Here is a 113315-nt window from a genome sequence, read left to right as displayed (position 1 = left end):
GATGCTGCGCCGGATCATCCAGAACTTCCTCTCCAATGCCATCCGCTATACCCAGGCCGGCCGGGTGCTGCTGGGCTGCCGCCACCATGGGGAGCGCATCACCATCGAGGTATGGGACTCAGGCCCGGGGATTCCCGAGGCCAAGCAACTCGAGATCTTCCAGGAGTTCCGGCGCCTCGACCAGGCGACGCGGCACAAGGAGAGCGAGAAGGGCCTGGGCCTGGGGCTCTCCATCGCCGACCGAATGGCCCGGGTGCTCGACCATCCCATCCGGGTGCGTTCGAAGGAGGGCTTCGGCACCATGTTCTCGGTCAGCGTGCCGGTGGTCGCCCCCCGCACCGCGACGGAGCAGGCCGAGGACGCCTCGCCGAAGCGCGCCGGCAACAAGCTCGCCGGCACCCGGATCCTCTGCATCGACAACGAGTCGCTGATCCTCGAGGGCATGAAGGCGATGCTCTCGGGCTGGGGCTGCGAGGTCTTCACGGCCACCACCATCGGCGGCGCCAAGTCGGTGCTGCGCCACCTGGATGGCGACCCGGACGCGATCCTGGCGGACTATCACCTGGACAACGAGGTCACCGGGCTGATGGCCCTGGAAGCGCTCGGCGAGCGGCTGGAAGGCGCGGTGCCCGGCATCGTGATCACCGCGGACCGCACCGAGGAAGTGGCCGAGGAGGTCAGGCGCGCTGGCTACCAGCTGCTGCTCAAGCCGGTGCGCCCCGCCGCCCTGCGCGCCCTGCTCACCCGCACCCTGCAGGCCAGCCGCGCGGCGCAGTAGCAGCCGCCAAGCCGCCAAGCCGCCAAGCGGCCAAGCGGCCAAGCGGCCAAGCGGCCAAGCGGCCAGACAAAGCGTAAGCGCATTACGCAGAAAACCCACCGTCAGGTGGGTTTTCTGCAATTCCTTGGCGCTTGTAGCTCGGCGCCTGGCGCTAGGATTCCACCCTCGGCGGCTCGACCTCGAGCTTCTGGGCGGCGATCACCGCCTGGGTGCGCGAGTGCACGCCGAGCTTGCGCAGGATGGCGGTGACATGGGCCTTGATGGTGGCCTCGGAGACGCTCAGCTCATAGGCGATCTGCTTGTTGAGCAGCCCCTCGGTGAGCATGTTGAGCACCCGGAACTGCTGGGGCGTCAGCGAGGCGATGGCCTCGGCGAACTTGGTCTCCTCCTCGTTGGCCTCGCCCAGGGCCGCGGCCATCTCGGTTGGCAGCCAGACCTCGCCATCGAGGATCTCGCCGACCGCCTCGGCGATCAGCGCCAGGGACGAGGACTTGGGAATGAAGCCCGAGGCGCCGTAGTCGATGGCGCGGCGCACCACGTGGATCTCGTCGCTGCCCGAGACCACCGCCACCGGGATGTCGGGCGTCTGGCCACGCAGCTGGATCAGGCCCGAGAAGCCATGGGCGCCCGGCATGTGCAGGTCCAGCAGGATCAGGTCGGCATCGGGATGGCGGGTGACCACCTCGGTGGTGGCCTCCATGGTGTCGGACTCGACAATCTCGGCCTGGGGCGCCAGCTGGCGCAGGGCCTGGGTCAGGGCCGCACGGAACAGCGGATGGTCATCGGCAACGATGAATTTCTGGGCAAAGGCCATGGATCTTCCTCCGGTTCCTCGAGCGGCGGACCGACGGCCGCCACGCTGGGCTCTACAGTTGTTGTCCGCATGTTACCCCATGGCCGCGGCGATTCCCAAGGGCTCTCGGGATATTGTCGACACTCCCATGACCGGGCACAAAGAAGCCGGCCCCGCGGGGCCGGCTTGGCGTGTCATTAGGCGGCAGACGTTGACCGCCTGCCGCCGGGCGGGCAGCGCCCTCAGCGGTTGGCGCGATGCTCGATCAACTCGTCGACCACCGACGGATCCGCCAGGGTACTGGTATCGCCCAGACCGTCACACTCGTTGGCGGCGATCTTGCGCAGGATGCGGCGCATGATCTTGCCCGAGCGGGTCTTGGGCAGGCCCGGGGCCCACTGGATGACATCCGGCGAGGCGATCGGGCCGATGTCCTTGCGCACCCACTTCGTCAGCTCCTTCTTGAGCTCGTCGCTCTCCTCGAAGCCGTCGGCCAGGGTCACGTAGATGTAGATGCCCTGCCCCTTGATGTCGTGGGGGAAGCCGACCACGGCGGCCTCGGCCACGGCCTCGTGGGCCACCAGGGAGGACTCGATCTCGGCGGTGCCCATGCGGTGGCCGGAGACGTTGAGCACGTCATCGACGCGGCCGGTGATCCAGTAGTAGCCGTCCTCGTCGCGACGACAGCCGTCACCGGTGAAGTACACACCCTTGAACGCCGAGAAGTAGGTCTGCACGAAGCGCTCGTGATCGCCCCAGATGGAGCGCGCCTGGCCCGGCCAGGAGTCCTGGATCACCAGGTTGCCCTCGGCGGCCCCCTTGAGCTCGTTGCCCTCGTTGTCGACCAGTGCCGGCACCACGCCGAAGAACGGCAGGGTGGCGGAGCCCGGCTTGAGGTCGGTGGCACCGGGTAGCGGCGCGATCATGATCCCGCCGGTCTCGGTCTGCCACCAGGTGTCGACGATGGGGCACTTCCCGTTGCCGATCACTTGATGGAACCATTCCCATGCCTGGGGGTTGATGGGCTCACCCACCGAGCCGAGCACTCGCAGGCTGTCGCGCTTGCTGGAGTCCATGACGTTGTCGCCATGGGCCATCAGGGCGCGCACCGCCGTCGGTGCGGTATAGAGGATGTTGACGTTGTGCTTGTCGACGATCTCGCCCATGCGACCGTGGGACGGGTAGCTGGGCACGCCCTCGAACATCAGGGTGGTGCCGCCGTTGGCCAGCGGGCCATAGACGATGTAGCTGTGGCCGGTGACCCAGCCCACGTCGGCGGTACACCAGTAGACCTCGCCCTCCTGGTAGTCGAAGACGTACTGATGGGTCATGGCGGCATGCAGCAGATAGCCGCCGGTGGTGTGCTTCAGCCCCTTGGGCGCCCCGGTGGAGCCGGAAGTGTAGAGGATGAACAGCGGATCCTCGGCCCCCATCTCCTCGGCCGGGCAGTCGGTGGACTGCTTGGTGACGATGTCGTCGTACCAGACGTCGCGACCGTCCTTCCAGTCGATCTCGCCGCCGGTGCGCTTGACCACCAGCACGTTCTCGCACACCTCGGTGCCATCGCGGGTCAGGGCGGCATCGACGTTGTCCTTGAGCGGCACCTGCTTGCCGCCGCGCACGGACTCGTCGGCGGTGATGATCAGCTTGGACTTGGCGCCGATCACCCGCTGGGCGACGGCGTCCGGGGAGAAGCCGCCGAACACCACCGAGTGCACGGCACCGATGCGGGCACAGGCCAGCATCGCCATGGCGGCCTCGGGAATCATCGGCATGTAGAGCGTGACGACGTCACCCTTGCCGACGCCCAGCTCCTTGAGACCGTTGGCCAGCTGACAGGTCTTCTCGTAGAGCTCACGGTAGGTGAGCGTCTTGTCGTCCTTGGGGTCGTCGCCTTCCCAGATGATCGCCGGCTGGTCGCCGCGGGTCTCGAGATGGCGGTCGAGGCAGTTGACGCTGGCGTTCAGGGTGCCGTCCTCGAACCAGCGGATATCCACGTTGTGCGAGTCGAAGGAGGTGTGCTTGATCTTGGTCGGCGCCTTGAACCAGTCGAGGCGCTTGGCCTGCTCACCCCAGAATCCCTTCGGGTCGTCAACCGACTGCTGGTACATGGCCTCGTAGGTGGCCTTGTCGGCGTGGGCCTTGGCGGCAAACTCGTCGCTTACCGGATAGACTTTCTGCTGCTCGGTCATGGATATGCCTCTGTCCAGGGGGATGGACCCTCCAGGTGGATGTTGCCGGCCGCATTGTGTGTTGGGCGGGCCGGCCCCATAAAACCTGACCACAGCATATACGTCAGGAGGCGGCCTTCCCTTTAGACATTGGTAGAAACATTTTTCTCATATGTCACAATAACTTACGATCAAATTCAGGAAGCGGAACGACCGAGATAGACCAAGGTCTCAGCGCAGTGCCGGCACCGATACCCTCGCCCCCGGCGGACCAGGGCATGCCGTCGGGCGGTGAAGCCGTGCTCTCGGCAGCCGCAACGGTAGCGGTAAGGCGCCGGGCTCGCCCGGCCGGTATCGAAGCGGTGGGTGGCGCGGGGCTCCAGGCCGAAGAGGCGCCACATCACGGTCTGCCACTCGCGGCCGTGGGGGCGCGACCGGTGGCCATCCTCCAGGTGGTGCACCAGCCAGTGGGCCATCTCGTGGGGCACCACCTCGACCAGGAAGGCGAGGCGATTCTCTTCCAGCAGCACCGGGTTGAAGCGCAGCCCGCGGCGACCGAAGTGCGCCTGGCCGGCGCACTTGCCACGCAGGTCCAGCCATACCGCCGGACGTGGCAGCGCGGGATGCAGCTCACGACACAGCTGGTAGGCCGCCTCGGCCCGCTCGATGAGGGTCCGGTGGAGGGCGGCCCGGTCGAGCGCGTCGAGCCGGGTGGGGTCGGGGGCGGGAAGCGCGGGTATCGTCATGGGATGCTAGAATGGCGCCTTCGTGTCGAGGCGTAAAGCCTTCCCCTGCTTCCGTCTTCCCTGCGAGAGCCGTCATGTCCGATGCCGAAACGCCCCTCCCCCAGCCGCTGCTCGAGGACGAGGAGCTCGACCTGCTCGACGACTTCCTCGACTCCGAGCGGGTCGACGCCGACGCCCTGGACCTGATCGGCGCCCACGGCTTCCTGGTGGCGCTGGCCGTCGCCCCGCGCGACACCCCCGCGTCGGCCTGGGTCGCCGAGCTGTTCCATGGTGAACCGGCCTTCGCCGATGACGCCGAGCGCGAGACGATCCTGGGGCTGCTCGAGCGGCTCAGGCACAACGCCATCGAGGTGCTGGAAACGGGCGGCCTCCCGGAACTGCCCTTCGAGCTCGAACTCGGCGACAACACCCCGGAGGAGACGCCGATCGGCGACTGGTGCGCCGGCTTCATGGAAGGCGTCTTCCTCGACGAGGCCGCCTGGTTCGCCGATGACGAGGAGGCCGCCGCCACCCTGCTGCTGCCCTTCATGCTGCTTTCCGGCCTGTTCGAGGACGAACCCGACATGGCGGAGCTGGCCGGTGATGCGACGCGGCTCGAGGGACTCGTCACCCAGCTGCCGGAACTGGTGCTGGACCTCTACCTTCACTATCGGGTCCCCCCCGAGACGCCCAAGCCCAAGCCACGCCGCAAGCAGCCCGCCGGGCGCGGCAAGGGCAAGCGGTAAGCGGAAAGCGGGAAGCGGGAAGCGGGAAGCGGGAAGCGGGAAGCGGGAAGCGGAAAGCGGGAAGCGGGAAGCGGGAAGCGGGAAGCGGGAAGCGGGAAGCGGGAAGCGGAAAGCGGGAAGCGGGAAGCGGGAAGCGGGAAACCAGCTTGTGGCTTCTGGTACAGGTACCAACGGTTGTCTCTTCAAGCTTACGGCTTAAGGCGTATAGCGCCCGGCGAAGCCGGGCTAGCGTAGCCGGGTCAGCCAGGCATCCAGGGTCCCGTAGAGCCACTCGCGAAAGCGCTGCATCCGTGGCCGCCGGGACCAGGTCTCGGGGTCGATCTCCCGGCTCGACGCGAAGTTGCGCTCGAACAGCCCGGCGACCTCGGCGGCGAAGCGGGGGTCATCCACCTCCTGATTGGCCTCCAGGTTCCATTGCAGGCTCCAGTGGTCGAAGTTGCACGAGCCAAGGCTGACCCAGTCATCGGCCAGCGAGAACTTGGCATGGATGAAGGTGGGCTGGAACTCGAAGATGCGCACCCCCGCCCGCAGCAGGCGGCCATAGAAGCGCTGCCCGGCGTAGCGCACGCCGGGATGGTCGTGAACCTCGCCCGGCAGCAGCAGGCGCACGTCGACGCCGCGTCGGGCGGCCCGGGCCAGGCGCCTGCGCAGGGTGAAGGTGGGTACGAAGTAGGGGGTACAGATCCACAGCCGCTCCGTGGCCGTCGAGACCCGATGATGCAGCGAGTGGCGGATCGCCTGGTAGCGATAGCCCTGCCCCCAGACCACGCGGCCGCGCATGCCGCGGTAACCCTCGCGCTGGCGCGCGGCAAGTTCCAGCCCCCGCACGAGCGAGGCCCTGCCCGGCCCGCGACTCATGGGGGAGTCCCAGAGCCGGCAGAACAGCCGCACCCAGTCGGCCACCACTGGCCCCTCGATGCGCACCGCCACCTCGTACCAGGCATCCAGGAACTCGTCCACCGCCCCGAAGCCGCCGGTGAAGGCCTCGGCACCATCGACCACCACCAGCTTGCGGTGGTCCCGGGTCAGGTTGCGCACCAGCGACTGCACCCCCAGGGGATTGAAGAAGCGCAGCGCCACTCCCCCCTCCTCGAGACGCTGGCGGTCGACGGTGGCGAGCCCCATGGCACCATAGCCGTCGAGCAGCAGCAGCACCGATACGCCGCGCTCGACGGCGCGAACCAGCGCCTCGATCAGCGCGGTGGCGAGCCGGCCGGACTCCATCAGGTAGAGCTCGATCAGCACGGAGTGACGCGCCTGGTCGACGGCCTCGAACATCGTGGGCAGGAAGAGGGCCGCCTCGGGAAGCAGTTCGAAGTGATTGCCGTCTCGCCACATGCCGTGCATGGCACCGTCCCTGTCACATACCGTTACAGCATTGACGCATGTTTGCCGGCCCGGGAAAAGCCCGGCCCCCTGACCGCCGGGAAACGGGCCGCTATACTGACGGCTCACTCCCGGGCACAGGCGACAGGATGAGCCTTGCACGCATGCTGGCCGGTGCCCTGCGCGCGCCGCTCGAGCGACTGATGGCGCGCTGGGCCCGGATCCGGCTGATCGAGCCCGACCCCGAGGCGCTCCCCCTCGAGCCGACGCTCCCGACCCTCTATGTGCTCCCGCACCCGGCGCTCTCCGACACCCTGCTGCTGGCATCGCTGACCCGCGCCCATGGCCTGCCGGCGGCCGGTGGCCGGCGCACCATCGGCGCGGTCACCCTGCCCGCCAGCGTGCCGCTGCCCGCCGCGAGCCGCCGCCTGTGGCGCCGCACGCGGCGACCGGAGGCCCCCTTCCTGTCGCTGATCGAGCAGTGCCGCCGGGACCCCGCCCGTGACGTCCAGCTGGTGCCGGTGAGCATCTTCTGGGGGCGTGCCCCGGGCAAGCGCTTCGGCTTCTGGCAGCTGCTTGCCGCGGACAGCTGGCAGCTCACCGGGCGACTTCGCCGCCTGCTGTCGGTGGTGGTCAACGGCAAGGATGTGGAGGTCCATCTCGGCACGCCGCTCAGGCTCTCCGAGCTGCTCGACGCGCGCGAGGCCCGCCTCACCAATCGCAAGGTCGCGCGGCTGCTGCGGGTGCACTTTCGACGCCTGCGCATCCGAGTGCTGGGCCCGGACCTCTCCCATCGGCGCACCCTGATCGAGGGGGTCGCGGCGAGTCCCGAGGTGCGCCGCGTCATCCGCGAGGTAGCGACCGCGGAGCAGCGTTCGGTGGCGCGTCTGGAGGGCCGGGCCCGCCGCTATGGCCGTGAGATCGCCTCGAACATGACCTATCCGGTGCTGCGCTTCATGGCCGGCCTGCTGCGGCGTCTCTGGAACCGCCTCTACGACGGCGTGGCGGTGCACGGCCTGGAGCGGGTCAAGGCCGTCGCCGGCGACCACACCCTGGTCTACGTGCCCTGCCATCGCAGCCATATCGACTACCTGCTGCTCTCCTACGTGCTCTACCGCGACGGCCTCATGCCCCCGCACATCGCTGCCGGGCGCAACCTCGACATGCCCCTGGTCGGCCCGCTGCTGCGTCGCGGCGGGGCCTTCTTCATGCGACGCAGCTTCCGCGACAACCGCCTCTATGCCACGGTGTTCAACGAGTACCTGCACCGCCTGATCGCTCGCGGCCACCCGCTGGAGTACTTCATCGAGGGCGGGCGTTCGCGCAGTGGCCGCATGCTGCCTGCCCGGCCGGGCATGCTCTCGATGACCCTGCGCTCCTACCTGCGCAGCGCACGCGGCGGGGGCCAGCCGCTGGTCTTCGTGCCGGTCTACATCGGCTACGAGCGGATCCTCGAGAGTGGCAGCTACCAGCGTGAGCTGCATGGCGGCAGGAAGCGCAAGGAGAGCCCGTGGGGACTGCTGCGGGTAGTCGGCCGGCTGCGCCAACCCTTCGGGCAGGTGACGGTGAACATCGGCGAGCCCCTGTCACTCTCGGCCTTTCTCGACGCGGAGGTGCCCGGCTGGCGACGACGGCTCGACGACCCGCGCCCGCCCTGGCTGGCCCGGGTCGTGCCCGGCCTGGGCGAGACCCTCTCGCGGCGCATCAATGCGGCCGCCGCCCTCAACCCGGTCAACCTGGTGGCCCTGGTCCTGCTGGCCACCCCTCACCATGCCATCGAGGCCAGCCTGCTCAAGCGCCAGCTGGCGTTGCTGGTCGCCCTGCAGCAGCGTCTCCCGGGCGGCCGTCATGCCAGCCTCCCGGATGGCACGCCCGACGCCTGGCTCGACCGGGTGCTCGCCCTGGGGATGGTCGAGCGCCGGCCGCACCCGCTGGGCGACATCATCGTCGCCGATGACCACCGGGCCGGCCTGCTGGGCTGGTACCGCAACAACGTGCTGCACCTCTTCGCGCTCGCCGGGCTCACCGCCTTCGCCTTCCGCCACCAGGCATGCCATGACCTTGATGACCTGGAGGCCCTGCTCGCGCCGGGCTGGCCGATCCTCACCCGGGAGCTGATGATCTCCGCGCCGGCCTCGCTGCGCGAGGACCTGGCCACCATGCTCGACGCCCTGGTCGAGGCGGGGCTGCTGGAACGTCACGCCGAAGGCTGGCGACGGCCTCGGGAGGCGCTGGAGGCCGGGGAGCAGCTGCGCATGCTCGGGGGCCTGATGCAGCCCTCCCTGGAGCGCGGCTACCTGCTGCTGTCGGTGCTGCTGAGCGAGCCCGCCGGGCACTTCACGGCCGACGAGCTGACCGCGCGCAGCCGCGAGCTCGCCGAACGGCTGGCACTGCTCTCGGGGCTGGATGCGCCGGAGTTTTTCGATACCCGGCTTTTTTCCGGCCTGGTGGAGAGCCTGGAGGCACAGGGATGGCTGTACACCGAGAACGGCCGCCTGATGTTCGACGACCGCCTGCGCGAAGCGGCCCAGCAAAGCCGGGCGCTGTTCGACCCGGCGCTGCGCCACCGACTGCAGCTGGTCGGTCGCCCGGAAGCGGGCTGAACTCAGGCCTCCAGGCGGCGGTGGACATAGAGGTCGTAGCGGCTGGTCCTGTCCTCGATGACGTGACGGGGCGGCGGCCCTTCGATGGGCGGGGCCTTGCGGGGCCGCTTGACCACCACCCGATGAGTCGCCACGTCCAGTGCCGCCTCGAGCAGCCGAGGGGCATCGGGGTCATCCCCGGCCAGGGTGCGGAAGAGCCGCATCTCCTTCTTGACCAGCGCGGACTTGTCCCGGTGGGGGAACATGGGGTCCAGGTGGATCACCTGGGGCGCCACGGCGCGGCTTGCCACCAGCGCCTCAAGCCCAAGGGTCGCGTCGCCGTGGGCGAGTGCCATGCGCGCGGCGATATCGCGGGTCTCGGGATCGCACCGCGCCCGCGCCAGGCCGTCCTCCAGCAGCGCAAAGATCGCCGCGACACGCTCGACCAGCAGCACCTCGGCCCCCAGGCTCGCCAGCACGAAGGCGTCGCGCCCGAGCCCCGCGGTGGCATCCACCACCGAGGGCGTGACGCCCCTGGCCAGGCCGCAGGCGCGGGCCACCAGCTGGCCACGCCCGCCGCCGAAGCGACGCCGATGGGCAGCGCGCCCGGCGACGAAGTCCACCGCCAGCGGATGGCCATGGCGCTTCGGGTCGCCGGCCAGCACCAGGCGGTCGCCCTGATGGAGCAGCAGCAGCTCGGCCTCGCCCGCCTCGGCCCGGGGCAGGCCGAGGCGGGCCGCCAGGGTAGGGTCCTGCACCCCCACCGGCACGGCACGCCTCATCGGCCCTTCTGCCAGACGACCCGGTCGCGCAGGTAGACCGGCTGCACCTCGTGGGCCGGTCGGGCCTCGCCGGCGACGAAGGCGCGGAGTGCCAGCCGTGCCATGTCGGCGGCGTCGGCCTCGGGCTCGGTCAGGCAGAGCCCCAGGCCGGCCTGCACCTCGGCGGACATCTGGTCCCACAGGGTCCAGCCGGAGCCGATGCCGACCCAGTCGTGGTCGTCATGGCCGGCGGGCAGGCGCAGCCGCGCCGGAGACATCACCGCCTCCTCGGTCAACGCCACGGGCGCGCCATCGCGGCACTGCCAGGCCGCCACGTAGATCTCGCCCATGCGCGCATCCAGCGCCGTGATCAGCCAGCGGTAGTGGTGGCGGCGATGGGCGCCCAGCGCCAGTGCCTCGAGGGTCGAGACACCGACGAGCGGGCGGTCGAGGCCGAAGGCGAGCCCCTGGGCGACCCCGGCGGCGATGCGCAGGCCGGTGAAGGAGCCCGGCCCCCTGCCATAGGCGACGGCATCCAGCGCCGAGGCCGGCAGGCCGGCCTCGGCGAGCACCTCGTCGACCATCGGCAGCAGCCGCCGGGTGTGCTCCCGCGGGGTCAGGGCGAAGCGTGAGATCAGTTCGTCGTCGAGGCCTTCGCGGCGGCGCAGCAGGGCGGCGGAACAGGCGCTCGAGGAGGCATCCAGGGCCAGCAGGATCGGCATGGGCAAGAGGTCGCGGCGGGAAATGTCGGGGCATTATACGCGCGCCACCGCCAACGACGAAGGCCCGCGCATGGCGGGCCTTCGTCGAGGGGACGCGCGAGGGGGCTCAGTCCTCCAGCGCCTCGATCACCTGGGCGGTGATGTCGTCGATGCTGCCCACCCCCTCGACGCGATGGTATTCCGGCGCCGCCTCGGGATCCTCCTTGGCCCACTGCCGGTAGTAGTCGACCAGTGGCGCGGTCTGCTCGTGGTAGACCGCCAGGCGGTTGCGCACGGTGGACTCGCGGTCGTCGTCGCGCTGGATCAGCGGCTCGCCGGTGACGTCATCCTTGCCCTCTTCCTTGGGCGGCTGGTACTCGAGATGATAGACACGGCCGGAGCCCGGGTGCACGCGGCGACCGGCCAGGCGCTTGACGATCTCCTCGTCGTCCACGGCGATCTCCAGCACGTGATCGATCTTGACCCCGGCATCCTTCATGGCCTGGGCCTGCGGGATGGTGCGCGGGAAGCCGTCGAACAGGAAGCCGTTGGCGCAGTCGGGCTGGCTGATGCGCTCCTTGACCAGGGCGATAATGATGTCGTCGGACACCAGGCCGCCGCTGTTCATGATCTCCTTGACCTTGAGCCCCAGTTCGCTGCCCTCCTTCACCGCGGCGCGCAGCATGTCGCCGGTGGAGATCTGCGGGATGCTGAACCGCTCGCAGATGAACTGGGCCTGGGTGCCCTTGCCGGCACCGGGGGCGCCCAACAGGATCAAACGCATCTGACTGCTCCTTGAAGTGTGAATCTCGTACACGAAGAAAGGGAAGACCCGAACGATAACCGTGCCGTCAGGTCCAGACAAGCGACGGGCCTACCCGCGCGCCGTCGAATACGAAAAAAAGATCCGTGCATCAATATCCTGGAAGCCGAATAGCACTTTGGTCTGCCCTGCACGATAGCGCCTGCCACAAACGACAACGGCGCCTTGCGGCGCCGTTGTGCCAGGCAGGATGGCGTCCTACAGCAGCAGGCGACGGATATCCGTCAGCACCTGGCCCAGGAAGGCGGTGAAGCGCGCCGCATCGGCGCCGTTGACCGCCCGGTGGTCATAGGAGAGGCACAGCGGCATCATCAGCCGCGGCTGGAAGGCCTGACCGTCCCACACCGGCTTCATCTGCGCCTTGGAGATGCCGAGAATGGCCACCTCCGGGGCGTTGACGATCGGCGTGAAGGCCGTGCCGCCGATGGAGCCCAGGCTGGAGATGGTGAAGCAGCCACCGGTCATCTCCTCGCGCTTGAGCTTCTTCGACTGCGCCTTCTTGGCCAGTTCCACGGACTCCTTGGCCAGTTCGATCAGTGACTTGCGGTCGGCATCGCGGATCACCGGTACCATCAGGCCATCCGGGGTGTCCACGGCGACGCCGATATGCACGTACTTCTTGTGGACCACCGTCTCGCCGTCGCTCTTCAGGCTGACGTTGAACTGCGGGTACTGGCGCAGTGCGAAGGCGCAGGCCTTGATCAGGAAGGGCAGCGGCGTGAGCTTGGCACCCTGGGCCTCGGCCTCGGCCTTCATCGACTTGCGGAAGGCCTCCAGCTCGGTGATGTCCGCCTCGTCGAACTGGGTGACGTGGGGCAGGTTGACCCAGCTGCGATGCAGGTTGGTGGCGCCCATCTTCATCAGGCGGCCCATGGGCTTCTCTTCCACTTCGCCGAACTGGCTGAAGTCCTGGTCAGGGATCGGCGGGATGCCACCCCCGGCCGCCGCCGGCGGTGCTGCCGCCGCGGGTGTGCTGGCCTTGCCGTCCATCACCTGCTTGACGTAGGCGTGGACGTCCTCCTTGAGGACGCGGTCCTTGGGGCCGCTGGGCCTGACCAGTCCCAGGTCGACGCCCAACTCGCGGGCCAGCATGCGCACCGCCGGACCGGCATGCACCAGCTTGCCGTCGCGCGGCTTGTGGGCGGCCATCTGGGCCTCGGGGCTCGGCGAGCCGGCGGGCGTTCCCGACGGCGCCTCGGCCTTCGCGGCCTGGGGTTCGGGCGTCTTCGCGGCCGGTTGGGACGCGGCCTTGCTGCCGGTACCCGGCGTGCCGGCCACCTCGATATAGCCGATCAGGTCGCCCTCGGAGACGGTATCGCCCTCCTTCACGGTCAGCTCGAGCAGCTTGCCCTTGTAGGGGCTGGGTACGTCCATGGAGGCCTTGTCGGACTCCAGGGTGATCAGCGGGTCCTCCTCGTCGACCTCGTCGCCGGCGCTGGCGGCGATCTCGATGATCGGCACATCGGAGGAGCCGGAGAGGTCCGGGACGCGAATCTCCTTCCGCTCGGGCTCGCCACCGCCGGCTCCCTCCTCCTCGGCCGGGGCCGACGCCTGCGGGGCGCTCGCTGCCGGCTCGGGCGCCGACTCGGCGGCGGGCTCGGCGTCGCCGCCCCCCTCGCCGGTACCCGCGTCCTCGACGTCCATGGTGCCGATCACGTCGCCCTCGGAGACGGTGTCACCCTCCTTCACGGTGAGCGAGACCAGCTTGCCGGCATGGGGGCTCGGCACGTCCATGGAGGCCTTGTCGGACTCCAGGGTGATCAGCGTATCCTCGGCGGCCACTTCATCGCCCTCGGCCACCGCCACCTCGATGATCTCCACATCCGCGGAGCCCCCCAGATCGGGGACCTTGATCTCCACGGTGCGCTTGCCACCGCCCCCGCTCCTGGCGGCGGGCTTCTCCGGGGCCGGTTCGGGCGCGGGCTCGGGGTCTTTCTGCGCCTCGGAAGCCTCGCTTTTCTCCTCGGCCTCGCCGCCGCCCTCGACCTCGATCTCGACGATGTCGTCGCCCTCGGAGACGGTGTCGCCCTCCTTGACCAGCACCTTCAGTACCTTGCCGCCCTTCGGCGCCGGCACGTCCATGCTGGCCTTGTCGGACTCCAGCGTGATCAGGGTGTCCTCGGGGGCAATGACATCGCCCTCGGCCACCGCGATCTCGATGATTTCCACATCGGTATCGCCACCGATGTCCGGAACTTTGATGATTTCGCTACTCAAGGTCGCGCTCCTTCAAACTCTTGACGGGGGCGGGCCCCGCGGGCCCGCCATGCCACCGGATCAGTCGGTCGGCGCCTCACACCTCAAGCGGGTTGGGCTTGGCCGGGTCGATGCCGTACTTCTTGAGCGCCTCGCCGACGACCTTGCGATCCAGCTCGCCACGGTCGGCCAGCGCCTTGAGCGCGGCCACGGTCACGAAGCGGCGATCGACCTCGAAGAAGGCGCGCAGCTTCTCGCGGGTATCGGAGCGACCGAAGCCGTCGGTGCCCAGTACATGGTAGTCGGTCGGCACCCAGGCGCGGACCTGGTCGGCGAACAGCTTCATGTAGTCGGTGGAGGCGATCGCCGGCCCCTTGCGGCCTTCCAGGCAGGCGGTGACGTGGGGCTTGCCCGGCTCGGCCTCGGGATTGATGAAGGCCTGGCGATCGATCTCCAGGGCCTCGCGGCGCAGCTCGTTGAAGCTGGTGACGCTCCAGATGTCGGCGCCCACGCCCCACTCCTCGGCGAGCATCTCGGCGGCGGCCTCGACCTCGCGCAGGATGGTGCCACAGCCCAGCAGCTGCACGCGGCCCTTGTCGCCCTGCGTCTCGCGCAGCAGGTACATGCCCTTGATGATGTCGTCGGCGGGCACCTCGTCGAGGGCCGGGTGCTCGTAGTTCTCGTTCATCACCGTCAGGTAGTAGAAGCAGTTCTCCTTGTCGGTGAACATGCGCTTCAGGCCGTCCTGGACGATCACCGCCACCTCGTGGGCATAGGTCGGATCGTAGCTGCGGCAGTTGGGAATCATCGAGGCTTGCAGGTGGCTGTGGCCATCCTGGTGCTGGAGGCCCTCGCCGTTGAGGGTGGTGCGCCCGGCGGTGCCACCGACCAGGAAGCCGCGGGCCTGCATGTCGCCGGCCGCCCAGGCCAGGTCGCCGATGCGCTGGAAGCCGAACATCGAGTAGTAGACGTAGAACGGCAGCAGCGTCGTGGCATTGTTCGAGTAGGAGGTCGCGGCGGCGATCCACGCCGACATGGCGCCGGCCTCGGTGATGCCCTCCTCGAGGATCTGGCCCTTCTGATCCTCGCGGTAGAACATGATCTGTCCCTTGTCCACCGGTTCGTACTTCTGACCCTCGGAGGTGTAGATGCCGAGCTGGCGGAACATGCCCTCCATGCCGAAGGTCCGTGCCTCGTCGGGAATGATCGGCACCACGCGCTCGCCGATCTTCTTGTCCTTGACCAGGCCGTTGAGGATACGCACGAAGGCCATGGTGGTGGAGACCTCGCGCCCCTTGGAGCCGCCGGTCTGCGACGCGAAGGTCTTGTCCTCGAGCGCCGGGATCGGCAGCGCCTCGAAGTCATTGCGGCGCGCCGGCAGGTAGCCACCCAGGCGCTCGCGCTGGAGATGCATGTACTTCATTTCCGGCGTATCGTCGTCCGGCTTGTAGTACGGCACTTCCTTGAGCTGCTCGTCGGAGAGCGGGATGCCAAAGCGGTCGCGGAATGTGCGCAGCGCCTCGTACTCCATGGTCTTGACCTGGTGGGCCTCGTTGGCGGCCTCGCCATCGCCGCCGCCCATGCCGTAACCCTTGACGGTGTGCGCCAGGATCACGGTGGGACGGCCGTTGGCCTTCTGGGTCGCCTGGTGGTAGGCCGCGTACACCTTGAAGGGGTCATGGCCGCCGCGGTTGAGCTTCCAGACGTCCTCGTCGGACATGTCCTTGACCATCTCGGCGGTTTCCGGGTACTTGCCGAAGAAGTGCTCCCGGGTATAGGCGCCGCCGTTGGCCTTGTAGTTCTGGTACTCGCCGTCGACGGCCTCGTCCATGCGCTTCTGCAGGATGCCCTTCTTGTCCTTCTCGAAGAGCGGGTCCCAGAGGCGACCCCAGACGACCTTGAGGACGTTCCAGCCGGCGCCGCGAAACACCCCCTCGAGCTCGTCCATGATGCGCGAGTTGCCGCGCACCGGGCCGTCCAGGCGCTGCAGGTTGCAGTTGACGACGAAGATCAGGTTGTCGAGCTTCTCGCGGCTGGCCAGGTGGATGGCGCCCAGGGATTCCGGCTCGTCACACTCGCCGTCGCCCATGAAGCACCAGATCTTGCGATCGTGCATGTCCTTGAGCTCACGGGAATCCAGGTACTTCATCACGTGGGCCTGGTAGATGGCCTGGATGGGGCCGAGGCCCATGGACACCGTGGGGAACTGCCAGAAGTCCGGCATCAGCCAGGGGTGCGGGTAGGACGAGAGGCCGTCGCCATCCACCTCCTGGCGATACTTGTCCATCTGGTCCTCGGTGAGACGCCCCTCCAGGTAGGCACGGGCATAGACGCCCGGCGCCACATGGCCCTGGATGTAGACCAGGTCGCCCTCGAAGTCGCCGTTCGGGGCGCGGAAGAAGTGGTTGAAGCCCACGTCATAGAGGGTCGCCGCCGACATGAAGCTGGCGATATGACCACCCAGCCCCGGGTTCGCGCGGTTGTTGCGGATCACCTGGGCGATGGCGTTGTAGCGGATCAGCGAACGGATGCGACGTTCCATGAACAGATCGCCCGGCATCGGCGCCTCGCGGTGCACCGGTATGGTGTTGCGATGCGGGGTGGTCACCGAGAAGGGCACCTGCATGCCATCGCGACGCACTCGGTCGGCCAGGCGCGTCATCAGGTACCGGGCACGATCCTCGCCCTCGCGATCCAGGACCGACTCCAGGGAATCCAGCCATTCCGTGGTTTCGACCGGATCGAGATCTTCTCTTGTTTCCAGACTCATAGACGTCTCTCCGAATGACGATAGGGACTACAGCCCGCAGAGGGGCGAGTGGCGCTCATGTTCGGACGTGCAGACCGAACGCGTCAGGCCTGTAGTTGTTTTACAAGGTGGTATGTGAAGTGTCGCTGCCGTTGGCGCGAAGATACCGTAAACGCCGGGCCCTGCCAATTCAAGATGAAATGGAAATAATTTTCATAAAATCAGTATTGCACCGCAACACAGGGGATTACGCGCCCCCACAACGTCGAATCCGGCCCCTCTCAGGCAGTTGTAGCTAAACTACCGTATGAAGCAAGCGTGCCATTCAGAATTGATCGACAAGGCCTCCCTGGCCCCTTCAGGAACGTATTCTTTCCATTTCCTGGCGAAAGTAGGCCCAGTCGAAGGCGGGTCCCGGGTCGCTCTTGCGCAGCGGCGCCACCCGGGCATGGCTGGTGATGCGCGCCTCGTCGAGGGCCGGGTAGGCCTCCAGCAGCGCCCGGGTAACGGCCGCCAGGGCCCGGTACTGGGCGCCGGTGTAGGGGCTGACCTCGTCCCCCTCCAGTTCGATGCCCAGGGCGAAGTCGTTCAGCGCCCGGCGCTCGCGCCCGCCGTCCCGCCACCGCGAGCGGCCGGCATGCCAGGCCCGCGCCTGGAAAGGCACGAACTGCACGCACTCCCCGTCGCGCCGAATCAGCAGGTGGGCCGAGACGCGCAGCTCGGCGATGGTCGCGAAGAAGGGGTGTGCCTCGGGGTCTAGCCGGTTGGTGAAGAGCCGCTCGATATGCTCGCCCCCGAAGGTCCCGGGCGGCAGGCTGATGGAGTGCAGCAGCAGCAACGAGACCTCCCCGGCCGGGCGTTCGTCCTGGTTGGGCGAGGGAAGCCGCCGGGCTCCGGGCAGCCAGCCGTCGTCGATGCGCATGGTTTTTCCCTGACGTCGATGCATGGGTTTCCCTATAATGACCGCCTCAAGCTTCCCCGCACAGAGATGGACCCGCCATGCATTACCAGGACGCCCTTGCCGAAGAGATCCGTGACAGTGCCGCCCGGCTGCTGGCCGAGGACGTCGGCCCCGGTGACATCACCGCCCAGCTGGTGCCCGAGAAGCAGATGGCCCGGGCCCGGGTGATCACCCGCGAGGCCGCGGTGCTGTGTGGCGTGGCCTGGGTCGACGAGCTGTTCCGGCGCCTCGATGCCCGGGTCGCCCTGCACTGGCAGGCCGCCGACGGCGACCGCCTCGCCCCCGGCCAAGCCTTCCTCGAGCTGGAGGGCCCCGCACGCAGCCTGCTCACCGGGGAGCGCGCCGCGCTCAACCTGCTGCAAACCCTCTCCGCCACGGCGACCCGCACCCGCCACTATGTGGACCTGCTCGAGGGGACCGGGGTACGTATGCTCGACACCCGCAAGACGCTGCCGGGGCTGAGGCTCGCCCAGAAGTACGCGGTGACCTGCGGCGGCGGTCACAACCACCGCATCGGCCTCTATGATGCTTTCCTGATCAAGGAGAACCACATCGCGGCCTGCGGCGGCATCGCAGCGGCAGTGCGCGAGGCGCGCAGCATCGCCCGCGACCTGCCGGTGGAGGTGGAGGTGGAAACCTTCGAGGAGCTGGACCAGGCACTCGCCGCCGGGGCCGACGTGATCATGCTCGACAACTTCAGCCTCGACGACATGCGAGAGGCGGTGCGCCGCACCGCCGGGCGAGCCACCCTGGAGGCCTCGGGCAATGTCGACGAAGGCACCCTGCGCGCCATCGCCGAGACCGGCGTGGACTGCATCTCCAGCGGCGCCCTGACCAAGGATGTCGCGGCCATCGACCTGTCGATGCGCATCGTCGAGCAGGAGGCGTGAGGGCGCCTCAGGTCTCGACCGCGGCGAGCCGCTTCGCGAGCCGTTGGCGGTAAAGGCGTTCGCCGCCGCGCTCGACCCAGTCGTCGCCCAGCCGCTGCCAGCCACGGTGCACCAGGCCATCGACCAGCATGGCGCTGGCCTCGATCGCGGCCCGGGTCACGCCCTGCTCCAGCAGCAGGCGCTCGGCATGCACCAGCAGGGTCGAGCCGATCCCGCGTCGGCCAAGCGACGGCCAGACGTAGAGGGTCTCGATCCGCCCCCGGCGGATATCCAGCTCCAGGAACCCCACGCAGCGGCCCTCGCAGTCGGCGACCAGGGTGGTGTAGAGCGCCTGGCGCGCCGCCCAGGCACTGCCATCCCGGGGCAGGACCATTGCCCAGGCCTGGCGCTCGGCCAGCGAGTAGTGTCCCGCCGCGCCCTGCATCACCGCATGGTGGAAGACCTCGGCCTGGTCGGCGGCGTCGCGGGCGCGGGCCGTGCGATAGACGATTCGCGGCCCACGACGATGCCCGCAGGGCGGCGGCTCGGCCGGCTCGGGACCGCTATCGATGTCGGCAAGACGCATGCGAGACCCTCCTGAGATGATGACCGGGCCGGCAGACTACCCAAGCCACGCCGCGGGGCCAAGCCCTGCGGGTGGACACCGTCAGGATATGCCATGAACGAACGCCCCGCCCCACCCGACGCCCTCCACCTCAGGCCCATCGGCATCATCGAGAGCGACTTCCCGGACAAGTTCGGCATCCCGCGCCAGCCAGGTCTGGCACCGGCGGCCCGGGCGTCCCTGGTGCTGACCCCGCCCTTCGATGACCCGCTGGCGGTGCGAGGCCTGGAGGCCTTCAGCCACCTCTGGCTGACCTTCGTCTTCCACCTCAGCCCCGAAGAGACCGGCCCGGCGCGCTGGACCCCGCTGGTGCGCCCGCCTCGCCTCGGTGGTAACGCGCGGGTCGGGGTCTTCGCCAGCCGCAGCACCCACCGCCCGAACCGCCTGGGGCTCTCGCTGGTGGAGCTGGTCGAGATCGACACCGCTCGCGGGGTCCGCCTGCGGCTGCGCGGCGCCGACCTGGTCGACGGCACCCCGGTGCTCGACATCAAGCCCTATCTGCCCTGGGCGGAGTCCCGCCCCGAGGCCCGCGCCGGGTTCGCCCCCGAGCCGCCGCCGACCCTGGCGGTCAGCCTCTCGCCCGAGGCCGAGGAGGTGCTCGTCCAGCGCCCGGACGGTGACTCGCTGCGCGAACTGATCCGTCAGGTGCTGGCCCAGGACCCGCGCCCCGCCTACCGCAACGGCGCCGAGGCGCGGGTCTACGGGGTCCGGCTGCGCGACGTGGACGTGCGCTTCCAGGCTCGGCAGGAACACGCCGGTCCCACGACCCTCAGGGTGGTCGAGATCGTCCCGGCCGAGGGCCGGACATGACAAAGGGCCCCGCGGGGCCCTTCTCGCGTCGCGCCGACGGCGTCAGTCGAAATCGATGCCGATGCGCCGCCCGACCTCCTCGTAGGCCTCGATCACGCCGCCCAACCCCTGGCGAAAGCGGTCCTTGTCGAGCTTCTCGCGGGTCTTGGCGTCCCACAGGCGACAGCCGTCCGGGGAGAACTCGTCACCCAGCACGATCTCGCCCTTGAACAGGCCGAACTCCAGCTTGTAGTCCACCAGCAGCAGGCCACCCTCGGCGAACAGCGCCTTGAGCACCTCGTTGACCCGGAAGGTGAGCGCCTTCATCTCGGCCAGCTGCTCGGGGGTCGCCCAGCCGAAGGTCTCGGCCAGCGACTCGTTGATCATGGGGTCGTGCAGGGCATCGTTCTTGAGGAACAGCTCGAAGGTGGGCGGGTCGAGCGCCTGCCCCTCCTCCACGCCGAGACGCTTGACCAGGCCGCCGGCGGCGATGTTGCGCACCACGCACTCCACCGGGATCATCTCGAGCCGCTTCACCAGGCTCTCGGTATCGGAGAGGCGCCGGTCGAAATGGGTGGGAATGCCCGCTGCCTGCAGCTTCTCCATGATGAAGGCATTGAAGCGGTTGTTGACCATCCCCTTGCGGGCCAGCGACTCCATGCGCTCGCCGTCGAAGGCGCTGGTGTCGTCGCGGAAGGTCAGAATCAGGCGATCGGGGTCATCGGTGGCATGGACCGACTTGGCCTTGCCGGCATAGAGTTCTTGGCGCTTTTCCATGGGGAGCCTCCAGAGGCGCGGATACGGATCAGGATGGTCGTTCAGCCGAGCGTCTGCCACACCAGGCCATCGTCCTGGGCGGCGACCCTCAGCCGGGATTCATCGCCGTCGAGCAGTGGCACCAGGGCCTCCAGGGCCAGCTCGGGGCGGTTGTTGTGTTCGGAGAGGTGGGAGCAGACGATGCGCTGCAGGCGGTCGAGCCCCAGCCGCTGCAGCAGCCAGGCCGCCTGGCCGTTGGCCAGGTGCCCCCAGTCGCCGCCGACGCGCCGCTTGAGGCTCGCGGGATAGGGCCCCTCGGCGAGCATCCGCGGGTCGTGGTTGCACTCCAGCACCAGGCCGTCGCAGCGGGCGAAGGCCTCGATCACATGCGCGCTGGGGTGCCCCAGGTCGGTGAGCAGGCCGAGGCGCCGCTCGCCGGCGACGATGCGAAACTGCACCGGCTCCCGGGCGTCGTGGGGCACGGTGACGGGGTCGATGGTCAGCCCCTTGACCGCGAACCGGGCCTGGGGGGTGATCCAGTGGCGGCGCGGCAGCTCGCCGAGCCGACCCGACAGCCAGGTCCCCGGCGTCAGATAGACCGGCATCCCGTGGCGGCGGGCCAGGGGGCCGACGCCCCGCACATGATCGCCATGCTCGTGGGTCACCAGCAGGGCATCGAGCTGACGAGGATGCAGCCCCAGGCGGGCCAGTCGGCGCTCAGTCTCGCGCAGGGTGAAGCCGCAGTCGACCAGCAGGTGCGTCTCGCCGTCGCTGACCAGGGTGGCGTTGCCCTTGCTGCCGCTGCCCAGGGAGGCGAAGGAGAGGCGCCCGCGCCCACCCGGCACCGTACCGCTCATCAGCGCAGCAGGCCCGCCACCCGCTCGAGCAGCTCGCGCTGGTCCTCGGTGGAGAGCGCTTCCTCGCCGGCACCCTGCGCCTTGAGCACGGTCTCCTCGGGGCCACGGGCCTCCAGCACCAGGCGGACCTGCCGGGTCGACTCGCCCAGGTTGAGGGTCGCAAGCGATTGCAACAGGCCCCGCTCCCGCTCGCTCTGGGTCAGGTAGCCCACCAGGAAGCTGCGCGCGGCGGGGTCGCGCTCGAGCAGCTCACGACGGCCCTCGACCGCGAAGTCGAGCTCCAGCTGGTGGCTCAGTTCGGCCCAGAGACGGTCCGCCGCGAAGGGCAGGATCACCTGCCAGTCGTCGCCACGCTGCTCGAACCTGGCAGGATTCTGGGCGTCGGGCCGCTGGGCAGCCAGCGAGGCGGCGCTCGACGAAGCACTGACCCCCTCGAAGTGGCGTTCCAGTGCCGTCAGGCAGGCGGCCTGCGTGGTCCCGCCCTGCTCGCAGCGTATCTCGCTGTCGCCGCTGCGCAGCGCCGGGCGGACGCTGAGCCTGGCCTGGTCGGTTTCCAGGATGCCGCGACGGGAGTCACTGGCGGTGACGGTCAGGCCGCGGCTGCGCACGAAGCGCTCGAGCTCCGGCCAGACCGTTGCCGGTTCGGCGCCCACCACCAGCCAGCGCTCGTCGCCGACCGCGCGACGCTCGACATAGCCTCGCTCCATGCTGCGCCCGGGCGACAGGGCCTGGGGAAGCGGTGCCTCGACCACGCCATCCTCGGCGGGCCGCGTGCCGCTCACCTCGGGGACCGGCATGGCATCCCGGTAGCGCTCGGCATCGCGGCCATCCGGCAGCACCAGGGGCGCAGTCTCCTCGGCCTCGCCGTAGTCGAGGTTGCGATCATGATAGAAGCCATCACGGGCACAGCCGGCCGTGGCCAGGGCGATCACCGCCACCAGCGGCATCCATTTCAGCGCAGAGTTCATGCGTCCACCTTGCCTAGAGTTGTGCGGGGTGCGCGGTGCCGGGCACCGCTCAGTCGTCGATCAGGCCCGCCAGCTGCAGGGCCTCGCTGACGGTGGAGTGATACTTCTCGGAGAGCCAGGTCAGCGGCAGCCGGATGCCGGGCTCGATGTGGCCCATGCGGTAAAGCGCCCACTTGACCGGAATCGGGTTGGACTCGATCCCCAGGTTGGTGTGCAGCGGCATCAGGCGGGTGTTGATCTGGTGGGCCCGGTCGGCATCACCGGCCACGGCGGCGCTGCACAGCTCGTGCATGGCCCGTGGGGCCACGTTGGCGGTCACCGAGATGTCGCCATGGCCCCCCATCAGCATGAAGTCGCAGGCGGTGGCGTCATCCCCGGAATAGAGCATGAAGCCGCTGCCCTTGAGGCGCGCGATCAGGTCCTCGGCACGCTCAAGGTTGCCGGTAGCGTCCTTGAGCCCGATGATCTTGTCGACGTCGGCCAGGCGCAGCACGGTCTCGTTGTAGATGTCCGAGCAGGTGCGCCCCGGCACGTTGTAGAGGATCACCGGCAGGTCGCTGCTCTCGGCGATGGCCTTGAAGTGCCGGTAGAGCCCTTCCTGGGTGGGCTTGTTGTAGTAGGGCGCCACGGTCAGGCAGCAGTCCGCCCCGACCTCGCTGGCGTAGCGGGCCAGCTCCACCGCCTCGGTGGTATTGTTGGAGCCGGTACCGGCGATGACCGGGATGCGCCCGTTCACTTCCTCCACCACGGTACGGATGACATCGAAGTGCTCGGCGAACGACATGGTGGTCGGCTCGCCGGTGGTGCCGGCCGCCACGATCGCATCGGTACCGTTGTCGAGATGAAAGTGCACCAGGCGGCGCAGGGCCTCCCAGTCGATATCGCCGTTGACCTTCATCGGCGTCGCCAGCGCGACGATACTGCCAGTGATCATCCTCTCGATTCCTCTCGATTCGCCTGCATTCGCGGTCGCGGGGACCTCGGGCAACGCCCCGGGGTCTGCCCCGGTGCCAAGGGCCAAATGGTACTCAGGCCTCGGGAGCCTGTACAGCCGCGACTTTACAGTTCGCCAGCGCTTGCGTGTAATCAGGCCTTCTATCTTCCATCCACGACAGGAGCACGACCATGAGCGTCAGCCTCGGAGAGCCCGTTCCGGACTTCACCGCCACTGCCACCGGCGACACCACCGTCACCCTCTCCGAGCTGAAGGGGAAACAGGTGGTGGTCTACTTCTACCCCAAGGCCAGCACCCCCGGGTGCACGACCGAGGGCGGCGACTTCCGCGACCGCAAGGAGGCCTTCGACGCCGCCAACACCGTGATCCTCGGCGTCTCGCGGGACGGCATCCGCGCCCAGGAGAACTTCAAGGCCAAGCAGGACTTCAACTTCGCGCTGATCTCCGACAAGGACGAGGCGCTGTGCCGGCTGTTCGACGTCATCAAGCTGAAGAAGCTCTACGGCAAGGAGCACCTGGGAATCGAGCGCAGCACCTTCCTGATCGATGCCGACGGCAGGCTCGCCCGCGAGTGGCGCGGCGTCAAGGTCAAGGGCCATGCCCAGGAGGTGCTGGACGCCGCCCAGGCCCTGCACGCCGGCTGAGCGCTCTGCCACGTGTTGCACCGCGCCCCGGGACGCTCACGACTCGGTGCGCGTCTCGGCCGATTCCTTGAGGTGGCGCTGCTTGATGCCCCGCGGCCAGGCATAGACCAGCGCCTTGAGCAGGGTCGCCAGGGGGATGGCGAAGAAGACCCCCCAGAAGCCCCAGATCCCGCCGAAGAAGAGGATCGCCAGGATGATCGATACCGGGTGGATGTTGACCGCCTCGGAGAACAGGATCGGCGACAGGACGTTGCCATCCAGCGCCTGCAGCACGCCATAGGCGACCAGCACATAGAGGAACTCGTTCGTCAGGCCGAAGTGGAAGCCGGCCACCGCTGCCACCGGCAGGGTGGTCACCGCCGCCCCGATATAGGGCACCAGCACCGACAGGCCCACCACCACCGCCAGCAGCGCCGTGTAGGGGAGCCCGAAGTAGGCGAAGGTGAAGAAGGCGACGGTGCCGACGATGATGATCTCGATGAACTTGCCGCGCACGTAGTTGGCGATCTGGTCGTCCATCTCCTCCCAGATGCGAGTCATCAGCTCGCGCCGCTGGGGCAGCAGCGAGATGGTGAAGCCCACCAGCCGGTCGCGGTCCTTGAGCATGAAGAACACCAGGATCGGCACCAGGATCAGGTAGACGATCAGTGTCAGGACGTTGCCCAGCGAGGCCAGCGACAGGGTCAGGGCGCGCTGGCCGAGCTGCGTCACCTCGCGGCCGGCCACGTCGATCCAGTTCTGCATCTGGTCGGGAGTGACCAGGTTGGGATAGCGCTCCTGGAGATCATCCAGCAGCTGCTGGCCACTGGCGAACATCCGCGGCGCCTCCTGGACCAGCCCCACCAGCTGGTTCCAGATCAGTGGCATCAGGATGAAGGCCAGCGCCAGCAGCACGCCGATGAAGGCGAGGAACACCACGAACACCGCCAGCAGGCGCGGCATCCTGCGCCGCTCCATCCAGCTCACCGGCCCCTGCAGCAGGAAGGCAACCACCAGGGCGGTGAGGAAGGGCGCCAGCATGCGCCCGAAGAGGATCACCGCGGTGAAGCCCAGCACCAGCACCACCAGCAGGATCACCGCCTCCTCGTCCGAGAAGTAGTGATCCATCCAGCGCCTGAAGACCGACCTCAGGGTCATGAAGCCGGCTCCCCGCCCTTGCGGATCCAGAAATGGTAGACGTCACCGCGCTCCTCCCGAGCCGGCATCTCGTGCGCGCTCTGGGCCACGAAGGTCTCGAAGTCGCGCCAGGAGCCCGCATCGGTGGCCATGACCTCCAGCAACTGGCCGGTCGCGAGGCGTGACAGCGCCTGCTTGGCCTTGAGCAGCGGCAGGGGGCAGGGAAGACCGCGGGCATCGAGCAGGTCATCGGGTTGCAGCGCCATGGTGTCTCCCGGGAAAATGCAGTGGCACGTGCCGGGCAACGCGCCCGCACGCAAGTCCCTGCGATTTAAAGGCACTTTGCAGGCCGAATCAATGTCACATCTGGGTACCTGCCATCCCTTGCGCTCCCCTTGACGAGGACGGCCATGCTGCGTCGAACCGGAACCTGCCTCACCGCCTGCGCCCTGAGCCTGGTGCTTGCCCTGCCGGCCCAGGCCCAGTCACCCGGCCGCTACGAGGCACCCGGCCTGACCCGAAGCCCCGAGGTCGCGGCCGGAGGCGACTACGGACTACCCAGCCTGACCCGCGGTGACAGCCAGGCCATCAGCGGCGAGGAGTACCGCCTGGGCCGCGCCTGGTTGCGCCAGTTCCGCGCCCGCGCCCCCGAATGGCAGGACGCCATCGCCCAGGACTACGTGGAGTCGCTGGTGGCCCGCCTGCTGCCCCACAGCGGCCTGGGTGACGCCCGCACCGCCGTCACCCTGGTGGAGAGCCGCCTGCTCAATGCCTTCGCCGTGCCCGGCGGGGTGATCGGCGTCAATGCCGGGCTGTTCGCCTTCGCCGAACACGAGGCCGAGCTGGCCTCGGTGGTCGCCCACGAGCTCGGCCATCTCTCCCAGCGCCACTATGCCCGCGGCCAGGCCCGCGCCGAGCAGACCCAAATCCCGGCGATGGCCGCCATGCTCGCCGGCATGCTGCTCGCCGCCGGGGGCGGCGGCGATGCCGGCATCGCCGCCGCCATGGGCTCCCAGGCGGCCGTCATCCAGGACCAGCTGAGCTACTCGCGGCGCTTCGAGCAGGAGGCCGACCGCGTGGGCCTGCAGGCCATGGCAGACGCCGGCTATGAACCGGGGGCCATGGTGGAGATGTTTCGCGCCATGCAGCGCATGATGAGCCTGCAGGGGGGAAATCCCCCGGAGTTCCTGCTCACCCACCCGGTGACCGAGTCACGCATCAGCGATACCCAGGCCCGCGCCAACCAGGTCTCGGTGGCGACGCCGCGCGACGGGGACCTTCACTACCAGCTGGTGAGGGCCCGGGCGCTGCTGACGATCCATGAGCGCGACCCGCAGCAGGCCAGCACCCGCCTGGCCCAGGACCAGGCGCCCGAGGCGGCCCGGCGCTACCTGGCCGCGCTGATCGATGCCCGGGCCGGTCGTACCGACCGGGCACTGGACGCGCTCGACGCCCTGGCCCGGTCACAGCCCGACCTGGCGATGCTGCCGGCCTCGGCGGCCCAGGTCGCCTTCGAGGCCGGCCGCATCGACGAGGCAATTACCCGCAGCCGTCGCCAGCTGCGGCTGATGCCGGACTACGCGCCGGCGAGCCGACTGCTGGGCGAGGCGCTGCTGCAACGTGACCCCAACGAGGCCTATCGCGTGCTGCGCGACCTGGCCGACGCCCGCCCCGAGGACCCGCAGGCGTTCACCCTGCTCGCCGAGGCCGCCGGCCGCAGCGGTCGCGAGGCCTGGGGCCACCTGGCCCGCGCCGAACAGCTGCAGCTCACCGGTCGCATCGACCGCGCCATTCGCCAGCTGGAGGTGGCCAAGGAGGTGGCCGAGCGCGAGGGTGACGGCGCCGCCGCCAGCCATATCGAGCGGCGTCGCGAGGACTTCATCGGCTACCGGGAGACGCTGGAGAAGTTCTAGCTACAAGGAGCAAGGAGCAAGGAGCAAGGAGCAAGGAGCAAGGAGCAAGGCAGTATGCATGCACTTCAGATTGCACCGAGACCTTGGCGGCGCCTGACCTTGCATCTCTTCACTAGCCCCGGGCGGGGTTCCTTGTGGCTTGCCCCTTGTCACTTGGTACTTAACGCTGGAAGTTGAGCATCCGCTCGAGGGGCTTGAGGGCTGCCAGGCGCAGGGCGTCGTCGACGAAGATCTCGCCCGAACCGTCACGCAGGGTGCCCGCCAGGTTGTCCAGCGCATTCATCGCCATCCAGGGGCAGTGGGCGCAGCTCTTGCAGGTCGCGCCATTGCCGGCGGTGGGCGCCTCGAAGAGCGTCTTCTCGGGGACCGCCTGCTGCATCTTGAAGAATATGCCGCGATCGGTCGCCACGATCAGCTTGTCGTGGGGCAGCTCCTTCGCCGCCTTGATCAGCTGGGAGGTGGAGCCCGCCACGTCGGCCAGCTCGACCACCGAGGCCGGCGACTCCGGGTGCACCAGCACGGCCGCCTCCGGGTAGAGGCCCTTGAGGTCTTCGACGCCCTGGGCCTTGAACTCCTCGTGGACAATGCAGGCCCCGTCCCAGAGCAGCATGTCGGCGCCGGTCTGCTTCTGGATATAGCCCCCCAGATGCTTGTCCGGGGCCCAGAGGATCTTCTCCCCGCGCGCCTGCAGGTGCTCGATCACGTCAACGGCGATGGAGGAGGTCACCACCCAGTCGGCGCGCGCCTTCACCGCCGCGGAGGTGTTGGCATAGACCACCACGGTGCGGTCAGGATGGGCGTCGCAGAAGGCGCTGAATTCGTCGGCCGGGCAACCCACGTCCAGCGAGCAGGTCGCCTCCAGGGTGGGCATCAGCACCCGCTTCTCCGGGGAGAGGATCTTGGCGGTCTCGCCCATGAAGCGCACGCCAGCCACCACCAGGGTGTCCGCCTCGTGGCGGGCGCCGAAGCGCGCCATCTCCAGGGAGTCAGCCACGCAGCCGCCGGTCTCCTCGGCGAGCTGCTGGATGGCGTCGTCGGTATAGTAGTGCGCCACCAGCACGGCATTGTTGGCCTCGAGCAGACGCTTGATCTCCTCGATGCGCGCCTCGTCCTCGGCGGGAATGCGGGTGGGGCAGTAGGTGCGTGCGAGCTGCTCGCGCAGATCGGCACGGGAAGTCATGATCGTCATCGTGTCTACCACCGTGACAGGCAGGGGCTCCCCCTGCATTACACCAGGTGCCGCCGCTCGTGCACTCCGCACGGGGCAACACGCCAGAGGGCCAACCGCTGCGTCTTTCGCGATGGTCGACCCGAAACTCCATTCTAGACCAGAACGGTGCAATATTGACCAGTCCCGGTCAGAAAAGCGTCACAAGGTATATGAGGGCTGCGCCCGGTGGGTTCAAGGGCACTCCGGACGCTTGGCGATACGGTGGCGAGGGTGTGTTAGCGCACCGACGGTGGCCGGGCGTTCCACCAGAATCATGCTACCGATGCTTCACGACATCGTGAAGGCAGGACAATGACGCGAGGTCACCATGTCATCATCCATCCAGCACACCATCCCTACCCCGCCCACGTTCGAGACATTCACACGCCTGCCCGGCCGCGAACCAGGCGAGCAGCAGCACGGCTACCCCTTCAGGCCACAACGCTTGCCCGAAGCACCACTCGAGACGATTCCCGAGGAGGAACTCGATGAGCCGACCAAGCGCGCCGCCGAAGGCGACGATGACCTGATGAGCCAGGATATCAACGCAGTCGATTTCAACCCGCTCCTGTAGCCTAGCGACTGGCGCGACCTCGACGAGGTGCGCCAGCAGCATCCGGCAACGAAAATACGGGTCTGACTGTCACCGGGCCGGATCAAGACGGCACGTCGAGAAGGCCGCTGAGCTGTTCACTTGGTTGACGTCTTGAGATCGCCGTACCCGAGTTCAGCCTTGTCGCCCTGCTTTTCGGCCTTGCCCTTGTATTCCAGCTCATTGTCGCCGGTCACCCTGCCGGCAATCTCCTTGACCGTACCCTTCGCCTCTATTCGCATGCCCCTTGGCCTGATTCTTGTCCATGAGCTCAGCTCCAGATAGTTGTTCGCTGGGGTAATCCCTCTCACCATGTACTCATATGGGTGCAGGGTGAAGCTGACAATACCGATATATTTTCAGCTCGCGGCATTGACTGCGCGAAGCCTGACTGGTGCTAAGCCATTGATTTAGCGGAGTCACCGGTAAAAACCGCACTTTACTGCTGGATAGCAAAATGCGGAACCTGACGACTGCGGACTCTCCAGCGCAACTGATCGTCTCGAGGCGGTATCTGCTGTAGGAACGGTTTATTCCGACCGTACCGACTCGCGAACTTCGCCGTACTTCCTTGCGGCTTCGGACTTCGCGGCATCGACGCTGCGATCTCTCGCTTTGCCGAGCATGTCGTCCTCGATCTCGGTTGGCGGTACCAACGCACCCAGAGCAGCGCCGATAGCGATGCCGAGGCTTCCCGCGATCAGCGGTTGGTCGCGATAGAACTGCACCAGGCCTTCCCGGGCATTCTGCGCCGACTCCTTCATGTTCGCGGTTGCCCCGTGCACGCGATCACCCACCGCGGCGGCCTTGTCCTGCGATTTAGCGGCGGTATCGCCAAGGGCACCCTTCAAGCCGCGCCCATTCTCGTCTGTGCTCGTATCGTGTGCTTCATGAGCATGCGCAGCGTCATTGTTACCGGACGACATCATCATCCACGAGATGCCGATGCTGGTGAGTATCATCGGCATCGGGTTGTTCTTCACCTCGGCACCCAGGTTGCGGCCAAACTCTCCTCCGTGTTCGCGGGCCATGCCGAGCGCCTGGTCGATGAGTTCGCCGGGAGAAAGCCGATCGGACAGCTCGCTCGCGGTCCTGCCGAGACGAGCGCGCGCCTGGTCGACTTCGCGCTCCAGCTGTTCCGGTCTTTTCGTCTCGTCACCTTGATCGTCGTCGCGGCGAATGCTATCGCTGCGGATATCAGTGTCCTTGTTCATCGAGTTGCCCTCTTCAATGTTTCTTTATCTTTCTTCGTAGACTCCAGCGTGCGATCCGGAACGATCGAGTTCGCGCTCATTTTTTTCTTGGCCGAGCCGACCATCAGGTAACCGGCCAGCAGTGCTACCGCGCCGACGATCAGCGCTGCGAGCCACGGTTCAACGACGTTGCTGAGCCCGTACACCGCGCTCATGAGCAGCACCACGAGCCCCGCCATGGCGATGGCAGCGCCCGTCGCGATCGCGCCGACTGCCGTCTTCGCTTCTGCGACAGATTCTCCGACTTCGGATTTCGCCAGCTCGATCTCTTTGCCGAGCAGCGTGGACAGATCCGTGGCTAGATTACGAATCAGGTCAGCAATCGAGTCGGCACCGTATTCGCGGCTCGCCGATGGAACCGCCGCGGATTCTTGTTCCTGTCTCATAGCAATTCCCTCCCGTGACTACTGCCCGGGGCAGTCGATGTCGTATAGGGTTCCGTCATTTCCCGTTCGTACTGCTTCGCTGACGTGCCGGTCGAGCCATCTTCATAACGCGAAGTGTCATCGCTCCGGAAAGCGTTGTCCTCGTCGTGGTGGTCGTGCTCCATGCTCGCCTTGTCATCGTCATGGTGATCGTGCTCTGCGCTTGCCTTGAAGAACCGAGACAAGCCAAATCCGACTACAATGCTACCGAGCATGAATAAGGCGGGATTGTTCCGTGACAGCTGCTTGGCATCGTTCGCCAGTTCATCGATGCTGCGACCTTCGAGCTTTTCGGCCGCATTTGCCAGGTTGCTGCTCAACTCGCGGGCATAGCGCGCCAGGCCTTCGCGGTCTTGATCGTCGAGCTTTGATGCCGCTGCATCGATGGCATCCGACAGGGTGTTCGCCTCATCCGCGAACCGGTGCTGGCCGGCTTCGACCTTCTCGCGCGCTTCGTCGCCCCCTTCACGCTTCGCTTCGCGGACATCTTGATCAACTTTCTGCTTCGGGGAGCCGTTACTGGGGTCGTCGGACATGTTGCCTGAACTGCGGCGACTGGAACCTGGGTTCGATGGTGTCATGACACACTCCTCGGCATTCATTCGAATGCCCGCTCTTGATGGATTACGGATTCGCACGTGTACAGAAAGTGCTCGAGAGAAACACACCATCCACGGCGGGACGCGTAAGCACACAGTGTGCGAGGCGTGCGCTGCATCGTAATCGATGCGACCGGGAATATTTGCAAGGCCGTAAAGTAAACGATACAGATTTCGCGATTGCTCGTGGAGGCCTCCGTGGCTAGCACATTTCAATCGATGTGCGTCCAACCTGAGCTTTCCAAGGTTTTGGCGTAGGGTCTGTGCGCTACCAGACGCAATAGCGGTGTTGCCTGCACGCGGGCATCCAGGTCACGCCACTCTCGACCGTCCAGAACAGTTGTCTGCTATCAAGTCCACCGCTCACTCCTGACGAATCATTCACGGCATCTGTGTCAGATAGCGTCACGCGATAGCGACCGTCGGTCGGTGTGTTATCACACTGAGCCCAAAACGGAACGGGAGCCCTGCGCCAGGCCCAACGCGGTGCGATTGTGCGCTAACGCACGGACAGCTCTCCCCGGTGACATGAAGATCGACAAAGACTGGCGGATCGAACGGCAGCGCAATGTTCCACATTCCCCACGTACCCGGAGAATAATCATGGCTAAGAACAAGAAACCAGATCGATCGTCGCGAGTGAAAAGCAAAGGCGATGAGTCCAGCACACCAGTACAGGGCAATGACGGCGTGCTCAGAACCAACGACGTCGTCGCGGAGCATGCCAGTGCCAGCGACGACTTCGTCGCCGCGATGCCCTGCAACCCCATCAAGGCGCTAGAGTACGGTCACGACAACGCCGTGGCGCCGCCGGCAGGAGAGGTCGTGGAGCCGGGCTCCAGCGCGTTGACGGCGAGCACGGCGACCGAAGATACCGGGACTGCGAAAACCGGCGGGGCTGCGCCACTCGGAAAGAACGCAAACGTCGCTTCACTCGACCGTGTCAGAGTCGATCCCAGCAATGAGCCGTTGACGACCAACCAAGGTGTTCGCATTGGCGATAATCAGAACACCCTGAAAGCCGGATTGCGGGGTCCCTCGTTACTCGAGGATTTCATCCTTCGAGAAAAGATCACGCATTTCGATCACGAACGCATCCCGGAACGCGTCGTCCATGCACGCGGATCAGCAGCCCATGGCTATTTCGAAGCCTATGACACGCTGACCCAGTACACTCGCGCGGCCCCCTTCGCCGAGAAAGGCAAGATCACACCTGTGTTCGCGCGATTCTCCACGGTGGCCGGTGAACGCGGTTCGAAAGACACCGCACGCGATGCGCGTGGCTTCGCGGTGAAGTTCTATAGCGACGAAGGCAACTGGGATCTGGTCGGAAATAACATACCGGTCTTCTTCATCCAGGATGCGATGAAGTTTCCCGATCTGGTCCATGCCCTCAAGCCGGAGCCGCATCACGGCATGCCTCAAGCGGCGTCGGCGCATGACACCTTCTGGGACTTCGTCTCCTTGATGCCGGAGTCAACCCACATGCTGATGTGGGTGATGTCGGATCGCGGTATACCTCGCAGCTACCGGATGATGCAGGGCTTTGGCGTACATACGTTTCGTCTGGTCAACGAACAGGGGCAATCCGTCTTCTGCAAGTTCCACTGGAAGCCGCTCCAGGGAACCCATTCACTCGTCTGGGATGAAGCCGTGAAGATATCCGGCGCTAACCCCGATTTCCATCGGGCTGATTTGTGGGAAGCCATCGAATCGGGCGAATTTCCTGAATGGGAGCTGGGACTGCAGATATTCACAGAAGAACAGGCCGAAGGCTTCAGCTTCGATGTGCTCGACGCGACCAAGATCGTCCCGGAGGAGCTCGTACCGCTTACGCCTGTCGGACGAATGGTACTCAACCGCAACCCGGACAACTTCTTCGCGGAAACCGAGCAGGTAGCATTCTGCACGGCGCACATCATACCGGGCATAGACTTCTCCAACGATCCGTTGCTCGCCGGTCGTATCCATTCCTATGCCGATACGCAGATCACGCGACTCGGTGGTCCCAATTTCCACGAGATCCCGATCAATTCGTCGCTTGCCTCGGTACAGAACAACCAACGCGATGGCATGCACCGTCAGGCACTGCATCGCGGGCGCGTGGCGTACGAGCCGAACTCACTGGCAGGTGGTTGCCCCTTCCAGGACGGAACAATCGGATTCGTCTCCTACCCCGAGTCCATTACCGGAGACAAGGTCCGAGGAAAACCGGAGAAATTCGCGGAGCATTATGCGCAAGCCACCTTGTTCTACGAAAGTCAGACGGCCGTCGAGAAGGCCCATATTGCGGCCGCCTTCCGATTCGAGCTGAGCAAGGTCGGTATCCCCGCGATACGTGAGCGGATGTTGGCTTCACTGGGGAACGTTTCACGGGAACTGGCCGCAGAGGTTGCGTCCGGACTGGGAATGGAAGTTCCCAATGCCATGCCGAAGGCGGTCGCCGACCCGAATCCGCCGGAGGTGAGCGTTTCTCCGGCGTTGTCGCTAATGGCGCTCCCGGGCGAATGCGGAGTCCGCACACGGCAGATTGCCGTGCTGGTCGAGAATGGTGTCCACCATGCCTCGCTCGTTGCCCTTCACGCGGCCTTGACCGAGGCGGGTGCCGTCGTGCATTTCGTGGGGCCACGGGTGGGCACGTTCGTCGGCACCTCCGGTGAGAAGGTTGAAGCTGACAAGTCGATGGAAAATTCTCCAGGATTCCTGTTCGATGCGCTGGTGGTGCCCGATGGCAGCGAGGCGGTCCAGGCGCTCGCGGGTAACGGGCATACGGTGGAGTTTATAAAAGATCAGTTCAGGCACTGCAAGACGATTCTGGTCCTGGGCGCTGGACGGAAGCTACTGGAAATGGCAGGCATCGAGCCCGCGACAAACCAAGACCCGGGTATCCTGCTGGCGGAGGGCGTCGACGCAGCCGAGATCGCAACGGCCTTCATCGATGCGGTCGCCGCTCATCGCCATCCATCCCGAGACCGCGACCACCAACGAAATGACACAGCCCGCTGTCGGCAGGAGAAAACAGATGCTGTTTAGTGGATGGGACAGTCTGTTGCGCACCTTGGTCGTTGGCATCCTGGCTTACGTTACGCTTGTCGTCTTCCTTCGCGTCTCGGGGAAGCGGACACTCTCCAAGTTGAACGCCTTCGACCTGATCGTGACCGTCGCCCTCGGCTCGACCCTGGCAACCGTCCTTCTGGCCAAGGATGTCGCACTAGCCGAAGGGGTCCTGGCCTTCGCCCTGCTCATCGGCCTGCAGTTCGCCGTCACCTGGTCCAGCGTCCGGGCACGATGGGTGCGGCGACTGGCGACGGGAGAACCGATGATGCTGCTTTACGACGGCAATTTCCTGCCAACGGCTCTGCGTCAAGCGCGTGTAACCGAAGACGAGATACGGGCGGCGGTACGCTCGGCCGGGGTCAACTCGTTGCACAAGGTGCGCGCAGTCGTCCTGGAAACCGACGGTTCGTTTAGTGTCGTCCGGCCGGGCGAGAATGGGGGCGGCTCCAGCCTGGTCGGCGTCGAGAGGCCTCAGGAGTTACTGAAGACCGCAGACCGGTAAACCTCTTATATTTCCCTCCGGCTGGGGAAACGCTGATTGATCGGAGTATCCTGCTGCGCTGGAACAAACTCAGGATGGCCAGCAGTATTATCGCGCCGGTCAGCGACATGACGCAGCTCGTGATGGTTAAGACGTCGTTAATCGAGCCGACGCCGAGCAGCGGCCCGATCAGAAACCCGTCAAGTGCGCCGACGATACCGACCACGACGTTGAGGATGATGCCGTGCTGGGCGTTAGTGCCCATGATCATGCTCGCGACCCAACCTAGCAGGCCGCCCATGACGAGCCATACGATAATACCCACGATTCCGTGCCTCAACATAATCGTGGCGCGCCTGGCGCCAAAAAATCGATTCTACGGCTCATATTACGCGGTCACCGTGCGCTATCGAACACTGGGACCGCGGCGAGTGGATGATGACCGGGCGAATCAGGCCCGCGGCACCGAACTGCTATGTGGGCTACAGCACCGACCCAGCAGCACCTACCTCCTATCATTGGACATTCAACTGGCCGCCATCTGTCGCACCGTTGAACCCAAGCCAATGTCGCAGCACGCCTGTCGTGCGCGCCGCCACCGATGGTCAGGAGTAAAACCGTGAATAAGAAACCGATTATCAAGAAGCAGTTGCACGAGTTGCTATTTCAAGCTCTCGAGACGGAGCGCGGTGGTACAAAGATCTACAAAACCGCGCTCTCATGTGTGCTGAACGAAGAACTGAAAGGTGAATGGGAGGAGTACCTCGAGCAGACCCGCACCCACGAAGAGGTGCTGCTGACGGTGTTCGAGGAGCTGGGACTGAATCCGGATACCGTCACGCCCGGCCGAGAAGTGGTAGCACACCTGGGGGATTCGCTGGTTACCGCGATGGAAATGGCGAAGGCAAAAGGCAGCGCCGCGGATGCCCAACTCGTTGCCGGTGAGTGTGTGGTCCTGGCGGAAACCAAGGACCTCCAGAACTGGGACTTGATCGGGCATCTGGCAGAACACGGCCAGGGAGAGGAAACCCGCGTGCTCAGCACCGCCTTCGAAGCGGTGGGCAAGGAAGAAGAGCATCACCTCCTCCACACGAAAGGGTTCCTGCGCGAATTGTGGATCGAGTCGCTCGGGTTGCCGGCGGTCCTGCCACCCCCCGAGGAAGTGAAAAAAGTGGAAACGGCGATCGGCGCCGCGCGGGCGGAGCACCAGCGCGACGACATGCTGAAGTCGAAGCACTGACGAAGGCAGCAAGGTGGGCCTGATATTGTAGTAGTGTCGGTGAGTGTGGCATGTCGTACCGAACCCTCGGGCCAGACGGATCAGCACGCGGCGTCTCTTGACCCTCGTGAGCTACCGCGTGCGGCTGCCCGAACGGCATCCCAACGCAACCAGGAGCACAGCCATTGGACCTGTTACGCATCATCATCGCAATCTTCCTGCCGCCGCTTGGCGTCTTTTTGCAGGAAGGCATCGGAAAGCATTTCTGGATCAACATTCTGCTCACGCTGTTCGGCTATATTCCCGGGATCGTCCACGCCGTGTGGATCATCGCCAGACGATGAACACGGCGTTTGTGAAGGCGCACCGCGATGTCACCATCTGACGCGCCCCAGCGCCGACCCGCCGACGCTCGTGCGCGCGTGCATTGGCTCGCGCGGCTGATGGACAGTTCGATTCGCCTGCCCGGAGGGTTCCGCATCGGGGTCGACGGGCTCATCGGGCTAGTACCGGTGGTCGGCGATCTCGCTGCGGCCGGGGTGTCGTTCTACATCGTCGCACAGGCGGCGCACGCCGGTGTGTCGGTCAGGGTACTAGCGCACATGGCACTGAACGTCGCGCTGGATGCCGTGGTCGGCGCGATTCCGGTGCTCGGCGACGTGTTCGATGTCGCGTTCAAGGCCAATCAGCGCAACGCCAGGCTGATGGATGCCTATCTGGATCGCAGCGCGCCACGCTGAAATTCGGTTCGCATTCTCGCGACAACCGACACCCCATCAAACCGGTGCGGCTGAGTAGGCGGTCTAAAGTTCCAATCGCAACACTATTGAGGGTGCTCGGGCGACCCGATGTCGACAGGCTCACTCGTCCGGGTGCTGCTTACCGTCTTCGATCTTTTCATTTACCTGCTCCTCTTCCGTCCGGGTCGTATCCGGCTCCTCCTGTTCCGATTCTGCGCCGGCCTCCAGGCTGAGTTCGATAAAGATAGGAAAATGATCCGATCCCCAGGCGGGCCCTCTGTCCATACGGACGAGCTTGAAATGATCGGTGTGGAAGACGTGATCGAGAGGCCAGCGCAGTAGCAGGTTCTTGGCGTGGTAGGTGTTATACATGCCCCGCCCGACGCGCGGGTCGAGTAGACCACTGGCTTTCTGAAACAGGCTCGTGGTGTATGACTAGGCCACATCGTTGAAATCGCCTGCATCAATTGTTGGCCTATCGCGTTTCTCCACTTCCCGGCCCACGATCAACAGTTCCGCATCTCGTTCCGTTGTCTCGGTCGCATACTTCGGGTTGGGCGGATCGGAATGCACGAAATGCATGAATATCCGGTCATCTGACGGCAGCACCAGCTGCATGTGCATCGATGGGATGCTGTCCTTTAGAATAAACCGGATCTCGGGATCGATCATCGCCAGTCGGCTATGTAGGAGCATGCCATAGGTGTTGTCGAGTGGGTTCTTGAGCGTGTACGGATATTTCTCTTCCAAGGGCCTTAGCGCTTCTTCCCACCACTGGTCTGTCTCCAACGACAAGACCACATCCGGATCATACTCGCGCACGATATCCAGGAAGGCCTGCGACTTCCGGTTTTCCATCAGCACGTTTGCAACCAGTAGCCTCAGGTTGGTGTCGTCAGAACGTGCCTCAGTCGCCAGTACCTGCTTGGGCATCAGCATCGTGTACGGAAGCACCTTCACAACCTGATATCTCACGGCCAGAACCAACAGCCCAAGAACGACGGATTCGTGGACGCGACGTGGGTTCCAGCAACAGAGACAGAGGGCAAGCAATACGACACCTGAGATGGCAATCTGCGCTCTTGGAAAATCAAAAACACGAATCCACCACTGATCGAACCGAAGTAATGGGAGAGCTGTCGCAACCACCAGCAGCATAGCCAGAAAGACAAGAATAATTTTCACGGGACTTGAAAGAGCTTCTCGGAAGAGCATGACCCCACCCACGATGCCAACAATGTGTCCAATGCATCACTCGAGAATCTGTAATGATTGCAAAAGGAATTCACATCCTGCCGTGCTGCTGTGCTGAGCTTATGCACTTGCACGGCAGCTATAACTAAAATAAATCATGACAGAATTCCGCGGAATGATCAGTTCGCCAGCGTGCACACCGTTCTAACCGGGCTTCCGTCGATTTATTGGTCACTAGGCATTACAAGAATCTCTACACCGGATAGCGAAACCCGCATTGTCGCGTATTAAGATGTCGGGGAATAGTCCCATCTATCAGTGACACTTATTCATACTTGATTTTAGTGTCGAGAAAGCGTTTCTGGCATACCGCAACGTTCTATCGGCACGGAGCTATATCAAATCGTTGCGGCCAGATCATAAGCGACCGCCACTTTATGGAGTTGAATAAAAATGCACACACCCCGGATATCGCCAAAATTTCCATACCAATCCCTGCCGAAATAAGCTACAATGTAAAATGTATCCCGCGCGAAAGCTTGGAGTCTCGTATGCCTGCCACCTTTAATGAATCCAGTGTCTATACACAGCTGCGAGACAAGGCTGAAGCGCGGCTGCAGACGGGCACGACGCCGACAGCGAGTCACTGGTCCGTGGGCGTTGACGCCCTGAGCCTCCTCCACCGGCTGTCCAGCAATCCCGACAATGCGGAAGATGCCCTCAAGCTGCTCCATGAATTGCAGGTCCATCAGGTGGAGCTTGACTTGCAGAACGAGGAGGTTGCTGCCAATGAGCAAGCACTTGGGGAGGAATTGAGCCTTTACCGGAACTCTTACGATTCCGCCCCCTTTGGCTACTTTCTCGTCGACCTGGAGGGCAAGGTTATTCAGGTTAATCTTGCCGGCACGGAACTCTTTGGCGTCGGGCGTGACGATCTTGAGGGACACCCCATCGACACATGCCTGCCAGCGGAGAGCCGGCCGCAGCTGCGCGGGTTGCTACAGCATGTGGCGAAGAGCGGTGCCAGGGATTCCTGCGTAGCCGAGACGGGTGGAGGCGCACAGGGCTCCCGCCACTTACAGTTTCTGGCATCCATCCCCCCAGGGCGCGAGCATATCCTGTTGGCCTGCTGCGAGTGCGCCAGTGGGGAGTAACCCCGTTAGCCGTTCCATGCCATGGCTGCCTTGAGCCCTGCCGATACGCCAAGCCCCCCACCGGCGGCCTTACGTATCCTGGGTATTGGCGCATCCGCCGGTGGCCTGGCGCCGCTGGAAGAGTTCCTTGCCCGGATCCCGCCCCACAGCCACATGGCCTATGTGGTGGTGCAGCATCTCGATCCCACCCATAAGGCGTTGCTCACGGAATTACTCCAGCGCACTACCCCGATGTCGGTGCGGCAGGCGACCCATGGCATGCCCATCGAGCCTGACTGCGTGTATGTGATTCCGCCGAATACGGAACTCAGCGTTGTCGACGGCCTTCTGAACCTGGCCGAACCCATGGAACCCAGGGGCATGCGCCTGCCTATCAACGTGCTGTTTTCTTCCCTGGCACGCGCCCAGGGAGAGCACGCCATCGGGGTGGTACTGTCCGGCATGGGCTCCGACGGCACCCTGGGTCTACAGGCGATCAAGGCCGTGGGCGGCCTCACGGCAGTGCAACAGCCCGACACGGCACAGTTCGATGCCATGCCCAACAGCGCCATCGCCGCAAACTGCGCCGATATCATCGCCCCGCCCGGCGAATTGCCCGTCCGTATCCTGAACTGCCTTTCCCGGGCGCCCACCCCGAGCGCCTCCGGCGGGCTTTCGACAGAACCAGAAGCAGAAACTGAGCCGGAATCAACGCCCTTGCAGCGCATTTTACGTCTGCTTCAACAGCGAACCCGGCACGACTTCTCCCTCTACAAGCCCAGCACCCTGCACCGCCGGATGGCCCGGCGTATGGCGATCCATGAAATCGCCACCCTGAGCCTTTACGTGGATTTCCTCAAGCGCAACCCCCAGGAGATCGACCTTCTGTTCAAGGAAGTACTCATCGGGGTGACCAGCTTTTTCCGTGATGCCGAGGTCTGGCAGTATCTGGCGGATACCGGTCTGCCGGAACTGCTGGCGCGACAGCACAGTGAGCCCCACCTGCGCGCCTGGGTGGTTGGCTGCTCAACCGGCGAAGAGGCTTACTCCCTGGCCATGATCTTCACGGAGGCGCTGGACAAGCTGCCACGTCCCCATGGTATTACCCTGCAGATCTTCGCCTCCGACCTGAGTCCCGACGCCATTTCTACAGCTCGCCGCGGCCATTACCCTGCCGACATCAGCAGCAGTGTCTCGGCGGAGCGCCTGGCGCGCTTTTTCAGCATCCATGGCAACGGCTACCAGATCAACAGGGATATCCGCGACCTGGTAATGTTCGCCCAGCAGGATGTGGTGCTCGATCCCCCCTTCACTCGACTCGACCTGATTTCCTGCCGCAATCTGTTGATCTATTTCGATCAGAGCCTGCAACGCAAACTCATTCCCCTGTTTCACTACAGCCTGCGCACTGGGGGTGTGCTGTTGCTGGGGAGCTCGGAGACGGTAGGGCGCAACACTCAGTTGTTTGCACCTATCCAACCCAAACTCCGACTTTACCTGCGCCAGGAGAATGTCCAGAACCGCGATATCCGGTTGCCGGTAAAGTCGTTTCCACCTCTGGCCAGGATAGCCAAGGAGCTTCCCGTGACCCCCAGCGACTCATCCTCCCACACACATGATAATCTGCAGGCGGCAGCCGATCAGGTGTTACTGCAGGTCTATGCCCCCGCCGCAGTGGTGGTCAACGATGAGGGTGATATCGTCTATATCAGCGGACGCACGGGAAAGTACCTGGAGCCTGCCGCCGGCAAGGCCAACTGGAATTTTTACGCCATGGTGCGGGAAGGCCTGCGGACCCCCATCGCCAGCGCCCTGCGCCAGGCCTCGAACCGGAGCGAACCGGTATCCTTGCAAGACCTTCAGGTGCAACTGCCAGGCGGGGGAACGCAGAGCGTCGATATCACCGTACAGGCGCTGCGAGAACCTGCCACCCTGCGTGGGATGAAGATGATCGTGTTCCGCGACATCGCCCCGGCTCATGCCGGCCAGCCGGACAAGAACAGGTCGAAGACGGCTACGCAACATACTCATGCGAAGGAGTTGCAACAGTACCAGGATGAAATCCAGACATTGAGGGAGGAAAACCGCGCGTCCCAGGAAGAGCTGCAGTCGGCCAATGAGGAATTGCAGTCGACCAATGAGGAATTGCAGTCGACCAATGAGGAGCTGACCACGTCGAAAGAGGAAATGCAGTCCATGAATGAGGAACTGCAGACCATCAACGCGGAAATGCAGACCAAGCTCGACGATCTCGCCCTCGCCCAGAGCGATATGAAAAATCTGCTCAACAGCATCGATATCGCTATTCTTTTTCTCGACCATAACCTGAACGTCCGTCGTTACACTGACAGGGCATCAAAGATCATCAATATCCGTGAAAGCGATATCGGCCGCCCACTCAGTGACCTGACCACTACGCTGCAGTATCCGGAACTGAATGATGATGCCCTTACCACCCTGAGCACCTTGGCATATTCCGAGAAGCAGGTCCCCGCCTCCGACGGCCGCTGGTTTACGGTACGGATCATGCCCTATCGCCGTCTGGACAATGTGATTGACGGGGTGGTCATCACCCTTCTCGATATCACCGCAACCAAGGAATTGGAACAGGCCCTTCGCAAGGATCTGCGATCGTGATGGAAAGATCCGCTACCTTCATGGCCTTTCATCCCCGCTACTCAGTGTCCGTTTCAGGCTGGACTTAATCTCGCCCCAGATGGCAACGAAGAACGCCGTCAGGGGCACCGCGAGTACCATGCCGATAATGCCACCCAAGACCGTGCCCCAGAAGAAAAGGGAAATAACCACGAGTGCAGGGTGCAGCCCCGAGCGGTTGGCCATGATCTTCGGTGTCAGCAGCCAACTTTCCACCAGTTGCACCGCCGCGAACACCAGCCCGGTCAGGACCAGTAACTCAATGCCGCCATCCGACTGCAGATAGGCCATGGGCAAAACCACCAGCAGGCCGATCAGAGTGCCCAGGAAGGGGACAATATTCAGCAGGCCCAGCACCAGCCCGACAAGAACGCCGTACTCCAGGCCGATCAACGTAAAGCTCATGGCATACAAGGTACCCATGCACACGGCGATGATCAGCTGGCCCTGAAAGAAGGCGGTGACGTATCCGACAAATACATCCATGAAATACAGCGTTTTCTGCTGAGTGGATTCATGGAAGATGGATAAAAGTTCAGTTGCCTGCCCCCGGAGCAAGTTCCCAGAAAGCAGGGTGAAGAAAAGGAACAGAGGCACGAAGCTGATAGCGGCCAACAACCCCAGATATGACATGATCCTCCTGCCCGGGTCTTCCATTCCTGGCACGACAGCCTCGGACTCCTTCCCACCGTTGCTCTCCATGCGGGTAGAAATCATGGAGCTGAGTTCCGGGAAGTGAAAGGAGAAATATTCCTGCCAGCTTGCCAGTGTGTCAGGCAAAACGGTCATCAACTGGACGAACTGTTTGACCACAACGGGGACGAGCAGGAAAATCAGGCCGCCAATACCCACGAAAAAGATCACCAGTAGAAGAATAATGGCCAGCAAGCGTGGCAAGCGAAGCTTTCTTTCGAGAAATTCCACCACCGGATAAAGCACAAGCGCCAGAATACCGGCCAGAGAAAGCGACAGAAGAAGGTTATAGAACGCATTCAGTACCCAACCGAATGACCATACGATGATCCCTATCAGCGAGGTCATTGCAACCAGAGACAACAGAACCGTTGTGTAGCGAAACAGGCGAAGCTCAGCCGCATTGAACAGTCGTTGTTCCGGACGTAGCTCCGGCGGGTCTTGGCTAGCAACTTTCGCTCCGCCAGCCAAGGGTTCCTGCCTATCGTGAGCCATTGCGAATTCCTGCGTTAGCTGTTCGTGTTTATTGAATATCAACAGCCCATCACCGGCCATCGCAGAAGCCACGCTCAGCCTCCTGATAAATCCGATCACCTGGTATAGAAGGACTCGATGGTCGAACTCCAGGTGGCGTCAGCCATATTCGGCCATTGATGCTTCTCGAAGCCTGGTGCATTCTTCAACCGCTCGACATCTACATCGAGCATGAAACGATTGTTCACCTTGTCGTGCTTCAAGGCCTTCCAAGGAATCGCGAACAGGCGATCACCCATGCCGAGAAAACCGCCCGAGGCCAAGACTGCGTAACGAATCCTTCCCTCGGCTACATCGAGCATAAGATCCTGAATCTTGCCTAGCTCTTCATCCTGCATATTACAGACATTGTCGCCGGTTATCGTGGAGGCACTCAGTAATGTGACGCCGGCCTGCATATCATCGGCGGCGGCGTGACCACTCTTCGATGGCATCATTGCATCGTTCATTTCTTTTCCTTCTTGGCATCGCTATTGAGTTCTTTCAACACGGCTCCATCCTTGCCGCCATGTTCTTTCGCATTACCCGTCTGCTCAGTGCGCTTGTCGCCGGCAACCTTCTTGTCTTTCTTACTCGCACTCTCTTTGACCTGATTCTTGTTCATGACCTGAACTCCATATGAGTTTTTTGGGTTCTTTCCCTCACCATGGACCCTTTTTAGTCCAGGGTGGCTCCTGTCAAGATAGTTGAGGCTCGAGGTCCGGTCTGTGCGCTGCACAACTTATGTGGGGTCATTCTTTCAGGCAGGCATCGGGGGCGCTGCCTTACGGTACGGCGGCTCTGTGTGCTGGCGCACCGAAATATCGTTCGCTTATGCCTAAGCTGAACCCGGATCGAAATGGCTTTCCGGGTCTCGGGGACTGCTCTCCAGACCCTGGAGGCCCCGGTAGTTGGTGTCCATACCCCGACTATCCAAAGATATCAACACGATATGGACTGATGAATTCGACCGTCAGATACGCATCGAGACCACTGACGACGATGATCGTCACACCAGACAGGGCGTTGTCGCCCGTCTACACAGCGACACAAGAGGGTTGGATCATGGCGACGAAAGCAAGCGAACACGATACTGCCGATCCGGTCGAGGGCAAGGCTCACGAAGCGATGAACCGGGCCGCCCAGACCGCTGGCAAGGCGGAGGAGTACGCTCGGCAGCACGCATCCCACGCCGATGAGCGCGTTCGGGAGGTAGCAGCCCATGGGCGCCAGCGGGCAGATGATCTGCTCGAACGCGTGACCGGCCACGTCCGCGAGAAGCCGCTGCTGTCCATTGGCATCGCCTTTGTTGCTGGCGTGCTGTACTCATCCCTGAGGCGTCGCCGGTAACGCACGGCTTGCAGAACGCCGAAGCCGGCGAGGTCACCGGCAGGTCTGGCAGTGGGGACGCCAATGGCGCAGGGCTGACATGACTGAACCCTCACGTCCATTGGAAATCGCACATGCGTGACAGAGCGCGCCGATATCCCGTTCCTACAGATACCTGAAAGCACTGCAACCATCTCCAAATTTCGACTTGTATCTTCTTCATTGCCACGTCAAGGAATGTCGTAACTATGTTTGGTACCGCACCGACAAAGCGATCTTTTTTGCCCAGCCTGACATGGCATTCCCCTGATTCGGGAACTGCTCTCCAGACCCACGAGGGTCCGGAAGACTGCCGTTAAGCAGAGGAGGCTCAATCATGAAGAAGCTAAAGAGGTTAATCCTTTCCGCCGCCATTGTACCGGCACTAGCATTTAGCACGACGGCAATAGCCGAGAAGCATGACGCCGAGAAGCAAGACGCCATGAAGGCAGACGGTGAGCAGCATGCCGAGCAGCAAAGCACCGGCGAACAGCAAAAAGCCGGCGAGCAGCAGATGAGCGGTAAGCCCGCTGGTGCCTTCTACGCCGACGACGTCATCGGCCAGACCGTCAAGCACCGCGGTACAGATGAGGATGTGGGCGAGATCCAGGATCTGGTCATCGGCAATGACGGCCGCATCGTCGGCGTCGTGGTCGAGACTAGTGGCTTCCTGGGGCTCGGCGGACAACACGTGGGGCTGGGCTGGGACCACATAGAGCACACCATGGAAGATGACGAATCCGTGTTCTACACGGATCTTGACGAGGAAACGCTGCGGAACTCGCCCGAATACGAGCGCGATTGATCCAACCCACAGTCGGCGGGGGCACATCGTGCCCCCGTTGTCTTGACTCCATCCTCAGAAGTCGCAGCCCATACTCCGGGTAGGCGCCCGCCCCTCATCACCCTGAAGGCGTCATCCGCGTCGCTGGGGGTGCTGAGCCACGATATCGAGACGCTCCCCCTCCACATTGTTGTCATGACATCCTGGCTGGCGCGCTCTCCCCAGAGCGCACCAGCCACCTCATGGTGCGCCTCCGTCGGTGATGACGCGCCGGTAAAGACTTCGATCGGCGGCATAGCACCCACAAGAGGCCTCGATCAGGCCCGCTCGGTCCAGCACCGTGATATCCCCCCGGTGATAGCTGATCAGCCGGCGCGCCTGAAGCGCCATAGCGGCCAGGGTGATACCGGCACGACGCACCCCCAGCATCATGGCCAGGAACTCGTGGGTGAGATGCAGCTGATCCGAATGCGCCCGATCCTGAGTCATCAACAGCCAGCGCGCCAGGCGGGCCTCGACCTGATGAAAGTGGGAACACGCCGCCACCCGGGACAGTTGGTGCATGAGCACATAGAGATAGCGCTTCAGCAATACCTGAAGCGCAGGACTCTGCTCCAGGTGACGGCCAAAGACAATCGTCGGCAGGCGCAGTGCCGGCCCTGCCCCCTGCACCAGGGCGCGCAAGGGCGATTTATCGAGTCCCAGGATCAAGGGCATCCCGTACATGCCTTCACTGCCGACCATCGCCACTTCCAGCTGCTCACCGTCACTCAAATTCGCAATCAGGGAAATGAAGCTGTTGAGGGGAAAATGGACATGCAGGATCCGTCCACCGGGCTCGGTGATCACTTCACCGAACTCCAGGTCGATGACCTCGCAGTCGGCAAGGAGAGATGCCCTGTCCTGACGCGGCAAGCTGTCGATGAGGTGGTTGGTTATCGGACCGAGGGTCGAAGGCTTCATGTGCACGCTCCTGGTGGAAAACCGGCAATCGGCACATGGCAAGAAATCAAAGGGCTCTGACGTCAACGACAGCAGGGAGTGATCATGGAATCACCGATAAGCCGGTACACGAACACTGGCATGTCCAGCAACATGCCGTCGGTGCGCCAGGGTACACACGCCAGGAAACGCCCTGCTCAAGCACCCTACCAGGTCCATAAGGGAAAGGGCCCCGTCATCCGGTGCGATGATAGCTCAGCAGGCGGTCGTACTCCTTCTTGACGACCGCATAGCACTCACATACCCGCGCCTCCAGGCCAGTCCTGTCCAGGATACTGATGTGCCCACGATGGTAGGAAATCAGCCCGGCCCGCTGCAGCTTGCCGGCCGACTCGGTGACGCCCTCTCGACGGACACCCAGCATGTTGGCGATCAACTCCTGGGTCATGACCAGCTCGTTGGTCGGCAAGCGATCCAGGCTCAGCAACAGCCAGCGACACAGCTGCTGATCCAGGCTGTGATGCCGGTTGCATACCGCAGTCTGGGCCATCTGTGTGATCAGGGCCTGGGTGTAGCGCAGCAACAAATGCTGGAGCGTTGACGCGCGATCGAATTCATCCTTGATCAGTTGTCCCTTGAGGCGATAGGCGCTGCCGGCGCTCTGCACGACGGCACGGCTAGGCGTGGTTTCGCCGCCCATGAACAGCGAGATGCCGACGATACCCTCGGCACCGACGACGGCAATTTCCGTCGAATCTCCATCTTCCATGACGCACAGTAGCGATACGATGCAGTCCACCGGGAAATAGACATGGCGCATCACCTTTCCCGACTCGGCCAGCGACTCCCCCAGCCTCAGATCGACGCGCTCGAGGTGGGGCGCCAGGCGCTGGTATTCATCCCTCGACAGGGCCGCCAGCAAGTGATTCTGACGAGGATCATGTTGCAGGGCCATGACTGACACTCCCGTATCGGACAAGCCACCCCCGATAACAGGGTGCAAAAAAGGGACTGGTCCGATGGTGGTTGATGACCCGTGGCCGCCGCTGAAACGCCTTGCCGGCCGCACCCCGGATCACATCAAGAGACAGGCAACCGGATGCCCCACGGCAGCAGGCAACCGATTACCCATTGAAATAGATAGAAAGCTCCGAGTCACACGAGGCACTCTGCACTCCCCGCCGCCGACACACTCGCATGAAGCGTAGCCCATGCCGTGTACGCTAACGCACGGAAGCGACGCGGTCACGCCACTAGGCTCGCTAGATACTGGCCAAGCCCCGGGATTCGGGTCAGGCCATGCCGTCCCACAGGGGGCTCGCACGCAAGCCGAACAGGGAATCGACTCATGGTTGTGCCACCGTTTCTGATGATCAGGCCTCTTGTCTCACGGCCTCGAGCGACACACCCGGCCATTGTGCTCTACCCCCACCATCCGGTATACGGCCAGTGGCGGATGCGTGTCCCCGGGTCGAGTCCATGAGGGACGACTCGATGCTTCAGGGCTCCGCCTGGACGCCCCTCGATTCCGCCTCCTTCCGCGCAGAACAGCCGGTGCGGCATGGCCCTACCCCGAGAGTGGAAGACTTCCCCGGGCGAAAAGCGACCCTCGTCGCGAGGCGAGATATCGCAGCCGCCCTGGATGCCGAGAAGGCATGGGCTCGGGTAGCGCTCGATACCATTGGCGATGCCGTCCTGACCATCGATCTTCACGGCGCGGTCACCCACATGAACCGGGTAGCGGAGACCCTGACAGGCTGGTCGCAACCGGAAGCGATCGGCAAGCCTCTGTCCCGTGTGTTCCATCTTGTCGATGGCAAGACACACCAGACGACGGTCACCCCCGGGCGGCGCGCCATCGAGGAGAACAGAGCGGTAGGCCTCGCTCTGGATTGCGTGCTCGTCCGACAGGATGGCAGCAAGCTTGCGATCGAGGATTCAGCGGCGCCCATCCATGACCGGGAAGGTCGAGTCATCGGCGCCGTGATCGTGTTCCACGACGCCTCCCAGTCACAGGTCATGCTGGAGCGGATAGCCTACCAGGCGCAGCATGATGCACTCACCGGCCTGCCCAATCGCGCCCTGCTGACGGAGCGGCTCTCCCGAGCCATTGGCCTGGCCCGACGACACCGACACCTGGTCGCCCTGCTCTATCTCGACCTCGACGACTTCAAGCCCATCAATGATTCATTCGGCCATGCCGTGGGGGACAGCCTGCTCCAGGCAGTTGCGAGTCGTGTTCAGGACTGCATGCGCGACATCGACACCGTCTGCCGCCAGGGTGGCGACGAATTCGTGATCCTGCTCGCCGAGATCAGGCGACCCGAGGATGCCACGCGAGTCGCGGAAAAACTGCTCGCCGTCCTCGGCAGGCCATACGGTATCCAGGGTCATGAACTCCTTATCACGCTCAGCATCGGCATCAGCCTCTACCCCGATGATGCCGACGATGCGGATACCCTCATGCACAACGCCGACACGGCCATGTACCACGCCAAGCGAAATGGTCGAAACGGGCATCACTGCTTCACAGCCGAGATGAATACCCGCCCCCTTCAACGAAGGCGGACCGAACCAGGCCTGCATCCCCCCCTGCAGCCATCGCAATACGTTTTCGACTTCTAGGGGAGGGACGTGCTGCTCACGGAGGTCGTCTCCGGTGCCCGAGCCCTGGTTGACGGAACGCATCCGTTCCCCGGATGCGCCCGGCCCGCCGGGATCATCCCCTTGGCTCGATCGTTCTACCGGGCTTCGGGCAAAGAGGGCAATGTACGGCAGCGCACAGATGGGAGGCCACCGATAACTTATCCTCAGCATGGGTGAGGCAAGGGAACCGCCTGTACAGGGAGTTACACCATGCGTCGCACGGACTGCGACGCCATCATGACACGAGCCATCCCGCAGCATCCTCACACAGGATCATGCGCCAAACAGGAATACGTCTTAATGAACAACATCGTCTATATCGTCGGCGCAATCGTCATCGTGTTGGTGATTCTCTCCGTTCTCGGTCTTCGTTGAGACCCGCGACGAGCGACTGGATCGGCAAGGCAGCAGAACCCGTGGGGCTGCCGGCCGAAGACGCGCCATCTCACTGGAAACGTCCCCGTGACCATCAGCAAAGGGCGAGGTGATCGCCAGTAGCGCGGGCCATGCTCGACAGTGAACTCACATGGATCCCATTACGCAAAACGCCCTCGCTTCCTGGAAGCGAGGGCATTTTGCTGGCAATCTGGTGGGTCGTGTAGGATTCGAACCTACGACCAATTGGTTAAAAGCCAACTGCTCTACCAACTGAGCTAACGACCCGGTGCTTGTGGGCAAGCATACAGGCTCGGATGGTGGGTCGTGTAGGATTCGAACCTACGACCAATTGGTTAAAAGCCAACTGCTCTACCAACTGAGCTAACGACCCCTCCGAACGGGTGCAGATATTACTGATCTGCCCCCGTGATGGCAAGCGCTTTTTGCCTTTGGTCGCAAGGCGGGGCCGCGCTCAGCGCCCGCGCTGGCCCTTGGGCTTGCGCATGGCCTGCACCGGCCGGCGCTTGTGCTTGTCCCGGCTCCAGCGGTTCTTCTCGTCCGGAGTCAGTTCCGGCACCTTGCGTGCTTCCAGGCCGGCCGTCGCCGAGAGGTCATCGATCTCGTCCTGGGAGAGTTCCACCCACTCGCCGGCCTTGGTCCGCTTGTCGAGGAAGATGTTCCCGTAGCGCACCCGCTTCAGGCGGCTGACGGTGAGCCCCTGGGACTCCCACAGGCGACGCACCTCGCGGTTGCGGCCCTCCATGATGACCACGTGGAACCAGGTGTTGATGCCCTCGCCGCCGAACTCCTGGACGTCGGTGAAGCGTGCCGGCCCGTCATCGAGCATCACGCCCTCGACCATGGCCACGACCTGCTCCTTCTTCACCTCGCCCATCACGCGAACGGCATATTCACGCTCCACCTCGGTGGAGGGATGCATCAGCTTGTTGGCCAGTTCCCCATCGGTGGTGAACAGCAGCAGGCCGCTGGTGTTGATGTCCAGGCGGCCGATGGCGATCCAGCGCTCGCCCTTGAGGCGCGGCAGGCGATCGAAGACGGTACGCCGCCCTTCCGGGTCCTTGCGGGTACACAGCTCGCCCTCGGGCTTGTTGTACATGATCACCCGGCGCGGAACCTCCTCGGCGCCGCGCAGGGTCACCGGGCGGTCATCGACGGCCACCCGGTCGCGCATCTCGATGCGGTCGCCCAGGGTGGCCACCTTGCCGTTGACCTTGACCCGGCCATCGGCGATGGCGGCCTCCATCTCGCGGCGCGAGCCGAGTCCGGCACGCGCCAGGACCTTCTGCAGTTTCTCGGTGGTAGTGCTCATCGGTCGTCATTCTCACTGGGTGTGGATTCCGTCCCCGGGGCAGCGTCATCGGCGACGCGGCCCCGGGCACGTTCGGACAGTCGAGCCTCCAGATCGGCGAAGCTCAGCCCTGCCCGCTCGGACGCCTTCCCGGCGTGGTCATCATCGTCGGCCCTCCCGGCCGTCGGGTCGGCGGCCTGGGGGGCCACCTCGCCGCCCGTCTCGGGCGACATCTCGTCTTCTGCCTCGTCCGCCTCGGGCGAGTCATCGACCGCCTCGGCCTCGTCCGCCTGGGCCAGCAGCTCGTGCTGGGGAGGCGGTGCCTCCTCCTCCACGACCGGCTCCTCGAAGTGCCTGAGCTCGTGCATCGGCGGCAGCTCGTCGAGGGTCTTGAGGCCAAAATCGTCGAGGAAGCTTCGCGTGGTGGCATAGACCCCCGGGCGCCCGGGAACGTCGCGGTGGCCCACCACTCGGATCCAGCCGCGGTCGAGCAGGGTGCGCATGATCGAGCCGCTCACCGTGACGCCCCGCACCTCCTCAATGTCACCACGGGTCACCGGCTGGCGGTAGGCGATCAGTGCCAGGGTCTCCAGCAGCGCCCGGGAATAGCGCTGGGGCCGCTCGTCCCAGAGCCGCGAGACCCAGCGCGAGAGGCGCGGCCGGATACGCAGCTGGTAGCCCGAAGCGGTCTCGACCAGCTCCATGGCCCCCCGCTCGTGGCGGTCCCCCAGGCGCTCCAGGGCCTCGCGCAGGGCGCGCCGCGGCGGACGCTCGTGGTCATCGAACAGCCCCTCCAGGCGCTCCAGCCCCAGCGGCTCCCCGGCCGCCAGCAGCGCCGCCTCGAGGATCTCGTCCAGGGCATCGGGAAATTCCATGGCGGTCATGCCGGGTCGCTCCCCTCCGGGTCATCCAAGGGATGGTCATCGAAGGCGCTCTCGCCGCCCTCCTCCTCGAGGAACGCCTCCTCGGGCCCCTCGTCCCGGACGGCCCTGGCGCGCACATGGATCGGCGAGAGCGGGGCATTCTGCACGATCTCGATCATCGCCTCCTTGGCCAGCTCGAGGATCGCCATGAAGGTGACGATCACCCCGGCCCGCCCCTCCTCGAGGGTGAACAGCGCCTCGAAGGCGGTGTAGTGCCCGTCGCCCAGGCGCTCCATGATCGCCAGCATGCGCTCCCGGGTCGAGAGCCCCTCGCGGCTGATCTGGTGGGCCTGATTGAGCTCCGCACGGCGCAGGATGCCGGCCAGGGCCCCGAGCAGCTCGTCGAGCTCCACGTCGGGGTGGATCACCCGCGCCTCCAGGGCCGGCAGGGCCGCCCGGGCCGGGAACCAGTCGCGCCCCAGCCGCGGCAGCTCGGCCAGCGACTCGGCGGCGTGCTTGAGCCGCTCGTACTCCTGCAGCCGGCGGATCAGCTCGGCCCGCGGGTCCTCCTCCTCGTCGTCCCCGCCCTCCTTCGGCGGGCGCGGCAGCAGGGTACGCGACTTGATCTCGGCCAGCATGGCCGCCATCAGCAGGTACTCCCCGGCCAGCTCGATCTCCATGGCCTTCATCAGCTCCACGTACTCGATGTACTGGCGGGTGATGGCGGCCACGTCGATGGCCAGGATATCCAGGTTCTGACGGCGGATCAGGTAGAGCAGCAGGTCGAGCGGCCCCTCGAAGGCCTCGAGGAAGACGCGCAGCGCCTCCGGCGGAATATAGAGATCCTCCGGCAGTTGGGTGATCGGCTCGTTGAACAGCCGCCCCAGCACCTCGGCGTGGCCGGCCGCGGCATCGGTCTGTTCGGGGCTGGCGGTATCGGGGGTGGCGCTCACGCGGCGTGCCTCTCCGGGGACGCAGGATCAACGGGGCAGTCTAGCAAGATGGTGCCGAGGGAGACAGCATCGACGCCACCGACCGCCCACTCGAGGCTGATCCGGTGACAGGCCTCCGGGGAGGCGCTGTGAATACCTCCCTGTACGCTACCGACGCCCTGCTTCGCTTTCGCGTCCCGCTACGCTTGCAGGTCCGGTGCTGGCCATCCCTGGCCAGCCCGTTCGGAGCCATGCTCCTCACCCATGGCGTAGGACCTCCCCTACGGCCTGCCCCCGGCGCCTCTCGTTCAGACCATGCATGCCTGCTACTCCGCCTCGGCGGCCTTGCGGTAACGCCCGGTGTAGTCGAAGAGCTTCTCCCGCACCTGCCAGTGGCGGCCCACCTTTCGGCCCACCACGAAGTCGGGGTGGCGCAGGCGGCGGCCCTCGCCGACCACCTCCTCGGGGGTGGTGGGGCGGAAAGGCACGCCCGGGGCGCGCAGGTGCTCGCGCAGGAAGGCCGCGGCGAAGGCGCCGCGCTGGGCCGGGGTCTCCAGGGCGAACCACTCCGACAGCGTGGCACCGTCCTCGTCATGGTAGGTCACCTTCAATCGCGGCAGGCCGCGGCCGTTGACGGTGGCCTCGAGCTGCATGCCGGCCACGCGCAGCACCCGGGCGTCGCGCAGGCGCAGCGCCTCCTTGAGCTTGTCGTCGGCGTCCACCAGCAGGGTCTCGCAGCCGTGACAGCGCCGGGCGGCGATATCGTTCTCGGCGCCGCACTCGTGGCACACCTTGAAGCGAAACCGGAAGTCGCACTGCGTGCGCTTGCCGCGCTCGTCCTCCACCAGCCCCTGGCAGCGGCGACCGAAGTGCTCGATCACCACTTCGCCGTCGCGACGCCCCCAGAAGAGATTGGCATGGCCGCAGGCCGGACACTCCACCTGCACCGGCTCGCTGTCGCCGGTCGGTTTGGGCGAACCCACCTCCGGGGCATAGAGGTCCCAGGGATTGCCGGCATAGTCGAGGACCAGGCAGTCGCGCTTGCCCGGCGCGAGGCGCAGGCCGCGGCCGACGATCTGCTGGTAGAGGCTCACCGATTCGGTGGGACGCAGGATGGCGATCAGGTCCACGTGGGGGGCATCGAAGCCGGTGGTGAGCACCGCCACGTTGACCAGGTACTTGAGCTCACGCGCCTTGAAGGCATCGATGATCCGCTTGCGTTCGGCGGAGGGGGTCTCGCCGGTGACCAGCGACGCCTCGCCCGCCGGCAGGTAGCCGAGGATCTCCTCGGCGTGGGCCACGCTTGCCGCGAAGAGCATCACCCCCTGGCGGTCCCGGGCACGCCCCACCACCTCGGCGATGATGCCCGGGGTGGCGCGGTGGCCCGCCACCACCCGGTTGAGCTCCTCCTCGCGGAAGAGCCCACTCGAGGCCGGGACGAGCGCCGAGAAGTCGTAGCGCAGCTCTTGCCCGTCCTTGAAAAGGGCCGCATCGATGCGCCGCGGCTCGGCGAGGTAGCCCTGCTTGACCATCAGCCGCAGTGGCTGCTCGAAGACGCAGTCGCGAAAGAAGGCGTCCACGTCGCCGCGCACCATGCCATGGTGATGGCGGTGGTAGATGAAGCCCTGGCCGAGGCGATAGGGGGTCGCCGTGAGGCCGAGGATCTTGAGGCGCGGGTTGGCCGCGCGCAGATGGTCGACCACCTGGCGGTAGCTGGCGTCCTCCGCCGGCGATACCCGATGGCACTCGTCGACCACCAGCAGGGTGAAGGGGCCGCGCGGATGGTCCGCCGCGGCGAAGCGTTCGAGGTTGCGCACCACCGACTGCACCGAGCCGAACACCACCTGGCGGCCAGCCTCCTTGCGCCCCAGGCCGGCGCTGAAGATGTCGGCCTCGAGGCCGTAGGCCAGGTACTTGGCGTGGTTCTGCTCCACCAGCTCGCGCACATGGGCCAGCACCAGCACCCGCCCCCGGGCCAGGCGCGCCAGCTCGGCGATCACCAGCGACTTGCCGCTGCCGGTGGGCAGCACCACCACTGCCGGATCGCTGGAGCCGCGGAAATGCGCGACGACGCGACGTACCGCCGCCTGCTGGTAGGGGCGCAGGGTCGGGGGGACAGCGCAGGGCGTGGTAGCAGCGGGGGCAGTCATGCAGGTTCCGGGATGGCGAGACGGGCCGCCATCTTAGCGGGACGCCGCGCCGTCGTCAGGGGGCAGGAGAAGGGTGGCGGCCCTCCGACCCTCCGGATTGTCGACCGAGCGGTCAGGAAACCGACGACATTGCCGACAGCCGGCGTATGAGATCGACGCTTCGCCGCCCCCGACTGGCAGAAACTTGATCGGGGTCATGCCGGGCGACACTAGCCTGCAGCAGCATGGCACTTTTCCAAGACTCCCGATAGAGGAGAGCGCCATGCACACAATTCCAACAAGCGCCACCCCCCGCCTGCTGCCCGAGGAGCTTCTGGGCCTCGCCAGCGATCATGAGCGCGACGAGCTCGAGCGCTACCGCGGCCTCGCCTTCCGTTTCCTGGCCTTCAGCAGCGCCACCAGTCGGCTGATGGCTGCCCTGGGCATCGAGTGCGAGATGCGTCTGGCGGGCCTCGCCCGGGCCGCATGCCGCCTAGGCCTGGACGAGCCGCGCGGCGACGCGGCCACGCGCCTGGCCGCGCCGGCCGTGGCACCACCGGTCCTGGTCGACAGCCTGAAGATGGCGCGGGACGCCCTGTCCCAGGCCATGGCCGATGCCGCCGCCTCCCGGCGGTTCTACGCGCGACTCGGCGAGGTCGGCGCGGCCTCCTCCCTGGGCCATGAGTTCGTCGCCATTGCCCGCCAGAAGCAGGCGGAGCTGGCGATCCTGCGCGAGCACTGCCTCGAGAGCGGCGCCGGTCAGGTGCAGCGCCGCCGCGCCTGACCGGCGAGGCGCTCCCGAGACGACGGAAGGCGGCCCTCGGGCCGCCTTCCGTCGTCTGCGATGGGCGTCGTGCGATCAGGCCAGCCAGACCCGTGCGTTGCGGAACAGGCGCATCCAGGCGCCGTCGCGGGTCCACTCGGCAGGCCGCCAGGAGTTGGTCACCGCGCGCACCACCCGCTCGGGGTGAGGCATCATGATGGTGACCCGGCCGTCGGGGGTGGTCAGGCCGGTGATGCCGGAGGGCGAGCCGTTGGGATTGGCCGGATAGCGGGTGGTCACCTGGCCGTGGTTGTCCAGATAGCGCAGGGCGACCTGGCCGCTGCCCTGGATGCCGCGCAGGTGGGCACTGTCGCGAAACTCGGCGCGGCCCTCGCCGTGGGCCACGGCAATGGGCAGGCGCGACCCCTCCATGCCGGCCAGCAGGATCGACGGGCTCTGCTCGACCTGGACCATGGAGACCCTGGCCTCGAACTGCTCGGACTCGTTGCGCACGAAGCGCGGCCAGGCCTCGGCCCCGGGGATCAGCTCCTTGAGCTGGGCGAGCATCTGGCAGCCGTTGCACACCCCCAGGGAGAAGCTGTCATCGCGCTCGAAGAACGCCGCGAACTGCTCCCGGGCGCGGGGGTTGAACAGCACCGACTTGGCCCAGCCGCCGCCGGCCCCCAGCACGTCGCCGTAGGAGAAGCCGCCGCAGGCCACCAGGCCCTTGAACGCCTCCAGGGAGACCCGCCCTTCCAGGATGTCACTCATGTGCACGTCCACGGCCTCGAAGCCGGCCCGATCAAAGGCCCAGGCCATCTCCAGCTGGCCGTTGACGCCCTGCTCGCGCAGCACCGCCACCGCCGGGCGTGCCTTGTTGAGCTGGGGTGCCTGGACATAGGGCGCGGCGATATCCTCGTCGACCTCGAAGGTCGGCTGGGCACAGAGCCCGGGGTCGCGGCCATCGAGCAGGCCATCGAACTCGCTCTTGGCGCAGTCGGCGTTGTCACGCAGCGCCTGCAGGCGATAGCTGGTCTCGGCCCAGGTCCGCTCGGCCAGCAGCCGGGTGGTCTCCAGCAGCGGCTCCTCGAAGAGGGTCACCCGCACCTGGTCGTCGTAGCGTGGGCGGGCGATGACGCCGCAGGTCTCGATGCCGGCGGCGGCGAACTGGGCCAGCACCGCCTCGGTGTGCCGGCGGTTGACCTGGATCACCGCCCCGAGCTCCTCGGCGAAGAGCGCGTTGAAGGCGTCGACGGGCTCGTCGATCAGCCAGTCGAGCTTGATCTCGAGGCCCGCATGGGCGGCGAAGGCCATCTCCAGCAGGGTCACCAGCAGGCCGCCGTCGCTGCGGTCATGGTAGGCCAGCAGCGTGCCCTCGGCGTTGAGCCCCTGGATCACCGCGAAGAACGCCTTGAGGTCCTCCGGGTCGTCCAGGTCCGGACACTCGTTGCCCACCTGGCCATAGACCTGGGCCAGGGCCGAGCCGCCGAGGCGATTCCGGCCGCCGCCCAGGTCGATCAGCAGCAGGTCGGACTCGTCCTGCTCCAGGTTGATCTGCGGGGTCAGGGTCCGCATGGCATCGGTGACCGGGGCGAAGCCGGTCACGGAGAGCGACAGCGGCGAGGTGACGCTCTTCTCCTCGACCTGCCCGTCATCCGCGCCACTCTCCTCCTGCCAGGCGGTGCGCATGGACATCGAGTCCTTGCCCACCGGGATGGCGATGCCCAGCGCCGGGCAGAGCGCCATGCCCACCGCATGGACGGCGTCATACAGGGCCTGGTTCTCGCCCGGATGGTCGGCGGCGCTCATCCAGTTGGCAGAGAGCTTGATGTCGCCGAGCTTCTCGATGGGCGCGGCGGCCAGGTTGGTGATGGCCTCGGCCACCGCCAGGCGGGCGCTGGCCGCGGGGTCGATCAGCGCTACCGGCGGCCGCTCGCCCATGGCCATGGCCTCGCCGGCATGGGTGTCGAAGCTCGCCGTGGTCACGGCGACGTCGGCCACCGGCACCTGCCAGGGGCCGACCATCTGGTCGCGGGCCACCTGGCCGGTGATGGAGCGGTCGCCGATGGTGATCAGGAAGCTCTTGGAGGCCACGGCGGGCAGGCGCAGCACGCGGTCCATGGCCTCGCGCAGGTCGAGGTTGTCGAGCATCACCCCGGAGAGTGGATTGACCCGGCGCTGGAACTCGCGCTGCATCTTCGGCGGCTTGCCGAACAGCACGCTCATCGGCAGGTCGACCGGCTGGCTCTCGAAGTGGCCGTCGGTGACCGCCAGGTGGTGCGCCTCGGTCGCCTCGCCCAACACCGCATAGGGGCAACGCTCGCGCTCGCACAGCGCCTCGAAGGTGTCGAGGTCCTCCGGGGCCACCGCCAGCACGTAGCGCTCCTGGGCCTCGTTGCACCAGATCTCCAGCGGGCTCATGCCCGGCTCGGCGTTGGGCACGGCACGCAGGTCGAACAGGCCGCCGCGCTCGCCATCCTTGACCAGCTCCGGCAGGGCGTTGGAGAGGCCCCCGGCGCCCACGTCGTGGATGAAGCGGATGGGATTCTCGCTACCCAGCGCCCAGCAGCGGTCGATGACCTCCTGGGCGCGGCGCTCCATCTCGGGGTTGCCGCGCTGCACCGAGGCGAAGTCCAGGTCGGCGCTGGAGGCCCCGGAGGCCATGGAGGAGGCCGCGCCGCCGCCCAGGCCGATCAGCATCGCCGGCCCGCCCATCACGATCAGCTTGCCGCCGACCGGGATCTCGCCCTTCTCGACATGGCCGTCGCGGATATTGCCGTAGCCGCCGGCGAGCATGATCGGCTTGTGGTAGCCACGGCGTTCGATGCCGTCATGCCCCAGGGCGTCCTGCTCGTAGGTGCGAAAGACGCCGGCGAGGTTCGGGCGCCCGAACTCGTTGTTGAAGGCGGCGCCGCCGATGGGGCCCTCGAGCATGATCTGAAGCGCCGACTGGATGCGCTCGGGCTTGCCGTAGTCGAACGCCTCCCAGGGCTGCACGAACTCGGGGATGCGCAGGTTGGAGACGGTGAAGCCGGTCAGGCCCGCCTTGGGCTTGCCGCCGATGCCGGTGGCGCCCTCGTCGCGGATCTCGCCGCCGGCGCCGGTGGCCGCCCCGGGGTGCGGCGCGATGGCCGTCGGGTGGTTGTGGGTCTCCACCTTCATCAGGATCTGGATCGGCTCCCGGGCACTGCCATAGGCGGCGCGCTCACCGTCCTTGCCGGTGAGCGGGGTCGGGAAGAAGCGCGGTGCCTCGGACCCCCGGATCACCGCGGCGTTGTCGCTGTAGGCGGAGAGGATGTCGTCGGACGAGCACTCATGGGTATGCTTGATCATCCGGAACAGCGAGTGACTCTGCGCCTCGCCGTCCACCACCCAGTCGGCGTTGAAGATCTTGTGGCGACAGTGCTCGGAGTTGGCCTGGGCGAACATCATCAGCTCGACGTCCGTCGGGTTGCGGCCCAGGTCGCGGAAGGCCTCGACCAGGTAGTCGATCTCGTCCTCGGCCAGCGCCAGGCCCAGCTCGGCATTGGCGGTGACCAGCGCCTCGCGCCCTCCTTCGAGCACATCGACGCTGCCCAGCGGTGCCGGCTCGTGGTGGGCGAAGAGCCGGGCGGCGTCGGAGGCGTCGGCGAGCACGCTCTCGGTCATGCGGTCATGCAGGGCGGCCTGGATCCGCTCGAAGGCGGTCTCGGAGAGGGTGCCGGCGACCTTCACCCGGTAGGCGATACCACGCTCGATGCGCCGCACCCTGGCCAGCCCGCAGTTGCGGGCGATGTCGGTCGCCTTGGAGGACCACGGCGACTGGGTGCCGATGCGCGGCACCACCAGAAACAGCTGGCCCGCGGCGCGGCTCTCGTTCGGTCGCTCGGGGCCCTCCTCCTGTCGCTCGGGGCCGTAGTCGAGGAGCTGCTCCAGCAGGCGCCGCTCGTCGTCCCCCAGGTCGCCGTCATGGTCGACGAAATGGACATGGTCGGCGTGCAGGGACTCGACCTCGGGAACGGATGCGCGCAGGGCGTCCAGCAGCTTGGCATGACGGAAAGCAGATAGGGCGGGCGCGCCTCGCAGTTCGAGCATATCCTGGAGCCTCTGAAACAGGGGGAGAATTCGGGGCCGCGGCCGGCGGCAACGAGCGCACATGATACTGGAAAGCGCCGGGCGCGAGAAATCGGCGTAGGTGACAGCCGCCCGCGCGCTGGTTAAGGTTGAGGGTCTCATCGCCGCACATCGCCCACATGCCCGCATTCCCGACCGACCCTGCCCGGCGCCAGTGGCGCGGGGCCGCCCTCCTGTGCAGTGCCCTCCTGCTGGCGCTGCTGCCCGGGCGTTCCGGAACGCCCGAGGGCCCGCACCTGGGGGAGGTACTGTCGCGGGACTTCCTCAGCGTGCACACCCGCAATACCCCCACCACCTACTACGAGGGACGCCAGGGCCCCACCGGGTTCGAATACGAACTGATGCGGCGCTTCGCCGACCACCTGGGGGTCAGCCTGACCCTGGAGGCCGACCACCATATCCAGGGCGTGCTGGACGCCGTGCGCGAGGAAGGCGACCTGGGCGCCGCCGCCCTGCCCCTGGACCCGACGCGAGAAGGCCTGCTCTTCAGCCGACCGATCATGCTGCTGCAGCCGCTGCTGGTCTATCGCCGCGGCCTGTCCCCCCCGGAGACGATCGCCGAGCTGGAGGGGCTGGAGATCGGCACCCTGCGCGGGGCCGGCACCGACCGGGTGCTGCGCGAGCTGCAGGCGGAGCACCCCGGGCTGAGCTGGAAGGAGTCCGGTGAGCTGGAGGTGGCCGAGCTGCTCGGCCAGGTGGCCCGGGGCACCCTGGATGCCGCGGTGATCTTCGAGCACCAGTTCCGCCTCAACCGGCTGTTCTTCCCCGAGGTCGAGGATGGCTTCACCCTCGGCAAGCCGCTCTCCCTGGCCTGGGCCTTCCCCGCCGGACGGGGACTGGGGCTGGTCAATGCCGCCAATCGCTTCCTCGACGACCTGCGCCGCGACGGCGAGCTCGACGCCCTGGTGGCCAGCTACTTCGGCCACGACGATTACCTCGAGTACGTGGGCGCCCGCACCTTCATCGCCCATGCCCGCAAGCGCCTGCCGCGCTACACCGAGCTGTTCCGCGAGGCCGCCCGCAACACCCGCTTCGACTGGAAACTGCTGGCCGCCGTGGGCTACCAGGAGTCCCACTGGAAGCCCAGGGCCACCTCCCCCACCGGCGTGCGCGGGCTGATGATGCTGACCAACGCCACCGCCGGCGATCTCGGCGTCGACAATCGGCTCGACCCGGCCCAGAGCATCCATGGCGGCGCCCGCTACCTGCGCCAGCTTATCGAACGGCTGCCGGAATCGATCCAGGGCGACGACCGCCTGTTCATGGCCATGGCCGCCTACAACGTTGGCCTCGGGCATCTCTACGATGCCCGCAGGATCGCCGAGCAGCGCGGCGGCGACCCCGACCGCTGGCGCGACGTGCGCGAGGCGCTGCCGCTGCTCCAGGAGCGCGAGTGGCACAGCCAGACCCGCCACGGCTATGCCCGCGGCGGCGAGCCGGTGATCTATGTGCGCAATATCCGTCGCTACTACGAGATCCTGGCCTACATGGACCGCAGCCAGGAGCAGTTTCACGAACTCAATGCGCGCCTGCCCGACGAGGACGAGGGCGCACTGTTCGAGCAGGTCCCGCCCGTTCTCTGACCGGCGGTGCCCCTGGCCTCAGTCGTTATCGAGGCCGGCGCGGCGCGCGGCGAAGAAGTCCCGCAGCAGGCGGGCGGCGCGGGCGGCCAGCACCCCGCCCTCCACCGTCACCCGGTGGTTGTACCAGGGCTGGGCGAAGAGGTTGGCCTTCGACTCCGCCATGCCGCTGCGCGGCTCGGCGGCGCCATAGACCAGCCTCGCCAGGCGGGCATGGATGATCGCCCCGGTGCACATCAGGCAGGGTTCCAGGGTCACGTAGAGGGTGCAGCCGTCCAGCCGGTAGTTGCCGAGCCGCTCGCCGGCATCGCGCAGGGCACGGATCTCGGCATGGGCGCTGGGGTCGTGCTCCCCTACCGGGGCGTTGAAGCCGGCACCGACGATCTCGCCCGCCGCGTCCACCACCACGGCGCCCACCGGCACCTCGCCGGCGGAAAGCCCCTGCCGGGCCTGATCCAGCGCCCGGTGCATGTAGAACTCGTCGCTGCGCACTGTCGTGAACTCCCGTAGACTGGATGGTATTCAGACGATCGTATGATACCGATGGCCGGCACGCCATCGCCCCGGAGGAGACCGATGAAGCCCGACGCCCTCAACGCCCTGGTGGACCTGCTCGCCCTGGAGGCCCTGGAGGAGAACCTGTTCCGCGGCCGCAGCCAGGACCTCGGCCTGCCCCAGCTGTTCGGTGGCCAGGTGCTGGGCCAGGCGCTCTCGGCGGCCAGCCAGACCGTCGACCCGGCGCGCCGGACCCACTCCCTGCACGGCTACTTCCTGCGCCCCGGGGACCCGCACCGCCCGGTGGTCTACCAGGTCGATGCGGTGCGCGATGGCGGCAGCTTCACCACCCGCCGGGTCACGGCCATCCAGAAGGGGCGGCCGATCTTCTTCTGCAGTGCCTCCTTCCACGGCGAGGAGCAGAGCATCGCCCACCAGCCCGCCATGCCCGAGGTCGCCCCGCCCGAGGCGCTGGCGGACGGCGATGCCCGCCTCGAGCGCTTCCCCGGGCACCCCATCGAGTTCCTGCATCTCGGCGACGAGGCCGAGCCGGGCCGACCGGCCTGCAAGCGCCTCTGGTTCCGCCTGGTCGGCGAGCTGCCCGATGACCAGGCGCTGCACCGCTACCTGCTCGCCTACAGCTCCGACTTCAACCTGCTGACCACTGCCCTGGTGCCCCACGGCATCGACTTTCGCGACCCGCAGCTGCAGATCGCCAGCCTCGACCACGCCCTCTGGTTCCATCATGACGTCAGGGTCGACGACTGGCTGCTCTACGACATGGACAGCCCCTGGGCCGGCGGGGCACGGGGCTTCGCCCGTGGCAGCATCTACGACCGTCAGGGCCGGCTGGTCGCCTCCAGCGCCCAGGAGGGACTGACCCGACTGCGCCGCTGACGCCTGGCATCGTGCCAAAAGCGGCGCTACCATGCCCCTGCGCCGCAATAGCTCAGCTGGTAGAGCAACGCACTCGTAATGCGTAGGTCGGAGGTTCGACTCCTCTTTGCGGCACCAGAAACATCAGTAAAAACGGCCACTTGGCGAATCGTCGCGGTGGCCGTTTTTCGTTCCGGTCAGTCTAGGCAGCAAACAGCCAGTCGCCACCAGAAAGCCGCTCGGCACCCGCCGAGCGGCTTTCTCCCTTCTCCCCCCCGACCGCCAGGCAAGGCTGCCTCGAATTGCATGCAACTCTAGCCTAAAGTCTAGTGATACGGCGCACGGCATCTCTCCTACCTTGTAAATTGCATGCAATCCAGGACATCTGCCGTGAGCACTACCCGACACCTCGATGCCGCCCCCGTCGTGAGAACGGCCACCGCCCAGGTTCACGAGGCGATCAAGCAGCGCATCCTCGACGGCAACTACCGGCCGCACGACTACATCCGCGAGGCCAGCGTGGCCCGCGAGCTCGAGGTCAGCCGCACCCCGGTGCGCGAGGCGCTGCGCGAGCTGGTCTCCGAGGGCTGGCTCGAGGCGATCCCCCACCATGGCGCCCGGGTGGTCGCCTGGACCGAGAAGGATGCCCGCGAGGTCTTCGAGCTGCGCCTGGTGCTCGAGCCCATGGCGGTGCGCCTGGCCAGCCAGCGCATGGACTCGGCACGACTGGGCCGCCTGGAGGCGCTGGCCGAACGCATGGAGGCACTCGTCGAGCGCGTCGAGACGGACCCCGGCGTGCGCAACGAGATCGCCCTCCTCAACCACGACTTCCACCGCGAGCTGGTGCTGGCCAGCGACAACCAGCGCCTGGCCAGCGTGCTGGAGAGCGTGGTGCGCACCTCGGTGATCCGCCGTAACTTCGGCAACTACGACCTCACCAACCTGCGCCGCAGCATGCGCCACCACCGCGAGATCCTCGAGGCCATCGTCGCCGGCAGCCCCGAGTGGGCCGAGCACGTGATGCGCGCCCACCTGCTGGCCGCCCAGGCCCTGCATGTCCGGTCAACCGATGTCTCCGACGGCGCCCCGCCGGGGACCTCCCCCCACTGACCCTGAAGAGGCACCACAACAACAATGACGCCCCATGACACCCAATCCCCGACGCCCCTCAGCGACATCAAGGTCCTCGAACTGGGCCAGCTGATCGCCGGACCCTACTGCGGCCAGGTGCTGGCCGACTTCGGCGCCCAGGTGATCAAGGTCGAGCCCCCCGGCAAGGGCGACGCCATGCGCCAGTGGGGCGAGGCCGACCGCGACACCGGCGAACCGCTGTGGTGGAACGTCATCGGCCGCAACAAGCAGTCGCTGACCCTGGACCTGCGAACACCCCGCGGCCAGGCGCTGCTGCGCGAACTGGCCAGCCAGGCCGATGTCATCATCGAGAACTTCCGTCCCGGCACCATGGAGCGCTGGGGGCTGGGGTACGAGGAGCTTTCCCGCCACAACCCCGGCCTGGTGATGGTGCGCGTCACCGGCTTCGGCCAGGACGGCCCCTACGCCTCGCGGGCCGGCTTCGCCTCGGTGTGCGAGGCCATGGGCGGCCTGCGCCACCTGAGCGGCTACCCGGACCGCCCGCCGGTGCGCGTGGGCATCTCGCTGGGCGATACCCTGGCGGGCCTGCACGCCGCCCTGGGCACCATGATGGCGCTGCACCAGCGCCACCGCAGCGGTCGCGGCCAGGTGGTCGACAGCAGCATCTTCGAGTCGGTGCTGGCGATGATGGAGAGCCTGGTCCCGGAGTACGCCCGCGCCGGCAAGGTGCGCGAGCGCAGCGGCAGCTTCCTGCCCAAGATCGCCCCCTCCAACGCCTATCCGGCCCGCGATGGCCGCGACGTGATCATCGGCGCCAACCAGGACACGGTGTTCCGTCGCCTCTGCGAGGCGATGGGCCAGCCGGGCCTCGCCGACCACCCCGACTACGCCACCCACCGCGCCCGCGGCGAGCATCAGGCAGCCATCGATGACCTGGTCGCCGCCTGGACGCGCGAGCACGATGCCCAGCAGGTGGTCGACATCCTGGCCGAGGCCGGCGTCCCGGCGGGGCTCGTCTACCGTGCGCCCGATATGCTCGATGACCCGCACTTCCAGGCCCGGGGGGCGATCGTCGAGGTGCCCGATCGCCACGGCCGCCCGCTGCCCATGCAGAACGTCTTCCCGCGGCTCTCCGACACGCCGGGACGCGTCCGCGAGGTGGGGCCGGCACTGGGCGAGCACACCGAGCAGGTGCTCACCGGCTGGCTGGGTCTGGCACCCGAGGCCCTCGACGCCCTGCGCGCCGACGGCGTGATCTGAGGACGCCACCCCATGGATCCCGTCATCGTCCTGGTCGTGCTGGTCGTGCTGATCACCATCGGCTTCCCGATCTTCCTGGCCCTGGGCCTCTCCGGCCTGGTCGGGCTCTACATGGCCCGCGGCTCGCTGGCGTTCTTCTTCGCGCCCTCGTCGCTCTTCGGCCAGCTCAACGCCTTCGAGCTGATCGCCCTGCCGCTGTTCATCCTGATGGGAAACTTCCTGGGCGCCACCCCGGTAGGTTCGAGCCTGTTCACCGCCGCGGTGCGCTGGCTCAACTGGCTGCGCGGCAGCCTGGCGATCTCCTCGGTGGGCGCCTCGGCGATGTTCGGCGCGGTCTCGGGGGTGAGCCTCGCCGGCGTCGCCGCCGTGGGCTCCATCGCCGTACCGCAGATGCTTCAGCGCGGCTACAGCCGCTCGCTGGCCGCCGGCGCCGTGGTCAGCGCCGGTGCCCTGGCCATGCTGATCCCGCCCAGCGTGCCCTTCATCATCTATGGCGCGGTCTCCAGCGTCTCGGTGGCCGATCTATTCATCGGCGGCATCGTGCCCGGCATCGTGCTGGCGCTGGCCCTATCACTGTTCATCTACATCCGCGTGCGCCTGAACCCGGCCGAGGCACCGGCCAGCGAGGAGCACTTCACCTGGCGCCAGCGCTGGGCGAGCCTGGCCAACATCTGGCACGCCGGCCTGCTGGTGGTGGCGGTGCTCGGCTCGATCTACTCGGGCCTGGCCACTCCCAGCGAGGCGGCGGGCATCGGCGCCGCCGGCGCCTTCCTGATCGCCACCCTGGTGTTTCGCAGCCTCAGCTGGCGCCGCTTCCTGGAGATACTGGCCACCACGGCGCGGATCAGCGGCGCCATCCTGCTGATCATCGGCTGCGCCAAGATCTTCGGCGACTACCTCAACATGGTACGCGTCCCGCAGCTGCTCACCGAGGCGCTTACCGCCACCGGCCTGCCCGCCTGGGCGATCCTGGTGGCGGTGATGCTGCTGCTGATCCTGCTGGGCATGATCGTCGATGCCGTGTCGCTGATCGTGGTGACCACCCCGGTGCTGCTGCCGCTGATCACCGCCCTGGGCTACGATCCGCTGTGGTTCGGCATCGTCATGGTGCTCAACCTGGAGATCGCCGTGGTCACCCCGCCGGTGGGGCTCAACCTCTATGCACTGCGCGGGGTCTGTCCCGAACTCTCGGTGGAAGAGATCATCCGGAGCGCCCTGCCCTTCGTCGCCGTGCAGTTCCTCGTGCTGATGCTGTTCGTGTTCTTCCCCGGCCTCAGCCTGTGGTTGCCGGGGCTGATGTAGCCCCGGTGTATCAACGTCAGTGAAGTGAACCGTCACAACCGACCGTCGCAACGGTCCATCACAACGACTCATCACAACAACAAGCAGGAGATTCACCATGACGCTTTCCCGTCGCCAAGTCCTGAAGTACGGCACCTTCGCCACCGCCGGTGCCACCCTGTTCGGCACCCAGAGCCTGCTGGCGCCCCGCAGCCACGCCGCCACCACCCTGACCGGCGTCACCTACCTGCCCGACTCCTACAAGGCGCTGACCTACGGCTCCAACCGCTTCGTGGAGATGCTCAAGGAGAACGGCGGTGACGCCCTGTCGGTGGAGTTCTACGACTCCGGCCAGCTGCTCAAGGTGGACGAGCAGCTGCCGGCGCTGCGTGCGCGCAGCATCGATTTCATGTTCCACACCTTCTCCTACATCACCCGCTCGATCCCCATCCTCGGCGTGACCGGCCTGCCCGGGGTGGTCGGCGAGCTCTACCGCAATCCGGAGCGCCTGCGCCAGGGCAGCCCGCTGATGGAGCTGATCAACGAGGTGCTGGCCGAGGAGAACCTCTACATGCTCACCTCCGGGGGGGGCATCCTCGAGCCGGAGTACCTGTGGAGCACCGAGGCGAGCCCGATCCGCCGCCTCGACGAGGTGCGCGGCAAGAAGGTGCGCATCGTCGGCTTCGAGGCCACCCAGGCCTTCGAGCCCTACAACGTGGGCGCGACCCGCATTCCCTCCTCGGAGACCTACATGGCGCTGCAGCGCGGCACCGTGGACGCGGGGGTCTTCAACATCTCGACGGTCATCGGCCGCAGCCTCCAGGAGCAGCTCAAGGTCTGCTACAAGCTGCCGATCACCGGCTTCTCGGTGGCGCCCTTCATGCTGCGCGACACCTGGGACAACCTCGACGACGACGTCCGTGCCGTGCTGCAGAAGGCCGCCGACTGGTACGACGAGAACTTCATCGAGCACTGCAACAACGACATCTACCCCAACGAGTACTGGCCCCAGGTCGAGGAGGCCGGCGTCGAGATCGTCGAGCCCACCGAGGAGGACCTCGAGACCTTCAACGCCGGCGTCCAGGACGTCTGGGACATGTGGAAGGAAGAGGTCGGCGAGGAGGTCGGCAACCGGGCCATCGCCCTGGCCCTGGGCGAGGCCTGAGGGAGAGTGCCATGACCATGACTGCCATGCGGAGCTGGGACGGCCTGCTGGCCGTCCTGCGCTGGACGTCGATGGCGGTGCTGATGTTCATGATGGCGTCGATCTGCTACGACGCCATCATGCGCTACGTCTTCACGGCCCCGACCAGCTGGAGCCTGGAGATCAACTCCTTCCTGCTGGTCTACCTGGCCGTGATCGGCGCCGCCGAGGCCCAGCGCCACGACGCCCATATCCGCATCACCTACTTCAAGGACAAGCTGCCGCGGCGCCTGCGCGGCGCCATCGACCTGGCCACCGGGCTGCTGGGTCTCGCCTTCTGCGCCATCCTGGTGTGGCGCGGCGGCATCATGGCCCTGCAGGCCCTCGAGTACGGCGAGCGGGTCTCCAGTTCGCTGGGCACCCCCATGGTGTATCCCTATGCGCTGTTGCCGATCGGCTTCGCCGCCCTGGGCCTGCAGTTCCTGATCGACGCCCTGGCGGCCGTGCCACGACTGGCCGGTGCCGCCGACGAGGAGAAAACCTGATGAACCTGCTGTCGCCACCCGAGCGGGTGGACATCGTCGAGGTCGCCCCGCGCGACGGTTTCCAGTCGATCCGCGAACCGCTGCCCACGGACGAGAAGATCCGCTGCATCCAGCGGCTGATCGATGCCGGCGTCACCCGCATGGAGATCGGCTCCTTCGTCAGCCCCAAGGCCATCCCGCAGATGGCCGATACCGGGGCGCTGGTCGCCGCCTTCGCCGACCGGGCCGCCATGCGCTTCTCGGCCCTGGTGCCCAACCTCAGGGGCGCGGAACTGGCCCTGGCCCAGGGCATTCGCGAGCTGGTCTTCGTGGTCTCGGTCTCCGAGTCTCACAACCGGGCCAACGTGCGGCGCAGCGTGGCGCAATCCCTCGAGGATCTCGCCCGCATCGTCGAGCTCCTCGAGCACGACGGCAATGCCTGCCTGCGCCTCGACCTGGGCACCAGCTTCGACTGTCCCTACGAGGGCAGCATCGCCTGGCACCAGGTCGATGACGTCCTCTCACGGGCCCGCGCCCTCTGCGGCGACCTCCACCTCGAGGTCGCCCTCTGCGACACCACCGGGCGCGCCACGCCCTACCGGGTGGCCGAGCACTTCCGCCAGCTGGTCGCACGACACCGCGGACCGCGCCTGACGTGGGCCTTCCATGGCCACGACACCTACGGCATGGGCGTGGCCAACGCCATGTTCGCCATCCACCACGGAGCCACCACGGTGGACGCCGCCTGCGCCGGCCTCGGTGGCTGCCCCTTCGCCCCCGGGGCCACCGGCAACACGGCCACGGAAGACCTCGTCTACGCCCTCAACGGGGGCCAGGTCGACAGCGGGATCGACCTGTCGCGGCTGCTGGCGGCGGCCGATGCCATCGCCGCCCTCCCCGGGGGGCAGACCGCCAGCCACCTGCGGCAGGTGCCCAGGGACCGGGTGGCCTGAGCCGTCGTGCCGGTCGTCCTGCTCGCCACCACCCTGGTCCTGGCCTTCTCCTCGCTGGTGGCGCTGTTTCCCGCCGCCATCGCGCCCGAGGTGGCCAGGGCCCTGGGCGTCTCCTCGGCCACGGTGGGCCTGCAGGTCAGCCTGATCTTCGCCGGCGCCATGCTGACCTCCCTGGTGGGCGGCCCCCTGACCCGGCGCCTGGGCCCCTGTCGTACCAGCCAGCTCTCGCTGGCCCTGCTGGGCGGCGGGGCCGGGCTGCTGGCCATCCCCACCCTGCCGAGCTTCGCCGTCGCCTCGCTGTTGGCCGGCCTCGGCTATGGCCTGACCAACCCCTCGGCCTCGCTGCTGCTGGTGCGCTTCACCCCACCCGGGCGGCGCGGGCTGATCTTCTCCCTCAAGCAGTCCGGCGTGCCCCTGGGCGGGGTGATCGCCGGCGCCAGCGCCCCCGCCCTGGCGCTGGTCATCGGCTGGCAGGCGGGGCTGCTGATGCTCACCGGCCTCGCCCTGGCCGGCATCGCCGCCCTGCAGCTCGCCCGCCCGCGCTGGGACGATCAGCGCGCCCCCCACACGCCGTGGCTGGCCACCCCCTTCGCCGGGCTCGCCGTCGTCTGGCACCAGCGTTCACTGCGCCACGTGGCGCTGCTCAGCCTCTGCTTCTCGGCGATCCAGCTGTCGGTCTCTGCCTTCACGGTGGCGCTGCTGGTGGAGGACCTGGCCTTCGGCCTGGTCGAGGCGGGGCTGGTGATGTCCGCCGTGCAGGTCGTCGGGATCGTCGGGCGCATCGGCTGGGGCTGGATCGGCGACCTGCTGGGCGACCGCCTGACCACCCTCGCCATGATCGCCTGCACCACCGCCGTCGGCGCCCTGCTGGTGGCCACCATGACGCCGGCCTGGCCCAGGCCGCTGGTCACCGGCCTGCTGTGCCTGCTGAGCCTCTCGTCGCTAGGCTGGAACGGCGTCTTCATGGCCGAGATCACCCAGCTGGCGCCGGCCGAGCGCATCGCCGATGCCGCCGGCGGCTGCCTGGTCTTCACCTATGGCGGCGTGCTGCTCGGCCTGCCCCTGTTCACGGCGCTGCACGGCCTGTTCGGCCGCTACACGCCGGTCTTCGCGGTGCTCGCCGGCGTGGCCCTGGTCGGTCTGTGGCTGACCCGCCAGGCCCGCCTCGCCGCCCGGCGCGAGGCCGCCGAACAGCTACCGGTCGAGAGCGGAGCCGGCTAGGGCCTCAGGACTTGCCGGCGGTGAAGCCGCCATCGACCAGCAGGTGGGCCCCGGTGACGAAGCTGGCCTCGTCGCTGGCCAGGAACAGGAAGGCGTTGGCGATCTCCTCCGGGCGGCCCAGGCGGCCGATGGGATGCAGGCCGATCAGCCCCTGCAGCATGTCGTCGTCCAGGGCCTCGAGCAGCGGGGTGTCGATATAGCCCGGGCCGATGGCGTTGACCCGCACGCCCTTCGGTGCCGCCTCGATGGCCAGGGTCCGGGTCATGTTGACCACCCCGCCCTTGGCGGCGGTGTAGGCGGCGGTCTGGGACTGGCCGAAGACCCCGAGGATGGAGGCGCAGTTGACGATGCTGCCGCCGCCCTGGCGGTACATCACCCGCAGCGCGGCCCGGGCCACCCGGAAGACCCCGTTGAGGTTGATGTCGATGACCTTCAGGTAGTCATCGTCGCTAAGCTCGTCGGTGGGGCAGATGCCACCGATGCCGGCGTTGTTGAACACCGCCCCCACGCTGCCGAGCTCGGCCACGGTGTCCGCGAACAGGCGGTCGACCTGGGCGGTGTCGGTGACGTCGCACGCCTTGAACAGGCAGCGGCCGTCGTACCGGTCATCGAGCCGTGCGGCCTGCGCCTGGCCATCGCTGCCCTCGAGGTCGGCGATGACCACGCTGGAACCCTCCTCCAGGCAGCGCTCCACGCTGGCCAGACCGATGCCGCTGGCGCCGCCGGTGACGATGACGTTCTTGCCCTTCATGCGCATGGTGCTTCTCCCTGTCGATGACCTGCCGGCGCGACGAACGGCCACGCCGGTGCGCCCCCAGTGTAGCCAATCGCCTCGCCGCGGAAACCCCGCATCACCCCGACTTGCGGCACCTTCTCAGCGCGTCTTGACCCGCATCAACTCGTCCCAGCGGGTGGTGTAGCGCGGGGTGCGCCGCTCGCAGCGCAGCGCCCAGGCGGTGCCCTGGCGCGGCAGGCCGAAGCGCACGGTATCGCGACCCATCTCGCGGTTGAGCCGGTCCACCGTCGCCATCAGCCGCTGGCTGCGCCCCCGCGCCGCCTCGCTGCGTGGCGCCAGCAGCGAGAGCTGGTGGCGGTCGGCCTCCACCAGGTCGAGCAACATCACCCCGCACTTCTGGTAGCGCACGCCCTCGAGGAAGATCGCCGCGAGCCCATGGGCGGCGGCCTCGAGCAGCTCGCGACTGTCGTCGCTGGGTGCCGGCAAGGGTACCACCACGCTGTTGCGGTACTGGCGCTCGCCGGCCAGGTGCGGGTTGGTGCGCACAAAGACCATCAGCGCCCGGGCCTGGCTGCCCTGGCCACGCAGCTTCTCGGCGGCCCGGGCGGCGTGCTGGCGCACCGCCTCCTGCAGGTCCGGGAAGGCGCCGGTCAGCCGCCCGAAGGAGCGCGAGACCATGATACGCTGGCGCGGCTCATGGACGTCATCGAGGACGATGGCCGGGCGGCCGCGCAGCTCCCAGACGATGCGCTCCAGCACCACCGAGAAATGGCGTCGGACCTGCTTGGGGTCGGCCTGGCGCAGCTGCCAGGCGGTGTGGATCTCCATCAGCGCGAGGCGTTCGGCGGTGCGTCGCGCCACCCCCCACAGTTCGGTCACCGGCAGCCCCTCGAGCAGCGCCCGGGTGGCGGGCCCGTCGGCCTCGAGCAGGCAGACGCCCTCGTAAACCGCGAGCGACTTGGCCGCCCGGTTGGCCACCTTGGCCAGCACCCGGGTCGGCGCCAGCCCCACGCAGACCGGGATGCCGGTATCGCGGCGCACCGTCTCGCGCAGTCGCTGGGCATGCGCCTCCAGGCCGCTCGGGGCGAAGCCGGAAAAACCCACGAAGCTCTCGTCGATGGAGTAGGCCTCCACGTCCGGCGAGAACTCGGCCAGGATCAGGTTGACCCGGCGGCTCATGTCGCCGTAGAGCGCATAGTTGCTGGAGAGCAGCACCGCCTGGCGGCGAATGGCCGGCGGCAGCAGATGCATCGGCGCGCCCATCGCCACGCCCAGCGCCTTGAGCTCGCTGGAGCGCGCCACCACACAGCCGTCGTTGTTGGAGAGCACCCCGACCGGTCGCCCCTCCAGGCGCGGGGCGAAGACCCGCTCGCAGCTGACGTAGAAGTTGTTGCAGTCGACCAGGGCGATCACGGCTCGCCCCCCGGCAGGGCGTGGAGCACATGGGTGACCACGCCCCACACCTCGCATTCACGGCCCGTCAGGGGGATCGGCGCGAAGCGCGGGTTGCTGGCCACCAGGAAGGTCTGCTCGCCGCGGCGCTCCAGGCGCTTCACGGTGGGCTCGCCATCCACGGCGATCACCACCACCCGCCCGGGCAGCGGCTCCAGGCTGCGGTCCACCACCAGCAGGTCGCCGTCGTGGATGCCGTCGCCGAGCATGGAGTCGCCCTCGGCCCGCACGAAGTAGGTGGCGGCCGGGCGGCGCACCACATGGGCGTGCAGGTCGATCTCCACGTCCAGGTGGTCGTCGGCGGGGCTCGGGAAGCCCGCCCGCACCCGGCACCCCATCAGCGGCTGGGCCATCTCGCCGGAGAACGGCGCGGCACGGCCGATCACCCGAGCGGTGGTGGACAGCGGCGACATCATGAGCCTCTCCCTCGAATACTGTACATATGGACAGTATTCGACACTTCTCCCCCGCCTGGCAAGCCCTGCCGGCAGCCGGGACGCGTGCTACCGTGAAGGAGCCACCACAAGGCACAATTACAAAGCACCCTCACCAGGACGCCCGCCATGCCCCATCCCCTGCTCTCTCGCCAGCCCTTCACCGCGAAGGGCAAGGTGGTCTCCGCCCGCGAGGCCGTGAACCTGATCCGTGACGGCGACGCCCTGGCGACCGGCGGCTTCGTCGGCATCGGCTTCGCCGAGGGGCTGGCGGTGGCCCTGGAGGCGCGCTTCCTGGAGACCGGCGAGCCCCGCGACCTGACCCTGATGTATGCCGCCGGCCAGGGCGACGGCAAGGAGCGCGGGCTCAATCACCTGGGCCACGAGGGGCTGGTGGCGAAGGTGATCGGGGGCCACTGGGGGCTGGTGCCCGCCCTGCAGAAGCTCGCCATCGAGGGGCGCATCCAGGCCTGGAACCTGCCCCAGGGGGTGATCTCGCACCTCTTCCGCGACATTGCCGCCGGCAAGCCGGGCACCCTCACCCGCGTCGGCCTGGGCACCTTCGTCGACCCGCGCCTGGGCGGCGGCAGGATCAACGACGTCACCCTCGAGGAGCGCGTCTCGCTGCTGCCCATCGACGGCCAGGAGTACCTCTTCTACCGGGCCCTGCCGCTGCAGGTGGCGCTGCTGCGCGGCACCACCGCCGACACCCTGGGCAACGTCAGCATGGAGCGCGAGGCCCTGACCCTGGAGGCGCTGGCCATCGCCACGGCGGTGCGCAACTCCGGGGGCGTGGTGATCGTGCAGGTGGAACGGCTGGCCGAGCATGGCACCCTGCACCCCAAGGACGTGAAGATCCCCGGCATCCTGGTCGACTGCGTGGTGGTCTGCGAGGATCCGGCCCACCACTGGCAGACCTTCCGCACCGCCTACAACCCGGCCTTCTCCGGCGAGATCCGCGCCCCCATGGCGACCCCCGAGCCGCTGCCGCTCTCGGCCCGCAAGATCATCGCCCGGCGCGCGGCCTTCGAGCTCAGGCCCAACAGCGTGGTCAACCTGGGGATCGGCATGCCCGAGGGCGTCGGCGCGGTGGCGAGCGAGGAGCGCCTGCTCGAGCACCTGACCCTGACCGCCGAGCCCGGGGTGATCGGCGGGCTGCCGGCCGGCGGGCTCGACTTCGGCGCGGCGCTGAACACCCAGGCGATCATCGACCAGCCGGCCCAGTTCGACTTCTACGACGGCGGCGGGCTCGACATCGCCTTCCTGGGCATGGCCCAGGTGGACGGCGCGGGCCACGTCAACGTCTCGCGCTTCGGCCCCCGGCTGGCCGGCGCCGGCGGTTTCATCAACATCAGCCAGAACGCCCGCAAGGTGGTGTTCATGGGCACCTTCGTGGCCACCCGGGAGGCGCTTGCCATCGTCGACGGACGGCTCGAGGCGCCCCCGGTCGGACAGGGCAAGTTCGTCACCGAGGTGGAGCAACGCACCTTCAGCGGGACCCTGGCCGCCGCGGACGGCAAGCCGGTCTGCTATGTCACCGAGCGGGCGGTGTTCGAGCTCACCCCGGAGGGGCTCACCCTCACCGAGATCGCCCCGGGGGTCGATCTGGAGCGCGACGTCCTGGCGCTGATGGCCTTCGCCCCGCGGATGCCCGAACCGCCCCGGCTGATGGACGCGCGGATCTTCCGCGAGGCGCCCATGGGGCTCGCCGAGGAGCTGCTCGACCGGCCGCTGGCGCAGCGCTTCAGCCTCGACGAGGAGAAAGGCATCCTCTTCATCAACTTCGAGCACCTGCGGGTCGCCTCCCCGGAGGACATCGATGCCATCGAGCAGGAGGTCGAGCGCCGTCTCGCCCCGCTGGGCCACCGCGTCCAGGCCATCGTCAACTACGACCACTGCCGCATCGACGACGCCCTGCTCGCCCCCTACACCGAGATGGTGCGCGGCCTCGAGCAGCGCTTCTACACCCGGGTGACCCGCTACACCACCAGCGGCTTCATGCGCCGCAAGCTCGGCCACGCCCTGGAGGCGCGCGCCGTCTCGCCGCACATCTACGAGAGCGCCGAGGAGGCGGAGGCCCACCTGGGTGACAGCGAGGGTTGAGCCCGATGATCAGCGGCTGAGCACCAACGCCTCCACCGGCACCGGCCGTCCAAAGAGGTAGCCCTGGAAGGCGTGGCAGCCATGCGCCACCAGCCAGGTCCGCTGGGCCTCGGTCTCGACCCCCTCGGCGATCACCTCCAGCTCCAGGCTCTCGGAGAGGGCGATGGTGCTGGCGACGATGGCCGCACTGGCCTCGTCCTCCAGCAGGTCGCGCACGAAGGACTGGTCGATCTTGAGCTGGTCCAGGGGCAGGCGCTTGAGGTAGGAGAGCGAGGAGTAGCCGGTGCCGAAGTCGTCCAGGGCGAAGGTCACGCCATGCTCCCTGAGGCGCCGCATGGTCTCGCGGGCCTCGTCGCGATCGTCGACGAACAGGCTCTCGGTCACCTCGAGCTTGAGCCGCTCGGGGCGGGCGCCAGTGCTCGCCAGGGTGGCCAGCACGTGATCGACGAAGGCCGCCTCGCGGAACTGCTGGGGGCTGACGTTCACCGAGACCGTGAGGTCGGCCGTGGCGGGATCCGCGGCCCAGGCCACCAGCTGGCGACAGGCGGCCTCCAGCACCCAGCCGCCGATGGGCACGATCAGCCGGTTCTCCTCGGCCAGCGGGATGAAGTCGCCGGGGGAGACCATGCCCCGCTCCGGGTGCTGCCAGCGCAGCAGCGCCTCGACCCCGATCATGCGACGATCGGCATCCACCTGGGGCTGGTAGTGGAGCAGGAACTCGTCCCGGGCCAAGGCCTGGCGCAGGTCCGCCTCGAGCCGGGCACGGGCGTGAAGCTGGGCCTGCATGGCAGGGTCGAAGAAGCGCAGGGTGTCGCGCCCGGCCCGCTTCGCCTGGAAGAGGGCCATGTCGGCCTGCTGGAGGATCTCGTCGAGGGTCGTGCCGTGATCGCGGTAGAGCGTGATGCCGATGCTGCCGGTCATCGTCACCGAGCTTCCGGCCAGGCCGACCGGCGCCTGGAGCACCCCGAGCAGCTTGTGGGCGATACGCTCGGCAACGACCGCCACTCGCTGCGGGTCACGCCCCAGGTCGTGCAGCAGCACGGCGAACTCGTCGCCGCCCAGCCGTGCCAGGGTATCGGGGGCGCGCAACACCCCGCCCAACCGACTCGCGATCTGCTGCAGCAGCTGGTCGCCGGCATGGTGGCCCAGGGTGTCGTTGACCTGCTTGAAGTTGTCCAGGTCGAGATAGAGCAGCGCGCCGAACTGGTCGCTGCGATAGCTGTCCTTGAGCGCGCCCTCCAGGCGGTCCAGCATCAGCCGGCGATTGGGCAGCCCGGTCAGGGGGTCGTAGAAGGCGAGCTGGTGGACCTCCTCCTCGGCGGCCTTGCGCTGGGTGATATCGCTGAAGGTGGCCACGTAGTGGGTCAGCTCGCCGGCCTCGTCGCGCACCGCGCTGACGGTCAGCCACTCCGGGAACACCTCGCCGTTCCTGCGCCGGTTCCAGATCTCGCCCTGCCAGCTGCCGTTCTCCTGCACGCTCTCCCAGAGGTGCCGGTAGAAGGCCTCGTCGTGGCGCCCGGAGCTGAGCAGGCTCGGATTGCGCCCCAGCACCTCGGACTCGGCATAGCCGGTGATGCGGGTGAAGGTGTCGTTGACCTTGAGGATCCTGCTCTCGGCATCGGTGATGACCATCCCCATGTGGGTCTCGAAGGCGGTGGCGGCGATGCGCAGCTGGGCCTCCGTGGCGCGGGACTGGGTCACCTCGCGCACCACGGCGAGCACCCCGCTGAAGCCTTCGCCCTCCTCGGCCAGCGGACTGATGATGGCCTGGAAGTCGCGGGGCACGCCGGCCAGGGTGACGCGATACTCGGTCTCCACCGGCTCGCCGCTGGCCTTGAGCTTGGCCAGGGCCTGGTCGAACCGTTGCGCCACCGCGTCCGGCAGAACCTCGCGATAGTGGCGCTGCAGCAGTGCCTCGGCCTCGTCGAGCAGCTGGTCACGGTCCACGGCATGGACATAGACGAAGCGTCCCTCGGCATCGAACACGAAGATCATGTCCTGGATCGAGCCGATCAGGGCCTGCAGCCTCGCCTCGCGGTCCTGCACCGCCCGTCGGGCCTGCTCGCGCTCCATTAGCCGCCGGCGCAGGTCGCCCTCCAGTTGCAAGCGACCGAGGTAATGGTGCAGCAGCCACCAGCCCAGCGCCGCCACCACCAGGAAGATGGCGCCCAGCAGCCAGAGCCGCTGCCACCAGCCGGCGAGCAACACCTCGAGCTCCTCGCCGACCACCACCAGGAGTGGCAGCCCTTCGACCCGCTGCATGGCGTAGAGGCGCTCGTTGCCGTCCAGCGGCGAGGCGGTGCGCAGGGTCGTCGACGCCTCGCCGCTGTCGAGGAAGGCCCGGGTCAGCGGCTCGCTGACCGGGGTGCCGAGCACGCCCATGGCGCCCCTCTCATCGAAGGCCGGCCGCCGGGTGACCAGCCGCATTTCGGTATCGAGAATGGCAATGCTTTCGCCGCGGGTCATGTTCAGTCGCTCGAGGGCCTCGCCGAAGATGTCGGGATTGAGCCTAAGCACGGCCAGGCCCTGGAAGTCCCCATCCGGCCCGACCAGGCGACGGGCATGCGCCACATGGAAGTCCTGGCTGACGGCCGACCAGAAGAGCGGGGACACCCACTCCTGGCGGTCGGTATCCTGCTCGAAGGCCTGGAAATGGGGCAGGCCGGTGACGTCGAGACCCTGTGAAAATGCCGGGTTGGCAGAGGCCCGCAGCATCCCCCCGGCACTGACGATACCGAGGTCATCGATCAAGGCATGGCGATGGCTGTGCTGGCGAAGGAGTGCCTCGAGGGCTGCATCATTGCCGCGGCGTGCCAGCAATGCCTGCCCGAGAGGCGACTGGAACACCTGCACCAGGCTGGAGAGCGTGTGCTCGCTGACCTCGAAGGTACTGGCCACCCATTCGGCCACCAGGTCGGCCCGCGCGCTGGCGCGCTCCCGACCCAGCTCCAGGTCGCGTCGGTGCTGGTCCAGCAGGATCCCGGCGAACAGCAGCAGCAGGGCCAGCAGGGCGAACAGGTAGAGGGCGATGGCACGACGACACAGTCGCCGATGACGGCTCTCCAGCAGCGCCTCGTCGGAGGAGGGCGACACATCCCTCATGTCACGGGCAATCCTTGCGTTGCATCAAGGGGGTCAGTGTATCGGCTCGTCGACAGGAATGCGCCCGTGGCATTGGCGGTGCGCTTTCCCCCAGCGCCCATTGAAGCAGACCTCACCGCGGGCCACCATGAGAGAATCCGCCAACCATCGGACGGCACCGGGAAGCCCTGCCCATGGACGATGTCGCCAGCCAGTTCCTCACCGCCAACGAGTCCGCCATCCGCCTGGGCGTGGCGCTGCTGCTGGGCGCCCTGATCGGCATCGAGCGCGGCTGGGTGGCCCGGGAGCAGAAGTCCGGCGAGCGCATCGCCGGGATCCGTACCCACTCGCTGGTCGGGCTGCTCGGCGGCATCGCCGCGCTGCTCTCGGACACCGTCAGCGACTGGGCCTTTCCGCTGGTCTTCGTGGCCGTGGCCGGCATCAGCCTGGTCGCCTGGCGCGCCAAGCTGGCCGAGCAGCATGACTACAGCATCACCGGCCTGGTGGGCCTGCTGCTGACCTTCTGCTTCGGCGCGGTGGCCGTGGCGATCGACCTGGCGCTGGCCGCCGCCTGCGCGGTGATCACCGCGGTGATCCTCGACAACAAGCACGAGATTCACGGCCTGTTGAACAAGCTGCAGGCCCACGAGCTCGATGCCGGCCTCAAGCTGCTGCTGATCACCGTGGTGATGCTGCCGCTGCTCCCCGATCGCGGCATGGGCCCCGGCGAGGCGCTCAACCCCTACGAGATCTGGTGGATGGTGGTGCTGATCGCCTCGATCTCCTTTGTCGGCTACTTCGCCATGCGCCTGGGCGGCGCCGAGAAGGGCATCCTCTTCACCGGCCTCTTCGCCGGGCTCTCCTCCTCCACGGCGCTGACCCTGCACTTCGCGCGGACATCGCGCCAGAGCCGGGAGGTCGAGGCGATGCTGGCCGCCGGCATCCTGCTGGCCTGCGGCACCATGTTCCCGCGCATCCTGCTCTATGCCGCGGTGATCAGTCCCGGGCTGCTGCCGGCGCTGCTGCTCCCGGTCACGGTGATGGGAATGATGCTCTATCTGCCGGCGCTGTACCTCTGGCGCCACCACCGCCAGGCCCTCAGTGTCGACAGCCCCACCCCGATCCAGAACCCCCTGGAACTGCGCACGGCACTGCTGTTCGGCGGCCTGCTGGCGGTGATCATGCTGCTCGGCGAGTGGCTGCGCGGCGCCCTGGGCGAGGCCGGCATCTACCTGCTGGCGGCCTCCTCGGGGGTGGCCGACGTCGACGCCATCACCCTGTCGCTGACCCGCATGTCGCTGGAGCGCATCGCCCCCTCCACCGCGGTGCTGGGCATCGTGATCGCCGCCGCGGTCAACAATCTCTTCAAGTCGGGGCTGGCCACCGCCTTCGGTACCCGACAGCTTGGCAAGCGGGTCGCCCTGCCGATGGTCGCCTCGATGGGCGCGGGCCTGGCGCTGGCCTGGTGGCTGTAGGACACCGGCACGCTCAGAGACATGTGGAAGGCAGCGTCAGTTATTCGTCCTGGGACGTCCCCAGCAGCCGCGCCTCGAGCCGCCGGGCGAGCCCTTCGGCCCCGTCCTGCATCACGGCATGGTGGTTCCAGGCGAACAGCGGCCCCGCGACCGGGGCGACCAGGGCCATCCAGCGCCGCACGGGTCGTACCCGCCACTCGTAGCGCACTCGGGTGACAGGCCCCTCCTCGCTCAGCCGCCAGCGCCCGGTTCCCTGCACATCGCCCCGGGCCACGCCCTCGATCAGCCGACCCGGCAGGACACGGGTCACGCGGACCTCGAAGCACAGGCGATAGCCCATACGACTCTGCCAGGTATAGCGATAGACGCGGCCGATTCCCTCACTGTTACCCGGCGCCAGTTCTTCCACGGTGCGCAGGCCCTTCCACCAGGCCGGCCAGCACTGCGATCGTGCGATCGTCCGGTACACATCGTCGAGGGGGGCCTCGAGCCACCAGGTGGTGACAAATCGCAGCTCTGCCATGCATGGGCTCCAGCGCATCGTCCGGGACGCGGATTCAGGGCGTGAAGAAGCCGGCCGGCAGGTCGGGATCGATGACGATCTCCTCCAGCCGTACCCGCTCGATCACCTTGCCCCACCGGTCGCTGCTGGTGACCCGGCGCGGAAACAGCGTCTCGGCGTCGAGCCACAGCTCATAGCGGGCGACCTCGCCCACGCGATGCCCCTCCCCGCCCTGCACGACCAGGTGGTGGCTGCGCCGGCCATCGACCGGCGCCTCGCCCAGCAGGCACAGCTCTCCCTGCCGGTGCAGCCGTTGCACGTTGCGCAGCAGGGACGCGACGTCCGACTGGTCCACCCGGTGTCCCCTGGCGCTTTGCACCAGGGGGTTGAGGGGGCTGAGGGAGAGGCCGGCACGCCGCTGTGGCGACCCGAAGGGCCACAGCCTGACCCGCCGCGTCTCGGGGCTGTAGATCACCACGGCCCCCGGATAGGGCGAGACCAGGTCCATGCGGATGAAGCCCGGGCGACGATAGGCATAGCGGATGACCTCCTCGCCGCGTCGCCCCTGGCTGCGCAGCACCAGGCGGTAGACGTTGACCTCCTCGACGCGGGCCAGCGCCGCCGAGACCGGGTCGCTCGCCTGGCCGAGGGCCACCATCGACAGCAGTTCCGGCAGCATCTCTCCCTCCTAAATCGCCCGGACCTCGACCGGGCGACGCTTGCTTGGCAGTGCCACTGCCCTAGGCCGCGCCGGCGCCCAGCCGGGCCCGCTGACGCCGCCAGGCCGCGGGCGGCTGGCCGACTTCCCGGCGGAAGGCGCGACTGAAGGCGGACTCGGACTCGTAGCCGACTTCCAGCGCAATCGAGGCGATCGGTGCGCTGGACTGGCGCAGCAGCCCGGCGGCCACCTGCATGCGCCACTTGGCGAGGTAATGCATCGGCGCATGGCCGGTGAAGCGGGCGAAGCGCTCATGCAGGGACGAACGTGACAGGCCGACGTGATCGGCGAGCCGGTCGATCGTCCAGGCCTCGGCGGGCCGGGCATGAAGCAGCGCCAGGGCACGCCCGACATAGCGATCGTTCAGCCCGGCCAGCCAGGTCGGCGGCCCCTCGGGCAGGTCATGGAGGTAGCGGCGCACCAGCGCGACGAACATCGTCTCGCTCAGTCGCTCGAGCAGCGCCTCCCCGCCCGGCCGCTTGAGGGTCGACTCCGACAGCGCGAAGCGGATGAAGTGGGCAATCCAGTCATCGTCATCGGCCTGCCCGGCAGGCACATGCAGCAGCTGGGGGAGGCTGGCGAGCAGCGGGTTGAAGGGGTGCACGTCGCAGCCGAAGAAGCCGCATACCAGGGTCGCCCCGTGCCGGTCGCTGGCCGGGTCCAGTCGCGACATCGACAGCGAGGCACCGCGCCGGCTGGCGAAGAACGGCAGCTGCTCCGGGCGGGGCAATCCATAGGGGCGCATGTCCACCTCCCCGCGCAGGCCCGGCTCACTGGAGATCACATGGCGGTCGCCGTGGGGAAACATCACCACGTCGCCTTCCTGCAGCCGCACCGGCGCCTCGCCGACCACCATGGTCCAGCAGCTCCCCTGGGTCAGCACATGGTAGGCCATGACGTGGTCGATCCCCGGCATGATCAGCGCGGCGATGGCCCTGGCCGGGGGCGATTCGCTCACCCAGCGGTCATTGCCCTCGACATGGTAGAACACCGCCCCCCGCAAGCGGATGCTGCGCAGTACCTGGGACAGCGTGTCCTGACTCATGGCCACCTCGTCGGTGGGGGAAGGTGCGTCGAAGCCGGTATCACTCAGTATCGCGGACGATGCCCCCCATCGCCATGACAAACCGGATTCCCGGACAAGTCCGACGGAGTCGGGGCCAGTCGCGCCACCGCATGGCGCCGCATACTTCCGCAGTGGCCACCGCCACCGTTATTCCCCTGACCCGGAGAGGACCCATGGAAACCCTGACCTATCGCTCCCTGGACGGCCCCCTGGCCGTGCTGCAACCCGAGGAGGCCGAGGCACTCGCCGCCGGCATCCGGGGTGGTGTCATCACCCCCGCCGATGCCGACTACGAGGCGACCCGCCGCGTCTGGAACGGCATGGTCGACCGCCATCCGGCGTTGATCGCCCGCTGCCTGGGCAGCCAGGACGTGCGTCGTGCCATCGACTTCGCCCGCGACCACCGCATGCTGGTGAGCGTGCGCGGCGGGGGCCACCATATCGCCGGCAATGCCGTGGCCGAAGGCGGCCTGGTGATCGACCTCTCGGCCCTGCGGGGCGTGCGGGTCGACCCGCAGGCCCGGACTGCACGCGTGGGCGCCGGCGCCCTGCTCGGCGACGTCGACCACGAGACCCAGGCCTTCGGCCTGGCCACACCGCTGGGCATCAACTCCACCACCGGGGTGGCCGGGCTGTGTCTGGGCGGCGGCTTCGGCTGGCTGACCCGCCAGTACGGCCTGACCATCGACAACCTGCTATCCGCCGACATCGTGACCGCCGACGGCCAACTGCACGTGGTCTCGGCCAGCCAGGAACCCGAGCTGTTCTGGGCCCTGCAGGGCGGCGGCGGCAATTTCGGCGTGGTCACCTCCTTCGAGTTCCGGCTCCACCCGGTGGGCCCCCAGGTGCATGCCGGCCTGGTGGTCTACCCCTTCGCCCAGGCACAGAAGGTGTTGCGGGCCTGGCGCGACCTCAGCGCCGGGGCGCCGCGCGAGCTCAGCATCTGGACGGTATTGCGCCAGGCACCGCCGCTGCCGTTCCTGCCCGAATCGATCCATGGCCAGCCGGTAGTGGTCTTCGCCCTGGTGCACAACGGCGCCCTCGAGGAGGGCGAGCGCCTGGCCGCCCGTGTGCTCGAGTTCGGCGAGCCGGTCGGCAGCATGCTCGGGACCCAGCCCTATGCCGGCTTCCAGACCGCCTTCGACCCGCTGCTCACCGCCGGTGCGAGGAACTACTGGAAGTCCCACAACTTCCTGGCAGTCACCGATGAGCTCATCGACGCGGTGATCCGCGGGGCCGAGGCCCTGCCCGGGCCCGAGTGCGAGGTCTTCATCGCCCAGCTGGGCGGTGCCGCCGGCGAGGTCGAGGTGGCGGACACCGCCTACGCCGGCAGGGATGCCAACTTCGTGATGAACGTGCATGGCCGCTGGCAGGACCCCGCCGAGGATGACCGGGTGCGGGACTGGGCGCGGGGCGTCTTCCGTGACACCGGCCCGTTCGCCACCGGCGGCGGCTACGTCAACTTCCTGACCGAGGACGAGGCAGGCCGGGTCGACAGCGCCTATGGCCAGAACTACGCCCGGCTCCAGGAGGTCAAGCGCCGGTACGACCCCGACAACCTCTTTCGCATCAACCAGAACATCGCGCCCGCGGTGCTGGCCAGGACGGCATGACCCCGCCCGGGCCGGCACCCCGCTGCCGGCCCGGGTCCCTTTCGCCCCTCGGCCTCGTCGGGCGGCGGCGGGCTATACTGAGACGGCTCCCCACCCCGCGCCGACCCGTCCTGCCGGTACCGAGTATGCTGCCCCGGCACGGCGAGCCCGACGCCCCTGATCGCGAGAGGTACGGCCATGCACCGCCCATGGGTCGCCGCCGCGCTGCTGGCCTTGCTGCTCGCCAGCGGCCCGACCGTCGCCGAGCAGGAGGAGCGGGCGGAGGCCGCCGCCGCCAAGGCCGAGGTGCTGGAGCGGGTCGTCGCCCCCGACGCCCACGCCACCCCGCCCGACGAGCCGATCACCGAACAGGAGGTGCAGGCCGTGGACCCGGCGGGCAGCGATCCGCTGGAGGAGCCGATCACCTGCCTGGCACGCAGCATCTACTGGGAAGCCAAGGGCGTGCCCGGTCGCGACATGGAAGCCGTCGCCAATGTCGTCATGAACCGGCTCGCCCACGAGGGCTTTCCCAACTCGATCTGCGAGGTCGTCACCGAGGGCTCCGAGCAGCCCCCCTGCCAGTTCTCCTGGTGGTGCGACGGGCGCCCGGACGAGATCGTGGAACCCGACGCCTACGAGGTCGCCAGGGAGGTCGCCCGACAGGCGATCAATCAGGAACTGACCGACCACACCGCTGGCGCCCTCTATTTCCACCACCGGACGGTGTCGCCCGACTGGGCAAGCGTCTATCCCCGGACCGCAGAAACGGAGCAGTTCCTCTTCTACCGGCCCGATGACGGCATGGCCCGATAGCACGCCGCTCACTCACCTGCCGTCGCCGCGTCGCGGATATCGAGCCCCAGGAATCCGCCGGACTGACGGCGCCATAGGGCGGCATAGAGGCCGTCCCGGGCCAGCAGCTCGCGATGGGTGCCGCCCTCGATGATGCGCCCCTCGTCGATCACCACCAGGCGGTCGAGCATGGCGATGGTCGAGAGGCGGTGAGCGATGGCGATCACCGTCTTGCCTTCCATGAGCGCATAGAGCTGCTCCTGGATCGCCGCCTCCACCTCGGAATCCAGCGCCGAGGTGGCCTCGTCCAGCACCAGGATCGGCGCGTCCTTGAGCAGCACGCGGGCGATGGCGATGCGCTGGCGCTGGCCGCCGGAGAGCTTGACGCCGCGCTCGCCGACATGGGCGTCCAGGCCGCGGCGGCCCTGAGAGTCGACCAGTGCATCGATGAAGGTGTCGGCATGGGCGCGGCGCACCGCCTCGAGGATGGCCGCCTCGCTGGCCTCGGGACTGCCGTAGCGAATGTTGTCGCGCACCGAGCGGTGCAGCAGCGAGGTGTCCTGGGTCACCATGCCGATGTTGCGCCGCAGCGACTCCTGGGTGACCGCGGCGATATCCTGGCCGTCGATCAGGATGCGGCCGCCCTCCAGATCGTAGAAGCGCAGCAAGAGGTTGGCGAGCGTCGACTTGCCGGCCCCCGAGCGACCGATCAACCCCACCTTCTCGCCGGGGGCGATGGTCAGGTCCAGGCCGTCGAACACGCGCACGCCCTCGCCGTCGGGGCGGGCATAGCCGAAGCGCAGCGCCTCGAAGCGGATCTCGCCGCGAGGCACCGCCAGCTCGACGGCGCCGGGCCGGTCGCTGACCGCGGGTTCGCGGGCGATGGTGTTGATACCGTCCTGCACCGTGCCGATGTTCTCGAACAGGCTCGCCACCTCCCAGAGGATCCAGTTGGACATGAAGCGGATGCGCATCACCAGGGCGATGGCCACGGCGATGACGCCCAGCGACACCGCCTCCAGGTACCAGGCGCCGATGGCCATGGCGGCGGTGCCGGCCAGCAGCAGCGAGTTGAGCAGGGTCAGGCTCACGGTGAGGCCGGTGGCCAGACGCATCTGGCGGTGCACGGTGACCATGAACGCCTCCATGGCGTCGCGGGCATAGGCCTGTTCGCGACGGGTGTCGGCGAACAGCTTGATGGTCTGGATGTTGCTGTAGCTGTCGACGATGCGCCCGGTCATCAGAGCCCGGGCGTCGGCCTGCGCCATGGAGACCGCCCGCAGTCGCGGGACGAAGCCCCACATGATGGCGATATAGCCGGCCAGCCAGAGCACCAGGGGCAATATCAGCCAGGGCTCGGCACTGCCCATCAGCAGCATGGCGCCGGCGAAGTAGATGATCACGTAGACCATCAGGTCCATCAGCTTCATCACCGTCTCGCGGATCGCCAGCGCCGTCTGCATCACCTTCTGGGAGACCCGGCCGGCGAACTCGTCCTGATAGAAGGCCAGGCTCTGGCCGAGCATGTGGCGATGTGCCAGCCAGCGACCGATCATCGGGTAGTTGCCGAAGATGCTCTGGTGGGTCAGCAGCGCCTGCAGCAGCGTCAGCAGCGGCAGGCCGACGACGACCAGCGCCGCCATGCCCGCCAGCCGCCAGCCGTACTCGGCCAGGAAGCCCGCGCGCTCGGCACTCGCCAGCCAGTCGACCAGTTCCCCCATGTAGTGGAAGAACAGCACCTCCGCGGCCGAGACCAGCGCCGTGACAAGCGACATGGCGACCAGCAGACCCAGCACCGGCCGGGAAAAATGCAGGATGAAGGGCAAGAGCCCGCGGGGCGGCGTGCCGGTCTCGCCGGAGGGGTAAGGGTCCACCAGGTCTTCGAAAAAGCGGAACATGGCATCACCGGTGGTGGTAGCGGGTGTGGCCCCCGGGACGACGCCCCTGGGAGCCTGTCGGATTGGACCGATCGTCGCGAGAGATTCGGATTTCGAGACAAGTTTATCGATCTGATGAGGCGAATAGCCCGCTATTTAACAAATCAGACCGAATGAAATTGGCCGAAAGACCGGATGCCGCAGCAGATCAGCGTTAAGTCCGACAGGCGCCTAGAGCGGCTTGCCGTCCTTGCGGAGAGCGACGCTCTTCTCGGCGGCACGCACCCAGCGAGCATGCTCGCTGGACACCCGCTCCTCCACCCGTTCCGCGAGCAGGCGTAATGCCTCGGCGCGATCCAGATCACGATAGGGTCCCGCGCCGGCGAGCAGCAGGAACTTCTCGTGCTTCAGGTGCTCGGCCGTGCCACGGTACTGGATCCACAGCGGCCCGAACTGGTTGATCTGCTCGGTGGCCTCGAGAACCGCGATCGAGGCCCCGAGCACTGCCGTCAGCCAGCGGGCGAGCGGCGAATCGGCCATCGAGAGCACCGGGATGGTAGCGGCGAAGGCCACCTGCAGCAGGCGCAGGCGCTTGTGCCAACGCCGACAGTGTCGACTGCGCTGTCCATACCAGGCGAGCTGGTCTTCCAGGCGTTGCCACTCGGCGCGCTCGCGCAGGGCAGCGTCGGCCTGGGAACCTTCGGCGCCCGGTGCATCGACGCCACCGGTGATATCGGGATCGTCCACCTCGCCTCCGTTGGCCATCGCCCCTGCCCATGGGGTACGACGGCACCCCTGAAGACAAAGATAGCAGCCCGGCATATCCGACATGGAGCAAGTGCGAGGGGAGTGCAATACTGCTGACAGGGGCATGAGGCCGGCCCCCGACATTCCAGTCAGGCTTCGGTGATCACGGTGGCGAGTCGTCGCGCAGAAGGCCCGCCACCCCACGGGAGGCCGCCATGGCACTTTCCCTGTCAACTCCCTTGCGCGTGGTGTTCATCATGCTGCTGAGCCTGCTGCTCGGCGGTTGCCAGACGGTCGACTCCAGCCGTTGCGAAGGAATCAGCACCGGGCTTGGCGCCGTCATCGGTGGCGTCATCGGCTCACAGCTGGGCAGTGGGACCGGGCGAACCGCCGCCACCGTCGTGGGTGCCGGACTCGGGGCCTGGATCGGCCGGGAAATCGGCGCGCGAATGACCTGCGAGGACCGCCAGGAAATGAGTACGGTCCTCGACGAGACGCCGGCCGGCGAGTCACGCAGCTGGAGCAACCCGGAGACCGGCAACGTTTACACCATGACGCCGCAGTCCCCCTTCGCAAAGGGTGACCAGCAGTGTCGCCACTTCGAGATGCAGGTCGTGGTCGACGGCGAGCCACGCCGCACCGAGGGTACGGCCTGCCGACGCCCCGACGACCAGGCATGGTCCACCGTCTAGGTGTGTGCTCATGACCATCAACACGGGACATCACCGGTGGACGCGATTTCTCGCCTGCCTGCTTGCTGCCGCGCTGGCTGTCTCACCGCTGGCCACGGCGCAGGACTGGACCGGCCAACGCCTTCCCACCATCCCCGACGACAGCAGCAGCCAGGACGACGTCTCTCCCGACGACATCATCCCTCAGGATGAACCGGACACCACCAGGGACTCGGGAGGGGGTGGCGGCAGCGACTGGACGGTACCGGCGATCGTGGCCGGCACCGCGGCGACGGTGCTGCTGGTTCGCTGGCTGCGGGAGCGCCGTCAGGCTGCGAAGCGACCCACCGCGGACGAGCGCGACAAGCAGGTGAACCTGCAGCAGCAGGGTCCGGAGTTCGCCCCCATATACAACACCAGCGCCTTCGCGGCCATCGGCCTGGTGCAGGGTAATTGGCCATTCGTGCTGGACTTCGCCCATGACGAGCCGGTCATCGTCACCCTGCGCATCAGTGCCCGGGGGGTACCCGATATCTACACCCTGCGCTTCCCCTTTGGAGCGTACGAGACGGGCCACCATCGCCTGCAGTTCCAGCTGCCGCCGGCCTTCGGCGACAGCGAGCGCCCCGCCGCCATCGCCGTGACCGCCACCGACTCGAGCGGCAAGCAGACCGCCCCCTCGTTCCGCGTGCTTGCCCTCGGCTGCGGCCCCCGCGCCGTGGGCTCGGTGGCCATCGAGGAGGTGACGTTCCTGCCGCGTCTGATTCGAGCCCAGGCTCGCGAGCAGGCCTCCTATCGGTTCTTCTCGCGCTCCGACTTCCCCAGTGTCATGGCCGACTTCATGCGCGTGGAACCGGCCGAGGACGGCGAGCGCCACTTCTTCGTCGACGAGGAGCCTATCGACGGCGGGGTGAGCGCCGGACGCAGTATCGAACCGCAACAGTGGGATGGGCGCGACGCCGGACAGCGAATCTCCGCGGGAACGCATCGCCTGAAGATTCGCGCCTGGGCACCGACACGCGGCTGGCTCACCGTCTGGTCGGACTCGCGTGTCGACGTCTCGCCCTGAGGGACCGCCCCCGGGTCCGCCGGCCGTCAGTCATCGGGTGGTGCGAGCTCGGTCGAGAGTCCCCGCCAGGCCGCTGCGGACAGCACCTCCACCTCCCCCGTCGAGGTGAGCCGGGTACCGGTCGATCGCTGCTGACGCAGGGCCGGCCGTTGCGGCGGCGCCACCACCGGCGGCATCTGCCAGAGGGTGACACGCTCGCCCGAGGTGACCAGCAATCGATGCTCCCTCGCCGTGAAGTCGACATCGATCGCCGGCGGAGAGTGGCCCGCGCCCTGCAAGGCGGGTGTCAGCGGATGCCCGCTGATCGCGTCCCAGAGCCGCAGGCCGCCTCGGCGCTGCCAGCTGAGGACCCGTTCCCCGTCGGGCGTGAACGCGGCGCCGGCGACGTCGCCATCGTGGGCCAGGGACGCGAGCAGGGTGCGGCTGTCGGCCTCCCAGGTCCGCACAGTTGCGCCTCCCCAGCTCAGCAGCCTGTCGGTTCCGGCGTGCCGCCGGGCTCCCTGGACGTCCTCGTGAGGGAAGGCCATCTCGTCGTTGCCGATGTCCGGCCAGGCAACGAGGCGCACGACACCATCGTCGCTGGCGACCAGCAGCCGTTCGCCATCGAGCTCGGCATGGCGGACCAGCACGCCCTCGACGAGGGGCGCCGGCGGCGCCGGTGACCCGAGGTCCCACAGCCGCAGGCGGCGATCCTCCCCCCAGGTCAGCAGCCCCTGGCCACCTGCGAAGGCCGCGCCACGCAGGCGGCATTCCACGTCGTCGCCGTGCGCGATCGCCACCGTGCGAGCACTGCCGACCCGCCACAGCCAGGCGGTACAGCCCTGGGTGCCCCAGAACAGCAGCCGGTCGGCGTCGGGACTCCACGCCACGCCGGCCAGCGGATCTTCACCCCGTGTCCCGCCGGGCGCGGCCAGCGCACGGAAGTCCCCCTCCTCCCAGTTCCAGAGGCGCACCTCGCCATCGGCACCCGCGGTCAGGAGGCGGTGCCCGCCGGGGGCAAATGCGGCATACACGGCCTTCGGATCAAGCGGGCGTTCCTCCGGCGCCGCGTCGATGGCCGTCGGCCAGACGTGCAGCCGCCCGTCCAGGGTGACGGCCCTCACCGTCTCCTCGCCCGCCACCAGCGTGGCATCGAGCACGACCGCCGGTAACTGCAGCATCTTCGCGGTCCGGCGGGAAGGCAGCTGCCAGAGGCGCAGGCTGCCATCGCCTCCCCAGCTGAGCAGGCGCTGTCCGTCCTCGCTGATGAAGGCCTCCCTGACCCGCGACGCATGCCGTATCGGCAGCCCCAGCGACTCGCCGTCGTGGCTCGACCAGAGCCGGACGTCGCTCCCGCCCCAGGTCAGCAGGGCATCATCGCGGAAGAAGCGAGCACCGGCCACGGGGCCGTCGAGGGTCGCCACCGGCTCGCCGGTCCCTGTGTCCCAGAGGCGGGCAGACCCACTTGCCGAGCTCCAGGTGACGAGGCGCCCCCCCTGCAGCACGGGAGGGTCGAGCTCGTCCTTGTGCCGGATCACCGTGCCGACGGAGCGCTGGCCCTCGAGATCCCACAGTCGCGCGGTGCCGCAGGCGCCATGGTTCCAGACCAGCAGGCGACGCTGGGCGTCGAGGAACCGGGCCCCGATGGCCCTCGGGCTGCAGCGCCCCCCCTCGGCCGCGGCCGGCGCGAAGTCCGACATCCCGGGCAGCCACAGCCGGCCATTGTGGTTCCAGAGCACGACCTCGTGCGGCCGGCGTCCGAGCGCCCCGCCGACGACATCACCTCCATGGCGCGCCTCGACCCTGGCGTCATCGACGTGCCAGACCACGGCCTCCCCGCCTCGGGTCCAGATCAACAGGCGCGCCCCATCCGGCGAGATGGCCACGCCGGCGAGGCCGGCGGCATCGCGCCAGCCCCGCAGCGATTGGCCACTGGCCAGGTTCCAGACCCGGGTGTCGCCGGCCGGGGTCGTGGTCACCGCCGTGGTCTCGTCGGTGCCGCCGATCCACACCCTGTCCACCGCCGGCGGCAGTTCGGCCAGCAGGGCACCGCTGCGCCGGTCGCGAATCTCGGCCTGACCGTTGTCGCCATGGAGGACGAACCGGTGCGCCCAGCGCTGCCCTCCCGGGGAAAAGGTCTGTATCCAACGTCGCCCCGCAGACAGGGCGGGCGTCGCGGCAGCATCGTCCCAGGACCAGACCTGGCTGGCGCCGGCGCCACTCCACAGGCGCACGGCGTCCCCGGCGACGTCGCCGGCCTCGAAGTCGGCCATCAGCAGAACTGGCCCCAGATCCGCCGCGCCCGCCAGCCGAGGCCCGCTCCCCGGCCAGGTGCCGGCCCAGTAAGCGCTCGCGCCGCGCTGCGGGTCCAGCGCCAGCTCCGCGACCTGCATGAAGTGGTGGCTCGCCTTGAGAGGGCGCGCATCACGGTCGCGGGCGCTCACCCCATTGGCCCAGTGCAGGTCGGCCAGCCCCTGCCGGGTGAACCGCTCCTGCTGGTGCAACGACCAGGCCAGCCAGGACAGACCGACGACCGCCGACAGCAGGGAGAGCCAGGCCGCGGTGATCCAGGCACGCTTCAGCCGCTCCCGCCGGCGGCACGCCTGGAGGTAGCGGACCTCGATGTCATCGAGGGTGAAGGAGGCCGCCGTGGTGAGCGCCAGGGCGCCTTCCAGGCGACTGCCCCGGTGGACCAGCAGCTCGCCGGGGCGTCCGGCCGCCTCCCACTCGCGGGCGGCGCGACGCAGTGCATCCCGCGTCCGCAGCGCCCCTCGATTGGCCTCCAGCCAGCGGTTGAGCCGACGCCAGACCCGGAACAGCGCCTCATGGGCGACCTCCAGGGTACGCACCCCGTGATCGCTGCCGGCAATCAGTAGGCGAGCCTGGACGAAACGCTCGAGCAGAGGATGGCTCGAGGCGGGCAGCGTCGCCCAGGGCACCACCTGCCGCGTGAAGCGTCCCTCCTCGTCCAGCCGAACCAGATCGAACAGGGCCGCTCGCAGGGCCCGCCGCTGCTCACGGGAGGGCGCGGCGGCGGCGAGCACCGCCTCGGCGGCCTTGGCCACCGAGCCGTGCAAGCCGCCAAGACGGTCCCGGTACTCGGCCAGGGTGAGGCGTCCGTCGGCCCCTCCCGTTTCCCAGAGTTCGCGCAGGGTGAAGGCCAGCAGCGGCAAGGCATCCTGGGTGGCGGTATCCGCCACCATCGCCCGGACCAGACCGGGCTCGAGCTCGAGCCCGGCGAGCTCCGCCGGCCCCTCGATGACCGCCGAGAACCCCTCCACCGACAGCGGCTCCACGGTCACCGGAACCAGGGAGAGGTCACGCCAGGCGGGATGCTCCTGGAGGGCGCCGAGGAAGTCCGAGCGCAGGGTGGCGATACACAGCACGGGAGCACTGGTGTCCTGCAGCACGGGGCGTACGATGCGCATGAACTGCTCGGCCTGGGCCGAGCTCGACAACAGCTCCTCGAGCTGGTCGATGACCAGCACCAGGGTCGAGTGGGCCCTGCCGGGAAATCGTCGCAGCGCGTGCTGCAGCTCGCCCAAGGCGCGGGGATCCGCCTCGGTCAGGGTCGCCAGTGCCGGCAGTGTCCCGACCTCCACCCCGGCCGCGGTCAGTCCGTGCTCGAGCTGCACCGCCAGCTCGTCCAGAGGCCGGTCGCGGGGGCGAATCGGGCCGATCACCGTCCAGGCATCGGGAACGTTTCGCAACCGAGGCATGAGGCCGGCACGTACCAGCGACGACTTTCCGCTTCCCGACGCCCCCAGAAACAGCAGCAGACGCGGCCCGCCGAAGTCGCGCAGCTGATGGAGACGGTCCATCGACTGCTGGATCTCGGCGTCACGGCCGAAGAAGATGGCGGCATCCACCTCCTGGAAGGCCATCAGGCCGGGGTAGGGAGGGCGGCTGCTATCCCAGTCAAACACGCTGGTCAGTTCACGGCCCAGCCGCTGGTAGCCCAGCTCCGGCTCCCTGGTCAGGTCGATCACCTGCAGCTCGGCCAGCTGAGGACGCAGGGTGCAGGGCGCGATGCGCACCGGGAAGATCGGCTTGCCGAGGGCGCGGGCATGGCTCAGCTCGGCGAGGCACCAGCAGGAGGTCATGGCCGACTCGCTGCACAGCACGATCAGTGCCTGGCAGGCGCGCAGGTGCCGGTAAAGCTCGGCCTCCCAGTCGCGCCCGGGAGGAATGCCGAGTTCGGGATCAAAGTCCAGAAAGAAGGAGTGGTGCCCCTGCTGCTGCAGCCAGGCCGCCATCTCCCTCGCCGACGAGGCATCGTGACTGCTGTGGCTGATGAAAAGCGTACTCATCGCCTAGCCTCTAACCTCAGCGCCGGGCAATGCTCCCCGGCGCCGGGGGGACTCGGCCGTCTAGGTGTCCTCGAAGGGCAGGGCCCTGACCTCGTCGGGTCCGTGGCGATTGAGGATCTCTTCCGCCTCCGGCTGCGACGTTTCGGGGACGATCACCTTGACCTCGTTGGTCTCCTTGTCGAGGTACAGCTTCTCCCGGGGAAAGCCCTCGGAGATCAGCTCGTCGAAGGCGTTGGCGGCCTTGTCGATGCTGCCATAGGCAGCCGTAACGGTCTGTGTCATGACACCCTCCACTGCAGGGTAGGACTGACCGGCACCGGACGGCACCGGGACGCGACGAGAGGGGCATGCCCCTCCCCTGCCTTCAGTGTAGTTATAGCTGTTCCCTCGCCACCGGCCATGCGATCCGTGCGGCGCTTGTCCCGGATCAAGCCGAGGCCAGGGAAGGCGGGCGGAACCATGCCCGGGGACTATGCTGGGGAGACATGACGCCACGAGGTCGCCGCGCATGGAGATACTCCGCAAGAGCCGCCGCGAGGCCCGGGAGGCGGTACTGGCCGATTACCCGTCGGCCTGTGCCGGCTTCTCCTGGGACGAGGCGCGGACCTGGCTCGACGGCCTGCCCGGCGAAGGCGGGTTGAACATCGCCCATGAGGCGGTGGATCGCCACGCCACCGGCGAGGCCGGCGAGCGTACCGCGATCCGCTGGCTCGGCAAGGCGGGGGCCCGACGCGAGATCCGCTACCGCGAGCTCGCCGAGCTCAGCGCCCGCTTCGCCAACGTGCTCGATGCGTTGGGTGTGGCCCACGGGGCTGGCGTCTTCCTGCTCGCCGGACGTATTCCCGAGCTCTACCTGGCGGTGCTGGGGGCGCTGAAGCACGGTGCCGTGGTCACCCCGCTGTTCTCCGCCTTCGGCCCCGAGCCCATCGCGACGCGGATGACGCTCGGCGAGGGTCGGGTGCTGGTGACCACCACCAGCCTCTACCGTCGCAAGATGGCCCCGATCCGCGACCGGCTGGTGAGCCTCGAGCACGTGCTGGTGGTCCGCGACGACGACCTGGCGTTGCCCGAGGGCACCCGGGAGCTCGGCCCATTGCTCGAAGCGGCCTCGCCCGACTATGCGATCCCGGCCACGGATCCCGAGCAGCCGGCCCTACTGCACTTCACCAGCGGCACCACCGGCACGCCCAAGGGGGCGCTCCACGTCCACCAGGCGGTGGTCGCCCACCACGCCACCGCCCGCTTCGCCCTCGACCTGCGCGCGGGCGATGTCTTCTGGTGCACGGCCGACCCCGGCTGGGTGACCGGCACCTCCTACGGCATCATCGCCCCGCTCTCCCTCGGTGCCACCCTGGTCGTCGACGAGGCGGAGTTCGACGCCGAGCGCTGGTACCGGATCCTCGACGAGGAGGCGGTCAGCGTCTGGTACACCGCCCCCACCGCGGTGCGGATGATGATGAAGGGCGGCTCGGAGCGGGCCCGTACCCGGGCCTATCCGTCGCTGCGCTTCATCGCCAGCGTCGGCGAGCCGCTCAACCCCCAGGCCGTGCACTGGGGCGTGGAGGCCTTCGGGCTGCCGATCCACGACAACTGGTGGCAGACCGAGACGGGCGGCATCATGATCGCCAACTTCGCCTGCATGGACATCCGCCCCGGCGCCATGGGCAAGCCGCTGCCCGGCATCGAGGCCGCCGTGCTGCGCCACCTGCCCGACGGCGGCGTCGAGCGGGTGACCCACCACGACGAGGAGGGCGAGCTCGCCCTGCGCGTCGGCTGGCCCTCGATGTTCCGCACCTACCTGCACGAGGAGGCGCGCTACCGGCGCTGTTTCGTCGGCGACTGGTACCTCACCGGCGACCTGGCCCGCCGTGACCCCGAGGGCTACTTCTGGTTCGTGGGCCGCGCCGACGACATGATCAAGTCCGCCGGCCACCTGATCGGCCCCTTCGAGGTGGAATCGGCGCTGATGGAGCACCCGGCGGTGGCCGAGGTCGGGGTGATCGGCAAGCCCGACCCGGTGATCGGCGAGATCGTCAAGGCCTTCGTGGCCCTCAAGCCGGGCCATGCGCCCGACGAGGCGCTGCGCCGCGAACTGCTCGGCTTCGCCCGCAAGCGCCTTGGCCCGGCGGTGGCACCCAAGGAGATCGAGATCCAGGCCTCGCTGCCCAGGACCCGCAGCGGCAAGATCATGCGTCGCCTGCTCAAGGCCCGGGAACTGGGCCTGCCGGAGGGTGACACCTCGACCCTGGAGACCTCCCGATGACCGCTTCGCCTCCCCAGGAAGGCCCCGACGCCTCACCCGCCATCGGCGCGGCCGGCCTGGATGACCCCGACCGGGGCCGGGCGCTGCTGTGGCAGATGATCCGCATCCGTCGCTTCGAGGAGAAGTGCGCGGAGCTCTACAGCGCCGGCAAGATCCGCGGCTTCCTGCACCTCTACATCGGCGAGGAGGCGATCGCCGCCGGCGCCATGCCGGCGCTGGCCGAGCGGGACACGGTGCTGGCCACCTACCGCGAGCACGGCCATGCCCTGGCCCGCGGCATCCCCGCCGGGGCGATCATGGCCGAGATGTTCGGCAAGCAGGAGGGCTGCAGCCGCGGCCGCGGCGGCTCCATGCACCTGTTCGACGTCGAGCGGCGCTTCATCGGCGGCAGCGCCATCGTGGGGGGCGCCCTGCCGCTGGCGGTGGGCTATGCCCTGGCCGACCGGCTGGCCGGTCGCGACAGCGTCAGCGCCTGCTTCTTCGGCGACGGCGCCGTGGCCGAGGGGGAGTTCCACGAGTCGCTCAACCTCGCCACCCTATGGCAGCTGCCGGTGCTCTTCCTGTGCGAGAACAACCGCTACGCCATGGGCACCGCGCTCGAGCGCCACCAGTCCCAGGTCGACCTGGCCGCCAAGGCCGCCGCCTACCGCCTGCCCAGCGAGTCGGTGGACGGCATGGACGTGGCGGCGGTAGCCCGTGCCACCGAGGCGGCGGTCGACCAGGTGCGCGCGGGACAGGGGCCGATGTTCCTCGAGTACCGCACCTACCGCTTCCGCGCCCACTCGATGTTCGACCCCGAGCACTACCGCGACAAGGCGGAGGTCGAGCGATGGAGGCAGCGCTGCCCCGTCGAGACCTTCGCCCGGGACGCGGCGGCCTGCGGGCTACTCGCCGCCACGGTGCGCGACGAGGTCGAGCGCGAGGTGGCCGAGGAGATCGACGCTGCCGTGGCCTTCGTCGAGGCGGGCACCTGGGAGCCGGTGGAGCATCTCTGCCGCGACGTCTATGCCCGGGAGGTGCGGCCATGACCACGCAGACGATCGCCTACCGCGAGGCCCTGCGCCAGGGGCTGCGCGCGGCGCTGGCCGACGACGAGCGGGTCTTCCTGATGGGCGAGGACGTGGGCCGCTACGGCGGCACCTATGCGGTCAGCCACGGCCTGCTGGAGGAGTTCGGCGAGGCGCGCATCCGCGACACCCCGCTCTCCGAGTCGACCTTCACCGGGGCCGGCATCGGCGCGGCGCTCAACGGCATGCGCCCCATCGTCGAGATCATGACGGTAAACTTCAGCCTGCTGGCCCTCGACCAGATCATCAACAATGCCGCCACCCTGCGGCACATGTCCGGCGGACAGCTCAATGTGCCGCTGGTGATCCGCATGACCACCGGCGGCGGCCGCCAGCTCGCCGCCCAGCACTCCCACAGCCTGGAGGGGTGGTATGCCCATATCCCGGGACTGCGCATCGTCGCCCCGGCGACCCACGAGGACGCCCGCGGCATGCTGCTCGCCGCCCTGGAGGACCCCGACCCGGTGTTGATCTTCGAGCACGCCCTGCTGCTGAATGCCGAGGGGACGGTCGAGGGCGAGCCACGCCCCATGGAACTCGACCATGCCGCGATCCGCCGCGAGGGCGGCCAGGTCAGCCTGATCACCTACGGCGGCATGCTGCACAAGACGCTGGCGGCCGCCGACCAACTGGCCGCAGAGGGCATCGACACCGAGGTGCTCGACCTGCGCACCCTGCGTCCACTGGACGACGCGGCGATCATGGCCAGCGTGGCGAAGACCCACCGGGTGGTGGTGATCGACGAGGGCTGGCGCAGCGGCAGCCTGTCGGCCGAGATCATCACCCGCATCAACGAGCAGGCCTTCTTCGAGCTGGATGCCCCGCCGGTGCGGGTCTGCACCCAGGAGGTGCCGATCCCCTACGCCAGGCACCTCGAGGATGCGGCGATCCCCCAGGTCGAGGACATCGTCGCCGCCGTCCACCGGCTGCTCGGATGATGGCAAGGCCCGCAGGAGAGACGCACCCATGAGCGAGTTCCGCATGCCCTCGCTGGGCGCCGACATGGAGAGTGGCACCCTGGTCGAGTGGAACATCCGGCCCGGCGAACGGGTCGAGCGCGGGCAGATCGTCTGCGTGGTCGAGACCCAGAAGGGGGCTATCGACGTGGAGATCTGGGAGACCGGCACCGTGGAGCGGCTGGTGGCGGAGGAAGGCCAGAAGGTCCCGGTGGGCGAGGTGCTGGCGGTGATCCTTGGCGATGGCGAAAAAGACGAAGGCGGAAAAGCCGAGGACGACGGCCGGGAGACACCGGCCGAGCGCCCCACCCCCGAAGCGTCCCAGGCGCCTTCGCCCCGGGCACCCGACCTCTCGCCGCCGCCTACGACGGCGACGCCGGACGTGGCATCTTCCGGCGTGCGGCTGCGCATCTCCCCGGCCGCTCGCAGGCGGGCCGCCGAGCTGGGCCTCGACCCGGCAGGCGTGAACAGCAGCGGTATCGACGGCAGCATCACCCTGGAGGATATCGAACGCGCGGCACAGGCAGCCCAAGGTGGCCAGTCCACCCGGGCAGTCGCCACGACCGACGCCCACGCCGCCATGCGCCAGGCCATCGCCACCGCCATGGCACGCTCCAAGCGCGAGATCCCCCACTACTACCTGGGCAACACCCTCTGCGTGGAGCCGGCCCTGGCCTGGCTCGAGACCCATAACGCCGAGCGCCCGGTGACCGAGCGGCTAATCTTCCCGGTGCTGCAGCTGCGCGCCGTGGCGCTGGCACTCGAGGCGGTGCCGGAACTCAACGGCTGGTTCGTCGACGATGCCTTCCAGCCGGCCGAGGGGGTGCACCTGGGAGTGGCCATCGCCCTGCGCGGCGGCGGGCTGGTGGCCCCGGCACTGCACGACGCCGACCGGCTCGCGCCGGACGTCATGATGGCCGCGCTGCGCGACCTGCTGACCCGCGCCCGAAAGGACCGGCTGCGAAGCTCCGAGCTCACCGCGGCCGGCCTCACGGTCACCAACCTGGGCGACCTGGGCGTGGAGAGCGTCCAGGGCGTCATCTACCCGCCCCAGGTGGCGCTGGTCGGCTTCGGGCGCATCGCCGAACGGCCCTGGGTCCGCGACGGCCAGGTGGTGGCCGCCCGCTGCCTTCACGCCTCGCTGGCCGCCGACCACCGGGTCACCGACGGCGCCCTCGGCGCGCGCTTCCTGACCCGACTCACCGACCTGCTGACGGAGCCCGAGCGCCTATGGCCAACCTGAGCCGCGACACCCTCCGCGAGACCGTCATCGACGCCATCCTGGCGGTGGCTCCCGAGGCCGATATCGACGCCCTGCCCCCCGACCGCCCCTGGCGGGAGGCGCTGGAGATCGACTCCTTCGACTTCCTCAACATCCTGGTCGACCTCGAGAAGCGCCTCGGCGTCAGCGTGCCGGAAAGCGACTACCACGAGCTCGCCACCCTGGCGGGGCTGATCGACTACCTGGAGCGACGACTGGGCGCGTGAGTCGGCGGTCGTCGCGGACGATGCCCGCCGCGGGTAGCCGCGGCGGGCGCCAGGCCGGCCAGGATCAGCTTCACGGCGCGCATCATGGTGTCACCTCCCTCAGCGGTCATCGCGGATCGGCCCGAACTCCACCGGCAGCCAGCGATAGCCCTCGCCGTCGCGGATCACGTGGCCGATGCCGGGAAACGGCAGGTGGGCGCCGGCCACCCAGTGCGCGTCCTCGGCGGCGCCCTCGAACACCGCCTCGCGGGTCGCGATGGCCTGCTCGGGGTCGGTGTCGAACTCGATCGCCACGCTCGGGTCATCGAACTGCACGCCGTAGCTATGCACCACGTCGCCCCACACCAGGAGCTCGTCGTCCCCACCCTCGAACAGGAAGCTGGCATGGCCCGGCGTATGGCCATGGGTGTCCCTGGCCTGAAGGCCCGGCAGCAGCTCCTCGCCGGGCTCGAAGGTCGAGAAGCGCCCCGCCTCGCGGTACGGTGCCACGGCGTTGCGCGCCATGTCGAAGAAGGCCCGGTCGTCCTCGGGGACGGCCTCGGCCTGTGCCTCGCTCAGCCAGAAGTCGGCGTCGTCGCGGCTGGCGCGCAGCTCGGCGTTGGGATAGACCGGCTCGCCCTCGCCATCGACCAGCCCGCAGACGTGATCGGGATGCAGGTGGGTCATCAGCAGGGTGTCGACCTCCTCGGGGGCATAGCCCGAGGCCCGCAGGTTGTCCGGCACCTGACCCAGGGTCGGGCCGAAGCAGGCCGCGGAGCCCGCGTCCACCAGCACCAGGTACTCCCCGGTGTGCACCAGGAAGGCGTTGACCGCCGTCTGCACGCCCTGCTCGGTGTCAATGAACAGGGCATCGAGGTGGTCGCGAAGCGCTTCCTGGTCCATGCCCTTCAGCAACCCGGTATGAAGGTCGATATAGCCGTCGTAGAGGGCCGTGACCTCGTGCTGGTCGACCATCATGCGAAACCAGCCGGGCACCTGCTCGCGAAGCTGGTCGGGAGGCGCTGCCTGGGCGGACAGCGCGACGCCGGCCGTCACCAGCAGGCCGGCACGCGAAAGGCGCATCGGGAAGGGTGTCATGCAAGATCTCTCCTGTGTCGATAAAGGGATGACCACGAAAGCGCCGAACGGCCGGATGCGGCTCAACTACCCCCGCTCGGCCAGCTGCCAGTCGTTGTCGGTGAGCGGCTGACCACCCTCGGGCGTGACCCGCACGGTGTCGCTCAGGCCGATGCCCCACTGCCCCGGCAGGCGCAGGCAGAGCGGCAGGTGGAAGACCATGTCCTCGGCGAACTCGCGATGCTGGCCGCGGGCGATGTAGCCGGTGCCCTCGACCCAGCTGGGCGGGAACTGGGCGCCCACCGCATAGCCGAACACCCCCGAGAAGAACACGCGGTCGACGTGGGGGGCGAGCACTGCCTCCGCGGCCCGTGCGGCATCATCGAAGCTGTTGCCGGGGCGCATCGCCGCGGTCAGTGCCTCGAACATCTCGCGGCAGACATCGCGCAGCGCCTGCATCTCGGTGCTGGCCCGGCCGGCCACGGCGGTGCGCATCATCGGCGCGGTATAGCGGTGGAAGGCCGAGCCGAACTCCAGGAACACCGGCTCGTCCGCGGCGATCACGTGGCGCTTGTGGTTGACGTGGATGACGCTGATGCGCCGGCCGGTGGTGACGATGGGCTGCAGGCTCATGAACTCGCTGCCGGCCGCCAGCAGCGCCCGGCTGCCTTCCGCCGCGACGTCGTTGTCGGTGATCCCGGGCGCGATGACCTCGATGGCCGCCCGCAGGCCGGCGGCGGTGATCCGCGCGCTCTCGCGCAGGCACTCGAGCTCCGCCGGCGTCTTGACGATGCGGATGCGGTCGAGCAGCTCGCCGCCGTCGTCGCGGAAGCGCCCGCTGCCAAGGCGTGCCTGCAGTTCGCGGATCACGCCGAAGCGCAGGCCGGCCCCGAAGAGGTCCAGGCCGATGGCATGGTAGGGGGCGAGGATCTCGGCCAGCGGCGCGATCACCTCCTCGATGCCCTCCCAGCGATAGCCCAGGATCTCGTCCACCGTGGCGGTGACCACGGCCGGGCCGGTCTCGATGGAGGGCACCTGCAGAACCAGGCGGTCGGCCGTGACCACCAGGCAGGTGTACACCGAGACCTCGAAGGTGTGATAGCCGGTCAGGTAGAAGATGTCGGCGGGGTCGGTCAACAGCAGCGCCTCGAGCCCGGCTCCCTGCATGGCCTGTCTCACGCGGCGACGACGCGCCGTGAACTCCTCGGGGGCAAAGGGCAGCTCGCTCTCGGCGAGGCAGTCGGCCAGCGCATGGCGGTAGGCGTGATGATCCATCGGGTGACGCTCCTGGGTGAACGAGACTCCCTGCCAGTGTAGCCATGACGGGCGTCGGGTCCCCCCGGAATCGCGGCAAAATATCCCTGTTCGCCTCCGCCCCGGTTTCGTAGAATCCAGCCTCGTGTTTCGACGCCACAGGACAATGCAATGGGCAGGGCCTTCCAGAACCGCAAGGAATCCATGGCCAAGACGGCCGCCGCCAAGACCAAGGTGTACAGCAAGTACGGCCGCGAGATCTACGTCTGCGCCAAGCAGGGTGGCACCGACCCCGCCGGCAACCTGGCCCTGCGCGGCCTGATCGAGCGCGCCAAGAAGGACCAGGTCCCCAGCCACGTGATCGACAAGGCCCTGGACAAGGCGTCCGGCGTGGGCGGCGAGGACTTCTCGCCGGCCCGCTACGAGGGCTTCGGGCCGGGCAACTGCATGGTCATCGTCGAGTGCCTGACCGACAACCCGAACCGCACCTTCGGCGACGTGCGCGCCTGCTTCAACAAGGCCAAGAGCAAGCTCGGCACCCCTGGCAGCGTCAGCCACATGTTCGACCACTGCGCCATCCTCGTCTTCCCCGGCGATGACGAGGAGGCCACGCTCGAGGCACTGATGGAGGCCGATGTCGACGTCACCGACCTCGAGAGCGAGGGGGGCCATGTCACCGTCTTCGCCCCTCATACCGAGTACGCCAAGGCCAAGCAGGCGCTGCTCGACGCCTTCGGCGAGCTCGACTTCGAGGTCGACGAGATCCAGTTCGTGCCCCAGACCGTGACCCCGGTCGAGGGCGACGACGTGGCGATGTTCGAGAAGCTGATCGACACCCTCAGCGACCTGGACGACGTGCAGAACGTCTTCCACAACGCCGAGATTGCCAGCGAGGCGTGAGGCACCGCACCGGCTATTGTCTGACGATATCGGGTCCTGACGACAACGGCCGGCCATCCTGGCCGGCCGTTGTCGGTTGGTGGTAGCGCGACCGCAGCGCTGCCTCAGTCACGCGCCCCCACGGGGATCATCAGGTGCTGGTAGTCCGTGCCTTTCCACATCACGTAGGGCCCGCCGCTGTGGGGGTCGGTCGGGTAGGCCTCCAGCAGCTCCGCCGGGGCGATAAGCATCAGGTGCGGCCCCTCCTCGACCCACTCGTTGTCATCCGTGGGCCCCTCGGCGTAGGGGTCGACGTTGCTCGCCCCCTCGTCGCCGGCCAGCATGTAGGCGATGCCCATCGACTCGGCCTCGAACGGCTCCTTGTTCTGCCAGGCCTGTCCCCACTCCTGCCAGGCCTCGTCGAGGCACAACGGCGCCGTCCCGGTCATGCTCGGCGGCGTCGGCATGCAGGTATAGCCGTTCGCGCCCTCCTTGAGCACGTTGCCTTCCCAGTCGACCACCTGGGCACCTTCCGCCATGCCCGGCCAGGCGGCCGCCAGGGCATCGTCGATCTTCGCCTGGTCGGCCACGGCCACGCCGTACCCCGCCAGACTCGCCAGCAGGACGGCAAGGCCAGACCCGGCCATCCGCTGCATACCGTCATTCAGGTTCATCATTGTCGTTGTCCTCCCAGTGCGGGAGGGAGCATCGCGGCGGTGGCCACGCGTTCAATCAGGTCACCGCCAGCAGGGCATACGCCCTCCCGGAACTCCGGAGTCCTCCCTGAGCCGCTTCACCTTCCAGTGCACCCCCAGTACAGTTCCGCGGGGCTGCGACTGCCAGCCGGAAGCGGGAAAATCAGTCGAGGGGGTCAGGCGACGTCATCACACAGGGCAGATGTCTGATGGCTGAGGGGAGACGGGCGCCGCGGGAGCGCCCGGCTCGGGTGGATCACTCCACCGTGATGGTGATGGGGTCGGAGGTGACCGGCGGGTCGAAGCTGACATGGTTGGCATCCATGAACAGCAGCTGCAGGGTATGCTCGCCGGATTCGAGTTCCAGGGTGGTCTCGGTCTGGCCGCCGCCGAAGTGTCGCATCTCGTCATTGGCCGGCAGGGGCTGGTCGAGATCCACCTCGTCCAGCGGCGTGTCGACCAGCAGGTGGTGGTGGCCGGTGCCCTCGGCCTGGGTGCCGGCGGGCGCCACGCCCATGCCCTTGAGCCCCATGCGCACGGTCAGCGGGCTCTCGACGGTGGCCCCCGCCTCCGGCGAGATGAAGTAGACCTCGGTCCCTTCCGGGGCCGAGGCGCGTTCCATCTGGGCCAGGGCCGAACCGGCCAGCAGCACGCCGCCCGCCAGGGCCAGGCCCGCTATCCACTTGTTCATTGGCGTCTCCTCGTCGATGAGCGGGGTCGCCCGCCTCGGGCGACGCTCGCCTACAGCGTAGTCGAGCCAGGCATGGAGCGTCACGGCTGGCCGGATGCGCTGCCGAGCAGGTCACGGATCGCCTCGGCCTCCAGGGTTTCCTGCTTCTCCAGGGCCGAGGCCAGGGTCTCCAGGTCGCTTCGATGGGCTTCGAGGAGCTCACGACCGCGCGCCTCGAGGTCGGTCAATAGCCGCTGTATCTCCTCATCGACCAGCCCCGCCATGGCTTCGCTGTGTTCGCGGGACTGGGCAATCTCCTTGCCCAAGAAGACATGCTCCTGACTCTGGGCGAACATGACCGGCCCGATGCGCTCGCTCATCCCCCAGCGTGCCACCATGCGACGTGCCAGCTGCGTGGCCTGCTCCAGGTCATTCTCGGCGCCGCTCGACACCTCTCCGAAGACGATGGACTCCGCCAGGCGGCCGCCGAACATCACGGTGATGCGGTCCCGGAGATAGGCTTCGCCATGGTTGTAGCGCTCCTCGTCGGGCACTTGAGCGGTCACGCCCAGGGCGCGTCCCCGTGGCAGCACCGTGACCTTTTCGAGAGGGTCGGCCTTGGGCAGCAGGTAGGCGAGCAGCGCATGGCCCGACTCGTGGTACGCCACGATGTGGCGCTCGCGCTCGGAGAGGCCGGCATCCTTGGCCTCGCCCAGCAGCAGGCGGTCGCGGGCCGCCGAGAAACAGGCCCAGTCCACCGCCTGCTGGTCATTGCGGCCCGCCTGAAGGGCGGCCTCATTGGCCAGGTTGGCCAGGTCCGCCCCCGAGAAGCCGATGGTGATCTCGGCCAGCCGCTCGAGATCGACGTCATCGGCCAACGGCATGTCGCGCGTATGAACGCGCAGGATATCCCGGCGCGCCTCGCGATGCGGATTCTCCAGGGTGACCTTGCGATCGAAGCGGCCCGGCCGCAGCAGGGCCGAATCCAGCACGTCCGGGCGGTTGGTGGCGGCCAGGACGACGACGGACTCATCGGCCTGGAAACCGTCCATCTCGGAGAGAATCTGGTTGAGGGTCTGCTCGCGTTCATCGTGACCGCCCCCCATGCCGGCGCCTCGGGAGCGACCGATGGAATCCAGCTCATCGATGAAGATGACCGCCGGCGCCTGCTCCTTGGCCTGCTTGAAGAGATCACGGACGCGCGACGCCCCGACGCCCACAAACATCTCGATGAACTCCGAGCCGCTGATGCTGAAGAACGGCACGTCGGCCTCGCCGGCTACCGCCTTGGCCATCAGTGTCTTGCCCGTGCCCGGCGGGCCCATCATCAGGATGCCACGGGGGATCTTGGCCCCCAGCGCCTGGAAGCGTGCCGGCGCCTTAAGAAACTCGACCACCTCGAGCACTTCGCGTTTCGCATTCTCCGAGCCAGCCACATCGCTCAGGCGCACCTGGCTCTCTTCACTGCTCACCCGCCGGGCGCTGGACTTGCCCATATTGAAGAGCCCGCCGCCCGACATGGCACGCTGCTGCATCCGGTTCCAGAACCAGAACAGCAGGCCCAGGATCAGGATCCAGGGCAGAGCGCCGACGAGAATGCGCTGCCACCAGGGCGGATCGATGGGTTCGGCGTCGATGCGCACGCCATTCGCCTCGAGACGCTCGAGCAGGCGCTCGCCCTCGACATCCGGACGCGTGGACTCGAAGCCCTCGGCCTCGCCGAGGTCCCGTGCTTCGAGACCTGCATCGTTGAAGGAGCCTTCCACCGACTGGCCACGCAGCGTGACCGAGTCGACGTGACCCTGGTCCACGGCCGTCAGGAATTCGGAGTAGGTGAGCTCGGCCTGCGGGTGACGCTGGGCCGAATCGAGATAGTGGAACAGCAGCACGATGGCCAGTGCGATCCAGATGAAGAGCCACCACTGCCGACGGGAGGGCTGGACCTCTTCGGGGTACCAGAGGGGCGAACGCTTGGGTCGGTTGCGATCCTGGCCGGAGGAGGAGTCGTTATCGTGTCGGGTCATGGTGGGCTCGGCGTTGGGATCAAACCGTTTCAACATGCCGATACCCACCCGGGATTACAAGCTCACCTTCGGGGCTAGTCGACCGTCACGGTGATCGCCTCAAAGACCGCTGGCGATGGAAGCTCATGTCGCGGTAGTCCATAAAAAAGCAAAGGCTCGCGATGACGGCGTGTCACCGCAGCACCAAGAGATCACAGCTAGCCCCCAAGCCCGATGCCTCCGGCTGCGGTATCGTGGTAGTCCATCCGCGACCAGAGACTGCCCTCCAGAAGGTCACAGCCTTGATGACGCAGATAATCGGCCTGGGCACGGTTCGTCACACCACTGGCTACAACCGCCATGCCGAGTTCCTGGGCCAAGAGGATGGCGGAACGGATGATCGCCTGATATGAGGGATTGTCGAGGCACCTCGAGATGAACCGCTCAGGTATCTTGAGGCTGTCGAAGGGACAGCCGTTGTCGAACTGTCCGAGGAGCGACTGACCGTTGCCGAACTGGTCGATGGCCAACCTGATGCCCAGGGCTTTCAACCGCTGGAGGATGTCTTCGCTGCGCAGCGGGGCGCTCATCAGGCCACTCTCGGTCAGCTCGAGCTCCAGCATCTGGCCAGGAAGACCGCTGCATGAAAGGGCCTGCGCGACCCGCTCGACGAGTCCCTCCCCCTGCAGTTCGGCATTCGATACCTGCACCACCACGTACAGCTCGACGCCCGCATCGAACCAGGCGCGAGCATGTCGACATGCGCTCGAGAGCAGCCAGCGACCGATGGCCGCGACCTCACCGGTTGCTTCGGCGGCCGCCATCCAGCGCGCCTGCCCGATATCACCGAAGCGACTCGAGTGCCAGCGGGGATGAACCGACACGGCCACGACCTGGCCGCCATGCGCACTGATCAAGGGACGATAGTGCAGCTCGAGCTCCCCGCGGGGCAGGGCCTCACGCAGGGCGGAGGAGAGCAGCGCAAGGGGGGCTGGATCCGTGTCATCGAGCAGCGCCGTCGAGAAGAGCTGGTACCGGCGAAGCCCGAGCCGCTGGGCACGACGCCTGGCCAGGTTGGCGTGTCGCATCAACGCCTGGACGCTGTCCCCATGATCGGGAAACAGACTGACGCCAATGCAGCAGCTCGTGAAGACCTGCTGGCCATCGAGCTCGACGGGGGAACTGGTCCAATCGAGCAGGCGCTCGAGGATCGGCCACAACGCTTCTGTGCTCACAAAGCCGGGTAGCACCGCTACCATCTCATCACTGCTGAGCCGGCTGACAATGGCATGACCGCCCAGGCAGCGCTTAATGCGCTGCGCGGTCTCATGCAGGAAGTAATCGCCCATTTCCAGTCCCAGCGAATCATTGATCGCCTTGAGCTGGTCGATGTCGATATGCAGCACCGCGACCTTGCCCCTCAGGGCGGTGGGGGCGGCGATGAAGGCCGCCAGCCGCCGTTGGGCATACTGACGGGTCGTCAGTCCGGTCACCCCGTCGTGGAGGGCATGGTCGGCCAGGTCCATCAGCATAGCGTTGCTTGATGCCTGAACCGCCTCCAGCGCGGCCTCTGCCTGCAGGCGAGAAGCATGTTCGCGGCGCAGTGCCGACGCTTGCTGTTGTAGACGAGAAATCTCGCGCAACTGTTGACGCGGCGCCAGACAGCTGTAGCGCTCGGCCGGCACCACATGGGAGTGGTGATCGCAGATCGACTCGAAGGCACCTTGGGCATCGTCGAAATGCTCTAGCGCATAGCTGCACAGCAGGGTCAGTGGCATGCGGTGGCAAGCCGCGTGCCAAAAGGCCTCGAGACGCACCGCCGCTTCGTGATTGCCCTCCGCGCACAGCAGGTTGACCAGTTCGCCGAAGGCACGGGTGGGCAGGGGCGCCCAGGCGGCGATATCGGCGAGGAGATGCGCTTCGAACAGGGTCTCGTCCGGCATGCCATCCAGCATGATGGTCTGCAGCATCGTCTGGGCATCGTGTGTCACCAGTTGCCCGCTGGCAAGGGCCGCGCCGGTGTCCAGGCCCGACGCCTCCAGCCGCTGCAGCACCGCCGCCAGGTGAGGGGCCGTCAACAACACCACCAGGCGTTCTCCGGCCTCGGCACCGACCTTGAGATAATCGGCCACGACCTCGGCGAGAAAGGCGTCGTCCTCATAGAACTGGACGACATGATCATGGGACTGGCACTGAGCGGCGACGGACACAGGCGACCCTTCCACGACTGGGACATGTCACTCGATCAATTCGCCCACATCAGCTTTATTAACACGACAAGACGTGAATCGATCGAAGTATTGTTTGATAGTTCGACCATCCCTAGGTATCACGCCCTGGGCCAGCAGTCAAAGTCGCATCCGTAATGCATGTTACCGCTCGCCGTGGGACTCCCGCCAGGCCTCGGCGGCCTCCTCGACGCCTGGCTCCTCGTCCCGGGACAGCGCGGCACGCCGCTCGGCCTCCTCCTCGCGGACGTCGTCGATCACGGTCATCAGCTCGTCCACGTCCACGGTACTGGTGTCGTGCTCGAAGCAGCCGGTCAGCTGGCTGTCCGGGTGCAGGTCACCAGCCTCATAGAGCGCCCAGATCTCCTTGCCGTAATCGGTGGCCAGTAGCTCCGGGGCGAAGCGGCCGAAGTAGCGGCGCATGTTGTCGACGTCACGCTCGAACATCATCTCGGCACTGTTATTGCCGGCGGCATCCACCGCCTGGGGGAGGTCGATGATCACCGGGCCATCGGCGGAGAGCAGCACGTTGAACTCGGAGAGGTCGCCATGGATCAGGCCGGCACACAGCATGCGCACCACGTCCCCGATCACCTTGGCGTAATGGGCCCGGGCCTCGTCGGCGGTCAGGGTCACGTCGTCCAGCCGCGGCGCGGTCAGGCCCTCGGCATCGGTGATCATCTCCATCAGCAGCACGCCGTCGACGAAGCCATACGGTTTGGGCACGCGCACGTCCGCCGCCGCCAGCCGGTAGAGGGCATCGACCTCGGCGTTGAGCCAGGCCTGCTCCTGCTCCTTCTGGCCGTAGCGGGTCTTCTTGGCCATCGCCCGGGACCGGCGGCTGTTGCGCTCCTTGCGTCCCTCCTGGTACTGCACGGCCTGCTTGAAGCTGCGCTGCTTGGCCTCCTTGAAGACCTTGGCACAGCGCCGCTCGCCATGGGAGCGCACCACGTACACCTGGGCTTCCTTGCCGCTCATCAGCTGGCTCTCGACCGCGTCGATCAGGCCGTCATCGACCAGCGGTTGCAATCTCTTGGGTATCTTCATGTCACCACGTTGGCATAGAACCCGTCGGCTGGGTATCCCGCGGGCGTATCACGTTTTCCTTCCGGTCAGCGGCTGATGCGGCGGGCACGAAAGGTGCGCCCCTTGAGCTTGCCGTTGCCCAGCTGGTCGAGGGCCGCCGCGGCGACGTCGCGCCGCACGGCCACGTAGGCGCTGTTGGCGAGCACCTTGATCTTGCCGACCTGATCCCCGGCGATCCCCCCCTCGCCGGTCAGGGCACCGAGGATGTCGCCGGGTCGCAGCTTCTGCTTCTTGCCACCACCGAGCTGCAGGGTCGCCATGGCGGGGTGGAAGGGCTGGCGCTCCAGCACCGGGCGTGAGGGCAGCGGCTCGGTCACGAGCGGCTCGCCGAGCAGCTCGGCGAGCCGCGCCAGCCGGTAGTCCTCCTGCTCGGTGAGCAGGGTACAGGCGGTCCCCGAGCCGCCGGCCCGGCCGGTGCGGCCGACACGGTGGACATGCACCTCGAGCTCACGGGCGATGCGGTAGTTGAACACTGCGTCCAGGGCGTCGATGTCCAGTCCGCGCGCGGCCACGTCGGTGGCCACCAGGATCGAGGTGCTGCCGTTGGCGAACAGCACCAGCAGGCGGTCGCGGTCGCGCTGCTCCAGGTCGCCGTGCAGCGCCAGTGCACTGAAGCCCGCGTCGTTCAGGGCCTCGGCGACCTCGTCGGTCTCGCGCTTGGTGTTGCAGAACACCACGCTCGACGCGGGACGAAAGTGCAGCAGCAGGCGGCGCAGCGCCTCGAAGCGGGCCGACTCGTCCGCCACCCGGTAGAAGTGCTGGCGGATCGTGGTCGCGTCGTGGGGCTCGGCCACCTCCACGCTGACCGGCTCGCGCATCAGCCGCTCGGCGATGGGCCGGATGCCCTCGGCATAGGTGGCGCTGAACAGCAGCATCTGGCGGTCCGCAGGGGTCTCGCCGATGATCGCCTCCATGGTCGCCAGGAAGCCCATGTCGAGCATGCGGTCGGCCTCGTCGAGCACCAGGGTCTCGAGCGCCCCCAGGGCCAGCGAGCCCTTGCGCAGGTGCTCCTCCACCCGCCCCGGCGTGCCGACGACGATGTGCGCGCCATGCTCCAGCGATGCCAGCTGCGGCCCCAGCGGGGCCCCTCCGCACAGGGTCAGTACCTTGACGTTGGGCAGGCTGCGCGCCAGGCGGCGGACCTCGCCGGCCACCTGGTCCGCCAGCTCGCGGGTCGGGCAGAGCACCAGCCCCTGCACCCGGAAGTCTGCCACCGACAGCCGCGACAGCAGCGCCAGGCCGAAGGCGGCGGTCTTGCCCGAGCCGGTCTTCGCCCGGGCGATGACGTCGCGGCCCGCCAGCATGGGCGGCAGGCTCTCGGCCTGGATCGGCGTCATGGCGTGATAGCCCAGCGAGGCGAGGTTGGCCAGCAGTTCCGGCGCCAGCGACAGCGTGGCGAAATCGGGAGAGGAATCAGACACGTGGATAGACCTGCAAGGGAAAGCGGGCAGCGGGACAGGGCGCGAAGAGGGCGGGCGCCATCGAGCCGGGGCCGTGGAAGCGATGATGGAGGCCGCCAGCATAGCAGAAAGTGGCGCGCAACACCCGGCTCGGTGATGCCACCGCGACCTTCGCTGCCCGCCTCACCGCTGGCTTGCCCCGCTTACGGACAGGGCCATGTCTCAACGGCGCCCATCTTCTATAGTCAGAGGCAGGGCGGGCGCATGCCACCCGCGACCATCACGCCACATTACGAGGGGGCCCACCGCGGATCATGTGCCTGGCGATTCCCATGCAGATCACCCGTATCGACGGCGACACGGCGCGCGCGGCCTCCCGAGGGATCGAGCGCGACATCGACCTGATGCTGGTCCAGGACCAGGCCCTCGCCGTGGGCGACTTCGTCATCGTGCATGTCGGCTACGCCCTCCAGCGACTGGACCCCGAGGATGCCCTGGCGACCTGGCGGCTTCTCGACGAGATGGACGATGCCACCCTCGCAGAGGCGGACGACGGACGTGCATGAGCTGAGCCTGTGCCGCTCGCTGGTCCGCCAGGCCAGCCGGGTCGCCGCCGAGCATGGCGCGCTGCGCATCCGGCGCGTCAGCCTCCGCATCGGGCCGCTCTCCGGGGTCGAGGCCGCGCTGATGCGCGAGGCCTTTCCGCTGGCCAGCCGCCATACCGCCGCCGAGGGTGCGCGACTGGAGATGGCCAGCTGTCCGGTCCGGGTGCACTGCCCCCGCTGCCGGCAGGAGGCCGAGGCCAGCGTCAACGACCTGAGCTGCCCGCGCTGCGGTCACTGGCAGACCCGGTTGACCGGTGGCGACGAGCTCCTGCTGGTCAGCGTCGACCTCGCCGACACTTCCCTTCCTCCGACCGCATAGGAGCCTCATCGTGTGCCAGACCTGCGGCTGCGCCCTTCCCGATCACTTGCAGCACGCCTCGAACGAGCACGACGTCCACACCGTGGAGGTCCTGGAGGGCCTGAGAGCCCAAAACGACGAGGTCGCGCACCATAACCGCGAGCACTTCGACCGCAACGGGTTGCTGGTCATCAATCTGATGTCCTCGCCCGGCGCCGGCAAGACCAGCCTGCTGGAGGCCACTATCGAGGCGCTGGGCACTCGCTACCGACTGGCGGTGATCGAGGGCGACCTGGAGACCGAGAACGACGCCCGGCGCATCCGTGCCAGGGGCGTTCCCGCCGTCCAGATCACCACCGGCAGCGCCTGCCACCTGGATGCCGCCATGGTGCACCGCGCGGCTCATGCGCTGCCGCTGGAGGCCCTGGACCTCCTGTTCATCGAGAACGTCGGCAACCTGGTCTGCCCCGCGAGCTTCGACCTGGGCCAGCATGCCAACGTCACCCTGCTCTCGACCCCGGAGGGCGACGACAAGCCGCTCAAGTACCCGGTCATGTTCCGCGCCAGCGACCTGGTGCTGGTCACCAAGACGGACCTGCTGCCGGTCCTCGACGACTTCGACGTCGACGCCGTGGCGGAGCACATGCACCGGCTCGCCTCTGCCGCCCCGGTGATGGCGCTGAGCAGCCGCTCGGGACCGCTCGACGCCTGGCTGGAGTGGCTCGAGGCGGGCCTCGCCGAGCGGCGCCGACCGGCCTTCCGCCCGGCGCCTCACGCCGAAGGCGCGCGCCTCCTGTCTCGCCCCCGGGGCCTCGCCTGAGCCATGGCGCTCCCCACCCCCGGCGAGTGGCTGGACCGGATCCGCGCCCTGCCCCGGCCGGCATCGGGCCGCCTGCGGATCATGAACGTCTGCGGCGGCCACGAGCGCACCATCACCCATGCCGGCCTGCGCAAGGTGCTGCCCGACTACCTGGAGCTGATTCCCGGGCCCGGTTGCCCCGTCTGCGTCTGCCCCGAGGAGGACATCCATGCCGCGGTGGCCCTGAGCCTCGCGGACGACGTCATCGTCGCCACCTTCGGCGACATGATGCGCGTGCCCTGCAATGCCCCCCGGCGGGAGCCGCGCTCCCTGCAGGCCGCCCGCGCCCTCGGCGGCCGGGTGGTCCCGGTCGCCTCCCCCGGCGAGGTGCTGACCCTGGCCCGCCAGCATCCCGGAAAGCGGGTGGTCTTCTTCGCCGCCGGCTTCGAGACGACCACGGCACCGATCGCCGCCCTCTTCTCCCGGACGGACCTGCCGGACAACCTGCTGCTGCTGCTCAGCGCCCGCCAGACCTGGCCGGCCATCGCCCACCTGCTCGCGGACGGCGCGCCGGGCTTCGATGCGCTGATCGCCCCCGGGCATGTGGCGACCATCATGGGCGCCGAGCAGTGGCGCTTCGTGGCCGAGGCGCACGGCCTGCCCACCGCCGTGGCCGGCTTCACCCCCGGCCTGATCCTGGCGGGCCTGCATGCGGTACTCCAGCAGGCGCTCGACCGCACCCCGCGGCTCGACAACGCCTACCCGCAGTGCGTCACCGCCGCCGGCAACCGCCGGGCACAGGCGCTGATGGGCTCGCTGTTCGAGGTCACCGACGCCGAGTGGCGCGGCATCGGCACCCTGCCCGATTCCGGCTACGGCTGCACCGCGACCCTGGCCGAACGCGATGCCCGCCGACACTTTCCCGAGGTGTTCGAGGCCGCCTACGCGCGACGCGGCGAGATGCCGCCCGGCTGCGACTGCGCCGAGGTGGTGCTGGGGCGCATCCGCCCCCCCCAGTGCCGACTCTACGGCAGCGCCTGCCGGCCCGAGAGCCCGGTGGGCCCCTGCATGGTCTCCGAGGAGGGCGCCTGCCGGATCTGGTGGAGCCATGGCGTCCGGCCGTCGCAGGAAGCGCCCGCGGGGCGGAACGCCGCCACCCCGGTCGACGCTGCCCCTGGTGAGACTGACCCTGGTGAGACAGTCCCGATCGAGAAAGCCCCCGGTCAGGAGGCGCGACGCTGGGTACTGGCCGGCGTGGTCCAGGGCGTGGGGTTCCGGCCCTTCGTCCAGCGGCTGGCCAGCCGGCTGGACCTCGCGGGCCAGGTGCGCAACAGCGGCGGCAAGGTGGTGATCGAGGCCCAGGGACGCGCCGACCGCCTGGACGCCTTCGAGCGGGCACTGCTCGCCGAGGCGCCGCGGCTGGCGCGCCCGCGCCTCGCTCGCCGCGAGACGATCCCGGCGACGCTGAGCCCGCCGGACGCGGCCCGGCCGAACGCGGCCCGGCCGTTCGTGATCCAGCCTAGCGACGGAGAGCCGGGCGGCGCGATCCACCTGCCACTGGACACCCCGGTGTGCCCGGCCTGCCTGGCGGAGGTGCACGACCCGCAGGACCGCCACCACGGCTACCCCTTCACCCACTGCGACCAGTGCGGCCCGCGCTACAGCGTGATCGAACGGCTGCCCTACGACCGGGCGCGCACCAGCCTCAAGGCCTTTCCGCTCTGCCCCGAGTGCCGGCGGGAATACGACGACCCGCACAGCCGACGCTTCCATGCCCAGTCGATCGGCTGCCCACAGTGCGGGCCGCGGCTGACCTTTGTAGAGGGGTTCGTGGAGGGCAACCGGACGCTCACGGATCCCGAGGAGGCGCTGGCGGCCGCCATCGCGGCGCTGGCCGATGGCCGGATCGTGGCCGTGAAAGGGGTCGGTGGCTATCACCTGATGGCCGATGCCGGCAACCCGGCGGCCCTGGCGACCCTGCGCGAGCGCAAGCATCGGCCGCACAAGCCGTTCGCCGTGATGCTCCCGTGGCAGGGCGAGGACGGCCTGGACGCCGTGCGCCGGCATGCCCGGCTGGAGCCAGCCGCCGCCGAGGCCCTGCTCGCCGACGAACGGCCGGTGGTGCTACTCCCGCTGCGCGCCGACCACGGCCTCGAGGCGGGCCTCGCCCCCGGGCTCGACGAGGTCGGCGTGCTGCTGCCCTATGCGCCCCTGCACCACCTGCTGCTGGAGGCCCTGGCGCGCCCGCTGGTCGCCACCTCGGCCAATGTCGCCGGTGAGCCGATCATCGCCGACCGGGCCATGGCGGAACGACGCCTGGGCCGGGTGCCCGATGCCTTCCTGCACCATGACCGCCCCATCCTGCACCCCGTGGACGACGGCGTCCGCCGGCCCATCGCCGGCAGGGCGCGCCCGCTGCGCCCGGGGCGGGGCAGCACCCCCCTCGAGCTCGAACTGCCCTGGCGCCTGCCCCGGGCCCTGCTCGCCGTGGGCGCCCAGCAGAAGAGCACGGTCTGCCTGGCCTGGGATTCGCGGCTGGTGCTGTCGCCGCACATCGGCGAGCTGTCGGCGCTGCGCACCCAGCAGGCCTTCGCGCGGCAGATCGAGACCCTGACCGGGCTGTATGGCGTGCGCCCCGAGCTCGTCCTGCATGATGCCCACCGCGGCTACCACAGCACCCGCTGGGCCCGCGACAGCGGCCTGGCGTGCCGGGAGGTCGCCCACCACCACGCCCATGCCGCCG

97 protein-coding genes, 3 tRNA genes and 1 pseudogene (2 of these 101 running past the window's edge) are annotated in these 113315 nt (G+C 67.6%); 46 read left to right on the top strand and 55 right to left on the bottom strand.

What is annotated here, in order from left to right; translation table 11 throughout:
- On the top strand, positions 1-778 hold the end of the coding sequence (locus QLQ86_RS03695; RefSeq protein WP_282736941.1) for a hybrid sensor histidine kinase/response regulator. 3164 nt of this gene lie to the left of the window's left edge; only the last 778 of its 3942 coding nucleotides appear in the window; the start codon falls outside the window, past its left edge; its stop codon occupies positions 776-778.
- 151 nt (positions 779-929) lie between these two features.
- Here the strand turns inward: QLQ86_RS03695 and QLQ86_RS03690 are convergent, their stop codons facing one another.
- From QLQ86_RS03690 to QLQ86_RS03680, 3 genes are all read right to left on the bottom strand, one after another.
- Positions 930-1592: a LuxR C-terminal-related transcriptional regulator gene (locus tag QLQ86_RS03690; protein WP_282736942.1), complete on the bottom strand. Its 663-nt coding sequence runs from the start codon at positions 1590-1592 to the stop codon at positions 930-932.
- A gap of 221 nt (positions 1593-1813) precedes the next feature.
- Positions 1814-3763, bottom strand: a complete 1950-nt coding sequence (gene acs / locus QLQ86_RS03685; RefSeq protein ID WP_282736943.1) for an acetate--CoA ligase — start codon at positions 3761-3763, stop codon at positions 1814-1816.
- Positions 3764-3939: 176 nt separating this feature from the next.
- Positions 3940-4488 (bottom strand): SprT family zinc-dependent metalloprotease, encoded by a 549-nt coding sequence (locus QLQ86_RS03680; RefSeq protein WP_282736944.1) that lies wholly within the window; start codon positions 4486-4488, stop codon positions 3940-3942.
- 74 nt (positions 4489-4562) lie between these two features.
- Here QLQ86_RS03680 and QLQ86_RS03675 point away from each other — a divergent pair, with 74 nt between their 5' ends.
- Positions 4563-5213: a YecA/YgfB family protein gene (locus QLQ86_RS03675; protein WP_282736945.1), complete on the top strand. Its 651-nt coding sequence runs from the start codon at positions 4563-4565 to the stop codon at positions 5211-5213.
- A 225-nt stretch (positions 5214-5438) separates the two neighbouring features.
- On the opposite strand, the gene QLQ86_RS03670 is transcribed toward QLQ86_RS03675, so the two are convergent.
- Positions 5439-6560, bottom strand: coding sequence for a phospholipase D-like domain-containing protein (locus QLQ86_RS03670; RefSeq protein ID WP_282736946.1), 1122 nt, complete (start codon positions 6558-6560; stop codon positions 5439-5441).
- Between the two features lie 128 nt (positions 6561-6688).
- Between QLQ86_RS03670 and plsB the strand changes: the two genes are divergently transcribed.
- A complete protein-coding gene (plsB, locus tag QLQ86_RS03665; protein WP_282815936.1) occupies positions 6689-9142 on the top strand; it encodes a glycerol-3-phosphate 1-O-acyltransferase PlsB in 2454 nt (817 codons plus the stop codon).
- Between the two features lie 2 nt (positions 9143-9144).
- Here plsB and QLQ86_RS03660 read toward each other — a convergent pair whose 3' ends face one another.
- The 6 genes from QLQ86_RS03660 to ampD form a co-directional block, all read right to left on the bottom strand.
- Positions 9145-9903, bottom strand: a complete 759-nt coding sequence (locus QLQ86_RS03660; RefSeq protein ID WP_282735523.1) for a class I SAM-dependent methyltransferase — start codon at positions 9901-9903, stop codon at positions 9145-9147.
- Positions 9900-10604 carry a tRNA (adenosine(37)-N6)-threonylcarbamoyltransferase complex dimerization subunit type 1 TsaB gene (tsaB, locus tag QLQ86_RS03655; RefSeq protein ID WP_282735522.1) on the bottom strand — a complete coding sequence of 235 codons (705 nt, stop codon included), beginning with the start codon at positions 10602-10604 and terminating at the stop codon, positions 9900-9902. The genes QLQ86_RS03660 and tsaB overlap by 4 nt, the downstream gene beginning before the upstream one ends.
- 106 nt (positions 10605-10710) lie before the next feature.
- The gene (gene adk / locus QLQ86_RS03650) at positions 10711-11367 is read right to left on the bottom strand and encodes an adenylate kinase (RefSeq protein WP_282735521.1); all 657 of its coding nucleotides are present in this window, start codon (positions 11365-11367) and stop codon (positions 10711-10713) included.
- A 237-nt stretch (positions 11368-11604) separates the two neighbouring features.
- Complete coding sequence (aceF, locus tag QLQ86_RS03645; protein ID WP_282815935.1) at positions 11605-13623, bottom strand: pyruvate dehydrogenase complex dihydrolipoyllysine-residue acetyltransferase; 2019 nt, start codon at positions 13621-13623, stop codon at positions 11605-11607.
- A 76-nt stretch (positions 13624-13699) separates the two neighbouring features.
- Positions 13700-16372 carry a pyruvate dehydrogenase (acetyl-transferring), homodimeric type gene (gene aceE / locus QLQ86_RS03640; protein ID WP_282815934.1) on the bottom strand — a complete coding sequence of 891 codons (2673 nt, stop codon included), beginning with the start codon at positions 16370-16372 and terminating at the stop codon, positions 13700-13702.
- A 337-nt stretch (positions 16373-16709) separates the two neighbouring features.
- Positions 16710-17273, bottom strand: coding sequence for a 1,6-anhydro-N-acetylmuramyl-L-alanine amidase AmpD (ampD, locus tag QLQ86_RS03635; protein WP_282735518.1), 564 nt, complete (start codon positions 17271-17273; stop codon positions 16710-16712).
- Positions 17274-17350: 77 nt separating this feature from the next.
- Here ampD and nadC point away from each other — a divergent pair, with 77 nt between their 5' ends.
- Positions 17351-18202, top strand: a complete 852-nt coding sequence (nadC, locus tag QLQ86_RS03630) for a carboxylating nicotinate-nucleotide diphosphorylase (RefSeq protein WP_282735517.1) — start codon at positions 17351-17353, stop codon at positions 18200-18202.
- 7 nt (positions 18203-18209) lie between these two features.
- On the opposite strand, the gene QLQ86_RS03625 is transcribed toward nadC, so the two are convergent.
- Positions 18210-18767, bottom strand: a complete 558-nt coding sequence (locus QLQ86_RS03625) for a GNAT family N-acetyltransferase (RefSeq protein WP_282735516.1) — start codon at positions 18765-18767, stop codon at positions 18210-18212.
- Between the two features lie 93 nt (positions 18768-18860).
- Here QLQ86_RS03625 and tsaA point away from each other — a divergent pair, with 93 nt between their 5' ends.
- Positions 18861-19616 carry a tRNA (N6-threonylcarbamoyladenosine(37)-N6)-methyltransferase TrmO gene (gene tsaA / locus QLQ86_RS03620; protein ID WP_282735515.1) on the top strand — a complete coding sequence of 252 codons (756 nt, stop codon included), beginning with the start codon at positions 18861-18863 and terminating at the stop codon, positions 19614-19616.
- A 42-nt stretch (positions 19617-19658) separates the two neighbouring features.
- Here the strand turns inward: tsaA and purC are convergent, their stop codons facing one another.
- The 4 genes from purC to dapA are packed head-to-tail and all read right to left on the bottom strand — an operon-like array spanning position 19659 to position 23110.
- Entirely contained in the window at positions 19659-20372 is a 714-nt protein-coding gene (gene purC, locus QLQ86_RS03615) for a phosphoribosylaminoimidazolesuccinocarboxamide synthase (protein WP_282815933.1), read from the bottom strand.
- Between the two features lie 41 nt (positions 20373-20413).
- Positions 20414-21208, bottom strand: coding sequence for an MBL fold metallo-hydrolase (locus QLQ86_RS03610; RefSeq protein WP_282735513.1), 795 nt, complete (start codon positions 21206-21208; stop codon positions 20414-20416).
- Positions 21208-22176 (bottom strand): outer membrane protein assembly factor BamC, encoded by a 969-nt coding sequence (locus tag QLQ86_RS03605; RefSeq protein WP_282815932.1) that lies wholly within the window; start codon positions 22174-22176, stop codon positions 21208-21210. The genes QLQ86_RS03610 and QLQ86_RS03605 overlap by 1 nt, the downstream gene beginning before the upstream one ends.
- 49 nt (positions 22177-22225) lie before the next feature.
- Positions 22226-23110, bottom strand: a complete 885-nt coding sequence (gene dapA, locus QLQ86_RS03600; RefSeq protein ID WP_282815931.1) for a 4-hydroxy-tetrahydrodipicolinate synthase — start codon at positions 23108-23110, stop codon at positions 22226-22228.
- Between the two features lie 191 nt (positions 23111-23301).
- On the opposite strand from dapA, the gene QLQ86_RS03595 reads away from it, so the two are divergent.
- Complete coding sequence (locus QLQ86_RS03595) at positions 23302-23775, top strand: peroxiredoxin (RefSeq protein WP_282735510.1); 474 nt, start codon at positions 23302-23304, stop codon at positions 23773-23775.
- Positions 23776-23811: 36 nt separating this feature from the next.
- Here the strand turns inward: QLQ86_RS03595 and QLQ86_RS03590 are convergent, their stop codons facing one another.
- Positions 23812-24912: an AI-2E family transporter gene (locus tag QLQ86_RS03590; protein ID WP_282815930.1), complete on the bottom strand. Its 1101-nt coding sequence runs from the start codon at positions 24910-24912 to the stop codon at positions 23812-23814.
- On the bottom strand, positions 24909-25157 hold the full coding sequence (locus tag QLQ86_RS03585) for a sulfurtransferase TusA family protein (protein WP_282735508.1): 249 nt from the start codon (positions 25155-25157) through the stop codon (positions 24909-24911). The genes QLQ86_RS03590 and QLQ86_RS03585 overlap by 4 nt, the downstream gene beginning before the upstream one ends.
- Before the next feature lie 144 nt (positions 25158-25301).
- On the opposite strand from QLQ86_RS03585, the gene QLQ86_RS03580 reads away from it, so the two are divergent.
- Entirely contained in the window at positions 25302-26804 is a 1503-nt protein-coding gene (locus tag QLQ86_RS03580) for a M48 family metalloprotease (RefSeq protein WP_282735507.1), read from the top strand.
- 160 nt (positions 26805-26964) lie between these two features.
- Here QLQ86_RS03580 and nadA read toward each other — a convergent pair whose 3' ends face one another.
- A complete protein-coding gene (nadA, locus tag QLQ86_RS03575; protein ID WP_282735506.1) occupies positions 26965-27993 on the bottom strand; it encodes a quinolinate synthase NadA in 1029 nt (342 codons plus the stop codon).
- A gap of 349 nt (positions 27994-28342) precedes the next feature.
- On the opposite strand from nadA, the gene QLQ86_RS03570 reads away from it, so the two are divergent.
- On the top strand, positions 28343-28588 hold the full coding sequence (locus tag QLQ86_RS03570) for a hypothetical protein (RefSeq protein WP_282815929.1): 246 nt from the start codon (positions 28343-28345) through the stop codon (positions 28586-28588).
- Between the two features lie 548 nt (positions 28589-29136).
- Here QLQ86_RS03570 and QLQ86_RS03565 read toward each other — a convergent pair.
- Genes QLQ86_RS03565 through QLQ86_RS03555 form a run of 3 tightly spaced genes read right to left on the bottom strand, consistent with a single transcriptional unit; the run spans position 29137 to position 30865 of the window.
- Entirely contained in the window at positions 29137-29820 is a 684-nt protein-coding gene (locus QLQ86_RS03565; protein ID WP_282815928.1) for a DUF3618 domain-containing protein, read from the bottom strand.
- Positions 29817-30245, bottom strand: a complete 429-nt coding sequence (locus tag QLQ86_RS03560) for a phage holin family protein (RefSeq protein WP_282815927.1) — start codon at positions 30243-30245, stop codon at positions 29817-29819. The genes QLQ86_RS03565 and QLQ86_RS03560 overlap by 4 nt, the downstream gene beginning before the upstream one ends.
- Positions 30242-30865, bottom strand: coding sequence for a hypothetical protein (locus QLQ86_RS03555; RefSeq protein ID WP_282815926.1), 624 nt, complete (start codon positions 30863-30865; stop codon positions 30242-30244). The genes QLQ86_RS03560 and QLQ86_RS03555 overlap by 4 nt, the downstream gene beginning before the upstream one ends.
- A 621-nt stretch (positions 30866-31486) precedes the next feature.
- Between QLQ86_RS03555 and QLQ86_RS03550 the strand changes: the two genes are divergently transcribed.
- Positions 31487-33916, top strand: coding sequence for a catalase (locus QLQ86_RS03550; protein WP_282815925.1), 2430 nt, complete (start codon positions 31487-31489; stop codon positions 33914-33916).
- Positions 33906-34442, top strand: coding sequence for a DUF421 domain-containing protein (locus QLQ86_RS03545; protein ID WP_282815924.1), 537 nt, complete (start codon positions 33906-33908; stop codon positions 34440-34442). The genes QLQ86_RS03550 and QLQ86_RS03545 overlap by 11 nt, the downstream gene beginning before the upstream one ends.
- Here the strand turns inward: QLQ86_RS03545 and QLQ86_RS03540 are convergent.
- Entirely contained in the window at positions 34351-34686 is a 336-nt protein-coding gene (locus tag QLQ86_RS03540) for a GlsB/YeaQ/YmgE family stress response membrane protein (protein WP_282735525.1), read from the bottom strand. The two genes, QLQ86_RS03545 and QLQ86_RS03540, sit on opposite strands and share 92 nt — an antisense overlap.
- A gap of 354 nt (positions 34687-35040) precedes the next feature.
- Here QLQ86_RS03540 and QLQ86_RS03535 point away from each other — a divergent pair, with 354 nt between their 5' ends.
- The 3 genes from QLQ86_RS03535 to QLQ86_RS03525 all read left to right on the top strand — a co-directional run bounded on the left by QLQ86_RS03535 (position 35041) and on the right by QLQ86_RS03525 (position 36380).
- Entirely contained in the window at positions 35041-35661 is a 621-nt protein-coding gene (locus tag QLQ86_RS03535; RefSeq protein ID WP_282735499.1) for a DUF892 family protein, read from the top strand.
- Positions 35662-35825: 164 nt separating this feature from the next.
- Complete coding sequence (locus QLQ86_RS03530; RefSeq protein WP_282735498.1) at positions 35826-35984, top strand: YqaE/Pmp3 family membrane protein; 159 nt, start codon at positions 35826-35828, stop codon at positions 35982-35984.
- A 27-nt stretch (positions 35985-36011) separates the two neighbouring features.
- The gene (locus tag QLQ86_RS03525) at positions 36012-36380 is read left to right on the top strand and encodes a DUF4112 domain-containing protein (protein ID WP_282815923.1); all 369 of its coding nucleotides are present in this window, start codon (positions 36012-36014) and stop codon (positions 36378-36380) included.
- Between the two features lie 120 nt (positions 36381-36500).
- Here the strand turns inward: QLQ86_RS03525 and QLQ86_RS20090 are convergent.
- Positions 36501-37313 (bottom strand): annotated as a pseudogene (locus QLQ86_RS20090) (endonuclease/exonuclease/phosphatase family protein).
- Positions 37314-38125: 812 nt separating this feature from the next.
- On the opposite strand from QLQ86_RS20090, the gene QLQ86_RS03510 reads away from it, so the two are divergent.
- Complete coding sequence (locus tag QLQ86_RS03510) at positions 38126-38728, top strand: PAS domain-containing protein (protein ID WP_282815920.1); 603 nt, start codon at positions 38126-38128, stop codon at positions 38726-38728.
- Positions 38729-38749: 21 nt separating this feature from the next.
- Entirely contained in the window at positions 38750-41344 is a 2595-nt protein-coding gene (locus QLQ86_RS03505; protein ID WP_282815919.1) for a chemotaxis protein CheB, read from the top strand.
- Positions 41345-41362: 18 nt separating this feature from the next.
- Here QLQ86_RS03505 and QLQ86_RS03500 read toward each other — a convergent pair whose 3' ends face one another.
- Genes QLQ86_RS03500 through QLQ86_RS03490 form a run of 3 tightly spaced genes read right to left on the bottom strand, consistent with a single transcriptional unit; the run spans position 41363 to position 43193 of the window.
- Entirely contained in the window at positions 41363-42622 is a 1260-nt protein-coding gene (locus QLQ86_RS03500; protein ID WP_282735492.1) for an AI-2E family transporter, read from the bottom strand.
- Between the two features lie 23 nt (positions 42623-42645).
- A complete protein-coding gene (locus QLQ86_RS03495; protein ID WP_282815918.1) occupies positions 42646-43038 on the bottom strand; it encodes a PRC-barrel domain-containing protein in 393 nt (130 codons plus the stop codon).
- Entirely contained in the window at positions 43035-43193 is a 159-nt protein-coding gene (locus QLQ86_RS03490; RefSeq protein ID WP_282735490.1) for a hypothetical protein, read from the bottom strand. Before QLQ86_RS03490 ends, QLQ86_RS03495 begins: the two co-directional genes overlap by 4 nt.
- Positions 43194-43528: 335 nt before the next feature.
- Here QLQ86_RS03490 and QLQ86_RS03485 point away from each other — a divergent pair, with 335 nt between their 5' ends.
- Together QLQ86_RS03485 and QLQ86_RS03480 are read left to right on the top strand one after the other, a co-directional pair.
- Positions 43529-43918, top strand: a complete 390-nt coding sequence (locus QLQ86_RS03485) for a DUF883 family protein (protein WP_282815917.1) — start codon at positions 43529-43531, stop codon at positions 43916-43918.
- Positions 43919-44273: 355 nt separating this feature from the next.
- Positions 44274-44741: a PRC-barrel domain-containing protein gene (locus tag QLQ86_RS03480; RefSeq protein ID WP_282735488.1), complete on the top strand. Its 468-nt coding sequence runs from the start codon at positions 44274-44276 to the stop codon at positions 44739-44741.
- Between the two features lie 219 nt (positions 44742-44960).
- On the opposite strand, the gene QLQ86_RS03475 is transcribed toward QLQ86_RS03480, so the two are convergent.
- Together QLQ86_RS03475 and QLQ86_RS03470 are read right to left on the bottom strand one after the other, a co-directional pair.
- Positions 44961-45683, bottom strand: coding sequence for a Crp/Fnr family transcriptional regulator (locus tag QLQ86_RS03475; RefSeq protein ID WP_282735487.1), 723 nt, complete (start codon positions 45681-45683; stop codon positions 44961-44963).
- 214 nt (positions 45684-45897) lie between these two features.
- Positions 45898-46617 (bottom strand): Crp/Fnr family transcriptional regulator, encoded by a 720-nt coding sequence (locus QLQ86_RS03470; protein ID WP_282735486.1) that lies wholly within the window; start codon positions 46615-46617, stop codon positions 45898-45900.
- Positions 46618-47156: 539 nt separating this feature from the next.
- Here QLQ86_RS03470 and QLQ86_RS03465 point away from each other — a divergent pair.
- Both QLQ86_RS03465 and QLQ86_RS03460 read left to right on the top strand, forming a co-directional pair.
- Entirely contained in the window at positions 47157-48287 is a 1131-nt protein-coding gene (locus tag QLQ86_RS03465; RefSeq protein WP_282735485.1) for a diguanylate cyclase domain-containing protein, read from the top strand.
- 231 nt (positions 48288-48518) lie between these two features.
- The gene (locus QLQ86_RS03460; protein ID WP_282815916.1) at positions 48519-48683 is read left to right on the top strand and encodes a hypothetical protein; all 165 of its coding nucleotides are present in this window, start codon (positions 48519-48521) and stop codon (positions 48681-48683) included.
- A 212-nt stretch (positions 48684-48895) separates the two neighbouring features.
- Here the strand turns inward: QLQ86_RS03460 and QLQ86_RS03455 are convergent.
- The 6 genes from QLQ86_RS03455 to QLQ86_RS03430 form a co-directional block, all read right to left on the bottom strand.
- Positions 48896-48971: transfer RNA gene (locus QLQ86_RS03455), tRNA-Lys, on the bottom strand.
- 30 nt (positions 48972-49001) lie between these two features.
- Positions 49002-49077 (bottom strand) — tRNA-Lys (locus QLQ86_RS03450).
- 81 nt (positions 49078-49158) lie between these two features.
- Complete coding sequence (gene rluB / locus QLQ86_RS03445) at positions 49159-50016, bottom strand: 23S rRNA pseudouridine(2605) synthase RluB (RefSeq protein WP_282735483.1); 858 nt, start codon at positions 50014-50016, stop codon at positions 49159-49161.
- Positions 50013-50879: an SMC-Scp complex subunit ScpB gene (scpB, locus tag QLQ86_RS03440; RefSeq protein ID WP_282735482.1), complete on the bottom strand. Its 867-nt coding sequence runs from the start codon at positions 50877-50879 to the stop codon at positions 50013-50015. Before scpB ends, rluB begins: the two co-directional genes overlap by 4 nt.
- The gene (locus QLQ86_RS03435) at positions 50876-51811 is read right to left on the bottom strand and encodes a segregation and condensation protein A (RefSeq protein ID WP_407650034.1); all 936 of its coding nucleotides are present in this window, start codon (positions 51809-51811) and stop codon (positions 50876-50878) included. Before QLQ86_RS03435 ends, scpB begins: the two co-directional genes overlap by 4 nt.
- 305 nt (positions 51812-52116) lie before the next feature.
- Positions 52117-53940, bottom strand: a complete 1824-nt coding sequence (locus QLQ86_RS03430; protein WP_282815915.1) for a DEAD/DEAH box helicase — start codon at positions 53938-53940, stop codon at positions 52117-52119.
- 262 nt (positions 53941-54202) lie between these two features.
- On the opposite strand from QLQ86_RS03430, the gene QLQ86_RS03425 reads away from it, so the two are divergent.
- Positions 54203-54703, top strand: coding sequence for a hypothetical protein (locus QLQ86_RS03425; protein WP_282735480.1), 501 nt, complete (start codon positions 54203-54205; stop codon positions 54701-54703).
- A 75-nt stretch (positions 54704-54778) separates the two neighbouring features.
- On the opposite strand, the gene purL is transcribed toward QLQ86_RS03425, so the two are convergent.
- On the bottom strand, positions 54779-58756 hold the full coding sequence (gene purL / locus QLQ86_RS03420) for a phosphoribosylformylglycinamidine synthase (RefSeq protein WP_282815914.1): 3978 nt from the start codon (positions 58754-58756) through the stop codon (positions 54779-54781).
- A gap of 158 nt (positions 58757-58914) precedes the next feature.
- On the opposite strand from purL, the gene mltF reads away from it, so the two are divergent.
- Positions 58915-60378 carry a membrane-bound lytic murein transglycosylase MltF gene (gene mltF, locus QLQ86_RS03415; RefSeq protein WP_282735478.1) on the top strand — a complete coding sequence of 488 codons (1464 nt, stop codon included), beginning with the start codon at positions 58915-58917 and terminating at the stop codon, positions 60376-60378.
- Between the two features lie 18 nt (positions 60379-60396).
- On the opposite strand, the gene tadA is transcribed toward mltF, so the two are convergent.
- Positions 60397-60867, bottom strand: a complete 471-nt coding sequence (tadA, locus tag QLQ86_RS03410) for a tRNA adenosine(34) deaminase TadA (RefSeq protein WP_282735477.1) — start codon at positions 60865-60867, stop codon at positions 60397-60399.
- A gap of 84 nt (positions 60868-60951) precedes the next feature.
- Here tadA and QLQ86_RS03405 point away from each other — a divergent pair, with 84 nt between their 5' ends.
- The 9 genes from QLQ86_RS03405 to QLQ86_RS03365 all read left to right on the top strand — a co-directional run bounded on the left by QLQ86_RS03405 (position 60952) and on the right by QLQ86_RS03365 (position 69221).
- Positions 60952-61767: an acyl-CoA thioesterase gene (locus QLQ86_RS03405; RefSeq protein WP_282735476.1), complete on the top strand. Its 816-nt coding sequence runs from the start codon at positions 60952-60954 to the stop codon at positions 61765-61767.
- Between the two features lie 41 nt (positions 61768-61808).
- A tRNA-Thr gene (locus tag QLQ86_RS03400) sits at positions 61809-61884 on the top strand.
- Between the two features lie 252 nt (positions 61885-62136).
- Positions 62137-62856: a GntR family transcriptional regulator gene (locus tag QLQ86_RS03395; protein ID WP_282735475.1), complete on the top strand. Its 720-nt coding sequence runs from the start codon at positions 62137-62139 to the stop codon at positions 62854-62856.
- A 24-nt stretch (positions 62857-62880) separates the two neighbouring features.
- The gene (locus QLQ86_RS03390; protein WP_282735474.1) at positions 62881-64098 is read left to right on the top strand and encodes a CaiB/BaiF CoA transferase family protein; all 1218 of its coding nucleotides are present in this window, start codon (positions 62881-62883) and stop codon (positions 64096-64098) included.
- Positions 64099-64110: 12 nt separating this feature from the next.
- Complete coding sequence (locus QLQ86_RS03385; protein ID WP_282735473.1) at positions 64111-65400, top strand: TRAP transporter large permease; 1290 nt, start codon at positions 64111-64113, stop codon at positions 65398-65400.
- A 97-nt stretch (positions 65401-65497) separates the two neighbouring features.
- Positions 65498-66544: a TRAP transporter substrate-binding protein gene (locus QLQ86_RS03380; RefSeq protein WP_282735472.1), complete on the top strand. Its 1047-nt coding sequence runs from the start codon at positions 65498-65500 to the stop codon at positions 66542-66544.
- 11 nt (positions 66545-66555) lie between these two features.
- Positions 66556-67068 carry a TRAP transporter small permease gene (locus tag QLQ86_RS03375; protein ID WP_282815913.1) on the top strand — a complete coding sequence of 171 codons (513 nt, stop codon included), beginning with the start codon at positions 66556-66558 and terminating at the stop codon, positions 67066-67068.
- The gene (locus QLQ86_RS03370; RefSeq protein ID WP_282815912.1) at positions 67068-68000 is read left to right on the top strand and encodes a hydroxymethylglutaryl-CoA lyase; all 933 of its coding nucleotides are present in this window, start codon (positions 67068-67070) and stop codon (positions 67998-68000) included. The genes QLQ86_RS03375 and QLQ86_RS03370 overlap by 1 nt, the downstream gene beginning before the upstream one ends.
- 6 nt (positions 68001-68006) lie before the next feature.
- The gene (locus QLQ86_RS03365; protein WP_282815911.1) at positions 68007-69221 is read left to right on the top strand and encodes an MFS transporter; all 1215 of its coding nucleotides are present in this window, start codon (positions 68007-68009) and stop codon (positions 69219-69221) included.
- A gap of 4 nt (positions 69222-69225) precedes the next feature.
- Here QLQ86_RS03365 and QLQ86_RS03360 read toward each other — a convergent pair whose 3' ends face one another.
- The 3 genes from QLQ86_RS03360 to QLQ86_RS03350 all read right to left on the bottom strand — a co-directional run bounded on the left by QLQ86_RS03360 (position 69226) and on the right by QLQ86_RS03350 (position 71825).
- The gene (locus QLQ86_RS03360; RefSeq protein ID WP_282815910.1) at positions 69226-69978 is read right to left on the bottom strand and encodes an SDR family NAD(P)-dependent oxidoreductase; all 753 of its coding nucleotides are present in this window, start codon (positions 69976-69978) and stop codon (positions 69226-69228) included.
- A gap of 117 nt (positions 69979-70095) precedes the next feature.
- A complete protein-coding gene (locus QLQ86_RS03355; protein WP_282815909.1) occupies positions 70096-71370 on the bottom strand; it encodes a Y-family DNA polymerase in 1275 nt (424 codons plus the stop codon).
- The gene (locus QLQ86_RS03350) at positions 71367-71825 is read right to left on the bottom strand and encodes a LexA family protein (protein ID WP_326521265.1); all 459 of its coding nucleotides are present in this window, start codon (positions 71823-71825) and stop codon (positions 71367-71369) included. The genes QLQ86_RS03355 and QLQ86_RS03350 overlap by 4 nt, the downstream gene beginning before the upstream one ends.
- Before the next feature lie 147 nt (positions 71826-71972).
- On the opposite strand from QLQ86_RS03350, the gene QLQ86_RS03345 reads away from it, so the two are divergent.
- Positions 71973-73946, top strand: a complete 1974-nt coding sequence (locus tag QLQ86_RS03345) for an acyl CoA:acetate/3-ketoacid CoA transferase (protein WP_282815908.1) — start codon at positions 71973-71975, stop codon at positions 73944-73946.
- Positions 73947-73955: 9 nt separating this feature from the next.
- Here QLQ86_RS03345 and QLQ86_RS03340 read toward each other — a convergent pair whose 3' ends face one another.
- Positions 73956-77048: a bifunctional diguanylate cyclase/phosphodiesterase gene (locus QLQ86_RS03340; protein ID WP_282815907.1), complete on the bottom strand. Its 3093-nt coding sequence runs from the start codon at positions 77046-77048 to the stop codon at positions 73956-73958.
- A 173-nt stretch (positions 77049-77221) separates the two neighbouring features.
- Between QLQ86_RS03340 and QLQ86_RS03335 the strand changes: the two genes are divergently transcribed.
- The gene (locus QLQ86_RS03335) at positions 77222-78502 is read left to right on the top strand and encodes an MgtC/SapB family protein (protein ID WP_282815906.1); all 1281 of its coding nucleotides are present in this window, start codon (positions 77222-77224) and stop codon (positions 78500-78502) included.
- A 40-nt stretch (positions 78503-78542) separates the two neighbouring features.
- On the opposite strand, the gene QLQ86_RS03330 is transcribed toward QLQ86_RS03335, so the two are convergent.
- The 3 genes from QLQ86_RS03330 to QLQ86_RS03320 form a co-directional block, all read right to left on the bottom strand.
- Positions 78543-79025, bottom strand: coding sequence for an SRPBCC family protein (locus QLQ86_RS03330; protein WP_282735462.1), 483 nt, complete (start codon positions 79023-79025; stop codon positions 78543-78545).
- Between the two features lie 34 nt (positions 79026-79059).
- Positions 79060-79683: a LolA family protein gene (locus QLQ86_RS03325; RefSeq protein WP_282815905.1), complete on the bottom strand. Its 624-nt coding sequence runs from the start codon at positions 79681-79683 to the stop codon at positions 79060-79062.
- Between the two features lie 61 nt (positions 79684-79744).
- Positions 79745-80767, bottom strand: coding sequence for an AraC family transcriptional regulator (locus QLQ86_RS03320; protein WP_282815904.1), 1023 nt, complete (start codon positions 80765-80767; stop codon positions 79745-79747).
- A gap of 194 nt (positions 80768-80961) precedes the next feature.
- Between QLQ86_RS03320 and QLQ86_RS03315 the strand changes: the two genes are divergently transcribed.
- Together QLQ86_RS03315 and QLQ86_RS03310 are read left to right on the top strand one after the other, a co-directional pair.
- Positions 80962-82401 (top strand): FAD-binding oxidoreductase, encoded by a 1440-nt coding sequence (locus tag QLQ86_RS03315; RefSeq protein WP_282815903.1) that lies wholly within the window; start codon positions 80962-80964, stop codon positions 82399-82401.
- Positions 82402-82578: 177 nt separating this feature from the next.
- On the top strand, positions 82579-83193 hold the full coding sequence (locus tag QLQ86_RS03310) for a cell wall hydrolase (protein WP_282735458.1): 615 nt from the start codon (positions 82579-82581) through the stop codon (positions 83191-83193).
- 8 nt (positions 83194-83201) lie between these two features.
- Here the strand turns inward: QLQ86_RS03310 and QLQ86_RS03305 are convergent, their stop codons facing one another.
- Positions 83202-85070, bottom strand: a complete 1869-nt coding sequence (locus QLQ86_RS03305) for an ABC transporter ATP-binding protein (protein ID WP_282815902.1) — start codon at positions 85068-85070, stop codon at positions 83202-83204.
- Positions 85071-85280: 210 nt separating this feature from the next.
- Positions 85281-85796, bottom strand: coding sequence for a DUF4231 domain-containing protein (locus tag QLQ86_RS03300; RefSeq protein WP_282815901.1), 516 nt, complete (start codon positions 85794-85796; stop codon positions 85281-85283).
- 215 nt (positions 85797-86011) lie between these two features.
- Here QLQ86_RS03300 and QLQ86_RS03295 point away from each other — a divergent pair, with 215 nt between their 5' ends.
- Together QLQ86_RS03295 and QLQ86_RS03290 are read left to right on the top strand one after the other, a co-directional pair.
- The gene (locus QLQ86_RS03295; protein ID WP_282735455.1) at positions 86012-86488 is read left to right on the top strand and encodes a glycine zipper 2TM domain-containing protein; all 477 of its coding nucleotides are present in this window, start codon (positions 86012-86014) and stop codon (positions 86486-86488) included.
- A gap of 10 nt (positions 86489-86498) precedes the next feature.
- The gene (locus QLQ86_RS03290; protein WP_282735454.1) at positions 86499-87536 is read left to right on the top strand and encodes a hypothetical protein; all 1038 of its coding nucleotides are present in this window, start codon (positions 86499-86501) and stop codon (positions 87534-87536) included.
- Positions 87537-87562: 26 nt separating this feature from the next.
- Here QLQ86_RS03290 and QLQ86_RS03285 read toward each other — a convergent pair whose 3' ends face one another.
- Together QLQ86_RS03285 and QLQ86_RS03280 are read right to left on the bottom strand one after the other, a co-directional pair.
- Positions 87563-91825, bottom strand: coding sequence for an nSTAND1 domain-containing NTPase (locus tag QLQ86_RS03285; RefSeq protein ID WP_282815900.1), 4263 nt, complete (start codon positions 91823-91825; stop codon positions 87563-87565).
- Between the two features lie 60 nt (positions 91826-91885).
- Positions 91886-92107: a hypothetical protein gene (locus QLQ86_RS03280; protein ID WP_282735452.1), complete on the bottom strand. Its 222-nt coding sequence runs from the start codon at positions 92105-92107 to the stop codon at positions 91886-91888.
- 226 nt (positions 92108-92333) lie between these two features.
- On the opposite strand from QLQ86_RS03280, the gene acsA reads away from it, so the two are divergent.
- Genes acsA through QLQ86_RS03255 form a run of 5 tightly spaced genes read left to right on the top strand, consistent with a single transcriptional unit; the run spans position 92334 to position 97599 of the window.
- Complete coding sequence (acsA, locus tag QLQ86_RS03275) at positions 92334-94088, top strand: acetate--CoA ligase (RefSeq protein WP_282815899.1); 1755 nt, start codon at positions 92334-92336, stop codon at positions 94086-94088.
- The gene (gene pdhA, locus QLQ86_RS03270) at positions 94085-95116 is read left to right on the top strand and encodes a pyruvate dehydrogenase (acetyl-transferring) E1 component subunit alpha (protein ID WP_282815898.1); all 1032 of its coding nucleotides are present in this window, start codon (positions 94085-94087) and stop codon (positions 95114-95116) included. Before acsA ends, pdhA begins: the two co-directional genes overlap by 4 nt.
- Positions 95113-96093, top strand: a complete 981-nt coding sequence (locus tag QLQ86_RS03265) for an alpha-ketoacid dehydrogenase subunit beta (RefSeq protein WP_282815897.1) — start codon at positions 95113-95115, stop codon at positions 96091-96093. The genes pdhA and QLQ86_RS03265 overlap by 4 nt, the downstream gene beginning before the upstream one ends.
- Before the next feature lie 28 nt (positions 96094-96121).
- Complete coding sequence (locus QLQ86_RS03260; RefSeq protein ID WP_282815896.1) at positions 96122-97354, top strand: dihydrolipoamide acetyltransferase family protein; 1233 nt, start codon at positions 96122-96124, stop codon at positions 97352-97354.
- Positions 97342-97599: an acyl carrier protein gene (locus QLQ86_RS03255; protein WP_282815895.1), complete on the top strand. Its 258-nt coding sequence runs from the start codon at positions 97342-97344 to the stop codon at positions 97597-97599. The genes QLQ86_RS03260 and QLQ86_RS03255 overlap by 13 nt, the downstream gene beginning before the upstream one ends.
- A 99-nt stretch (positions 97600-97698) precedes the next feature.
- Here QLQ86_RS03255 and QLQ86_RS03250 read toward each other — a convergent pair whose 3' ends face one another.
- Together QLQ86_RS03250 and QLQ86_RS03245 are read right to left on the bottom strand one after the other, a co-directional pair.
- On the bottom strand, positions 97699-98676 hold the full coding sequence (locus tag QLQ86_RS03250) for an MBL fold metallo-hydrolase (protein WP_282815894.1): 978 nt from the start codon (positions 98674-98676) through the stop codon (positions 97699-97701).
- A gap of 66 nt (positions 98677-98742) precedes the next feature.
- Complete coding sequence (locus tag QLQ86_RS03245; protein ID WP_282815893.1) at positions 98743-99930, bottom strand: M24 family metallopeptidase; 1188 nt, start codon at positions 99928-99930, stop codon at positions 98743-98745.
- A 150-nt stretch (positions 99931-100080) separates the two neighbouring features.
- On the opposite strand from QLQ86_RS03245, the gene QLQ86_RS03240 reads away from it, so the two are divergent.
- On the top strand, positions 100081-100809 hold the full coding sequence (locus QLQ86_RS03240) for a YebC/PmpR family DNA-binding transcriptional regulator (RefSeq protein ID WP_282815892.1): 729 nt from the start codon (positions 100081-100083) through the stop codon (positions 100807-100809).
- A 104-nt stretch (positions 100810-100913) separates the two neighbouring features.
- Here the strand turns inward: QLQ86_RS03240 and QLQ86_RS03235 are convergent, their stop codons facing one another.
- From QLQ86_RS03235 to dbpA, 6 genes are all read right to left on the bottom strand, one after another.
- The gene (locus QLQ86_RS03235) at positions 100914-101465 is read right to left on the bottom strand and encodes a hypothetical protein (RefSeq protein WP_282735443.1); all 552 of its coding nucleotides are present in this window, start codon (positions 101463-101465) and stop codon (positions 100914-100916) included.
- Between the two features lie 274 nt (positions 101466-101739).
- Positions 101740-102174: a DUF4399 domain-containing protein gene (locus QLQ86_RS03230; protein WP_282815891.1), complete on the bottom strand. Its 435-nt coding sequence runs from the start codon at positions 102172-102174 to the stop codon at positions 101740-101742.
- Positions 102175-102254: 80 nt separating this feature from the next.
- Positions 102255-104177, bottom strand: a complete 1923-nt coding sequence (gene ftsH, locus QLQ86_RS03225; RefSeq protein WP_282815890.1) for an ATP-dependent zinc metalloprotease FtsH — start codon at positions 104175-104177, stop codon at positions 102255-102257.
- Between the two features lie 197 nt (positions 104178-104374).
- The gene (locus QLQ86_RS03220; protein WP_282815953.1) at positions 104375-106288 is read right to left on the bottom strand and encodes a putative bifunctional diguanylate cyclase/phosphodiesterase; all 1914 of its coding nucleotides are present in this window, start codon (positions 106286-106288) and stop codon (positions 104375-104377) included.
- 240 nt (positions 106289-106528) lie between these two features.
- Complete coding sequence (locus QLQ86_RS03215) at positions 106529-107431, bottom strand: PA4780 family RIO1-like protein kinase (protein WP_282815889.1); 903 nt, start codon at positions 107429-107431, stop codon at positions 106529-106531.
- 65 nt (positions 107432-107496) lie between these two features.
- The gene (gene dbpA, locus QLQ86_RS03210; protein ID WP_282815888.1) at positions 107497-108891 is read right to left on the bottom strand and encodes an ATP-dependent RNA helicase DbpA; all 1395 of its coding nucleotides are present in this window, start codon (positions 108889-108891) and stop codon (positions 107497-107499) included.
- A 293-nt stretch (positions 108892-109184) separates the two neighbouring features.
- Here dbpA and QLQ86_RS03205 point away from each other — a divergent pair, with 293 nt between their 5' ends.
- The 4 genes in view from QLQ86_RS03205 to hypF are tightly spaced (at most 10 nt apart) and all read left to right on the top strand, a layout consistent with a single transcriptional unit that may run on beyond the window.
- A complete protein-coding gene (locus QLQ86_RS03205; protein ID WP_282735437.1) occupies positions 109185-109436 on the top strand; it encodes a HypC/HybG/HupF family hydrogenase formation chaperone in 252 nt (83 codons plus the stop codon).
- Positions 109429-109794, top strand: a complete 366-nt coding sequence (locus tag QLQ86_RS03200) for a hydrogenase maturation nickel metallochaperone HypA/HybF (RefSeq protein WP_282735436.1) — start codon at positions 109429-109431, stop codon at positions 109792-109794. Before QLQ86_RS03205 ends, QLQ86_RS03200 begins: the two co-directional genes overlap by 8 nt.
- Before the next feature lie 10 nt (positions 109795-109804).
- Positions 109805-110593 (top strand): hydrogenase nickel incorporation protein HypB, encoded by a 789-nt coding sequence (gene hypB / locus QLQ86_RS03195; RefSeq protein WP_282815887.1) that lies wholly within the window; start codon positions 109805-109807, stop codon positions 110591-110593.
- A 3-nt stretch (positions 110594-110596) separates the two neighbouring features.
- Positions 110597-113315: the 5' portion of a carbamoyltransferase HypF gene (hypF, locus tag QLQ86_RS03190; RefSeq protein WP_282815886.1), read on the top strand. It continues 794 nt past the right edge of the window; the window shows 2719 of its 3513 coding nt (coding positions 1-2719); it begins with the start codon at positions 110597-110599; its stop codon lies off the right edge, out of view.

Origin of the sequence: Halomonas rhizosphaerae (assembly GCF_030012485.1) — a bacterium.
Classification (GTDB): Bacteria; Pseudomonadota; Gammaproteobacteria; order Pseudomonadales; family Halomonadaceae; genus Halomonas; species Halomonas rhizosphaerae.
The sequence above is the reverse complement of the archived record's forward strand: the minus strand, read 5'-3'. Positions and strand labels throughout refer to the sequence as shown.

What these genes read in the sequence shown, in the direction of transcription:
- QLQ86_RS03690 (WP_282736942.1), bottom strand. Translation starts at nt 1,592, where the DNA reads ATGGCCTTTGCCCAGAAATTCATCGTTGCCGATGACCATCCGCTGTTC.
- acs (WP_282736943.1), bottom strand. Translation starts at nt 3,763, where the DNA reads ATGACCGAGCAGCAGAAAGTCTATCCGGTAAGCGACGAGTTTGCCGCC.
- QLQ86_RS03680 (WP_282736944.1), bottom strand. Translation starts at nt 4,488, where the DNA reads ATGACGATACCCGCGCTTCCCGCCCCCGACCCCACCCGGCTCGACGCG.
- QLQ86_RS03675 (WP_282736945.1), top strand. Translation starts at nt 4,563, where the DNA reads ATGTCCGATGCCGAAACGCCCCTCCCCCAGCCGCTGCTCGAGGACGAG.
- QLQ86_RS03670 (WP_282736946.1), bottom strand. Translation starts at nt 6,560, where the DNA reads ATGCACGGCATGTGGCGAGACGGCAATCACTTCGAACTGCTTCCCGAG.
- plsB (WP_282815936.1), top strand. Translation starts at nt 6,689, where the DNA reads ATGAGCCTTGCACGCATGCTGGCCGGTGCCCTGCGCGCGCCGCTCGAG.
- QLQ86_RS03660 (WP_282735523.1), bottom strand. Translation starts at nt 9,903, where the DNA reads ATGAGGCGTGCCGTGCCGGTGGGGGTGCAGGACCCTACCCTGGCGGCC.
- tsaB (WP_282735522.1), bottom strand. Translation starts at nt 10,604, where the DNA reads ATGCCGATCCTGCTGGCCCTGGATGCCTCCTCGAGCGCCTGTTCCGCC.
- adk (WP_282735521.1), bottom strand. Translation starts at nt 11,367, where the DNA reads ATGCGTTTGATCCTGTTGGGCGCCCCCGGTGCCGGCAAGGGCACCCAG.
- aceE (WP_282815934.1), bottom strand. Translation starts at nt 16,372, where the DNA reads ATGAGTCTGGAAACAAGAGAAGATCTCGATCCGGTCGAAACCACGGAA.
- ampD (WP_282735518.1), bottom strand. Translation starts at nt 17,273, where the DNA reads ATGCGCATCGACGACGGCTGGCTGCCCGGAGCCCGGCGGCTTCCCTCG.
- nadC (WP_282735517.1), top strand. Translation starts at nt 17,351, where the DNA reads ATGCATTACCAGGACGCCCTTGCCGAAGAGATCCGTGACAGTGCCGCC.
- QLQ86_RS03625 (WP_282735516.1), bottom strand. Translation starts at nt 18,767, where the DNA reads ATGCGTCTTGCCGACATCGATAGCGGTCCCGAGCCGGCCGAGCCGCCG.
- tsaA (WP_282735515.1), top strand. Translation starts at nt 18,861, where the DNA reads ATGAACGAACGCCCCGCCCCACCCGACGCCCTCCACCTCAGGCCCATC.
- purC (WP_282815933.1), bottom strand. Translation starts at nt 20,372, where the DNA reads ATGGAAAAGCGCCAAGAACTCTATGCCGGCAAGGCCAAGTCGGTCCAT.
- QLQ86_RS03610 (WP_282735513.1), bottom strand. Translation starts at nt 21,208, where the DNA reads ATGAGCGGTACGGTGCCGGGTGGGCGCGGGCGCCTCTCCTTCGCCTCC.
- QLQ86_RS03605 (WP_282815932.1), bottom strand. Translation starts at nt 22,176, where the DNA reads ATGAACTCTGCGCTGAAATGGATGCCGCTGGTGGCGGTGATCGCCCTG.
- dapA (WP_282815931.1), bottom strand. Translation starts at nt 23,110, where the DNA reads ATGATCACTGGCAGTATCGTCGCGCTGGCGACGCCGATGAAGGTCAAC.
- QLQ86_RS03595 (WP_282735510.1), top strand. Translation starts at nt 23,302, where the DNA reads ATGAGCGTCAGCCTCGGAGAGCCCGTTCCGGACTTCACCGCCACTGCC.
- QLQ86_RS03590 (WP_282815930.1), bottom strand. Translation starts at nt 24,912, where the DNA reads ATGACCCTGAGGTCGGTCTTCAGGCGCTGGATGGATCACTACTTCTCG.
- QLQ86_RS03585 (WP_282735508.1), bottom strand. Translation starts at nt 25,157, where the DNA reads ATGGCGCTGCAACCCGATGACCTGCTCGATGCCCGCGGTCTTCCCTGC.
- QLQ86_RS03580 (WP_282735507.1), top strand. Translation starts at nt 25,302, where the DNA reads ATGCTGCGTCGAACCGGAACCTGCCTCACCGCCTGCGCCCTGAGCCTG.
- nadA (WP_282735506.1), bottom strand. Translation starts at nt 27,993, where the DNA reads ATGACGATCATGACTTCCCGTGCCGATCTGCGCGAGCAGCTCGCACGC.
- QLQ86_RS03570 (WP_282815929.1), top strand. Translation starts at nt 28,343, where the DNA reads ATGTCATCATCCATCCAGCACACCATCCCTACCCCGCCCACGTTCGAG.
- QLQ86_RS03565 (WP_282815928.1), bottom strand. Translation starts at nt 29,820, where the DNA reads ATGAACAAGGACACTGATATCCGCAGCGATAGCATTCGCCGCGACGAC.
- QLQ86_RS03560 (WP_282815927.1), bottom strand. Translation starts at nt 30,245, where the DNA reads ATGAGACAGGAACAAGAATCCGCGGCGGTTCCATCGGCGAGCCGCGAA.
- QLQ86_RS03555 (WP_282815926.1), bottom strand. Translation starts at nt 30,865, where the DNA reads ATGACACCATCGAACCCAGGTTCCAGTCGCCGCAGTTCAGGCAACATG.
- QLQ86_RS03550 (WP_282815925.1), top strand. Translation starts at nt 31,487, where the DNA reads ATGGCTAAGAACAAGAAACCAGATCGATCGTCGCGAGTGAAAAGCAAA.
- QLQ86_RS03545 (WP_282815924.1), top strand. Translation starts at nt 33,906, where the DNA reads ATGCTGTTTAGTGGATGGGACAGTCTGTTGCGCACCTTGGTCGTTGGC.
- QLQ86_RS03540 (WP_282735525.1), bottom strand. Translation starts at nt 34,686, where the DNA reads ATGGGCACTAACGCCCAGCACGGCATCATCCTCAACGTCGTGGTCGGT.
- QLQ86_RS03525 (WP_282815923.1), top strand. Translation starts at nt 36,012, where the DNA reads ATGTCACCATCTGACGCGCCCCAGCGCCGACCCGCCGACGCTCGTGCG.
- QLQ86_RS03510 (WP_282815920.1), top strand. Translation starts at nt 38,126, where the DNA reads ATGCCTGCCACCTTTAATGAATCCAGTGTCTATACACAGCTGCGAGAC.
- QLQ86_RS03505 (WP_282815919.1), top strand. Translation starts at nt 38,750, where the DNA reads ATGGCTGCCTTGAGCCCTGCCGATACGCCAAGCCCCCCACCGGCGGCC.
- QLQ86_RS03495 (WP_282815918.1), bottom strand. Translation starts at nt 43,038, where the DNA reads ATGAACGATGCAATGATGCCATCGAAGAGTGGTCACGCCGCCGCCGAT.
- QLQ86_RS03490 (WP_282735490.1), bottom strand. Translation starts at nt 43,193, where the DNA reads ATGAACAAGAATCAGGTCAAAGAGAGTGCGAGTAAGAAAGACAAGAAG.
- QLQ86_RS03485 (WP_282815917.1), top strand. Translation starts at nt 43,529, where the DNA reads ATGAATTCGACCGTCAGATACGCATCGAGACCACTGACGACGATGATC.
- QLQ86_RS03480 (WP_282735488.1), top strand. Translation starts at nt 44,274, where the DNA reads ATGAAGAAGCTAAAGAGGTTAATCCTTTCCGCCGCCATTGTACCGGCA.
- QLQ86_RS03475 (WP_282735487.1), bottom strand. Translation starts at nt 45,683, where the DNA reads ATGAAGCCTTCGACCCTCGGTCCGATAACCAACCACCTCATCGACAGC.
- QLQ86_RS03470 (WP_282735486.1), bottom strand. Translation starts at nt 46,617, where the DNA reads ATGGCCCTGCAACATGATCCTCGTCAGAATCACTTGCTGGCGGCCCTG.
- QLQ86_RS03465 (WP_282735485.1), top strand. Translation starts at nt 47,157, where the DNA reads ATGCTTCAGGGCTCCGCCTGGACGCCCCTCGATTCCGCCTCCTTCCGC.
- QLQ86_RS03460 (WP_282815916.1), top strand. Translation starts at nt 48,519, where the DNA reads ATGCGTCGCACGGACTGCGACGCCATCATGACACGAGCCATCCCGCAG.
- rluB (WP_282735483.1), bottom strand. Translation starts at nt 50,016, where the DNA reads ATGAGCACTACCACCGAGAAACTGCAGAAGGTCCTGGCGCGTGCCGGA.
- scpB (WP_282735482.1), bottom strand. Translation starts at nt 50,879, where the DNA reads ATGACCGCCATGGAATTTCCCGATGCCCTGGACGAGATCCTCGAGGCG.
- QLQ86_RS03430 (WP_282815915.1), bottom strand. Translation starts at nt 53,940, where the DNA reads ATGACTGCCCCCGCTGCTACCACGCCCTGCGCTGTCCCCCCGACCCTG.
- QLQ86_RS03425 (WP_282735480.1), top strand. Translation starts at nt 54,203, where the DNA reads ATGCACACAATTCCAACAAGCGCCACCCCCCGCCTGCTGCCCGAGGAG.
- purL (WP_282815914.1), bottom strand. Translation starts at nt 58,756, where the DNA reads ATGCTCGAACTGCGAGGCGCGCCCGCCCTATCTGCTTTCCGTCATGCC.
- mltF (WP_282735478.1), top strand. Translation starts at nt 58,915, where the DNA reads ATGCCCGCATTCCCGACCGACCCTGCCCGGCGCCAGTGGCGCGGGGCC.
- QLQ86_RS03405 (WP_282735476.1), top strand. Translation starts at nt 60,952, where the DNA reads ATGAAGCCCGACGCCCTCAACGCCCTGGTGGACCTGCTCGCCCTGGAG.
- QLQ86_RS03390 (WP_282735474.1), top strand. Translation starts at nt 62,881, where the DNA reads ATGACGCCCCATGACACCCAATCCCCGACGCCCCTCAGCGACATCAAG.
- QLQ86_RS03385 (WP_282735473.1), top strand. Translation starts at nt 64,111, where the DNA reads ATGGATCCCGTCATCGTCCTGGTCGTGCTGGTCGTGCTGATCACCATC.
- QLQ86_RS03380 (WP_282735472.1), top strand. Translation starts at nt 65,498, where the DNA reads ATGACGCTTTCCCGTCGCCAAGTCCTGAAGTACGGCACCTTCGCCACC.
- QLQ86_RS03375 (WP_282815913.1), top strand. Translation starts at nt 66,556, where the DNA reads ATGACCATGACTGCCATGCGGAGCTGGGACGGCCTGCTGGCCGTCCTG.
- QLQ86_RS03370 (WP_282815912.1), top strand. Translation starts at nt 67,068, where the DNA reads ATGAACCTGCTGTCGCCACCCGAGCGGGTGGACATCGTCGAGGTCGCC.
- QLQ86_RS03360 (WP_282815910.1), bottom strand. Translation starts at nt 69,978, where the DNA reads ATGCGCATGAAGGGCAAGAACGTCATCGTCACCGGCGGCGCCAGCGGC.
- QLQ86_RS03350 (WP_326521265.1), bottom strand. Translation starts at nt 71,825, where the DNA reads ATGATGTCGCCGCTGTCCACCACCGCTCGGGTGATCGGCCGTGCCGCG.
- QLQ86_RS03345 (WP_282815908.1), top strand. Translation starts at nt 71,973, where the DNA reads ATGCCCCATCCCCTGCTCTCTCGCCAGCCCTTCACCGCGAAGGGCAAG.
- QLQ86_RS03340 (WP_282815907.1), bottom strand. Translation starts at nt 77,048, where the DNA reads ATGAGGGATGTGTCGCCCTCCTCCGACGAGGCGCTGCTGGAGAGCCGT.
- QLQ86_RS03335 (WP_282815906.1), top strand. Translation starts at nt 77,222, where the DNA reads ATGGACGATGTCGCCAGCCAGTTCCTCACCGCCAACGAGTCCGCCATC.
- QLQ86_RS03330 (WP_282735462.1), bottom strand. Translation starts at nt 79,025, where the DNA reads ATGGCAGAGCTGCGATTTGTCACCACCTGGTGGCTCGAGGCCCCCCTC.
- QLQ86_RS03325 (WP_282815905.1), bottom strand. Translation starts at nt 79,683, where the DNA reads ATGCTGCCGGAACTGCTGTCGATGGTGGCCCTCGGCCAGGCGAGCGAC.
- QLQ86_RS03320 (WP_282815904.1), bottom strand. Translation starts at nt 80,767, where the DNA reads ATGAGTCAGGACACGCTGTCCCAGGTACTGCGCAGCATCCGCTTGCGG.
- QLQ86_RS03315 (WP_282815903.1), top strand. Translation starts at nt 80,962, where the DNA reads ATGGAAACCCTGACCTATCGCTCCCTGGACGGCCCCCTGGCCGTGCTG.
- QLQ86_RS03310 (WP_282735458.1), top strand. Translation starts at nt 82,579, where the DNA reads ATGCACCGCCCATGGGTCGCCGCCGCGCTGCTGGCCTTGCTGCTCGCC.
- QLQ86_RS03305 (WP_282815902.1), bottom strand. Translation starts at nt 85,070, where the DNA reads ATGTTCCGCTTTTTCGAAGACCTGGTGGACCCTTACCCCTCCGGCGAG.
- QLQ86_RS03295 (WP_282735455.1), top strand. Translation starts at nt 86,012, where the DNA reads ATGGCACTTTCCCTGTCAACTCCCTTGCGCGTGGTGTTCATCATGCTG.
- QLQ86_RS03290 (WP_282735454.1), top strand. Translation starts at nt 86,499, where the DNA reads ATGACCATCAACACGGGACATCACCGGTGGACGCGATTTCTCGCCTGC.
- QLQ86_RS03285 (WP_282815900.1), bottom strand. Translation starts at nt 91,825, where the DNA reads ATGAGTACGCTTTTCATCAGCCACAGCAGTCACGATGCCTCGTCGGCG.
- QLQ86_RS03280 (WP_282735452.1), bottom strand. Translation starts at nt 92,107, where the DNA reads ATGACACAGACCGTTACGGCTGCCTATGGCAGCATCGACAAGGCCGCC.
- acsA (WP_282815899.1), top strand. Translation starts at nt 92,334, where the DNA reads ATGGAGATACTCCGCAAGAGCCGCCGCGAGGCCCGGGAGGCGGTACTG.
- pdhA (WP_282815898.1), top strand. Translation starts at nt 94,085, where the DNA reads ATGACCGCTTCGCCTCCCCAGGAAGGCCCCGACGCCTCACCCGCCATC.
- QLQ86_RS03265 (WP_282815897.1), top strand. Translation starts at nt 95,113, where the DNA reads ATGACCACGCAGACGATCGCCTACCGCGAGGCCCTGCGCCAGGGGCTG.
- QLQ86_RS03260 (WP_282815896.1), top strand. Translation starts at nt 96,122, where the DNA reads ATGAGCGAGTTCCGCATGCCCTCGCTGGGCGCCGACATGGAGAGTGGC.
- QLQ86_RS03255 (WP_282815895.1), top strand. Translation starts at nt 97,342, where the DNA reads ATGGCCAACCTGAGCCGCGACACCCTCCGCGAGACCGTCATCGACGCC.
- QLQ86_RS03250 (WP_282815894.1), bottom strand. Translation starts at nt 98,676, where the DNA reads ATGACACCCTTCCCGATGCGCCTTTCGCGTGCCGGCCTGCTGGTGACG.
- QLQ86_RS03245 (WP_282815893.1), bottom strand. Translation starts at nt 99,930, where the DNA reads ATGGATCATCACGCCTACCGCCATGCGCTGGCCGACTGCCTCGCCGAG.
- QLQ86_RS03240 (WP_282815892.1), top strand. Translation starts at nt 100,081, where the DNA reads ATGGGCAGGGCCTTCCAGAACCGCAAGGAATCCATGGCCAAGACGGCC.
- QLQ86_RS03235 (WP_282735443.1), bottom strand. Translation starts at nt 101,465, where the DNA reads ATGATGAACCTGAATGACGGTATGCAGCGGATGGCCGGGTCTGGCCTT.
- QLQ86_RS03230 (WP_282815891.1), bottom strand. Translation starts at nt 102,174, where the DNA reads ATGAACAAGTGGATAGCGGGCCTGGCCCTGGCGGGCGGCGTGCTGCTG.
- ftsH (WP_282815890.1), bottom strand. Translation starts at nt 104,177, where the DNA reads ATGACCCGACACGATAACGACTCCTCCTCCGGCCAGGATCGCAACCGA.
- QLQ86_RS03215 (WP_282815889.1), bottom strand. Translation starts at nt 107,431, where the DNA reads ATGAAGATACCCAAGAGATTGCAACCGCTGGTCGATGACGGCCTGATC.
- QLQ86_RS03205 (WP_282735437.1), top strand. Translation starts at nt 109,185, where the DNA reads ATGTGCCTGGCGATTCCCATGCAGATCACCCGTATCGACGGCGACACG.